Origin of the sequence: Mycolicibacterium novocastrense (assembly GCF_001570485.1) — a bacterium.
In the GTDB taxonomy this organism is placed as follows: domain Bacteria; phylum Actinomycetota; class Actinomycetes; order Mycobacteriales; family Mycobacteriaceae; genus Mycobacterium; species Mycobacterium novocastrense.
The window spans coordinates 508,361-622,557 of sequence record NZ_BCTA01000036.1; the positions used below are offsets into that span (position 1 = coordinate 508,361).

Below are 114,197 nucleotides of genomic sequence, written 5' to 3' on the forward strand. Positions count from 1 at the left end.
ACGTCGGGGAGCGTTGTACCGAATAGACCCGCTCGGCCACCTTGGCGACCTCCGGAACCAATTGCGCGGCAGTCGATCCCGTGCCGAGCACCGCCACTCGCTTACCGGAGAGGTCTACGCTGTGGTCCCACCGCGCGGTGTGCATCACCGTGCCGGTGAACGGTTCCTCCTCCACCAGGTCGGGCATGACGGGCCGGGTGAACAGGCCGACCGCGGAGACCACCACGTCGAAGTGGAACCGTTCGCCGCTCGCCGACGTCAGCTCCCACCCGTCACCCGACCACCGCGCCGAGGTGATCTCGGTGCTGAGCCGCAGATGCGGGGCGAGTTCGTGACGTCGCGCGCAGCGTTCGAAGTACTCGAGGATCTCTTCCTGTCCGGACCACAGCCGCGACCAGTCCGGGTTCAGATCGAACGAGTAGGAGTACAGGTGCGACTTCACATCGCAGGCCAGGCCGGGGTAGGTGTTGATCCGCCACGTGCCGCCGACGCCGTCCTCCCGGTCGAAGATCGTGAAGTCGCGAAACCCGGACTTCCGCAGGAAGATACCCAGCGCCAGGCCGCCGGGGCCGGCACCGATGATCCCGACCGAGAGGCCGGCCTTCGGGCCCTTCACATTCGCACGCATTGGCCACCGTCCACGACGAGTTCGGCGCCGGTGATGAACGACGCGTGATTCGATACCAGGTAGGCGACCGCATCGGCCACCTCCATCGGCCGGCCGAGACGGCCGAACCGCGCGCTCAACCGGTCCTGCGTCGCGTCGTCGAGCATCGGCGTGGCGATCGGCCCCGGGAACACCGCGTTGACGCGGATTCCCTCGGGCGCGAGTTCGGCGGCACAGACCTGGGTGAGTCCGCGTAGCCCCCATTTCGAGGACCCGTAGGCGGCATGCGCGGGAAATGCCCGCACGGCGCTGGTGCTGCAGGTGTTGACGATCGCTGCCCCGGCTGCCTGCCGCAGGTGCTCCAGCGTGGCCTGGATACCCAGGAAGGGTCCCAGACAGTTGACGCGCCAACTGGATTCGAACCCTTCGGGGGTCTCGTCGGCCAGCGCCGCACGGTGCAGCACCCCGGCGTTGTTCACCAGCGCCGTCACCGGACCGAGCTTGTCGCCGACGGCCTGCACCGCGGCGGCCCACTGCGCGGGCGACGTCACGTCGAGTCGGATAGCGATCACGCCGTCGTCGCCGAGCTCGCCCACCGATTGCTTCAACTCATCGAACAGCAGATCGCATGCGGCGACGCGGAAGCCGTCTCCGCGCAGCCGCGCCACGATGGCCGCGCCCTGCCCCCGGGCGGCGCCCGTCACCAGCGCGACACGATCCGTCACTGGGCCTCCCGCAGGATTTCCGATGCACCGAAACGCAGCGCCTGCGATTCCGATGCGAGCGTCAGCATGCGAAACCCCAACTCGGCCATCTTCTTTCCATTTTTGGCCCCACCTGCATGGATGCCCGCGACGAGCCCGGCGGACGTGGCGGTGACCGCGACGCGGGCGATCGCGTCCTGCACGACCGAGGCGCTCCACGCCTCTGCGGGCGTGTGCCCGAGGGAGATCGCCAGATCCGCCGGGCCGACGTAGACGCCGGTCAGGCCCGCTACGGCGCAGATCTCGTCGGCGGCGGCCAATCCGGGCGCACTTTCAATCATCACAAAGACACTCACCCGCGCTTCGTGTTCGGCAGGGTCACGGCCGAGACCGGCGCGCAGGGGACCGTAGCTGCGCACACCTGCGGGCGCGTAGCGGGTGGCCGCGACCGCTGCCGCCGCCTGTTCGGGCGATTCGACCATCGCCACGATCACGGCGTCGGCGCCCGCATCGAGCACCCTGCCGATGGGCGCGGGGTCGGTCGACGGAAGGCGCACCGCGGTCGCGATCGGCACGTGCTCCAACCTGCGCAGCAGCAGCGCGACGTCGGCGTCGTCGAGGTAGCCGTGCTGGATGTCGAATCCGACATAGTCGTAGCCGGCCTGGGCGAATTCCTCTGGACCGATGATGGTGGGGCCGACGACCCAGCCGCCCCACACCCTTTCTTTCGCGGCGAGCGCGTCCTGCAGCCTGCCGGTGCTCATTCGACGATCGCGATCTTGATACGGTCGGGCGCCGGGCGGCACGCCAGTTCGAAGGCCGCCTGGCTGTCGTCGACGCCGAATGTGTGTGTCACGTAGGCCGGTAGCAGGTCGGGATGGTGCCGGACGAACTCGTTGGCCGCGGCCAGCATCCGTCGCCGGTCAAGGGTCACACCGGACTTGAGCGTCAGGTTGTTGCGCAGCATGGTGCGCATGCTGATCGGATAGCTGTCGTCATCCGGCACACCGAAATAGAACACGGTCCCACCGGGGGCGGCCGCCTCGACCGCGTGGCCGAGCGTGGCGACCTGGTGTCCGACGGCTTCGATCACCACATCGGGCCGGTCGCCGGGCTCCAGGTGGCTCACCCACCGGTCGCTGGTGGCGCGCACGATCGTGTCGACACCGAACTCCTTGGCCACCGCGTCACGGTCGACGGGGTCGACGCCGGTGACGCGGCGCGCGCCGAAAGCCTTTGCCGCGTAGGAGAACAGCAGGCCGATCGAACCCTGTCCGATCACCGCGACATGCAAACCCTTGAGTTTGGGCAGCTGTTCGATCGCATACAGCACGCATGCCAGAGGCTGCAGGGCGACGGCGTGTTGTGGGCTCAGATTGTGGTCGTAGTAGGCCAACCCGTCGCCGTCGGCGACGACATGTTGCATCAGCCCGTCGAAGCCGGATGCCCAGCCGACCACCCAGTCCCCGACACCGTGGCTGCGGTGCCTGCTGGCGATCACCTCGCCGACGACCTCGTGAATCGGGAAGCCCGGCATCTCGGCCGCGCTCAGGCCGCGATCGCCGGGAATCTTGCCGCGAACGCCCCGGAACGGCGGCAGGTCGCTACCGCAGACGCCCGCCGCACGGAAGCGCAAAAGCACCTGCCGATCCGTCAGTGACTCGGGCGTCTTCTCCGGAATGTCTTGGCGCTCGAAGGTGTACGGCGCGATCAGTCGATAGGACCACATCTCACACGCCCTCCACGTGGACCTCGACAGGAACACTGCTCCAGCCCCATTGGAAACTCGATGGCGGCCGGTAGGCGGCCTCGCCGTCAATACGCCACTCACCGACCCGGTTGAGCCATTCGGTCACCATGATGCCGATCTCCAACCGTGCCAGGTGTACCCCGAGGCAGAAGTGTTGTCCCCGACCGAAGGCCAGAAGGCGCTCGATCGGACGGTCCCAGATGAACGCCTCGGGTTCGGGGTACTCGCGTTCGTCGCGGTTGGCCGACGCCAGAAGCGTGATGATCCGTTGACCGGGCCGCAGCGTCGTGTCGTGGAGGGTGAACGGCTTGCGGACCGTGCGCGCGAACCACTGCGCCGGCGCGCAGTAGCGGATCATCTCCTCACGCGCGACGGGCACGTGGGCGTCGAGGTCGCTTCGGACGGCCGACAGCTGGTCGGGTCGCCGGCCCAGTTCCCACAGGCCGTGTGCGACGATCTTCGGCACCGTTTCGGTTCCGCCGATGAAGATACCGAGCAACTGGGTGGCGGCCTCGACGTCGTTGAACGCCGAGCCGTCGGGCAGTCGGTACTCGATCAGGCTGTCGGCGATCGGGTTCTCGCCTGGCACGGTCCTGCTGCGCTGGATGATCGGAATCAGGTACTCCAGGTAGCCCGGCCGCGCGTTGGCCACCTCGACCCCGCTGCCCGGCTGCGCGACGCTGCCTGCGTTGACCGTCGCCAGCACATCGGCAGCGAGATCAATGGGCAGGCCGAGTAATTCGCACACCATGGATGCGGCGACGATGCCGCCGTAATCCTGCGTGAGGTCGAAGGTACCGCGGGGCAACAGTTCGTCGAGGCGCTCGTTGGCCAGGCCGCGGATGCGGTCGGCCAACTTCCCGACCGATCTCGGCCGGAACGGGGCCGACGTGCAGCGCCGAACGGTGTCGTAGATCGGGGCGTCGAAGTTCGCGTGAAAAGGCATCGGATGCAGTGCCGGATCGGGTACGGGACCGTCGTTGCGGGTCGCGAGAACCGTTGCCGCGGGCAGTGTTCCCTCGGAGGCAACGAAAGTGCCGTCGTTGACCTCCAGCACCCGCCAGATGTCCTCGAAGCGGGAAACCGCATAGGTGTCCCACTTCTCGACGTAATAGACCGGATACTGGTCGCGCAGCGTCCGGTAGAACGGCAGCGGGTCGGCCATCACCGCCGGATCGAACGGATCGTAGGAGAAGTCCTGCAACACTTCCGACTTCTGGGCGTTCATTGCAGCGGTGAGGGCGGTAGGGCCTGCAGGATGGAGTCCTCCCAGCCGTCGCGAAGCGCGGGAGCGACGCTCATCCACGTGACGATCTCGGCGGGCGGACTGTCCTTCCAGGACGGGTAATGGTTGGCGAAACAGTCCCAGTCACCGTCGAGCGCCCAGTAGTGGATGACCTCGTTGAAGCGGAAGGTCGTGATGAACGAACCGAGCCAACGCTTTCCGGTGCGCTCCGACCACGGCACATAGAGCCGTTCGAGTTCGCGGATGTAGTCGTCCTGGCGGCCGGGTTTGGTCTGCATGATCTCCTGGATAACCAGCCCTGCACCGAAGTTCGCCTCCTGCAGCTGTGCAAGTGTCCGATTGTACTTGCCCGCATACATGATCCGGCCCTCCCCCGAGGCGCCGATCTCGCCGAGGAACGTCGACCACTTCGCCGCCGCTTCCTCATGGGTGCCGCCCTTGGCCTGGGCCCTGCCGATGCGCGCATAGTCGGCGAATTTGTCGATCTCCCAGATGATGGTGACCTGCGGCCAGTGACCGTTGTACGGCGTCGTCGCCCACATCGCGAACAGCCGCGCGCCGAGGCCGGTCATCATCGGCTGATAGACGTCATCGAACATCTCCGTGAACCGGTCGGTACGACCGGAGCCGAGCGCGATCGTCTCGTGGAGATAGAGCAGCGTGTGACCGTAGTACTTCTTCATCGGAGTGTTGCGACACGATCACCCTTGCCTTTGGCTGGGTGGAGCGTCGCGTCTCCTTCCGGTGTCTTGTCGGTGTCGATGGCTACATTGCCGGCATGGCGCGATACCGGTTGCTTCCGACCCCCGATCAGGCGGTGGCGTTGGCCGGACATTGTCGTCACGCTCGGCTTGTGTGGAACCTGGCCGTCGAGCAGCAACGGCACTGGCAGCCGGGACGCCATGCGCCGGGTTATAGCGAGCAATGCGCCCAGTTGACCACCGCCCGTGCCGAGTACGAATGGCTGGCAGCGGGTTCGCAAACTGTGCAGCAGCAGGCGCTGCGCGACTTTGCCCATGCCATGCGGAACTTCTTCTCCGGAACGCACCGCCGCCCGACGTGGCGCAAAGCCGGTGTGCACGAGGGATTTCGACAAGTCGGCGTGAGAACGCACCATGTCAAGCGTGTGAGCCGTCGGTTCGGTCGGGTATGGGTACCCAAAGTCGGCTGGGTACGCTTTCTCCTGTCGCGACCGGTCCCTGAAGGCGTGAAGTCTTATCGCGTCGCCCGCGATCGGGCTGGCCGTTGGCATATCGCCTTCGCGCACATACCCGACCCAATCGCGGGTCCCGGCGACGGCAGCGTGGTGGGTATCGACCGAGGTGTGGCGGTATCGGCGGCCTTGTCGACCGGTGAACTGCTGCACGCGCCCACCCTCACCCCGGGCGAATCGAAACGGCTGAAAGTGCTGCAGCGGCGCCTGGCCCGCGCCCAACGGGGTTCGCGCCGGCGAGCCCACGCCAAGCTGGCCATTGCGAAGCTCGTTGCGCGCGAGGCCGATCGGCGCAAGGACTGGGTCGAAAAGACCACCACCGACATCGCACGGCGCTTCGATGTGATTCGCGTGGAAGCTCTCGACGTGCGGGCGATGACCCGCAGTGCGCGCGGAACCCTTGACCGGCCCGGGACACGGGTGGCGCAGAAACGCGGCCTGAATCGAGGCATCCGCCGTAGTGGTTGGGGTCTGCTGGCGGTGCGGCTGCAGCACAAAGCTTATGGCCGGGCGGAGCGAGTCCCGGCCGCGTACACGTCGCAACGATGCTCGGCCTGTGGGCACGTAGCGCCCGGAAACCGCAAGAGCCAAGCGGTCTTCGAGTGCCAAGCCTGCGACGCGGGGCCGTGTAATGCCGACGTGAACGCCGCACGCAATATCGCCGCCGGGCGGGCGGTGACAGCACGGGGAGACCTCGGCTCTAGCCGGTCTGCGAACCGTGAACCTCAACTCTGCACTCCTGCCGTATAGGTACTGGGGTTGGATCTCTCGGCTTCAGCCTGGAGAGGACGTCAAGACCTGCGCCTGGTTGACAGTGACACCCTGTGAGCGTGACACTTGTCGCGTGTTTTGTAAAGGTGCGTCGCGGTGAGCCTGACGCCGCTGGCGAAGGGGTTCTGCTTCGGCGAGGGCCCACGCTGGTTCGAAGGTCTGCTCTGGTTCTCCGACATGCTCGGCGAAGCGGTGCACACCGTCGACCTCAACGGTGACCTGACGACGCTGCCGCTGCCGGGCCACGCGCCGGCCGGCCTCGGGTTCCGTCCCGACGGGTCCCTGCTGATCTCCTCCACCGAGTCGCGCCAGGTGTTGCGCTACGACGGCGAGAACGTCACGGCGATCGCCGATCTGTCCGCGATCGTCCCGGCCGCCCTCGGTGACATGGTCGTCGACGGCGACGGCCGCGCCTACGTCGGCTCGCAGGCCCGCGAAGACGGAGTGATCGTGCGGCTCGACCCCGACGACACCTTCACCGTCGTCGCCGACGGCCTCGACTTCCCCAACGGGATGGTCATCACGCCCGACGACGCGACGCTGATCGTCGCGGAGTCGACCGGACGGCGGCTGACCGCGTACTCCATCGGCGACGACGGTGCGCTGTCCGATCGGCGGACCTTCGCCGACGGGCTCGACGGACCACCGGACGGTATCTGTCTCGACGCCCAGAATGGCGTGTGGACCGCGATGACGCTGGCCGGTCAATTCGAGCGGATCACCGAAGGCGGCGGTGTCACGAATCGCATCGACATCGGTGAGCGCATCGCGATCGCCTGCGCGCTCGGCGGTCCCGAGCGTCGCACCCTGTTTCTGTTGTCCAGCACCGACGCCTACCCGCAGCGACTCAAGGGCACCAAGCTGTCGCGCGTCGATGCGATCACCGTCGAGATACCGGGAGCCGGGATACCGTGAGCGATTCCTACTACGAGCTCATCGACGACGCCGATCCACTCGGCGAGAAATTCCGCGCAACCGATCTGGTCCGCAGTACCTGGTCGGCCGCGATCCAGCACGGAGCGCCGGTGTCCGCCATCCTGGTTCGCGCACTCGAACGCTGCCAGGCCCGCGCCGACACCCGCTTGAGCCGGGTACTGATCGACCTGCTCGGCGGTGTTCCCGCCGAGGGTGATCTGTGGGTTCGGTCGCGAATCGAACGCTCGGGCAAGCAGATCGAGCTCGTCGGTGCCGAGCTGCTGGCTGCGCGCCCGGACGGGGAACCGCGGCCCGTCGCACGCGCCAGCGGGTGGCGGTTGAAGACCGTCGACACCCACGCCGTGCAACACGCGCCGGCACCGCCCCTGCGGCCGCTGTCCGAGGCGAAAAGCCGTGACATGAAAAAGGACTGGGACCGCAACTACGTGCACAGCCTCGACTGGCGGTGGCTGACCGAGCCGCTGTGCGAGGGGCCCGGCGAGTCGTGGATCCGCCCGGAGGTCGACCTCGTCAAGGGCGAGACCATGACGCCGCTTCAGCGGTTGTTCGCAGTGGCCGACGATGCCAACGGCATCGGCACCAAGCTCGACATCCGCCGCTGGACGTTCATGAACACCGATCTCGTCGTGCACGTGCACCGGATCCCGCAGGGCGAATGGATCGGTATCCGCGCGGAGACCAACTACGGGCCCGACGGCATCGGCACGACGCTCGGCACGTTGTTCGACGAGGCCGGTGCGGTCGGCGCGATACAGCAGTCGGTGCTCGTACGGCCGATGCCCCAGCGCTGATCAGGGCGTGCAGGCGCCGGTCGCGACGGGCCTGTGGGCGCGCACCCCGTCCGTCACCGTCGCCGATACCTGCTTGGCGGTGAGCACGAATCCGGTCTCCGGGTCGTCGATGGCCGCCCCGAAGCTGATGCCCAGCACGTGGCCGTTCAGGTCGATCAGTGGCCCACCGGAACCGCCGTGCCGGATCGGGCCCCTGATGACGTAGACCTCGCGATTCACCGTCGTGGTGCGGTAGATGTCGGGCACGAGAAGCTCCATGACCCTGCGGATTCGCGCGGGGGTGGCCACGAACGGCCCTCCGCCCGGATAGCCGAGCACCAGGGCATCGGTGCCGGTGACGGCGGTGTGCTGGTCCATCGACAGCGTGGGGGCCTGCAGGTCGGGCACGTCGAGCACGGCGACATCCATCGCGGGGTCGAAAACCACGACGGTGGCCCGGATTTCCCGGTCACCCGCCCAGACGTTGACGATGTCGGCGCCCGCGACGGTGTGCGCGGCCGACATCACCCTGTTCGGTGCGACGACGACCCCGCTGCCGTCCACCGTTCTCGCGCACTGTAGGGCCTCCGTGTGGATCTTCACGACGCTGCGGGCCGCCTCGGCGACGACGGCGCTGTCGGCAAGCGTGGCATCGGGTGCGGCGACCGTGGTGATCGCGATCGGAGTCGGTTCCGGCCGGATGAGGTCGAACGATCCGTTGATCGCGCAGCCGGTCACGCCGATCCCGACCAGGCACACCGCAAGCAACCTCGACCTCATTGCGGAAACCATAACTCCGCCGAGCAGGATTGGCGGCCAAGCCGCGTGATGCTAGTCGACCAAGCGCAGCGCCGCGGCCGGGCACTGCGTCACGGCCTGCTGCATCCGGTCCCTGTCGGACTCGGGCCGCTCGGGCTCATGGATTTCCACGATGCCGTCGTCGCGCACCTCGAACACCTCCTCGGCGATCGACTCGCAGATCCCGTGTCCGGTGCACTTGTCCAGGTCGACTTCGACGCGCATGCTCACTCCTAGCGAACGACGGCGGGCAGCCGTTTGACGCCGTGCACGAAGCTGCTGTACAGCAGGTCGGGTTCGCCGACCTCGATCGTCGTCAACCGGGTCAGCAACTCTCGGAACAGGTTTCGCAACTCCGCCTTGGCCAGCTGGCTTCCCAGGCAGAAGTGCGGGCCTCCGCCGCCGAACCCGAGGTGCGGATTGGGCGACCGGGACAGGTCGAACGTGCCGGGGTCGGTGAACGCGGTCTCGTCCCGGTTCGCCGAGCAGTAGAACAGCGCGACCTTGTCGCCCTCGTTGACCGGCTGACCGTTGATCTCGGTGTCCTCGGTGACAAAGCGCGCGAACTGCAGGACCGGCGAGGACCAGCGCACGAATTCTTCGATGGCCGAACCGATCCGGCCGTCGAAGTCCTCCATCAGCCAGTCACGCTGTTCGGGGTTGTCGACGAGCGCCATCATCGCGTGCGTCGTCGCCTGCTTGGTGGTGTCGTTACCGGCCGAGGCGAGCAGGATCAGACATGCCCCGATCTCCTCGTCGGTCAGTCGGTGGCCGTCGACCTCGGCGTTGACGATGCTGGTCATCAGATCGTCGCCGGGGTGGGTGCGCCGAAACTTGGCCAGCTCGACGCCGGTGTTCGACAGCAGCGCGATCTGCGCGACGGGGTCGGCGACGCGCTCATCCTCGGTGGCGTACTCGTCGTCGGTCATGCCGAACAGTTTCTCCGCGGCGTAGGCGACGGCGGGCTGATCAGCGCTGGGAACGCCGAGCATGTCCATGATCGTCAGCATCGGCAACTGGGCCGAGCACGCCTTCACGAAGTCGATTTCGCCTGCGCCTACCAGGTTTTCGACGATGGTGACCGCGTTCTTGTGGATTTGCTCCTCGATCAGCCGCACGTTGCGAGGGGTGAACGCCGAGCTGATCAACCGGCGATACACGGTGTGCTGTGGCGGGTCCATGGTCAGGAAGAACGAGGCGAACCGCTGGATTTCGGCGGGCATCGGATTCAGCGCCACACCCTGGGCCGAGGTGAACAGTTCGGGATGCTGGCTGACATAGGCGATGTCCGCGCGCCGCGTCAATGCCCAGAAACCGGGCTCCTCCAGCCCGAACATCGAGGGCAGCGGCGGGTGCCAGGTCAACCCGTCACCGGCCCGCAGCCGGGCGAACGTCTCGTCGCGCGCGGCGAACGGCCGGCTCCAAAACTCTTCCGAGGTGATGTCGACGGCACTGTATTCGCGGGCTGATGTCACCGATTCAGCGTGACACTTCGTCAAATGTTTGTAAAGCTAGGACGGTGCCGGTAACCGATGCGGATTCCTCGACGCGCGAACGCATCCTCGCCGCGACCGCGGAGGTGCTCGGCCGCCACGGCATGACCAAGCTCAGCCTCTCCGAGGTCGCACTGCAGGCGCAGGTCTCCCGACCCACTCTCTACCGCTGGTTCGCCTCCAAGCGTGACCTGCTCGACGCGTTCGTGGTGTGGGAGCGCCAGTACTACGAACGTGCGGTGGCCGAGGCGACGGCGGGTCTGCCCGCCGACCAACGACTCGATGCGGCGCTGCGGGTGATCGTCGACTATCAGCAGTCCTACCCGGGTCTGCGCATGATCGACATCGAACCGGAGCAGGTCATCAAGCGGCTCTCCCGGGTGATCCCATTGATGCGCCAGCGCCTGGAACGGCTGGCGACCGGACCGGATCCCGGTCTTGCCGTGGCGACGGCGGTACGGGTCGCGGTGTCGCACTACCTGGTGCGCAGCGACGACGACGCCGACTTCCTCGCCCAGCTTCGCCACGCCGTGCGGGTCAAGCACCTCGCCCCCGAGGACGAGCGGTGAGCATCCCCGGCTCCGTCGAGGCGCTGACCGCGGGCTGGTTCAGCGAGGTGTTCGACGCGCCGATCCGCGCCGTCGAGGTGCTCGACGCCCACTCGGGAACCACCGGCCGCGCCCGTGTCGCGTTGTCGACGACAGCCGATGTGCCCGCCACCGTCTTCGTCAAGCTCCAGCCGTTCGCGCCCGAGCAGCGGGAGTTCCTCAAGCAGATCGGGCTCGGGGTCGCAGAGGCCCGGCTGTACGCACACGCCGGCGCCGACTTGCCGGTGCGTGCGCCCCACGTGTGGCACGCCGACTACGACGAGGCCGACGGTTCTTTCATCATGGTCCTCGAGGATCTGCAGGTCAGCGGGTGCCGCTTCCCCACTCCCTCGGACGACGACATCGTCGACGTGGCCGCCTCGCTGGTCGACGAGCTGGCCGCGCTGCACGCCTGTTTCCGATCGCGTGACCTCGGCTGGTTGCGCACCCCGACGGGGATGCAGAACAAACCGCAGAACGCCGAGATCGCCGCGAAACGGGCGCGATTCATCGTCTCGGCGCTCGACCAGTTCGCCGACGACATGCCTCCGGCGTTCGGTCGCATCGGCGAGTTGTACGCGGCACGCTCGCTGGACATCGTCGCGTTGTTCACCGAGGGCGACCGCACCCTCATCCACGGCGACACTCACAGCGGCAACCTCTTCGTCGACCGTACGCGCACCGGCTTCTTCGACTGGGCGGTCGCGGGCCGGGCGCCCGGGGTACGCGACGTCGCGTATTTCATGTGCAACTCGCTGCCGGTAGAGGCCCGTCGCGCCGAGGAACGCAGGCTGCTGGACCGGTATCGGGCCTGCCTGGCCCGACATGGCGTCGCACTCGAGGAGAGCATCGCCCACGAGCAGTACCGGCTGTTCTCGGTGTACTCCTGGATCGCGGCCGCTTCCACCGCCGCGATGGGTTCGCAGTGGCAACCCATCGACGTGAGCCGGGCCGCGATGGTAAGCACCACCCAGGCCATAGAGGACCTCGACGTCGTCGGCCTGCTGGAGAGCCGGCTGGGCTGACCGCGCGCGACGGCCTCAAGCGCTCCTCGTCGGCATCACCGGGCCGTCGTCGAGCTTGTCGGTGACGCCGAGGTCGGCCAGTCCCATCTGGGTGAACAGCGGTATTCCGTAGGCGTTCAACCGGAATCGTTGATCGTCGGTGACCCCGCTGTCGAAGAGGTGCGCGCCGACGAGGTTGATCACCGCGAGTTTGAACGCGTTGAGCGCGCGGTACCACTCGCGGTGCCGGACCTCGATCCCGCTCGAGGCTTCGTAGCGGGAGATGATCTCGTCGATGGACGGCGCGGCCTCGTGCGCCGGGATGCCGACGGGCATGCGCCAGAGCAACTCGAGATAGCCGATGTCGGTCAACGGGTCGCCGACCGTGGTCAGTTCCCAGTCGAACACCGCGCTCACCTCGCCGCCGGCGAAAGCGAAGTTGCCCGGTTTGGCGTCGCCGTGCACCAGCGTCACCTTCGGATACTGTTGCGGCCGAGACGCTTTGAGCTCCTTCAAGAGCCGCTCCAGCGCGGGCAGCGGGCCCCGTTTCAAGCGTTCCATCTCACTAGCCCAGTGGTCGATCTCGCGGTCGAGGTGACCGTCGCCCGCGTCGAGCGTCGCCAACCCCAGCGCGTCGATGTCGGCGGTGTGGATCGCGGCGAGCTGATCGGCCATGCTCTCGCACATCCGTTGTATCCCAGTATGATCCGCGTCGGGCTCTTCCATTTCGTAGACCGTCCCCGTGACCCGCTCCATGACGAAGAAGGGACGACCGAGCACATCACCGCTGCCCTCCAGCCACAGCACCCGAGGCACCCGCACCGCGGATCCTTCCAGGGCCCTCAGGACGGTGAACTGCTTGGCCAGATCGTACGGTTCGAGCAGTGCGGGCGGCCGGGGCTGCAACCGCACCACCACGTCCCGCCGGGCCTCACCGGCGACGAGCGTCAGCACCATCATCTCCGCCGAGTGGCCGAACTCGACGCGGTCGAGGCCCTCCACTCCGACGGTCTCGGCGTTCGGGAGTTGCGCCGCCAACCACTCGGTGAGGCGGTCGCCGACGTCGGCGCCGTAGGTCACGCCCGCGCCTCCGACGCGGGCGGACGGTCGACCGCTTTGCGGTCCTGTTTGAACTTCGACATGTCCAGCGGACGCCAGTTCGGGTAACGACGGTAAGCCTCACCACCCATGAGGATTTCGAAGATGCCCCATCCGGTCTGGCCGCCGAAGTCGAAGCGCATCAACTGGTCGAGCGCCATCGCCTTCTCCTCGTTCTCGGCCAGCTCGTCGCGATCGTTGCTGTCCCAGCGGAAGTGGATGAAGTACGCCCCGTCGCCGAGGTCCTCGTACTTGCACTTCGACATCGGCAGTCCGTAGTAGGCGTTGACGTGTTGATGCGGCGAGTCCGCGGTGACGCGGTACTGGGCACCGTCCTCGTCGGTGAAGACCAGCACGGCTCGGGCTGGTCGCTTCCGGTCCGCGTCGAACTCGACGTCGTGCTCGATCTTGACGAAACGTTTCGACAGTGTGCCGTCGTTGTGGGTGATACCCCCGTCCACGTATGTCACTGTCCCGTCAGTTGTTTCGAAGATCCAGGCCTCGATCGCCTGGTCCTCGAAACCCGCGTCGAGCCACAGCCAGAAGTCGATCTCGTCGGCGACCCGCACGCCGAAGGTCCGGTCGCGACCGCCGTGGAAGCCGTCGACCGAGATGCGCTCACCCTCGATCTCGACCCAGCCGGACCACCGTCCCGGCTCCTTCATGTGGTACATGTCCGCGATGACCCTGCCGTCCTTGCCCGTGACGTGCAGCGGAAGCATCTCCCACATGGGCGCGGTGGGTTCGTAGTACAGCTCCCAGGCGATCCCGGAATCGTTGGGCTCGACGTCAAGCCGCCACTTCTTCAGCGGCTCAACGCATGTCCACCGCAGGGGCCCGGCGCCGACCTCGGCCCGTGCCGCGCCGTCGACCGGTCGCGAGGCCAACAGGTCGTAATGCCGGCCGTCGGCGAGCGTCACCTTGACGTACCCCATGCCCGTCTTGGTGTTGGGGTTGTTGCCGTAACCCGACGCCAACAACAGGTCGCCGGTGGGCGACGCGGCGAAGAAGTAGCACCGGTCCGACCACGTCGCGTCGGGGTGGTGCACCTCGTCGAACGGCCGGGGCAACTGGTGGGTGAACGATTCGTCGGCGGCGCTGTATCCCATAGACAGCAGAGCGTGACACTTTTATCGGATTATGTAAAGGTTCGGCTGTCGCGTAGTTCGGCCACGATCTCGTCGGTGTGCTCCCCCAGTCGCGGCGCGACCGAACGCGGCTCCCACGGCGTGCCCGCGAAGTCGGCCGGCGAGGCGACCATCGGCGCGGTGCCCTCACCGTCGGGCACATAGACGATGCCGCCCGCGGCGTGGAACTGCTCGTCGGCGACGATGTCCTCCAGCGAGTTGATCGGCGACCAAAAGAAGTCCGGTTCTGCCGCGAAGACCTCCGCCCATTCGGCCAGGGTTTTCGAGGCGAAGATCTCGTCGAGTTCGGCGACGAGTTCGGCCGCGTTGACGGCGCGCGCCCGCGGCGTATCGAAGCGGGGATCCGTGAGCCACTGCGGACGCCCGATGGCGCGACACAACGGCGGCCAGTGCCGGCCGGCTTCCAGGCCGACGATCCAGAAGCGGCGCCCGTCGCCCGCCGCGTAGTTGTTCATGCAGGGATTGCCCATCGTCTCTCGCTGCCCGATCGCGATCGAATTCCCGGTCAGCAGGAACGTATTGAGGTCGAAACTCACCGTGTAGGCCCCCTGCCGGTACAGCGACGTGCTGACCAACTGGCCCTTACCGGTGCGCCCCCGCGCCACCAACGCCGCGCAGATCGCGGCGGCCAGTGTCATACCCGCCGCGTGGTCGCCCATTCCGCCACGCTGGAACGGCGGGGTCTGGCCGGGACGGGTCAGCAGGTGCGCCAGACCCGCCCGCGCCCAGAACGCGGCGACGTCGTAGGCCGCCCGGTCGGCGTCCGGCCCGCTCTCGCCGTAGCCGGTGATCAACCCGTACACCAGCCGCGGGTTGCGCACGGTGACCTCGGCGAAGTCCAGTCCCATGCGCGCCAATGCGCCCGGGCGGACGTTGGTGACGAAAACGTCTGCGCCCCCGATCAATTCACGGGCCGTCGCGCGGCCATCGCCCGTCGTCATGTCGAGCACGATGCTGCGCTTACCGCGGTTGTCCATCTCGAACGGCGGGCTCACATCGCCGTCGACCCCGAGCATCTTGCCGAACAATCGGCCCGGATCGCCGGTCGGTGGTTCGATCTTGACGACGTCGGCACCCCAGTCGGCCAATATCCCTGCCGCGGCCGGCCCGGCCACCCACACACCGAGTTCGACCACGCGCACACCCTCGAGCGGACCCGCCATCGACACCTTCTTTACATTAATTCGCGAATTTGTAAACTGGCGTGGTGAAGCACGCTACGCCGGTGGTCGGCCTGGCCGCACATCTGGGCCGCGGTGTACAACGTATCGCCACCGACGCCGCGATCGGCCGACTCCGGTCACTTCCCCGATCCGTGTCCGACCTGGACGCGCGGGCCCTGTCGCGGATCATCGGCCGCCGCGTGACCGCGGTGTCGGTGCTGGGCGGCGACTCGGGCACCTCGGCGCGCGCCCGGCTTGCTCTCACCGGCGACGAGGTCCCGCCGACGGTGTTCGTCAAGCTGGCCGCCGAGACCGTCGCCACCCGCCTGATGGGCGAGATGGGGCGGCTCGGCGCCACCGAAACCCGCTTCTACCGCGAACTCTCCCCGCGACTGACCGGTGTCCCGGCCTGTCACGGCTCGGCGTTCGACCCGGTGACGGGTCGCTACGTTCTGGTTCTGGAGGATCTACCCGCCGACGAATGCGAGTTTCCCGACACCTTGCACCCGATCAGCGCCGACCGGGCCGCCAAGATCGTCGAGCTGCTGGCGAGGCTGCACGCGACTTTCTGGGACCGGGTGCCCGATTGGCTCTACACCGCATCGGGCGACACCGCGTCGTTGCTCACCGGGCCATTGTTGAAGACGTCGGCACGCCGCATCGCCGAGCGCACCGATATCGCGGTCGACGCCGGACGCTTCATCGACCAGCACTACCGCGCGGTGGCCCGGCTCATCGACGAGCCGCCGCACACCGTGATGCACGGCGACGCGCATCCAGGCAACGTGTACTTCCGCAACGGCGACGCGGGCCTGCTGGACTGGCAAGCCGTGCGGCGCGGTCATCCCAACCGCGAGCTGGCCTACACGCTGGTCACCAGCATGACGCCCGCCGATCGTCAGGCGCACCAACGCGACCTGCTCGACGTCTACCGCCGGGAGCTCGCGGCATGCGGCGGCCCCGAGCTGGACAGCGGCCAGTTGTGGGACCGGTACCGCCAGGGCGCCCTCTACGCCTACGTCGCCGCGCTGATCACCGCGGGAATGGGCGGTATGCAGGACGAGGGCATCGCGCTCGAGGGCCTGCGCCGAGCGGTCGCGGCGCTGCAAGATCTCGACACTGTCGCGGTACTCCAGAAGTCGATGTGACTAAGGATCTACGCTTGCCCCGTGAACGAAGCGCTGCGCGACGCACTCGGACCCGAGGACACCTCGACGCGGCACCGGATTCTCGTGGCGACCTCGGAGGTACTGGCCCGAAGCGGGCAGACCAAGCTCAGTCTGTCGGAGGTCGCGCTGCAGGCCGGCGTGTCCCGCCCGACGCTCTACCGCTGGTTCGCCTCCAAAGGTGAACTGCTCGACGCGTTCGGCGTCTACGAGCGCGACCTCTTCGACAACGGCATCAGCAAGGCGACGGCCGGTTTGCGGGGCACCGAGAAGCTGGACGCCGCGCTGCGGTTCATCGTCGAATACCAGCACTCGTACTCGGGTGTGCGGCTGGTCGACATCGAACCCGAGGTCGTCATCTCCCAGCTCACGAAAATCATCCCGATCATGCGCGCGCGGCTGCAGAAACTGCTGAGCGGGCCGAACGCAGCGGTCAAGGCGGCCACCGCAATTCGGGTGGCCATCTCGCACTACATCGTCCGCAGCGACGACGACGACCAGTTCCTGGCCCAGCTGCGGCACGCCACGGGGATCAAGCCGCAGGGCTAGCGGTTGGGCACCGCCCCGGTCGGTCATTCAGCTCCGCCGAACGGCTGACACTTGCGCAAAAATTTGTAAAGTAGTGGGCATGACCCAGGTTGAGACCGACACCGGCGTGCTCGCCGGCGACGAGCGGATGTTGATAAACGGCGAGTTGCAGACGACGGCCAGTGGTGCGACGTTCGATGTCATCCATCCGGCCAGTGAGCAGGTGGCCGGGGTGGCCACCGACGGCACCGTCGAGGACATGGCACGTGCGGTGGGTGCTGCGCGGCGGGCGTTCGATGAAACCGACTGGTCGCGCGATCTGGAGTTTCGTTATCACTGCCTGACCCAGCTGCACGAGGCGTTCGAACGCAACAAGGAGCGGTTGCGCCGGATCCTGATCACCGAAGTCGGCTGCCCCGTCTCGGTGTCGGGCAGTCAGATCGAGAGCCCCATCGAGGAGGTCAAGCACTGGGCCGAACACGGTAAGGCGTTCGACTACCTGGTCGACAACGGTGTGCACGAGACACCGCTGGGCCCGGCGCGGCGCAAGATCCACTACGAGCCGGTGGGCGTGGTCGGGGCGATCACCCCGTGGAACGTGCCGTTCTATCTCAATGTCGCCGAGACGGTGCCCGCGCTGATGGCCGGTAACACCGTGGTGCTCAAACCGGCTCAGCTCACGCCGTGGTCGGGTAGCGAGTACGGCCGCATCGTGGCCGAGGAGACCGACATCCCGGCCGGGGTGTTCAACGTGGTGGTGTCGAATGCTAACGAGGTGGGTGCGGCGCTGTCGGCCGATCCGCGGGTGGACATGATCACGTTCACCGGGTCGACGGCCACCGGGCGGGCGATCCTGGCCGCGGGTGCGGCGACGGTGAAGAAGACGTTGTTGGAGTTGGGCGGCAAGTCCGCCCACATTGTGCTCGACGACGCCGATTTCAACTCGGCGTTGTCGATGGCGGCGATGATGGCGTGTGTGATGAGCGGGCAGTCCTGCATTCTGCCCAGCCGGATCTTGTTGCCGCGCAGCCGCTATGACGAGGGCATCGAGATCCTCAAGACGATGATGGAGGGCTTCCCGGTCGGTGATCCGTGGACGCCGGGCAACATGCAGGGCCCGCAGATCAGCGAAACCCAGCGCCAGAAGGTGCTGGGCCTGATCAAGAGCGGCATCGACTCGGGAGCGCGGTTGGTCACCGGCGGCGGCATCCCCGAGAACCTGCCGATCGGCTACTACACCCAGCCGACCCTGCTGGCCGATGTGGATCCGAATTCGCAAGTGGCTCAGGAGGAAATCTTTGGCCCGGTGCTCACGGTCACGCCGTACGACACCGACGACGAGGCGATCGCGATCGCCAACAACACGATTTACGGCCTGTCCGGTGAGGTGTCCAGCGGTGACGTGGACCGCGCGTTCGCGGTGGCCTGCCGCATGCGCACCGGCAACGTGACGATCAACGGCAATAGCCACTTCGGCATCAACAGCCCGTTCGGCGGCACCAAGCAGAGCGGACTGGGCTACCGCAACGGCGAAGAGGGATACAAGGAATACCTCGAGGCCAAGACGATCGGCATGCCCGACTAATGGATGATCGGCGGGTCCGCGACGACGCCGAGATCGCCGCGCTGCTGTACCGCTACGCCCGCGCCGTCGACACCAAGGACTGGGAACTGTACCGCTCGGTGTTCACCCACGACGCGCATATCGACTACTCGTCGGCCGGCGCCGTCGTCGGAAGCCGCGACGAGGTCGTCGATTGGTTCGCCGCGAACTTCGGCGTGATCGCGTGGAGTTTGCACCACATCACCAACATCGAGACCGAAATCGAAGGCGACACCGCGCGGGTCCGGGCGATGTTCTACAACCCGATGCAGCTGCCGGGCATGACCGAGCCCAGCTTCTGCGGCGGGTATTACCACCACGAACTCGCCCGCACACCCGACGGGTGGCGCAGCCGTCGGCTGGTCGAAGAGAACGTCTGGTTCACCAATCCCCCGAGTCAGTGACGCCGAGACCGACGCTTTGGCGGAAACGCGCGCACGAAACCCGCCAAAACGTCGGCCTGGACGCCGCCAGCTCAGGTCTGAGCCGCCAATTGCCCACAGGCGGCGGCGATTTCGCGACCCCGCGTATCGCGGACGGTGCAGGACACACCGCGCTCGCGCACGCGTCGGACGAATTCGCGTTCGGCCGGCTTGGGGCTGGCGTCCCACTCGCTGCCGGGCGTCGGGTTCAGCGGGATGACGTTGACGTGCGCGAGCGGACCGAGCGCACCGTGCAGTCGCTTACCCAGAAGGTCTGCCCGCCAGGGCTGGTCGTTGACGTCGCGGATCAACGCATACTCGATCGAGACTCGCCTGCCCGTCACGTCGGCGTAGTAGCGCGCGGCGTCGAGCGCCTCGGACACCTTCCACCGGTTGTTCACCGGAACCAGCGTGTCGCGCAGTTCGTCATCCGGGGCGTGCAGTGACAACGCCAGCGTGACCCCGAGCCGTTCGTCGGCGAGCTTGCGGATCGCGGGCGCCAGCCCGACCGTCGACACCGTGACCGACCGGGCGGAGATTCCGAAACCGTTGGGAGCGGGGGCGATAATCCGTCGCACCGCGGCAAGCACGCGGTTGTAGTTGGCGAGCGGCTCGCCCATACCCATGAACACGATGTTGGACAGCCGCCCGCCTCGTGCCGCGGGCGCGATGCCGTCGCCGTCGCGGTCCCGCAACTCCACCGCTGCCGCACGTACCTGTTCGAGGATCTCGGCCGTCGACAGGTTGCGCTTGAGCCCGCCCTGACCCGTCGCGCAGAACGGGCAGGCCATCCCGCACCCGGCCTGCGACGAGATGCAGACCGTGTTGCGTTGCGGATAGCGCATCAGCACCGACTCGAACGTGGTGCCGTCGACCGCGCGCCACAGCATTTTGCGGGTCTCACCCCCGTCGGTCTCGATCTCGCGAACCGCATCGAGCAGCGCGGGGAACAGCGCGCCGGCCACCTGGTCGCGTACGCCGGCGGGCAGGTCGGTCATCTGGTGGGGATCGGCGATCAGCCTGCCGTAGTACTGGTTGGCCAGCTGTTTGGCCCGGAACGCCGGCAGCCCGAGTTCACCGACTGCCGCGGCACGGCCCGCGTCGTCGAGGTCGGCGAAGTGCCGCGGCGGCATGGCGCGGCGTGGGGCGTCGAAGACGAGCGGCAACGAGGTGGGCATGAGCTCAGGCCAGTATCTCAGCTCGGCGGGACGTCACGCCAACAGCGTCAAGACGATCCAACCCGCCACGGCCGACGGGAGCATCGCGTCGATGCGGTCCATGATGCCGCCGTGGCCGGGCAGCAACGTACCCATGTCCTTGATTTTGAGGTCGCGTTTGACCTGCGATTCGACCAGATCACCGAGCACCCCGGTGATCACCAGCATGAGCCCGAGGGGCAGGCCGACCCAGGCGGGCTTGTCCATCAGGAACGTCACCGACACCAGGGCCGCGGCGGTGCCGAACACCAGCGAGCCGCCAAGGCCCTCCCACGACTTCTTCGGGCTGATCGCCGGCGCCATCAGATGCTTGCCGAACAGCACACCCGCCACATAGCCGCCGATGTCGGCGAACACGACGGTCGCGATCACCGTGAACACCCTGCCGCCGCCGTGGTCCTGGAAGATCAGCAGCGCGCTGAAGCTGGCGAACAACGGCACCCACGTCGACAGCAGCACCGCGGCGGCGATGTCGCGCAAGTAGTTGACCGGCTGGTGGCGCAAGCCGCGCCCGACCAGCCGCCACACCATGCAGACGACGATCGTCCCGCCGTATGCCCCGAGCACCCCGGCCGGCCCGTACGGCCAGCTCAACCAGATCATCGCCTGGCCACCGAGCAGCAACGGAATCGCCGGGAGGTCGTATCCGGCCTCGCGCAGCCGGCGGATCACCTCGTGGGTGGCGATCGGGATGAACACCGCCAGCACGGGCAGCCATCCGATCGGCCAGAAGAGCAGTATGCCGATCGCCATGGCGCCGAGCAGGACGCCGACCCCGATCGCGGCGGGCAGGTCGCGACCCGCCCGCGACTTCTTCTTGGGCGGTTCGTCGACCGGCGTCTCTGCCACGGGTCCCTCGTGCTGATCGGTCACTAGACCTCCAGCAGCTCGCCTTCTTTGTGCTTGACCAGCTCGTCAATCTGGTGGGTGTAGGTGGCGGTGGACTTGTCGAGGTCCTTCTCCGCGCGCGACACCTCGTCCTCGCCCGCTTCGCCGTCCTTCTTGATGCGGTGCAGTTCCTCCATCGCCTTGCGGCGGATGTTGCGCACCGCCACCTTGGCGTCCTCGCCCTTGGCCTTGGCCTGCTTGACCAGGTCGCGGCGGCGCTCCTCGGTCAGCTGCGGGATCGCCACGCGGATGACGTTGCCGTCGTTGGTGGGGTTCACGCCGAGATCGGAGTTGCGGATCGCATCCTCGATGTTGCGCAGTTGGCCCGCCTCATAGGGCTTGATCACCACCAGCCGTGCCTCGGGCACGTTGATGCTCGACAGCTGGGTGATGGGTGTCGGCGATCCGTAATAGTCGACGTTGACGCGGGAGAACATGCCGGGGTTCGCGCGGCCGGTGCGGATCGACGACAGGTCATCGCGCGCGACCGACACCGCCTTCTCCATCTTCTCCTCGGCATCGAAGAGGGTTTCGTCGATCACGGTCCTTCTCCTTCGTCTGTGCGCGTCATCACCGGTCTCGCGTGCGCACCTTCGCTCCCCGGCGCACGGGAGTGTCAGGTGGTGACCAGTGTTCCGATCTTCTCACCCGCGACCGCCCGGGCGATATTGCCGTCCGTGAGCAGGTTGAACACCAGGATCGGCATGCCGTTGTCCATACACAGGCTGAACGCGGTGGCGTCGGCCACCTTCAGACCGCGGTCGATGACTTCCCGGTGGCTGATCGCGGTGAGCAGTTCGGCGTCGGGGTTGTGGCGCGGGTCGGCGGTGAAGACGCCGTCGACGGCCTTGGCCATCAGCACCACCTCGGCGCCGATCTCCAGCGCGCGCTGGGCGGCGGTGGTGTCGGTGGAGAAGTACGGCAGACCCATGCCTGCCCCGAAGATGACGACGCGGCCCTTCTCGAGGTGCCGCACGGCCCGCAGCGGGATGTACGGTTCGGCGACCTGACCCATCGTGATGGCGGTCTGCACCCGGGTCGCGATGCCTTCCTTCTCCAGGAAGTCCTGCAGCGCCAGGCTGTTCATGACGGTGCCGAGCATCCCCATGTAGTCGCTGCGGGTGCGCTCCATGCCGCGCTGCTGCAGTTGTGCACCGCGGAAGAAATTGCCGCCGCCGATGACCACGGCCACCTGCACGCCGCTGCGGACCACTTCGGCGATCTGACGGGCCACCAGGTGCACGACGTCGGGATCGAGGCCCACTTCCCCACCGCCGAACATCTCGCCGCCCAGCTTGAGCAGTACGCGGCTGTACATGGGACGGATGGAACCTGCGGCGGCTCCGTTGGGTTTGCTCGTGTCCGGAGCCGCCCCGGTGGCGACTTCGGAGTTCGGAGCCGCCTGACCGGCGACGTTGGGATCCGCCATCCGACTCCTTACGGGTCCTCGCTGAGATCTCCCTCATCCTGCCTCATGGCGGGTGTCAGGGCGGCGAGTGGGTCGCGACTCGCCGAGTCAGTCAGGCAGGTGCGCGCTCAGGAGCCAGGCAGGCACGGATTTGCGGCCTTTGGGCTCGTCGCGGATGTCGAGCGCCGGGAAGAACTCCTCGAATCCGTCCGGGAAGACACCGTGAATGCGCGCCGGCCTGATCTCGTCGATCGTCCAGTACGTCGAGACGACATCGCGCAGTTCGTCTTCGGTGACGGGGTTGGCCGGACCGTTGGGCATCCCCGCCCGGTCGAACACCAACACGAAGTACGACGCGCCGGGGGCGGCGGCCCGCACGATCGAACGCTGGTAGCCGTCGCGCAGGTCCACGGGCATCGAGTGGAACAGCGTCGAGTCGACGATCGTGCCGAACCGGCCGTCGTAGCCCGAGAAGTCGCTGATGTCGGCGACGTCGAAGGTGGCGTTCGTCAGCCCGCGCTTGGCGGCCTCCTGCCTGGCCAGCTCGATCGCGGTGGGCGACTGGTCCAGACCGACCGTGGTGTAGCCCCGTTCGGCGAGGTGGATGGCCAGCGCGGCCTCACCGCATCCCGCGTCGAGCACATCGCCGTGGAATCTGCCCTGTTCTATGAGGGGTGCGAGCTCCGGCTGCGGCTCTCCGATGCTCCACGGCGGCTTTCCGCCGCTCATTTCCGGCATCTCGCCCTTGTACGCGTTGTCGAACATTTCGCCCGTCGGTTCGGTCATGAATCGTTGATATCAATGTGGTTGATATATGTCAATATGGTTGACATGACTGGAGCGCTGGAGGATCAACCGCTGGGTTTCCTCTTGTCCCGGGTGGCCAAGGCGCTGCGCAGCGAGGTGACGGCGACGGTCCTCGAGCCCCTGGGCGTGGCATTCCCCCAGTACCTGTGCATGCGCATGCTGTCCCAATACGAAGGCCGGTCCAACGCCGAATTGGCCCGCGACTTCAACGTCTCACCGCAGGCGATGAACATGGTGCTGCGCGGCCTGGAGGACCGCGGGCTCGTGTCGCGACCCGCGAGCGTGTCGTCGGGACGGTCGCTGCCCGCTCAGCTCACACGCGAGGGCCGGGAGTTGTTGAAGCGCACCGACTCCGGCGTTCGCGAAGCTGAGCGCAAGTTGATGGCGAATCTGACGCAGCGACAACAGCGGGAATTCAAGCAGATCCTGGCGACGCTCGGAACTGACTAGCCGCCGTTAATATCGCATACGTCAATTTTTGCGAGATCCCATGTCGGCCGTACCCGCCAGGGCTAAGCTTGCACGGCCCGCGAGGAGAGGATCGCGCACATGAGCTTTGCTCCCAGCGCTGAAGAGGCAGTGCATCTGCTCGAAGGATATTTCTATTGGAGCGGATTCCCGAAGTTGCTGGGGTGTGAGATCGAAACCGATTTCACCAAGGCCGACATCGCGCTGGTGGGGCTACCTCTGGCGGTCAATCCCGTCGAGCGGACCCAATACCTTGGCCCCCGCGCCGTCCGCCACCGATCGCAGGCCTACCACCGCGGTCACCGCGAGTTCGGCATCAATCCCTTCGAACTGGCCCGAATTCGCGATTTCGGGGATGTGCCGATTCCCACACCCACGTTGGCCGACCAAGCGGTCCTCGACATCGAGATGTTCTACGCGCGAATGGATGCAGCCGGAGTTCTTCCGTTCACGATCGGCGGGGACCACGCTTGCACGCTGCCGGTATTGCGAGCGATCGCCGGCCCGAACTCTCGGCGCAAGGGGCCGATCGGCATCATCCATTTCGACTCGCACACCGACACATACGGTGATTCGGCGGGTGTGCATTGCCACGCCGGTAACGGCTTCCGGATCGGCAACGAAGAGGGCTTGATCGATGCGTCCCGTTATGTGCACGTCGGCCTCAACGGCCCGATGGTGCATCCGAACATGGACGACTATTCCAAGGAAGCCGGTTACCGGTTGCTGTCCCTCGACGAAATCGAGGAGATCGGCATACCCGCTGCGACGCAGGAGATTCGCAAGGTAGTCGGAGACGGGCCGGTCTACGTGACAGTGGATCTGGACGTGCTGACGCTTTCCGATGCGCCCGCGGTGGCCGACCCGGAGGCCGGCGGGTTGACGATTCGGGAAATGCTGAGGATTCTGCGCAGTTTTCGCGGCATGGACATCGTCGGCGGCGACGTGGTGTGCTTCGTACCCCACCTCGACCCGTCGCAGATCACCGCGCTACACATCAGCGCGATCATGCATGAGATCGTCACGATGATGGCCGAGGGCGTCGCCAAGAAGCGATAGCGCCGTCCCGCGGTGGCAGCAGAACGGACAGTGTGGTCAACTGTGGCCAGCGATGAAGATTGTCCTGGCGCCTGACTCATTCAAGGAGTCGATGACGGCGTCCGAAGCGGTGGCCGCGATGACGGCCGGCGTCGCAGCCGTGCTTCCGGAAGCCGAAGTCATCGGCGTGCCGATGGCCGACGGTGGCGAAGGCACCGTCGACGCCGTGGTTGACGCGTTGCACGGTGAGCGCGTCCAGGTACCGGTGTCGGATGCGCTGGGCCGCACCGTCATCGCACGGTTCGGCTACGTGCCGCTGCGCCAGTTGGCGGTGATCGAGATGGCGGCCGCGGCGGGGCTCGAGCTCATTGCCCCCGAGGAACGAAACATCCTGTCCGCGAGCACATTCGGAGTGGGCCAATTGATCCGTGCGGCCCTCGACCGCGGCGCCGAGGACTTCCTGATCGGCCTGGGCGGATCGGCCACCAACGACGGCGGTACGGGCATGCTCACCGCGCTGGGCGCGGCGTTCCTCGACGCCGACGGCAAACCGTTGTCGCCCGGCGGCGCCGATCTGGAACGCCTCGACCGCATCGATATGAGCGGTCTGGATCGGCGCCTGCGCGACACCCGGATCCGCGTGGCCTCCGACGTCACCGCGCCCCTGCTGGGCCCGAGCGGCGCCACCGCGGTGTTCGGTCCGCAGAAGGGCGCCGGCCCAGACGACGTGGTGCGACTCGAGGCCGGGCTGTCCCGGCTGGCCGCCGTCGCGTCGGCGACACTCGGCGGCACCCAACCGCAACGTCCGGGCGCGGGCGCGGCCGGCGGGGTGGGTTTCGCGCTCGTCGAATTCCTCAGTGCGATAAGCAGATCCGGCGTCGAAGAGGTGGCCGAGACCGTCGGCCTCGAACGGGCGCTGCGGGGCGCGGACTGGGTGTTCACCGGCGAGGGCAGCGTCGACGCGCAGACCGTCATGGGTAAGACGCCGTTCGGCGTGGCCCAAGCGGCCGTGCGCGCCGGGGCCCGGGTGGTGATCTTCGCCGGCCGGGTCGCCCCCGATGCGGCCGTGCTGCTCGACCACGGCGTCGAGCGACTCGTCGCGATCACCGCCGAGGGCACGCCGATCGAGCGGGCGCTCCGCGAGGGACCCCAGTCGCTCACTCACGCCACCGTCGAGGTGTGTCGCTCCCTGTAGCGCGACTCATCCCTGAATGCGTTTGAAGGGACGCGCTTCCTCGAGTTCGTACGCCAGCCCGAGCAGCCGGGCCTCCTGACCCACCGGCGCGGCGAACATCATGCCGACCGGCAGACCCGACGCGGACTCGGCGAGAGGCAGCGAGATCGCCGGCTCCCCCGTGGCGTTCTGCAGAGGTGTGAACGCCACCCACTCGACGAGCCGGTCGATGATCGTCTGGTAGTCCAGGGTCGGGTCGAGATGACCGATCCGCGGCGCGACGTCGGCAAGTGTCGGGGTGAGAATGACGTCGTGGTCCCGGGTGACGCGCTCGGTGACCTGGCGCATCCGCGACAACCGCGCGAGCGCCCCGGGCACCCGGTGCAGGTTCCGAGAAGCGTGGCGGTCGAGCCCGCGCGTCAGGTTGTCGAGGCGCTCACGGTCGAAGTTCGGGCCCAACGTGCGCCCGCTGCGCACGATCGCGAACGCCAGAAACGACCAGTAGAGCAGGAAGTCGTTCATGAAGTGCGACGGCACGGGATTCTCGATGAGAGTGACCCGGTGCCCGAGTTCCTCGAGTAAAGCGGCGTTCTTCAACGTGAGCTCACGAACCTCCGGGCTCGCCTCGCGCGCTATCGACTGTGTGCACACCGCGATGCGCAGCCGCTGGGCTCCAGGCCCTGTGATGTTGCCGATCGCGGGCAGCGCCGGGTTGCGGTACACCCGCTCGATCTCGCGGTAGAACGCCGCGGAGTCGCGCACGGAGCGGGTGACGACACCGTTGGCGACGATGCGAAGCGGCATCTGCCGCAACTTCTTGTCCAGGGGCAGCCGACCCCGCGACGGCTTGAGTCCCACTAAACCATTGCAGGAGGCGGGAATTCGGATCGATCCGCCGCCGTCGTTGGCGTGCGCGATCGGCACCACCCCCGCGGCCACGAACGCCGCCGAACCCGACGACGACGCGCCAGCGGTGTGCTCGAGGTTCCACGGATTACGCACCGGGCCCAGCCGCGGATGCTCGGCCGACGCGCTGAAACCGAATTCCGACATCTGCGTCTTGCCGAGCGGAGCCAGGCCCGTCGCCAGGAACGAACGCGCGAAGTCGCCGTGTGACCGCTCCGGGCGCGGATCCCAGGCGTCGGTGCCGTTCATCGTCGGCATCGCGGCGACCGCGACGTTGTCCTTGAGGAAGGACGGAACGCCGTTGAAGTACCCACCGTAGGGCCGTGCGGCAGCCCGGGTGCGGGCCTGCTCGAATGCCTCGTGCGCCAGCCCGTTGAGCGCCGGATCGACGGCCTCGGTGCGGGCAATCGCGGCATCGACCAGTTCGGCTCGCGACACCGCGCCCGACTGCAGCGCCTCCACCAGACCGACCGCATCGAGATCGCCGAGGGCGTCGTCGCCGTAGGCGCTTATCCGAGTCATGCCGACGACGGTACCAAGTCGTACCGCCGCGGCCCCAGAAATGGCCAAGCGCTCACCCTTGTACGTGTCCCGGGCGTCGGGCCGGACAAGGGTGAGCGCTCAGCGCAGAGGCTTTAGGCCTGGCCGACCTCGAAGCGGACAAAGCGGGTCACGGTCACACCCGCCTCGTCGAGCAGGGCCTTGACGGTCTTCTTGTTGTCGGACACCGACGGCTGGTCGAGCAGCACGACGTCCTTGTAGAAGCCGGTCACCCGGCCCTCGACGATCTTGGGCAGGGCCTGCTCGGGCTTGCCCTCGTTGCGAGCGGTCTCCTCGGCGATGCGCCGCTCGTTGGCGACGACGTCCTCGGGCACGTCCTCGCGGGTGAGGTACTTGGCCTTGAGCGCGGCGATCTGCAGGGCAACCGCGTGGGCGGCCTCTTTGTTATCGCCTTGGTACTCGACCAGCACACCGACGGCCGGCGGCAGGTCCGCGGCACGCTTGTGCAGGTAGGTCTCGACGGTGCCGTCGAAGTAGGCGACGCGACGCAGCTCGAGCTTCTCGCCGATCTTGGCCGACAGGTCCGCGATGACCTGCTCGACCGTAGGGGCCGCCGAATCGGCGGAAATGCGAGCGGCCTTGAGCGCATCGACGTCGGTCGCCTTGGCGGCCGCCGCGGCGCCGACGATCTGGTCGGCCACCGACTGGAATTCGGCGTTCTTGGCGACGAAGTCGGTCTCGGAGTTCAGCTCGATCAGCGCGCCGTCCTTGGCGGCGACCAGGCCCTCGGCGGTAGCGCGCTCAGCGCGCTTGCCGACGTCCTTGGCGCCCTTGATGCGCAGCAACTCGACGGCCTTGTCGAAATCGCCGCCGGCCTCGACGAGCGCGTTCTTGCTGTCGAGCATGCCGGCACCGGTCAGCTCCCGAAGTCGCTTGACGTCGGCAGCGGTGTAGTTAGCCATATCAGCCTTCTCTTACGGGTTCTGTGCGGGTTTGGGTTCGGTCTGGACGTCGGCCTCGGGGGTGCCGGGCTCGGCACCCGCGGCGGTCGGGGATGCGGTGGCGGTCGCGCTCGCGAGCAGCTCCTGCTCCCACTCGGCGAGCGGCTCGGCGGCATCGGCGTCCGGCTTGTCGCCGTCACGACCCGCGCCCGCGCGGGCCTGCAGGCCCTCGGCCACCGCCGCGGCGATCACCTTGGTCAGCAGCGCGGCCGAACGGATCGCGTCGTCATTGCCCGGGATCGGGTAATCGACGAGATCGGGGTCGCAGTTGGTGTCGAGGATCGCGATGACCGGGATACCCAGCTTGCGCGCCTCACCGACAGCGATGTGCTCCTTGTTGGTGTCGACGACCCACACGGCCGAGGGCACCTTGGACATGTCGCGGATACCGCCCAGCGACCGCTCGAGCTTGTTCTTCTCGCGGGTCAGCATCAGGATTTCCTTCTTGGTGCGACCCTCGAAGCCACCGGTCTGCTCCATCGTCTCGAGTTCCTTGAGACGCTGCAGCCGCTTGTGCACAGTCTGGAAGTTGGTGAGCATGCCGCCCAGCCAGCGCTGGTTCACATACGGCATGCCGACGCGGGTGGCTTCTTCGGCGATCGACTCCTGCGCTTGCTTCTTGGTGCCGACGAACATGATCGTGCCACCATGCGCGACCGTCTCCTTGACGAACTCGTACGCCTTGTCGATGTAGGTCAGCGTCTGCTGCAGGTCGATGATGTAGATGCCGTTGCGGTCGGTGAAGATGAACCGCTTCATCTTGGGGTTCCAGCGACGGGTCTGATGCCCGAAGTGAGTGCCGCTGTCGAGCAGCTGCTTCATGGTTACAACAGCCATGAGTCCATGGTCCTTTTCGTCGGTTGATGCCGGCGTCGGGTGACGCCGAGCCCTGGTGACTGCTCGGAGTGCCGAACCCTTTCCGAGTACTCGGGCCGGGACCGACGGCATCCGGGGAACGACCTAGTGGAACGGGTCGTGGTGCAGACACGCGAAGTCAGCCCGCGCAAGCGAGCTGCGGTTAGCAAGTTTACACCCTGCACAGGGGTGCTTTTTCCACGCCGATTCCACGCCGGGCCGGCTGTCCACAGATTCGCGTCGCCCCCTGGCGCGAGCCGGGCATTTGCTGCTGAGCTGGGGTGATGCGAAGTGTTGCACTCGCGGGTGCCGCGCTGATGTCCGGGCTGGTCTGGGCCGCGCCGGTCGCGGCCGACGACGGCCGGTTGGCCTGGCCGCTGCGGCCACGCCCCGCGGTGACCAGGGCTTTCGACGCCGCCGAGCCGAACTGGACGCCGGGACATCGCGGCGTCGACCTCGCGGGCACACCCGGTGCGCGTGTGCTGGCGGCGGCCGAGGGCACCGTGGTTTTCGCGGGTGAGCTGGCAGGGCGGCCGGTCGTGTCACTCGCCCACCCCGGCGGCCTGCGGACCAGCTACGAACCGGTCCGGGCGACGGTGGCGCGGGGACAGCGCGTCGGCGCCGAGGCGGTGATCGGGGTGTTGGAGGCCGGACATCCGGGCTGCCCGCGCTCGGCGTGCCTGCACTGGGGCGCGATGTGGGGCCCGGCGTCACGCGCCGACTACGTCGACCCGCTCGGCCTGGTGGCCACCACCCCGATCCGCCTCAAACCCGTCACGGGTTGACTCCCCTTCTGCGAGCGCGCGCAGGTCTGCTCTTCGTTGGGCCGAGCGTGCGCGTCTGCACACGACACGCCGCCACTTTTCCGCCATCGGCGCACGCTCGCCCCGAGGTGTGCGTGCGCCTAACGTCGAACCGTGGCCACCGACGCTCATCGCTGCCGGCCCATGCGTTTCGGGCTCACTGCCGGCCTGCCGCGCACCGGCGAGCAGATGCGGACGTTCGCCCGCGCGGTCGAAAGTTCGGGCTTCGACGTGTTGTCGTTCGCCGACCACCTCGTTCCCATGGCGCCGCCGTTCACCAGCGCCGCCGCGGCCGCGATGGCCACCGAGCGGTTGCACGTCGGAACGCTGGTGCTCAACAACGACTTCCGTCATCCCGTCGAAACGGCCCGCGAGGCGGCGGGCCTCGCGCTCGTCTCCGCCGGCCGGTTCGAACTGGGCATCGGCGCCGGGCACATGAAGTCCGAGTACGACGCCGCCGGTATTCCGTTCGACGACGGCGGAATCCGCGTGTCGCGGTTGGCCGAGGCGGCCGAGGTGATCCGCGCGCTCCTCGACGGCCGGCCCGTCGATGCCGACCTCCAGCACTACCGGATCCGCTCCGAAGCAGGCCGGCTGCTTCCGGTTCCGCCTTACCGCGTGCCACTGTTGATCGGCGGCAACGGAACTCGCGTCCTGAGACTCGCGGGACGGATCGCCGACATCGTCGGGCTCGCGGGCATCACCCACAACCGCGACGCCACCGCGGTCCGGCTGACACATTTCGACGCCGAAGGACTCGCGAACCGCATCGCCGTCGTGCGCGAGGCCGCAGGTAACCGGTTCGACCGCATCGAACTCAACGTGCTGATCCAGGCCGTGGTCGTGACCGATGAGCCGCACCGAGCCGCCGAACAGCTGGCCGCCTCGCTCGGTGGCGTCTCCCCCGAACGCCTGCTGACGTCGCCGTTCGTGCTGATCGGCACACACGAGCAGATGGCCGAACAACTCAGCGAGCGCCGGCAGCGGTTCGGGGTCAGTTACTGGACCGTCTTCGACGAATTGCCGGGGCGACCGTCGGCGATGCCGGATATCGCCGAGGTGATCAAGCTGTTGCGCTGAGCGCGTCGAGAAACTCCAGCATCGCGGATACCACGACGTCGGGCCGATCCCGCTGAACCCAATGTGCCGCGCCCGCAACCACTTCGAGGCGAGCCTGCGGAATCAGTTCGGCCGCGGCCCGCGCCGCCGCCAGCGGCACGCTGGTGTCGTTGTCTCCGTGAACGATCAGCGCCGGACACGGAAACGTCGCGAGCCGGTCGCGGTAGTCGGTGGTGAGGCGATTCCACCGGACCTGGTCGCGCTGCCACTGTCCGAACGCGTCGAATGCGTGATCCGCCCTCGCGGCGGACAGAATCTCGGCGACCAGCTCGGGCGTTCGCGCGGCGGGGTCGCCGATCAACGCCGGCATCACCCACCCCATGGCACGCCTGCTTCGCCCCGACCACCGGCTCACCGCGCTCAGCAGTCCGGTGCGCACCATGGCCCAGGTCAGCACCTGCCGGATGCCCGAGAGCGGTCCTTCAGACAGTCGGGACATGAACCCGTAGCTGGCCAACAGCATTGCCCCCGTGACCTTTTGCGGACGGTCCAGCACATGCCCGATCGTCATCCCACCACCGAGCGACAAACCGCCGATCGCGTAGCGGTCCAACCCAAGCGCGTCGACGAACTCGCCGACGTAACCGACCAACCGATCCTGGGTCGACGGCCAGGGCGCCGGCGGGCTCTCGCCGTACCCCGGATGATCCGGAGCGAGCACGCGGTAACCGCCGGCCGCAAGCCGCGGCCCGACACCACCCCAGGACAGCGACGCGCTGTCCACTCCGGCGCCATGCAGCAACACCACCGTCGGCGCGCCGTCGACGCGCTCGGGTATCCATTCGAGGTAACTGACCGGCCCCCACGACAGCCGAACTGTTGCCCTTCCCACAAGTCCTCCTTCGGTGTTTTCGGTGCGCGCGCAGTCGCTGAGCGATCGCTAGAGCACCGAAATCACCGTAGTCACGCTCGGGGGTGGGCCTGGTCGTGGACGGCGCGCAGCCGTGCGACCGTGACGTGCGTGTAGAGCTGCGTGGTGGCCAGGGTGGAATGGCCGAGCAACTCCTGCACAATGCGCAAGTCGGCGCCGCCTTCGAGCAGATGTGTTGCGGCGCTGTGCCGCAACCCGTGTGGTCCGATGTCGGGTGCGCCGTCGACCGCCGCGACGGTCTGGTGCACGACGGTGCGCGCCTGGCGAGGGTCGAGCCGACGGCCACGCGCCCCCAGCAGCAGCGCCGGGCCCGAATCCGCGGTAGCCAACGCCGGCCTGCCGCGATCGAGCCACGCCGTCATCGCATCCTGCGCGGGCACACCGAACGGCACCGTCCGTTGTTTGTTGCCCTTGCCGAGGACCCGCAGCAGCCGCCGCGGCATGTCGACGTCGTCGATGTCGAGCCCGCACAGCTCGCTGACACGAATACCGGTGGCGTACAACAACTCAACAATCAGCCGGTCGCGCAGTGCCATCGGATCACCCTGTTCGGCACCGGATTTCGCGGCCGCCATGGCGTCGAGTGCCTGGTCCTCGCGCAACACCGCGGGCAGCTCACGCCGCGCCTTCGGCACCTGCAGCCGGGCCGCGGGATCACCGGCGATCAACCCGCGTCGCACCGCCCACGCGGTGAACATCTTGACCGCGGACGTGCGTCGGGCCAGCGTCGTGCGCGCGGCACCGGCGGCGGCCTGGGCAGCCAGCCACGCCCGCAGCACCGGCAGGCTCAGCGCGTCGAAACCGACGTCGTGTCCGCGCTCGGCCATGAACCCGAACAACGACCGCAGGTCACCGAGGTAGGCGCGGCGGGTGTGCTCGGAGCGGCCCCGCTCCAGCGCGAGGTACTCGTCGAACTCCTCGAGAACGCCTTCCACGACACCAACCGTCGCAGAGTCTCACCGCAACGCTCAGGTGACGCGCCGCAGCGTGTCCGGAGTGAGATCGGCCAGGGTGGGATAACCGTCGACGGCCATCGTCAGATCGGCCTCGGCAAGCAGTGAACGCAGCACGTGAACGATGCCGTCCAGGCCGCCCAGTGCCAGTCCGTAGGCATAGGGCCGTCCGATTCCGACGGCGGTGGCGCCCAGCGCGAGCGCTTTGACGATGTCGGACCCGCTGCGGATGCCCGAGTCGAACAGCACCGGCAACCCGTCGGCCGCCTCCACGACGCCGGGCAGGCAATCGATGGCCGCCAGCCCGCCGTTGGCCTGGCGTCCGCCGTGGTTGGAGCAGTAGATGGCGTCGACGCCGCCGTCCTTGGCGCGTCGCGCGTCGTCGGGATGGCAGATGCCCTTGACGATGAGCGGCAGATCGGTCAGCGAACGCAGCCACGGCAGGTCGTCCCACGTCAGCGGGTTGCCGAAGAGCCCCACCCAGTGCATGACGGTGGCCTGCGGGTTCTCCTCGGGCGGCTGCGGAAGCGCGGCGCGGAACACCGGGTCGCTGGTGTAGTTGGCCAGGCAGCGGCCGCGCAACTGCGGGAAGTTCGACGTCGACAGGTCACGCGGCCGCCAACCGGGCACCCAGGTGTCCAGCGTGACGATGATGCCCTTGTAACCGGCGGCCTCGGCACGGTGAACGAGGCTGGCGGCCAACTCCCGGTCGGTCGGCGTGTACAGCTGGAAAAAGCCTGGCGTATCACCGAATTCGGCGGCGACGTCCTCGAGCGGGTCCTCGGTGAGGGTCGACACCACCATCGGCACACCGGTACGTGCCGCGGCGCGGGCCGTGACGAGGTCCCCGTGCCCGTCCTGCGCGCAGATTCCGATCACCCCGATCGGCGCCATGAACACCGGCGAGGGCAACGTCATTCCGAACAGGTTGACCGAGAGGTCACGTTCGCGAGTGGCGCGGAACATCCGCGGCATCAGACCCCAGTTGTCGAACGCGGTGCGATTGAGCCGCTGGGTTCGTTCGTCCCCGGCTCCTCCCGCGACGTAGGAGTACACCGACGGCGGCATGGCCGCTTCCGCCTTGGCCTCCCACTCCGCGAACGTCATCGGCAGCTTCGGCACGATGCCGGAGAGGCCCTGCAGGTAGATCTCGAACTGGTAGTTACCGAACGTCATGCGGCCAGCGTGCCAGGCGGCCGGTCAGGCGCTGGCTTCGGCCTTGGCGAGCTCGGCCTTCCACTGGCGGAAGGTCTCCTCGGTGCGTCCGCGTCGCCAGTAGCCGGAGATCGACGACGCCCATTTGGCCGCGATGCCGCGCTCCTTGCGGATGTAGGGCCGCAGGTTGTGCATGACGGCCTGAGCCTCGCCGTGGATGAACACCTGCACCTGCCCGGGCAGCCACGGGGTTTCCTTGACCGCGGCGATCAGCGGGGCGTGGTCACCGGCCTGATCCTCGGGCACCAGGTCGGCACGGCCACCGCGGTAGATCCAGCGCACCTCGACACCGTCGGGCTTCTTCAGCGGAATCTCGTCGTCGGGGCCGGCGACCTCGATGAATACTCGTCCGATCGCGTTGGCCGGCAACGCTTCCAGCGCGGCACTGATCGCGGGAACCGCGGCTTCGTCGCCGGCCATCAAATGCCAGTCCGCCGCTGGATCGGGCGCATAGGCGCCGCTCGGACCCATCAGGTAGGCGGGCTGGCCGGGGGTCGCGGCGGCCGCCCATGGCCCGGCGACGCCGTGGTCACCGTGCACGACGAAGTCGATGCAGATCTCGCGGCGTTCGGGGTCGACGCTGCGCACGGTGTAGGTGCGCACGGTGGGCCGCCGCTCCGGCGGCAGTGACGAGAACGAGTCGAGTGTCAGCGGCCGCGGCAATTGCGCGACATCGATGCCGCGATCGACGATCACGAGCTTCACGTAGGCGTCGGTGAATTCGTTCGGGGTGAACGTGTCGAACCCCGGTCCGCCGAGAACCAGTCGAATCATGTGCGGTGTCAATTGCTCGGTACGCACCACTTCGAAGGTGTGTATCGGTCGCGCTGCCACGAAAAATCCCTCCAAAACCTCGGCTAACCTGGTCATTCGCCAGCGTTATCGACTATACGAGCGGGCCACGCCGGCCGGGGCCCCACGTCGCCGGGCCGGACGGACGCCTCACGCAGGCGCACGTGCTCGACCGCTGGTATGCCGCGGCTCAGTCGCGGATATCGGATGGGTGCTTCGCGAGCGGGGTCACCTCGATGACCATGTACGGGAACAGCGGCAGACCCGAGAGGATCTGATGCAGTTCGTCGTTGGATTCCACATCGAATATCGAATAGTTCGCATACTCACCGACGATGCGCCAGATGTGCGGCCATTTGCCGGCGCGTTGCAGTTCCTGGCTGTAGCGCTTCTCCCGGGCCACCATCTCGTCGCGCTGCTGCGGGTCGAGATCGGTCGGGAGGTCGACGTCCATGCGTACGTGGAAGATCACGAGACATCAGCCCCCACGGGGTCGAGAACGAAGTCGTAGACGACCTTCTGGGTGCCGTCGGGCTGGTCCTGCGGGTCCAGGACGAGCTCGGGCTTGACGGCGTCGGCGATGTCGTCGCCGTTGTGCGGGTCGCCGGGGAAATACAGTTGCGCGGTGAGCAGTTCGTAGCCGGGCGCGGAAACCTTGACGTGCAGATGCGCAGGCCGCCACGCGTGCCATCCCGCCGCTGCGATCAACTTGCCGCACGAGCCGTCGGTCGGTATCTGGTAGGGGGCCGGCCGGATGGTGGTGATCTCGAACGCCCCGTCGGCGCCGGTCGTGAAGGTGCCGCGCAGATTCCACTCGGGCAGGTTCGGTGCGAATTGCGAGTAGAAGCCGTCGGCGTCTGCGTGCCACAGTTCGACCTTGCCCGGCAGCGGCGTGCCGTCGGTCGCGGTGATCCGCCCCTCCCACACCAGCGGGGTGCCCTGCTCGCCGTCGCGCATCGGGATCGCCCCGCGCGCACCACATTCGGGTGAGCCGGGCACGTAGTACGGGCCCTCGATGGTGCCCTTGTTGCCCTTGCGGTGGTCGGTGGCGACCTCTTCGACGACGTGCTCCACCCAGACGTCGAGGAACAGCGGCCACTCACCGTCGTTGCCCACGTCGATCAGCCATGCCTTGAGCGCGTTGTACTCGTCGTAGGTGACGCGGTGGCGGCGGATGGTGTCGTGTACGGCCGACAGCACCTCGCGGGCCAGCAGGCTGACCCGCTCCTTGGGGGTGTCCCGGACCGCCTGGTACGGAGACTTGTCGGCGTGGAACCGCTCGGTCGCACATGCGCCCGATGCCGCCGCCGTGGCGGTGCCGACCGGAACCTCGATGATGCTTTCCATGGTGGTCATGTCGTGCTCTCTTCTCTCCATTGATCTTTCACACCCGGGGCTGACCGCGGGAAGCCTTACTTGTCGGTGCGGTAACGACCGAGCTTGTCGGTGTCGATGTCGATTCCGAGGCCCGGTCCGGCAGGCACGTGCAGCTGACCGTCGTGGATGCGCAGCGGGCTGATGAGCAGGTCGTCGGCCATGTCCAAGAAGTTGGACAGTTCGCCCGCACGGCGGGATGTCAGCTCGAATGCCGACCCGAACGCGACGGCGCAGGCGGTGCCGAGTTGGCCGTCGATCTGGTTTCCCATCACCACCTCCAATCCGAGTCCCTCGGCGAGGTGATGCACTCGCCGCGAACCGGTGAAACCGGTGCGCGCGGTCTTGATGCTGACCGCGGTCGCCGACCCGCCCATGATCTCGCGCGTCACGTCGGCCGGGGTCGGCACGGATTCGTCGGCGATGAACGGGATGTCGAGGTGCGACACCAGCCAGCGGCGGCCCAGCACATCATCGGCCGGACACAGCTCTTCGGCGAAGAGCAGGTCCAGATCGGCCATCTCGTTCATCGCTCGCAGCGACTCCGCGGCCGTCCAGCCCCGGTTCCCGTCGATGTAGAGCTCGATGGAGTTGCCGAAGCGCTCGCGGAGCGCGCGCACGACCGCGGTGTCCAGGGAGACCGGCCGGCGACCGACCTTCACTTTGAACGTCGTGATTCCGTAGAGGTCGTTGATGCGTTCGGCCTCGGCCACCATCGTCTCCGGCGTGTCGAAACCCAACATGTGGCTGACCCGCATGTGGTCGGTGTAGCCGCCGAGCAACGCGGTGACCGGCAACCCGAGGGTCCGGCCGAGCGCGTCCCAGATCGCCATGTCGACAGCGGCTTTCGCGGTGGGGTTGCCCACCGTACGGGCCAGCCGAGCGTGGATCGTTTCGCGCTCGGTGAGCGTCAGACCCACGATCTGCGGGGCGAAGATCTGGCGGATCACCGCGAGGATGCCGTCCTGGGTCTCGCCGTAGGTGAATGGCCGCGGCGGCGCCTCGGCCACGCCGATCACGCCTTCGTCGGTGTGCACCCGCACCAGGACGTGCTCGGCGGCGCGCACCTCGCCCGAGGCGAACTTGAGCGGCTTGACGTAGGGAATCGCGAACGGAATGGCCTCGACGGCAACTATTTTCATGAGTCTTCCTCGCTGAGAGTGGCTACCGCCGGCGCGTACGCCGCCGACAAGACGGTCACGACGGCGTCGACGACGGGGTTGTCGACTCCCCGACGCCACGCGAGTGCCAGTTCGATCGACGCGCCGTCGAGAATGTCGCGGAATACCACGCCGTGCAGTGGCAACGCCCGTACCGACGCGGGCACCATCGCGACCCCCAGCCCCGCAGCGACCAACGCCAGTAGCACCGCGGTGCCGGGGGCGGCGTGTTCGCGGTGCGGCACGAACCCCGCCCGGCGGCAGGCCCGTACCACGGTGTCGTTGACCGCGGAGTCCTGGCCGGAGTAGCCGATGAACGGCTCGCTGCGCAGATCGGCCAGCGAGATGACGGGCTCGGCGACCAGTCGATGATCGGCGGAGACGGCCAGGATCAGAGGCTCGTCGTCGATGGTCTGCAGCTCGATCTCGTCGCCGATTGCGGGCGGGCGCAGCACGCCGACGTCGAGCGCGCCGGTCCCCAGCCTTTCGCACTGGGTGGGCGTGAGCATGTCGGCGTGGATGTCGAGCGCCAGGGCGGGCAGCTCCTGGCGCAGGATGCGGGCCATCCGCGGCAGATGGGAGAACGCAGCGGTGCCCGTCAGGCCCAGTCGCAACAGTCCGGAGTGGCCGGCGGCGATGCGGCGCACCCCTCGTTGCGCCTCATCGACCCCGTCCAGGATCCGGGCGGCTTCGTCACGCAGGAACTCACCTGCCGCGGTCAGCGACACGTGGCGGGTGGTCCGGTTGAACAGGGTGACGTCCAGCTCGTGCTCGAGTTGGCGGATGGCATAGGACAGCGCCGGCTGCGCAACGTGCAGGAGCTCGGCGGCCTGCCCGAAATGGCAGGTCTCGGCCACCGCTGCGAAGTAGCGCAGGTGCCGCAGCTCCATCGCGTCGCTCCCTTCCGGCTGTGTCCGGGCCCCTCTCGGAGCCTCCCTGTGACCGCCGACACCATTGACGGTAACGGCGCGATCCATAGATCACAAAGACCTATTAGCGGTTGATTGAGGGGATTTGTTTATCAATAGCCACCTGGGCCACGACTAGGCATAACCCTAGTGTGACCGGCACCACTCGCTGCCAGAGTGCAGATAAGCGTCACATCCACCCCCGTTGGAGGTCCCCATGACCGCATCGCTATCCACCCCGAAGAGCCGCGTCGCCGCCGTGTTGTCCGACGCGGTGATCGACGACCCCGAGGCCGGCATCTACCGCGCCAACCGCCGGATCTTCACCGACGAGGAGATCTTCGAACTCGAGATGAAGCACATTTTCGAGGGCAACTGGGTCTACCTCGCCCACGAGAGCCAGGTCGCGAACCCCGGTGATTACTTCACCACCTACATCGGCAGGCAGCCCGTCGTCATCACCCGCGACAAGAGCGGCCAGATGCACTGTCTGATCAATGCATGCGCACACCGTGGCGCGATGCTCTGCCGCCGCAAGACCGACAACCGGATGACGCTGACGTGCCCCTTCCACGGGTGGACGTTCCGCAATGACGGCGCTCTGCTGAAGGTCAAGGACCCCGAGGGCGCCGGCTATCCGGAGACGTTCAACGCCAACGGCTCTCACAACCTGACCCGGGTCGCCCGATTCGAGAGTTATCGCGGGTTCCTGTTCGGCAGCATCAACGAGGATGTGTTGCCGCTGTCAGAACATCTGGGCGATGCCACCAAGGTCATCGACATGCTCGTCGATCAGTCCCCCGACGGCCTGGAGGTGCTGCGGGGATCGTCGACGTACACCTATGACGGTAACTGGAAAGTGCAGGCAGAGAACGGCGCCGACGGCTACCACGTGACCGCGACGCACTGGAACTATGCGGCCACGACCAGTCGACGCGGCACCGGCGAATCCTCGAACGACACCAAGGCTCTCGACGCGGGCAACTGGGGTAAGTCGGGCGGCGGGTACTGGTCGTTCCCCCACGGGCACCTGTGCCTGTGGACCTGGGCGGCCAACCCGCAGGATCGACCGCTGTGGGACAAGCTCGACGAGCTCAAGGCCACGCACGGTGATGCCAAGGGCGAGTTCATGGTTCGCGGTTCGCGCAACCTGTGCGTCTACCCGAATCTGTATCTTATGGACCAGTTCTCGACGCAGATCCGGCACTTCCGGCCGATCGCGCCAGACCAGACTGAGGTGACGATCTACTGCATCGCACCGAAAGGTGAAAGCGCTGCTGCCCGCACGCAGCGGATCCGCCAGTACGAGGACTTCTTCAACGCATCCGGGATGGCCACCCCCGACGATCTCGAAGAGTTCCGCTCGTGCCAGTTGACGTTCCGCGCCGAGGCCGCACCGTGGAACGACATGAGCCGCGGCGCCCAGCACTGGTTGACCGGGCCCGACGAGGTCGCCACCTCTTTGGGAATGGACGGCGTCGTATCGGCCGGAGTCAAGAACGAAGACGAAGGTCTCTACCCCGTCCAGCACGGCTACTGGCTGCACACCATGCAGAGTGCGCTGCAGAAGGAATCGGAGAAGTGACGATGACGACCACCGCTGGAACGAGCCCCGCGACACCCGATACGGCCGACAAACTGATCACCCAGAACGCCATCGAGCAGTTCCTCTACCGTGAGGCGCGCTATCTCGATGACCGCGAGTTCGAGAAGTGGTTGGACTGCTACGCCGACGACGTGGAGTACTGGATGCCGGCGTGGACGGACGACGACCGGCTCGTCGAGGACCCCACACGTGACATCTCGCTGATCTACTACGCCAACAAGGGCGGCCTCGAGGACCGGGTGTTTCGCATCCGCACCGAGCGTTCGTCGGCGACGTCCCTGCCCGAACCGCGCACCAGCCACAACATCTCCAACGTCGAGGTCATCGAACGTCGCGGAAACCTGGTCGACGTCCGGTTCAACTGGCACACCATGTATTTCCGGTACAAGACCATCGACCCGTATTACGGCACGTCCTTCTACACCATCGACTTCACCGGCGACCAGCCCTTGATCCGCCGCAAGACGGTCGTGCTCAAGAACGACTACATCCACCATGTGGTGGACGTCTACCACGTGTGAGGGGCCGACCATGACCCAACTGCAGGACACCGCGACATACTCTGTCGCACTGTCTTTCGAGGACGGCGTCACGCGCTTCGTCAGGTGTCGCCCCGACCAGACCGTCGCCGATGCCTCCTACCGTCAACGCATCAACATCCCGCTGGACTGCCGCGACGGCGCGTGCGGCACCTGCAAGGCCCTGTGCGAATCCGGCCGCTATGACGGCGGAACCTATATCGACGACGCACTTTCCGCCGACGAGGCCGCCGCCGGTTTCGTCCTGCCCTGCAGCATGCGCCCGCGCTCCGACCTGGTCCTGCAGATCGCGGGCACCTCGGATTCGGCCAAAACCCAAGCCGCTTCCTACACGGGCACACTTACTGTGCTGGAGCGTCTTTCGACCACCACGGTCAAGATCGGCATCGAGATCCCCAACCGTGCCGAGTTGGCGTTCCTGCCGGGTCAGTACGTCAACATCGCGGTACCCGGCACCGACCAGACGCGCTCATACTCGTTCTCCAACGCACCCGACGACGACTTGCTCACCTTCTTGATCAAGCTCACGCCGGGTGGGACGATGTCGGACTATCTGGCCGACCGCGCGGCTGTCGGTGACCGCATCACATTCGCCGGACCCAACGGGTCGTTCTTTCTGCGCGAAGCCGATCGTCCCGTGCTGCTGCTCGCCGGCGGAACCGGTGTGGCGCCGATCCTGTCCATGCTGCGCACCATGCGCGCGGCGGGCAGCGTCCGGCCGGTGCACCTCATCTACGGTGTCAGCACCGACGAAGACCTCACCGCGCTCGACGAGATCACTGAAACCGGTTCGACGCTGGCCAATTTCACGTGGGACTACTGTGTCGCCGATCCCGCCAGCACCGCACCCAACAAGGGCCCCGACCGTGCCTACGTCACCAGCCTGATCGAACCCGACCACCTCAACGGCGGCGATCTGGCCATCTATCTGTGTGGTCCACCGCCGATGGTCGAAGCGGTGCGCAGCCATCTGGCCGGGTCCGGCATCGAGCCCACCGGGTTCTACTACGAGAAGTTCGGGTTGGCCAAAGCCGCGGCCGCCGTCACCGCGACGGCACAGCCGGCCCGCGACACGGCCCCTGACTCGGTGGTGGACGAGATCCTGCCCGTACCCGACGCCCGCGCGGTGACCGGTCAGACGATGTTGCCTGCCACCACGTTCGCCGCCGCGGCCGGCACCGCCGCTCACGACGACTCCGTCGTGATCCGCAGTCTCACAGGACAATTGATGGCGCCCGGCGGCGGCGGTGGTGAGACGCGACCGATCGACACGGACGACGGACGCCTGCTGCCGTGTGGCGCACGCAGCGTCGTCGGACAGACCGTTCTGCCGCGCGTCGAAGCCTGCACGAGGCCCGACACCCCCACCGGGGCCACTGCCCCGATCGTCGCCGACGATGGTTACCAGATCGGCGAGGAGCATCCCGAGGTGCGCGAGTCCGACGCCTTGTTCGAGGCGCGTTCGGCGCTCGAGCTGGGCGCACTGGAGCTGACGATCGGACGTCTGTCGAGCCGGCAGTTGGCCGGCTACCGCCTTCTCGCGGAGGCGACGCTGCCGTACGTCGACGGTGAGAGCTTCGTCGACGCCGCGCAGTACACCGAGACCAACGCGGCCTTCCACGATTATCTCTTCGCCCTGACCGGCAATGCGTACCTGCTCCAGGCCTATCAGGCGCTCGATGTCAAGGGCCGGATGAGCGATGTGCTGCGCAACGCGACGTGGTGTGACCCCCGCTGCGCCACCGACCACGTCGACATCGTCGCGGCGTTCGAATCCGGTGACCGCGAGGCGGCGCGCACCTTGATCACGGCTCACGCGGCGCGGTCCAAGCAGACGATGCGCCGCGCCATGGCCGAGGCCGCCCAAGCATCCACGCCGGCGTTAATCACCCCCGGCCGCTTCACAGGCAAGGTGGTGGTGATCACCGGAGCCGCGCAGGGCATCGGTGAGCGCACGGCCCGCCGCATCCACGCCGAAGGCGGCACCGTGGTCCTGGCGGACCGCTGCGAGCTGGTCAAGGAGCTCGCCGATGAGCTTGCGCCACAGGGCTCCCCGGCCATCGCGGTCACCGCCGACCTCGAACACAGCGAGGGCGCCGACACCATGATCGAACAAGCGATCGCCTCGTTCGGCCGCGTCGACGTGTTGATCAACAACGTCGGAGGCGCGATCAACTTCAAGCCGTTCACCGAGTTCAGCGCGGCCGAGATCCGCGCGGAGATCGACCGGTCACTGATGACGACGCTGTACTCCTGCCGTGCCGCGCTGCCCGCGATGGTCAGACAAGGCCGCGGCGTCATCGTCAACATCTCCTCCGCCGCAACCCGCGGTGTGCACCGCATCCCGTACTCGGCGGCCAAGGGCGGCATCAACGCGATCACCGCGTCACTGGCGATGGAATACGCCGAGCGCGGCATCCGGGTCGTGGCCACCGCGCCGGGCGGCACCGCGGCGCCACCGCGGCGGATCTCGCGCGGTACGCCCGATCCGGAAACCGCGGCGCAGCAAGCGTGGTTCGACGCGCACATCGAGCAGACGGTCGAATCCTCGTTGCTCAAGCGCTACGGCACACTCGACGAACAGGCCGCAGCCATCTGCTTCCTGGCATCCGACGAGGCGTCCTACATCACCGGCACCGTCCTGCCCGTCGCCGGTGGTGATCAGGGCTAGATGCCCGGCGCCGGTCGAGCCAAAGCACCGAAGTCGACGACGCGCGCCTCTACGATGGCGGACGTGCCCATGGCGCCAGCCCCTTTCGTCGGTCGCGTCGGCGACCTCGACGAGTTGGTCTCGCGTGTCGCGGCCACCGCTACCGGCGGGCTCGAGATCCTCGCTGTCACCGGTGAGTCCGGGATAGGCAAGACCGCATTGCTACGCCGACTCGCCGATCAGCTGCCCGGCTCGCGCTGGGCGACCGCGCTGGCATGGGAAAACAGCCGCGACGGAGCCGTCATCACACAGCTGCTGCAGCAACCCGCTTCGCGCCAGCCGGCCGACGCCGCACGACAGATGGCCGAAGCCGTCGGCACAGAACAGCCGACATTGTTGGTCATCGACGACGCACAACACATGGATTCGGTTTCCTGGCAGGCCATCTCGACAATGGCCCTCCATCATCGCGCACTGCCGGCTCTCGTCGCGGTGGTCTTCGATCGCGTCCCGCAAGCGATCGACGACATGATCACGGGCGAATTCAACGTGACCGGTCTGCCCCGTCACGACGTCGCCGCGCTGGCTACCGCGCACGGCCGAATCCTGCATCCCTCGATGGTCGATCGGCTCGTGCATCACACGGGCGGCAACCCGCGCCACCTCCGCGCACTGCTCGACGAAGTTCCCCCGCAGACATGGACGCGGTTCGACGCCCGGCTGCCCGCGCCGCGGGCCGTCGCGCGGGACGTCGCCGCCAGGCTGTCGGACGCCGGGCCCGACGGCGCCGCGCTCGCCGTCGCCCTCACCATCCTCGGCGAGCACGCGAACCTGACCGACGCCGCCCGACTGGCCGGTTCGGCCGAGCCGCTGGCAGCGGTGGAGGCCGCCACCCGAGCCGGACTGCTGTGCGACGACGACCCCTTCGAGCCACGGATACGCGATGCGATGACCGCCGCCGCGATCATCGACAGTTACGGTCCGCAGGCCACCGCCGCAGCGCACCGACGTGCCGCCGACATCGTGGAGGACCCGGTCGCGCGGCTGCGGCATCGCGTGGCCGCCACCCCCGTACGTGATCCGGCACTGGCCGACGAGGTCGACCGCCTGGCGCGTGCCCGCGGCGCGGACGGCGCCTGGAGCCAGGCCGCCGGCCTGTTCCGCGACGCCAGCCGACTGACCGACGATCCCCTGCTGCGCGACGATCGGCTGACCCGTTCGGTCGACGCGCTGGTGGCCGCCGGCGACTGTGTGGGTGCCGCCTCGCTGGTACCCGCTGTGGAGAACCTGCGCGAAACGCCCTTGCGCAACGCGACTTTGGCATATCTTGCCATCCTGCGCGGGCGCGCCACGGAGGCCGAGATCCGGTTGAGCCGCGCGTGGGACATCGTCAACATCGATCGTGAGCCGGACACCGCGGCGTTCATCGCGCAACGGCACGTACTGCACGCCCTCGTGCTCGGCCACGGCGACCAGCTCGTGCAGTGGGCCGACCGCGCCTTCGAACTGGCCGACCCCGATTCGCCGGCGGCCATCGAGGCCGCGGCGATTCGCGGATTGGGGCTGCTGGCCGCCGGTCACCCGAAGCGCGCCGCGGCAGCCTACGACGACCTGCACACGCGTGTCCGCCACGGCCCGCAGGCCCAGCGCGTCATCATGGGCCGAGGGTGGGTGCAGCTGATGCGCGACGATGTCGAGGCCGCCCGCACCAGCCTGGAAAGCGCTTGTGCCGCAGCCGAACTCGGGGGTTCTACCCGAATCACGTTGTGGTCCTATGCCTGGCTGGCCCGTACCCAGTTCGTGATGGGCGAGTGGGACAACGCCCTGCGCAGCGTCGAGCACGGTCGCCGCCTGGCCGCATCGAGCGGGATCGTGTTGATCACACCGCTGCTGGAGTGGACTGCGGGACAGATCGCCGCTCTTCGGGGCGATTGGGACGCCGCCGATGAGGCAGCCAACAGCGCCTCCGACGGTCCCGACGAGTACGCGATGATGCGGATTCCCGGTGCGTTGCTTCGGGCTCATATCGCCGAGGCCCGCGCCGACTACGCCGCGGTACGGCGGGCGCTGGAACCGTTGCGGCGTATCGCCGCCGGCACCTCACTGCAGGAGCCGGGGTACTGGCCATGGGTGGACAGCCTGGCCAACGCGATGGTCCTCGACGGTGACCTGGAGGCTGCCGACGCGTTCCTGCGGCCCCACGAGCAGCGCGCCGGATCCCGGGGGCATCGCAGCGCCCAGGCCCGGCTGGGCGCGGTCCGGGGCCGCCTGTTGGGCGCGTCGGGGGATATCGCGGAGGCACACCGGGTTTTCGAGCAATCCCTGGCGCTGCTGGACGGCCTGCCGCTGCGTTACGACACGGCGCGCATAGGCTTCGCCCATGGCCAGACCTTGCGGCGGGCGGGCAAGCGGCGCGAGGCGGATGCGGCGATCGGCGCCGCCCGCACGCTGTTCGCCGGGCTCGGCGCCCAGACGTATGTGGCGCGCTGTGAGCGCGAGCTCAAGGCAGGCGGATTCAACCAGACCCGGGACGGCCGCGAGGCGGTCGACCTGACCCCGCAGGAAGAAGCGGTGACGACGCTTGTCGCCAAGGGACTTTCGAATCGCGAGGTAGCCGCCGAACTGTATGTGTCACCGAAGACGGTGCAATATCACCTGACCCGCATCTATACCAAGCTCGGCGTGCGGTCCCGCTCGGAGCTGGCGGCGCTGCGGCGCTGACGGCGGTCGACGACCGGCGCGGCGGTGCTTGCGACGACGCGTTCGAAGTCGACGCCGGGCGCCAGTTCCACGACGTCGAAACCGCTTCCGGTGACATCGAAGGCCCCCAGATCGGTGATCACGCGGCTCACGACGGCCTTGCCGGTCAGCGGCAGATCGCACACCGGCACCAGCTTGGGCGCTCCGGATTTGGCGACATGGTCCATGAGGACGATGACGCGCCCCGCGCCGTTGACGAGATCCATTGCGCCGCCGATGCCCTTCACCATCGAGCCGGGCACCATCCAGTTCGCGAGGTCGCCGTTGGCCGCGACCTGCATGCCACCGAGAACGGCGACGTCGACGTGGCCGCCGCGGATCATCGCGAAGCTGGTGGACGAGTCGAAGAACGACGCTCCCGCGACGATGGACACGGTCTGCTTCCCGGCGTTCACCAGGTCGGGATCCACCTCGTCCTCGTAGGGGAACGGTCCGACGCCGAGAATGCCGTTCTCGGCGTGCAGGGTGACGTCGGAACCCTCGGGCAGATGGTCGGGTATCAGCGTGGGCAGCCCGATGCCGAGGTTGACGTAATCTCCGTCGCGGAGTTCGCGTGCGGCCCGGGCGGCCATCTCGGTGCGGGTCCAGCTCATGCGAATGCCTCCTGCGGTCTGCGGGGTCGGGTCGTGCGCTTCTCGATTCCCTTGCGGGCGGCCTGATCCGGGGTGAGCTCGACGACGCGTTGTACGAAGATTCCGGGCAGGTGGATGGCGTCGGGACCCAGGTCGCCGACCTCGACGACACGTTCAGCCTCGACCACCGTGGTGCGCCCGGCCATGGCCGCAGCCGGATTGAAATTGCGTGCGGCGGCGTGGAACACACAGTTGCCCGCCCGGTCGGCGACGGACGCGCGCACCAGCGCGTAGTCGGTCACGATCGACTCTTCGAGCAGCATCTGCCGGCCGTTGAAGGTGCGGACCTCCTTGGGCGGCGAGGCCAGTGCCACGCTGCCGTCGGGGTGGTACCGCCACGGCAGGCCGCCCTCGGCGACCAACGTGCCCACCCCGGTGGGGGTGAAGAACGCGCCGATGCCACTTCCTCCCGCGCGCAGGCGTTCGGCGAGGGTGCCCTGGGGGGTCAGTTCGACGGTCACCTCCCCCGCCAGGTACTGGCGGGCGAACTCCTTGTTCTCGCCGACGTAGGAGGCGATCACCCGGTTGATCCGCCGGGCCTCCAACAGCAGGCCCAGCCCGCCGCCGTCGACACCGCAGTTGTTGCTCACGATGGTCAGATCGTCGGCACCCTGCTCCAGCAGGGCCTCGATGAGGAACCACGGGATGCCGGCCAGGCCGAACCCGCCGACGGCGAGGCTGGCGCCGGACGCGATGTCGGCGACGGCCTCGGCCGGTGAGCCGACCACTTTGTCGAGTGTCATTGTCGCTCCAGGTGTTCGATGAGGGCGGGGGTGATGGCGTGGGGCTTCTCCGCGTTGGCGAGATGGGCGGCGCCCTCGATCACCAGTAGCTTCGAATCCGCGATACCGGCGGCGATCTCTTCGAGCTTGGCCGGCGGGGTCGCGGGGTCGTCGGCCCCGGCGATCACCAGGGTGGGTGCGCTGATGGACGAAAGGGCTTGTCGCAGATCGAGTTCGGCGATGGCTTCACAGCAGGCCGCGTAACCCTCGGCCGGGGTCGCGGCAACCATGTCTTCGTGCACGGTGCGCACCTCGGGGTGCGCGTCGAGGTAGGAAGGGGTGAACCACCGCGCGACGACGGCGGATGCGACCGAGGCGGAGCCCTGCGCGCGCACGGCCGCTGCCCGCTCCGTCCAGGCACTCGGCGGCGGAAGTTGGGCGCCGGTGCACAGCAGCGCCATCCGGTTCACGCGTTCGGGGTGGCGCTGCGCCAGGCGCATGGCTGTCATTCCGCCGAGCGACAACCCGACCAGGTGGGCGCGCGCGACGTCGAGGCGGTCGAGCAGGGCAACGACGTCGTCGACCAGATCGTCGAGCGTGTAGGGGCCCGCGGGAACCGGTGACGCCCCGTGCCCTCGGGTGTCGTAGCGCACCACGCGGAAGTGCTCGTTCAGCGCCTCTATCTGGGCGTCCCACATCCGGTGCGTCGACCCCAGCGAGTTGGACAAGACGACCACCGGCCCGTCCCGGCGGCCGGTGACGGTCGCGTGAACGGTGACGGCGCTCATCGGCTCGCCCCGCCCAGGTCGGCCGGCGTCACCGGCGTCTCGCAGTTCACGTCCATGTAGACGAGCGTATTGACCGTTCTCGATATTGTGAAATACCTATTAAGCACTGATTGAGAGGTCTAAACTCTTAATCATGGAGTTGCGTCACCTGCGGTACTTCCGCGCCGTCGCGGAGGAACTGCACTTCGGCCGTGCCGCGGAGCGGTTGCACATCGCCCAGCCCCCGCTGTCGCAACAGATCCGACAGCTCGAGCACGAGATCGGCACCCCGTTGTTGACGCGCACCACGCGCAGCGTGCAGTTGACCCCTGCCGGCGAGGCTTATCTGCGTCGGGTCGTCAGGATTCTCGATGCCGTCGACAGCGCCGCGAGACAGGCCCGCCGCATCGGCGAGGGAATCGAAGGGCATCTCGCGATCGGCTGCGTGGGGTCGGCCACCTATTCGTTGCTGCCGCGGTTGGTGCGCACCCTCGGGGAGGTGTTGCCCGACGTCGACGTCAGCGTGCGCGGTGAGATGTTGGCCCCCGCGCAGTTGTCGGCGTTGAAGACAGGAGAGATCGACCTCGGGCTGCTGCGCCCGCCGGTCGAGGATCCCGAGATCACCGCCGAGACGATCCGGCGCGATCGGTTGTTGATCGCGCTGCCCGCCGGCCATGAGTTCGCCGCCCGCGACGAGATCGCGATCGCAGACCTGCGCGACGCCGACTTCATCGGCCACGCCGGTGCGGGTCGCTCCCGCATGAGCGCCCTGGTTTCGACGCTGTGTCTGCGCGCGGGGTTCAGCCCGCGGATCCGCCACGAGGTCGAGGAGACGTCGACACTGATCACCCTGGTGGCCGCCGGGCTGGGTGTCGCGGTGGTCCCGGAACCCACTGCGGCCTTGGGTGTCAGCGGTGTCGTGTACCGACCGGCATCCGGTCGGGACGCCTCCATCGAGTTGCTCGCCGCCTATCGCACCGCTGATGCCTCGCCGCTGATCGCCAACGTGGTCGACGTCATGCGCACCGGTGCAGCGTCGACGATCGACTGAAGCAGTTCGGGATCGGTCGCACATCGGGCACTCTCAGCCGGCCGCCAGCTTCCACCTTCCGTCCCGCCCGACCACCAGGCCACAGAGCTCGAGATTCACCAGAGGACCCAGCACCTGACGCGCGGGCAGACCCGAGGCGACCGCGATCTCCTCGGCGGTCCGCCCGCCCCGGCGCGGAAGCGCGTCGTAGACCCGCTTTTCGATGTCACCGAGATCGTCCAACGGCGAGACCGGGCGTTCCTCGTCGGGTGCCAGTTCACCCATCCGGCCGACCAGTTCGACGACGTCCGCCGCGCGCGTGACGAGGTGTGCTCGGCCCCGCAGCAGCGCATGGCACCCCACCGACGCCGACGACGTCACCGGCCCGGGCACCGCGCACACCGGGCGACCGAGTGCCCGTGCCCACGCCGCGGTGTTGGCCGCACCGCTTCGCGCGCCGGCCTCCACCACGACGGTCGCCCCGCTCAGCGCCGCCACCAACCGGTTACGGGTCAAGAACCGGTGGCGTGCGGGTCGCACGCCGGGCGGATACTCGCTGAGAAGCAGACCGTGTTCGGCGATGCGCCGCAGCAGCGCCGAATGCCCTGCCGGATAGGGGACATCGACGCCGCCGGCGAGCACCGCGACGGTGACCCCCTCCACGGCCAGCGTCGCACGGTGCGCGGCGCCGTCGATGCCGTACGCGCCACCGGACACCACCGCGACGTCGCGCTCCGCCAGCCCGGTGGCCATGTCGCCGGCGACGAATTCGCCGTACGCCGTCGCGGCCCGGGTCCCGACGACCGCGGCGGACCGGAAGGCGATCTCGTCGAGAGCCGCGGGCCCGATCGCCCACAGCACCATCGGCGCATAAGCTCGCGGCCGCAACCGGTCCGGAGCGCCCCCGAACCCGGCGAACGACAGCAGGGGCCACTCGTCGTCCTCGCTGGTGATCAGGCGGCCGCCGTACCGCGCCAGCACCGCCAGATCACCGGCAGCGCAGTCGATGTCACGACGGGCCTCGGCGTGCCGGTTGAGTTCTTCACCTGCTTCCCCGCGCTGCACCCGCTCCGCGGCTTCCACCGCGCCCACCCGCTGCACGAGCGCCGCGAGTGCGGGGCACGGGGGTTCGACGACCCTCGAGAGATACGCCCAGGCGTGCGCGGTTCTGTCGGTCACGGCACACCTCCGGCCGGTCGGAAACTCAACGCGGTGGTGACGTCGTCCAGAGTCGGCGATGTCCGGCCCGCAAGATCACTCAGCGTCCACGCGACCCGCAACGTGCGATCCATACCCCGGACGCTGAGTGTTCCCCGATTCAGCGCCGCCTCGAACGGTTTCATCACCGCCGTGGGCAGCCGAAACTTGCGCCGCAGCAACGACCCGCTGACCTCGACGTTGGTGCGGATGCCGTGTGGCCGCCATCGCTCGGCGGCCGCGGCACGTGCCGCGGCCACCCGCTCACGCACCACATCGGTGGACTCGCCGTCCTTGGCGACGATCGCGCCGGCCCGTAGCGAGTGCATCCGCACGTGAAGATCGACCCGGTCGAGCAGCGGACCGGAAAGCTTGCCGAGATAGCGGCGCTTCTCGTGGCCGGTGCACACACAGTCCCGGGGGTCGGGGCGGGCGCACGGACACGGGTTCGCGGCCAGGACCAACTGGAACCGTGCCGGATACCGGGCGATGCCGTCACGGCGGGCGAGACGGATTGCGCCGTCCTCCAACGGAGTACGCAATGCCTCGAGCACACTGCTGCCGATCTCCGCGCACTCGTCGAGGAAGAGCACGCCGCGGTGCGCCCGGCTGACCGCGCCAGGGCGCGCCATCCCCGACCCGCCGCCGACCATCGCCGCCACGCTCGACGTGTGATGCGGCGCGACGAATGGTGGTCGCGTGATCAGCGGGGCGTCCTCCGAGAGCAGACCTGCCACCGAGTAGATCGCCGTGACTTCCAGCGCCTCGCTCTCCGACAGCGACGGCAGCAAGCCCGGAAGACGTTGAGCCAGCATTGTTTTACCGACACCCGGCGGGCCGGTCAGCATGACGTGATGACCGCCCGCCGCCGCCACTTCGACGGCATACCGCGCCTCGGTTTGGCCGACCACGTCGGCGAGGTCGGCCATCGGCTCGGGTCTCGACGAAGGCGAGGCGATGCGGCCTTCGAGTCGCGCCCTGCCCTGCAGCCACGACTTCAACTGACTCAGCGTGCGCGCGCCCCACACCTCGATACCCTCGACCAGACTCGCTTCGGCGAGGTTGCCGGCGGGGACGACGGCCGCCGGCCAGCCCTCGCGCTTGGCGGCCAGCACAGCGGGGAGGATGCCCCTGACGGAGCGGACCCGTCCGTCGAGGGCCAATTCGCCGAGCAGGACGGTCTTTTCGAGACGCGGCCATCGTTCTTTCGCGCCGGCCGACAACACCGACAACGCCAACGCGAGGTCGTAAACCGACCCGACCTTGGGAAGAGTCGCGGGTGAGAGCGCCATCGTCAGCCTGGTCATCGGCCAGTCACACTTGGAGTTCGTGATGGCGGCCCGGATCCGAGCGCGCGACTCCTGCAGCGCCGCATCCGGCAGGCCGACCAGATCGACGCTCGGTAGACCAGACCCGACAAAGGCCTCGACCTCGACGATCTGGCCCTCGAGCGCGGTCACCGCGACCGAGTACGCCCGCCCCAACGCCATCTACCCCACCCCCTGTAGATGCGTGATCTCCGGTGCGCGGCTTCGGCCGAACCGCACCCGGACCACGTCGATGCGCACCTGCGACCATCCGGTGTCCTGGGCGGCCAGCCACAGCCCGGCGAGCCGCCGCAGCCGACGCACCTTCTGCGGGGTCACGGCCTCCTCGACTCCGCCGAACCGGTCGCTCGTTCGGGCCTTCACCTCCACGAACACCGCGGTGTGGGCCGAGTCGTCGACCGCGATCACGTCCAGCTCGCCGTACCGGCACCGCCAGTTGCGCTCGAGCACCCGAAGCCCCAGCGCCCGCAGGTGCTCGACCGCGAGTTGCTCTCCCAGCGCGCCGATCTCGGCGCGAGTCCATGAGTTCATGGCTCCACGGTCGAGCAGGTGACCGACACGCAGGCGGCATCCGGGAGCCCTCAGGCCCCGTCATCCCCAACCCCGATTTCATCCACAGCTCGAGCCCACGCTGTTTCGTCGACGTCAAAAAGCGGGTACACGCCGGCATGACCGACAACTCGTTACACGGAGTCGCCGACCGGGCGACCGACAGCGATGCGTTCGAGTACACCGCGCGCGCCGGTTTCGCGATCAGCGGCGTACTGCATCTGCTCGTCGGCTATCTGATCCTGCGCATCGCGTTGGGCTCCGGCGGCAACGCCGACCAGTCGGGGGCACTGGCCACCTTGGCGCAACAGACGGGCGGCGCAGTGCTCCTGTGGGTTGTCGCCGCCGGACTGCTGGCACTCGGGCTGTGGCGCGTCGCCGAGGCGATCGTCGGCCCGCGGCCGGGTGAGGGCTCGGGCCGCTTCCGCGACGACACACCGGCGTGGAAGCGCGCGAAATCGCTCGGCCTGGCCGCCGTCAACTTCGCGATCGCGTTCTCGGCGGCCCGCTTCGCCATGGGCAGCGGACAGCAGAGCTCTCAACAGAACGCCGGCCTGTCCGCGCAGATGATGCAATCCGGTTGGGGCAAGGCTGTGTTGATCGCGGTCGGGCTGGGCCTGCTCGTCGTCGGCGGCTACCACGTGTACAAGGGCGTGACGAAGAAGTTCTTCAAAGACCTGCGCGCGTCCGGCGGCAACGGCGTCACCGCCGTGGGCATCGCGGGCTACACCGCCAAAGGACTGGTCCTCGGCGGCGCGGGTGTGCTGGTCATGGTGGCCACGCTGCAGGCCGACCCCGCCAAGGCGAGCGGACTCGACGCGGCCGTCAAGACGCTCGGGCAGGCGCCGTTCGGGAAATTCCTTCTCATCCTCGCCGCCCTCGGCATCGCCGCGTTCGGCGTCTACAACTTCGTTCGCGCCCGCTCCGGGCGGATGTGACTATTCGCCCATCGCCTCGAACAGCGTCGCCAGCTGTCCGGGGCTGACGGCAATACCGCACTGCGCGCGCATATCGGTCAGCGGTGCCGCGATCCCCCGCAGGTCGAGGTATTCGTTGGGATGCGCGGTGAAGTACGCCCGCACGTCGGCACGGGCAGCGTCCGGCGGCTGCGTCGCCGCGGCCGTCAGCACCTCGTTGGCACCGGGGTGCGACTCCAGGTAGCCGCCCGCCTGGCTGAGCACGCCGCTCGCCGTCGTCGCCAACCCGCTGGCCGTGCACGGCGCGGCACTCGCCACCGGGACGGCGCCCAAGACGCCGGTCGCCACCAGCGCCGCTCCGCAAACCAGTCCCGAACGCTTGGCTCTGTTCATTCGTCCGTCCTCGGTGTCGGTACGCGGGGCCGGCACCCCGATCGAGGCAAACGTACCCCGCGTGCGGCAACGCGGTACCGCTGTACCGAAAAGGAGGTGAGAGGCCAGCCCCCCAAATCCCTCCGGTCAGGTGCCACCAAAGCCCGAACGTGCAGCACCCGCCGAGCCGGACACCGACAGGGTATGTTCGTTAGGTAAACCTCAGCTAAAGATTGCGTCCTGACCTGCACGTACCGCGAAAGGATCCCCTGTATGCGATCACGGTGGAGGCGGATCGCCGCCGTCTTGTCAACCCTCGCCCTGGCAGCCGGTGTCACCGCCTGCTCGGATTCCGGCGAGAGCGATGAATTGCTGATCTACAACGCCCAGCACGAGTCGCTGACCAAGGAATGGATCGACGCCTTCACCGAGGAAACCGGGATCAAGGTGACCTACCGTCAAGGCGGTGACACCGAACTCGGCAACCAGCTCGTGGCCGAAGGGAAAGCATCGCCGGCCGATGTCTTCCTGACGGAGAACTCACCGGCGATGGCCGCGGTCGAGCGCGCCGGCCTGTTCGCCGAACTCGCGCCCGAGACCCTCGATCAGGTGCCGCCGCAGTACCGTCCGCCGACCGGCAATTGGACCGGGGTGGCCGCGCGCAGCACGGTGTTCGTCTACAACACCTCGAGGCTGCAGCCCGACCAGTTGCCGAAGTCACTGCTCGACCTGCAGCAGCCGGAATGGAAGGGCCGCTGGGGAGCGCCGCCGACCAAGGCCGACTTCCAGGCGATCGTCTCGGCGCTGCTCGAACTGAAGGGTGAGCCCGCGACCGCACAGTGGCTGGCGGCCATGAAAGCCAACGCCAAGCTCTACAGCGACAACATCGCCACCCTCAAGGCCGTCAACGCCGGTGAAGTCGACGGCGGAGTGATCTACCACTACTACTGGTTCCGCGATCAGGCGAAAACCAAAGAGATGAGCGGCAATACCGCGCTGCACTACTTCAAGAACGAGGATCCCGGCGCTTTCGTCAGCCTCTCCGGCGGTGGGGTACTCGCCTCGACCGACCGGATGGATCAGGCCCAGCAGTTCGTCCGGTTCATCACCGGCAAGGCCGGTCAGGAGGTGCTCGAGAAGGGCACCTCGTTCGAATACCCGGTCGCCAGTGGCGTGCCCGCGAATCCCGCCCTGCCCCCGCTGGACACTCTGCAGGCGCCCAACGTCGACCCGTCGAACCTCGACGCGCAGAAGGTCACCGATCTGATGACGAAAGCCGGCTTGCTGTAGGTGGTCGCCGCCGCTCCCCCCGTTCCCCCGCCCGCGGCACCGGTGTCGCGGGCGGACAGGGCGTCCCGGCCCGGCCCGCTGGTCTCGATCACGGTCGCGATCCTCGTGGCGGCCACCTGCATTCCGCTGGGATATGTGGCGTGGGCGACGGTCTCGGTGGGGTGGACGCGGGCCTATGAACTCGTGGTGCGCCCACGCGTCGGTGAACTGCTCGTCAACACCGTCGCCCTGGTACTCATCACGGTTCCGCTGTGCGTGGTGATCGGTGTCGGCGCGGCATGGCTGGTGGAGCGGACCGACCTTCCCGGCCGGACGCTCTGGCGGCCGCTTTTCGTTGCGCCGCTGGCGGTTCCGGCGTTCGTCAACAGCTACGCCTGGGTCGGGGTGATCCCGTCGCTGCACGGCCTGCCGGCGGGTGTGCTGGTCACCAGCCTGTCCTACTTCCCGTTCATGTACCTGCCGGTCGCCGCGACGCTGCGACGGCTCGATCCCGCCGTCGAGGAATCGGCCCGGGCACTGGGATCCGGCTCGGCGGGGGTATTTCTGCGCGTCACGCTTCCCCAGCTGCGACTTGCCATTCTGGGGGGTTCGCTGTTGGTCGCATTGCATCTTCTCGCGGAGTTCGGTGCGTTCGCGATGTTGCGGTTCGACACCTTCACCGTCGCGATCTTCCAGCAGTTCCAGGCGACCTTCGACGGAGCGGCAGGCAGCATGCTGGCCGGTGTGCTCGTGCTGCTGTGCCTGGCACTGCTGGTCGGTGAGGCCGCCGCGCGGGGCAACGCCCGGTTCGCCAGGATCGGCTCGGGCGCGCCACGTGCGAGCGCACCGATCCATCTGCGCCACAGCGTGATCCCGGCGACGCTCGGGCTGACCGCATTGGCGGTGCTGGCCATCGGAGTGCCGGTCGGCACGATCGTGCGGTGGCTGTGGCTGGGGGGCGCCGACGTCTGGGTCGTCGACGACATCCTTTCGGCGCTGGGCCAAACCATCGGATTGGCCTCGGCCGCAGCGATTGCGACGACCGTACTCGCATTCCCCGTCGCCTGGGTGGCCGTGCGCTCGACCGGCGTACTGGCTCGCGTCGTCGAAGGTGCGAATTACGTGACCAGTTCACTACCCGGCATCGTCACGGCACTGGCGCTGGTGACCTTCACGATTCAGTTCGTGCGCCCCCTCTACCAGAGCCTGACATTGATCGTGTTCGCCTACGTCCTGCTGTTCATGCCCCGCGCGTTGGTCAACGTCCGGGCCGGCCTGGCTCAGGTTCCGCCGAGCCTGGAGGAGGCGGCCCGGTCGCTGGGCAGTTCGCCGACGGCGACGTTCTTGCGGGTGACGCTGCGGCTGACCGCTCCCGCCGCCGCGGCAGGGGCCTCGCTGGTGTTCGTGGCGGTGGCAACCGAGCTGACCGCGACGCTGCTGCTCGCGCCCACCGGGACCCGGACGCTGGCGATGATGTTCTGGTCGTTCTCCAGCGAGCTCGACTACGCGGCGGCAGCGCCCTACGCATTGGTGCTCGTGGTCCTCGCCATACCGGTGACATTGCTGCTGTATCGGCAGTCGACGAAGGCGGCGGCACTGTGAACGTTGTCGAAACACACGGCCTGGCCAAGGCTTTCAACGGTCACATGGTGCTCGATCACATCGATTTGGAAATGCAGGCGGGCACCATCACCGCTGTCGTCGGGGCGTCGGGCTGCGGCAAGACCACGCTGCTCCGACTGATCGCCGGGTTCGAGACACCCGACGACGGGACCATCGTCATCGGCGGTCGCCAGGTCGCCGGCCCGGACAGTGCCGTCGCACCGCACCGACGCGCAGTCGGTTACGTCGCCCAGGACGGCGCACTGTTCCCACATCTGAGCGTGGGCCAGAACATCGCATACGGCCTGAACGGATCCCTCCGCCGCGCCGAAATCCGGGCCCGGGTCGACGAACTGCTCGAGACGGTCTCGCTGGATCCCGCTTTCGCATCACGGCGCCCACACGAACTGTCGGGCGGCCAGCAGCAGCGGGTGGCCCTAGCGCGAGCGCTCGCCCGCAAACCGGTCGTGATGCTGCTCGACGAACCGTTCAGCGCCCTCGACACCGGCCTACGCGCGTCAACACGAAAAGCCGTCGCGCGCCTGCTGGTCGACGCCGGCGTCACCACGCTGCTGGTCACTCACGACCAGGAGGAGGCGCTGTCGGTCGCCGACCAGATCGCGGTCATGCGTGCCGGCCGGTTCACTCAGGTGGGACCACCGCAGCAGGTGTACCGGCATCCGGCCGACCATTTCACCGCCGCATTCCTCGGTGATTGCGTATCACTTCCCTGCACGGTCACCGACGGTGTCGCCGAGTGCGCGTTCGGACGAATCCCCCTGCACAGCACGGAATCCCGGGCGGCCGGGCCTGCGACGCTGCTACTGCGACCCGAACAGCTCGTCGCCACCGTGGTGTCTGATACCGAGCGGCTCGAAGGTGTCGGTACCGTGCTGGCCGTCGAATTTCTCGGCCACGACGTGCTGTTGACGGTCGACCCCGCCGGCGACGCGGACCCGGTCATCGTCCGCCAGCACAGCCTCGATCCGCCGCAGGTCGACGCGAAGGTGCACATCCAGGTGCTGGGCAGCGGAGTCGCGCTGTGACGAACCCCTTGATCGAGCACCTGCGCGGCTACGGGGACAACGTCGCGGTGCACACCGATACCCAGCACGTGACCTATGCCGCGCTGGCCGACCGGGTCGCGGGCGTCATGCCCGACCTCGGCGGGAGCAGACGGCTCGTGCTGCTCGAAACACGCAACGACATCGACACGCTCGTGCACTACCTCGCCGCGCTCGCGGCGGATCATGTGGTGCTCCCTGTTCCAGCCGGACGGGAACACTCGACGATCCTGCGCACCTACGAACCCGACACGGTGGTCGGCGACGGTGTGATTCGCCATCGCCGCAGCGCCGGCGCGCGCCGCCTGCACGACGACCTGGCGATGCTGATGTCCACCTCCGGTACCACCGGGTCACCGAAGCTGGTCCGGCTCTCCCGCGACAACCTGCTGTCCAATGCCTGCGCGATCTCCGGCTACCTCGACATCCGTGACACCGACCGCGCGGCCACCACACTGCCGATGTCGTACTGCTATGGGCTCTCGGTCGTCAACAGTCACCTGCTCCGCGGCGCCGGCCTCATCCTCACGGATCTCTCGGTGACCGATGAGCGGTTCTGGGACCTGTTCCGTCGCCACCGCGGCACCTCGTTCGCCGGTGTTCCGTACACGTTCGAACTGCTCGAGCAGATGAGGTTCGACGCGACGGACCTGCCGGACCTGCGGTACGTGACGCAGGCGGGCGGGCGCATGCCTGCCGAGCGCGTCCGACGGTTCGCAGAACAGGCCCGAAACGAGGGTTGGCAACTGTTCGTCATGTACGGGGCGACCGAGGCGACCGCCCGAATGGCCTATCTGCCACCGGAATTGGCGCTCTCACGGCCCGAGAGCATCGGCCGGCCGATTCCGGGCGGTTCGTTCACCATCGAATCCACCGACGAATGGCCGGACGAAGCGGTCGGCGAACTCGTCTACCGCGGACCCAACGTGATGATGGGCTACGCCCACGGCCCCGACGACCTCGCCCTCGACAAGACCGTCGAATCGCTGCACACCGGCGACCTGGCCCGCCGCACTCTCGACGGACTTCACGAAATCGTCGGTCGTACCAGCCGATTCGTCAAAATGTACGGTTTGCGCGTCGATCTGCAACGCATCGAGTCCGCCTTGAGCGCCGGCGGGATCACCGCCTTCTGCACCAACGACGACGATCGCCTCGTCGTGGCGGCGGCCGGCGCGCACAGCGAACGCGATGTGCAGCGCATCGCGGCCGAGACCGCCGGTGTTCCGTCGTCGGCGGTGCGCGCGGTCGTTGTGGACGAACTGCCGCTGCTGGAGTCCGGGAAACCCGACTACCGAACCGTCCGCGACCTCGCACCGCGCCGCGACGCGGCGCCGACCACCGACCTGCGCGAAGTGTTCGCCGACGTGCTGCAGCTGGACCCGGCGGCCATCGACCCGGACGCGAGCTTCGTCGACCTCGGCGGGAACTCGCTTTCCTACGTGGCGATGTCGGTGCGGCTGGAACGAGCGCTCGGGCAGTTGCCCGCCGGATGGCAACAGCTGCCACTTCGAGAGCTCGAGAGGCTGGTGAAGCGGCCGCGGACCCGCCGGCGGCTGTGGGACGCCACGCTGGAGACCAGCGTGGCGATGCGGGCCGTCGCGATCATCCTGATCGTCGGTTCGCATGCCGAGTTGTTCGAGTTGTGGGGTGGCGCCCATCTGCTGCTCGGCATCGCCGGGTACAACTTCGGCCGGTTCTGTCTGACACCGGTGTCGCGCGTCAAGCGGGTGCGCCACCTGCGAAACACCATCGGCTGGATCGCGGTGCCGTCGGTGCTGTGGGTGGCCCTCGTAATGCCGTGGACGTCGGATTACACGTGGACGAACCTGTTGCTGGCCAACAAGATTCTCGGTCCGCACGACAGCATGACCGCAGGCCGCCTGTGGTTCGTCGAGATTCTGGTGTGGACGCTCGTCGCCCTGGCGCTGCTGTTGTGCATACCGGCGATGGACCGGGCCGAGCGTCGGCGTCCGTTCGCGGTCGCCGTGGCGTTCCTGGTCGCCGGGTTGGCGTTGCGCTACGACGTGTTCGGGTGGGACCTGGGCCGGGATGCCTGGTTCACGATGCTCGCGTTCTGGTTCTTCGCGATCGGCTGGGCGGCTTCCAAGGCCGGCACGACCCTGCAGCGTGCGCTGCTGACTCTGGTTCTGGCGGTGGCGCTGTACGGCTACTTCGACAACACCCTGCGAGAGCTTCTCGTGTTCGGCGGACTCGCGCTGGTGATCTGGCTGCCGACCATCCGCTGTCCGGCGGCGCTGACCGTGGCGGCAGGCGTTCTGGCCGAGGCGTCGCTGTACACCTACCTCGTCCACTACCAGGTGTATGCGATGTTCCCCGGCCACCCCGCCCTCGGCGTGATCGCCTCGCTCGCCGTCGGCATCCTGCTCACCTATTTGGTGACCATGGCGCGTCGACGGCTGCGGGCACGCCGCGGGCGCAGCGTCTCGGCAACGCTCAGTCCCGCTCGGCGATAAGGCCTTCCTGCGCGAGCGTGGCGACCACGGCGCCGTCGGCGCGGATCAGGTTGGCGGTGACGACGCCCCTGCCCCGTGCGGCGGCCGGTGACGTCGACTCCAGCAGGTTCCACTGGTCGGCGAACACCGGTTGGTGAAACCAGATCGATGAATCCGTGGTGCCGCTGCGGTGTGTCCGTGCCCGCATCGAGTGGCCGTGCACCTGTAGCGCGGGATCGATCATGTACACGTCGCACACATACACCGCGACCAGGGTGTGCAGGATCGGATCGTCCGGGACGGGCACCGTCGCGCGCCACCAGAGACGGCGGACGAACTCGCCTGACGAGCGGTCGTCGAGGATCCTGATATCGAGTTCCTCGAGCGGCATCGACGGCGCGGGCCCGGCAGGACCGGTGCGGGGCAACGACTCCGGATCGTAGAGCGCGGGCAGCCGGTGCCCGTGCTCGGGACCACGCATCGGCACCGCGAACGACACCGTCGCCGTCGTCAAAAGCCGTTCGCCTTGCCGGGATTCGACGCGCCGAGCCGAAGACGTTCGGCCGTCGAAGACGCGCGCGACGGTGTAGCCGACATCGTCGCCCGCCTCTCCGCCGCGCAGGAACTGCAGGTGCAGGTTCGTCGGCAGCCGGTCCCCCTCCACGGTGCGGCAGGCAGCGGCCAGGCTCTGCGCGACGAACTGTCCACCGTAGGCCCGCTTGCCCGCCGGGCCGCTCGCCGGTCCGATCCAGCTGTCCGTTTCGGTTCCGGAGCGCAACTCGAGCAGGTCGAGCAGTCGGCTCATTCAGCGCGTCCTGTCGCCACAGCGCCCGAGGCGACCAGGCCGTCGACCTGCTCGCCGGTCAACCCCAGCCACTCGCCCAACACGGCGACGGTGTCGTCCCCCAGCGCCGGCGACGTGACCGCGGGCGGGTACTGCCCACCGATCGAAATCGGAAGTCCCGGCGCCAGATAGGTGCCGATCCGCGGTTGCTCGAGCGAGGTGAACAACGGGTTGTCAGTGACTTTGTTTTCGGTGACCGCTTCGGCGAAGGTGCGGTAGCGCTCCCACAGCACCGAGGTGCCCGACAGCGCTGTGCTGACCTCATCGGCGGTGTGCGCGGTGAACCATTCGGCGAACAATCCGCTCAACGCGTCGCGGTGCACGAACCGCTGGCCCTCGTCGGAGAAGTCGGCACCGAGCGTGTCCGCCAGCGCGGCAACCGCTTTCGTCGTGCCGGTGAGCTCGGTGAGGTCGCGGAAGTGCCGACCGGTCAACGCCACAACCATGAACGACACACCGTCGCTGCTGACGAAGTCCTGGCCGTACTGGCCGTACACCGAGTTGCCGATGCGTTCGCGTGCGGTGCCGTTGACCATGACCTCAGTGAAGAAGCCGAGGTTGCCCGCCGTCGCCAGCGCGACGTTCTCCAGCGGGATGCCGATTCGCTGGCCTTCTCCGGTCGCGTCACGGTGCCGCAGCGCGGTCACGACGGCCAACGCGGTGTAGAGGCCGCACGCGACATCCCACGCCGGCAGTACGTGGTTCACCGGGGTGGCGAGTTCCGATGGACCGGTGACCAAGGGGAAACCGATACCCGCGTTGACCGTGTAGTCGACGCCGGTGCCCCCGTCGGCGCGTCCGGACACCTCGACGTGGATCAGGTCGGGGCGGAGCGCTTTGAGCGTCTCGTATGAATGCCATTGGCGCCCAGCCACATTGGTGATCAGAATCCCGCTGCTGGCGATGAGCCGTTGGATCACGTTCTGGCCCTCGTCGGAGCGCACGTCGGCGGCGACCGATCGCTTGCCCTTGTTCAGGCCGGCCCAGTAGATGCTCTCACCGTCGTCGGTGACGGGCCATCGGCGGTAGTCGGCGGCGCCGCCGATCGGATCGACCCGCGTCACCTCCGCCCCGAGTTGGGACAGCGTCATTCCGGCGAGCGGGACGGCGACGAAGCTGGAGATCTCGACAATGCGCACGCCGGCCAGTGGCCGCGTCGCCTCCGATGTGCTGGTCATCGGGGTCAGTGTAGGCAGCGGTCGCGCCGCGGCTCACACCAGTTCGATGGCCTCGGCGATGGACGGCAACACGCGGCTGGGCCGGAACGGGTACCGCTCGACCTCGTCGACCGTCGTCGACCCGGTCAGCACCAGGATGGTCTCCAGGCCCGCTTCGATGCCCGCGACGACGTCGGTGTCCATCCGGTCCCCCACCATGACCGTGCTCTCCGAATGCGCCTCGATGCGGTTCAGCGCGCTGCGGAACATCATCGGGTTGGGCTTGCCGACGAAGTACGGTTCGCGGCCGGTGGCCTTGGTGATCATCGCGGCGACGGACCCGGTGGCCGGTAGCGGCCCTTCCGCGGACGGCCCGGTCACGTCGGGGTTGGTGGCGATGAACCGAGCCCCGCCGAGGATCAACCGAATGGCCTTGGTGATGGCTTCGAACGAGTAGGTCCGGGTCTCGCCGAGGACCACGAAATCCGGTTCGATGTCGGTGAGCGTGTAGCCCGCCTCGTGCAGTGCGGTGGTCAGCCCTGCCTCGCCGATGACGTAGGCCGATCCGCCCGGCAGCTGGTCAGTAAGAAACGATGCGGTCGCCAGCGCGGAGGTCCAGATGGACTCCTCGGGTACGACGAGACCGGACCGCTTGAGCCGGGCGGACAGATCGCGCGGCGTGAAGATCGAATTGTTGGTCAGGACCAGGAAGGGCCGCTGCAGGTCAACGAGCCGCTGCAGAAACTCGGCGGCACCCGGCAGCGCGTGTTCCTCGCGGACGAGCACACCGTCCATATCGGTGAGCCAGCACTTCGGTGTGTCGCGCACACCCCCAGTGTGTCAGTTCCGCACCCGACCGTTAGCCCATCGGCAGGTCTGGCATCGCGACATCGCAGCGTGCACGGAAGTCGGCCGCAGGCTGCCGGACCGCCCGCAGTTCGTCGCGGACCCGCGGATTGGCGTCCAGATATGCCTTGATCTCGTCGGTCATCTGGTCCCTGGGCTTGCCTTTGAGCCCCGTGAAGAAGGCGTTCACATCCGGATGCGTGAACAGATAGGACGACGTACCCGCCGAGACCCCGGCCATGACGCCGGCCAGATCGGCGGCGGTGCAGTTGGGCGGATCGGCGGCGGCGGGTGCGGCACCGAGCAGCAGCCCAACGGAGATCAGCCCGGCACCAAAAGCGTTGCGTGAGAACATTCCAAGCTCCTTGCTTGAATCAACGGAGGACGTCTGCACAAGAATCAGCGCGGTCCGACACCCGGCCGTCCCGGGCGATCGATTATGGGCGGCCTCGGCGGCCTCGGAGGATCGGGATCGACGACGATGTCGAGTCCCCAATCGTCATTGCAATACCAGGGGTCAGCGCAGTAGCCGGGATATACGGGCCCTGCCTGCGGAGCGTCGGGTCCACCTCCGCGGACGGTGCCCTGGGCGCACACTGTGGCGGCGCCGGCATTCGTGCAGTCCGCCACGGCCGGCGCGGCGGAGATGAGTCCGACCGGGACCAGGCCCAGCGCCATCACCACAACGAAACACCGCATACTCGTCACCACGGCTCCCCCTTTTCCGACGGCGGTGGGAAGGGTCCCGTATGCCCGCAGGATATGCCAAACACAATTCGTTTTTTGGCCTTTTCGACCGTCGCAGGTATCGACGCCTCAAACACTGCGGTCGATTTGCCCGGTTGCTCCGGTCCTGTGTCTGAAATCCTGTGTCGATCCTGCCGGTGGTTTGCCCATACCCGACGGTATGTGACGCCCGAAGAGGCAAAGCACCGCCGGAAGACGAATAGGTTGTTAGTGTCCGAACTCAGCGGCCGAGAGCGAAACGAGGCGGCCATGTCGGCAGAAGATCAGGACTGGACCAAACCGGCCGCGATGGCGATTCCCGAAGAGGGATACTTCGAAGTCGAGCGCGGGCGATACGGACCGGTCTTTCCCCGAACACCGGCCTGTTACGGCTTTTCGATAATCGCCAAGGTCAAAGAAGGCCGGGAAGCGGCCGTCCGTGCCTATGGCAAACAGATCGAGGAAGCGATCGCGGCCAGTCCCGATGTGCTCGCGCCCCTGAGGTTGCACTATCTGCGGTGGGTGCTGTTCGACGTCGGCTCGGGCCTGCACTTTCAGTACCAGGGCATCTTCGACACCGATTTCGACAAGTACACCGAGGACGCGGTGCAACTGTTCAGTCAGACCGGTATCACCACGGTGTTCACCAACCTCGAGGGCTTTCCCGAGGACTGGCGCGAAAACCCTGAGGAATTCATCAAATTCGTACGGGAGCACCAGGTCCCGAGCTTCCTCGAATACGGCGAGTATCCCTTCGTCACCGCCGACGAGATCAAGAAGGCGTTGCGGTTGAAGGCGGCGTTCTCGACCATGCTTGACCAGATGCAGTAGCCCTCGGGGCACCCACGATGCTCGAACTCGACGACATCCAACACATCCTCTTGACCCGCACTCCCGCGATCACGGGACGGTACGAATTCCTGACCTTCGACACCGCCGAGGGCGGTCGCACCTGGCTCACCGCACTGCTCGACAAGGTCCAGTCCGCAGCCGATGTCCGCGCCACGATGGACACCTCGGACCGTTGGGTCACCCTGGCCTTCACGTGGCAGGGCCTGCGCGCGCTTGGTGTGCCCGAAGAACCACTGGCAAGCTTTCCGGGCGCCTTCCGCGAGGGGATGGCAGCTCGCGCGAGCATCCTCGGCGATACGGGCGCCTGCGCACCGGAGCACTGGATCGGCGGGATGGCCGGTGGCGATCTGCACGCCATCGCGATCCTGTTCGCGAGAACCGACGAACAGTACCGACGATCCGTCGCGGAACACGACAACTTGCTCGCGCGCACGGAGGGGGTACGCAGCCTGTCGCACCTCGACCTCAATGCCACTCCCCCGTTCGATTACGCCCATGACCATTTCGGCTTCCGCGACCGGTTGTCGCAACCGGTGATGAAGGGGTCCGGCGAGCAACCCACGCCGGGTTCCGGCGATCCGCTGGAACCCGGCGAATTCATCCTCGGTTATCCCGATGAGAACGGTCCGGTGCGCGAACTGCCGGAGCCGGAGGCATTGTCGCGCAACGGAAGTTATATGGCCTACCGCCGGCTGGAAGAGCACGTCGCGCTGTTTCGAGACTATCTGCGAGAGAACTCCGAGGACCCCGCCGGGCAGGAACTGCTCGCCGCGAAGTTCATGGGCCGGTGGCGAAGTGGTGCCCCGCTGGTTCTCGCGCCCGACAAGGACGATCCCGAGTTGGGCGCCGACGCGATGCGCAACAACGACTTCAACTACCAGGAGATGGATCCGTTCGGCTACGCGTGCCCGTTGGGTTCACACGCCCGACGGCTCAACCCCCGTGACACCGCGCACTACATCAATCGGCGGCGGATGATCCGACGCGGCGCCACTTATGGTCCCGCACTACCGGAAGGAGCGCCCGACGACGGCGTCGAGCGGGGCATCGCCGCATTCATCATCTGCGCCGACCTCGTACGCCAATTCGAGTTCGCGCAGAACGTCTGGATCAACGACAAAACTTTCCACGAGCTCGGAAACGAGCACGACCCGATCTGCGGTACTCAGGACGGCACTCTGGACTTCACGGTGCCCAAGCGGCCCATTCGCAAGGTGCACAAGGGTATTCCAGCGTTCACCACGCTCAAAGGTGGCGCGTACTTCTTCCTGCCCGGCCTGGGTGGCCTCCGTTACCTCGCTGGATTGGGGGAACACCGATGACGGTTCCGTCCGCGGCACGCACGTACAACCAGAACCACATCCCTCGTTCCCGCGACGGGCGCAGACGCATCAGCATCTACTGGACGTGGAGCTATCCCTGGGAGGCACAGCGCGATCCGGGCGAGATGTACAACCGATTCTCGACGATGACGGAAGTGCGAAACGCTCTGTGGCCCAACTACGAGACGCCAGAGTACGACGCCGCCCACTTCCTCCAGGGCATCGCGGGAACGCTAGAACTCTTCCATCGCTCGACGCTGGCCTTCCAGGACCTGGCCGCAGAGGCGACCGGACATCCGGTCGCCGTTTTCCAACGAATCGACCAAGCCGGCTACCGGCTGCCGATCGACGAGCGGATCCTCGCCGACACCGACACCCTGATGGTCTTCGGGCTCGACCACATTCTGTCCGAGCAAGAGGCCGCAGCCGAGGAGATCGCCGCTATCGAGCAATGGCTCCAAGGCGAGGGCACATGCCTGCTGCTTGCCCCGCATCACGATGTCGGGTACACCGATGACTTCGCGCAGCGGCAGATGGAATTCGAACACCACGGCGATCCGTTGGTCCCGCGCCAGCAGCGGTTCGGGCAGTACACCCGGTCGCTGATGGCCGCGCTCGATGTCCCCGTCCTCAACAAGTGGGGTCTGCGACCCGCGGTCGTGCCGGGCACACGCGAAATCGCGCCCCTGACCGGGAATCACGATCTCGATTCGGTTGACCTACTCGCCAACGTCACGACATTCAACTTCCACCCGCACCTGCCCCACTACGAGTTGACCGCACCCGAGAGCGACGGCGTTCGGGTACTCGGCCGTCAGCGTGTGGACCCCGACCGACCGCACCCGTTCACCGCCGACGGCACCAGCGAGTTCAACGCGCTGATCTGGATGCCACCGGCGGGTCAACGCGCCGGCGACATCGTGCTGATCGACTCCACACACTTCACGACGCTGTTCGGAGGAACCGACAGCCTGCGCAACCTGTGGCACAACGTGGCGACCATGCGGTGACGGCAGGACCGGGCGAAGGGTTCAGCGGGGCTGGTTCGGCACCCCGGGGAACAGCTGCTCGGTGGGACCGGAAGTCACGTAGCCGCTGAGCTTCGTCACCAGGTGCGGCGCGAAGACCGCGCCGTACATGAGGTGGCCCACCACGACGGCGGCGGCGATCGACAGCAGTGAGGAACCGACACGGCTCGACGATCGTTTGTCTGCCCACACCTCGATCACGTTGCGCCCCTTGGCGTCAACACGCCCGAGGAGATAGGTGAAGACCATCATCTGCAAGCCCATCGCGATCGCATCGTAGATCGGATACTGGAACTTGCTCCCCTCGAAGATCGCCAGTCCCGGGATCACGTAGCCGTAGTAGAAGACCCCGAGGCGGGGGCCGAAGAATCCGTTGAACAGCAGTGCCCAGCAGAACCCGACGAGCAGACCCACGATCATCAGGGTTTGTGGTCTGCGCCAACCGAATCGCCGAATCAGCCTCCGCCCGAGCGCGGCGCCGATCACTGCGGGCAGCACGAAGTAGGGGATGTATCCGATCGGCACCGATGACGGAAGTCCGCCGCCCCACGTCATGTTCATCGGCCACCACGACGGCATGCGCGGAAGTGCGGGAGGGAACTGGGCGTACACCGCCCAGTCGTAAGGTGCCTCGATCCACGAGAAGGAGATCGCCGAAATCGAGACCAGCAGCAGCGGATGAAGGCGGCCGCGCCGGATGCTCAGATACACACCGTAGGCCAAAAACAGCACTCCGCCGACGTAGGCGAAAGACAAGCCGACGATCAACGCCGGCGTCAGCTCGGTGCTCATCGCTCGTCCTCCGCAACCGGTCTCTCACCGCGCGCTTCGGGATCGAAGTACAGCACCAGGCCGACGATCAAGACGAGCAGCCCGAACAGCGTTCCGAGCATGATGAGTTGGCCCACGACCACGTTCCTTCCGCACCCACGTCAGCTGTAATAGTGCACACTATTACACGCGTCGGGGTCAAGGGCCGACTATCGTCATTTGCCGTGCCCCAGCGACGTTCGGCGAAGAAGGGATCGGCCGGCGTGACGCAGGCCTCACGCCGGGCCCCCGGCGAGGCCCGGCGGCTCCTGCTCGACGCCGCCCGCGACCTGTTCGCGCGCCGCGACTACCGCAGCACCACGACGCGGGAGATCGCCGAGGCGGCCGGCGTGTCCGAGTACCTGCTGTTTCGTCACTTCGGCTCGAAGGCCGGCCTGTTCCGGGAGGCCCTCGTCCTGCCGTTCACCGATTTCGTCGACGACTTCGGTCAGACTTGGCAGGCCGTCATACCCGACAAAGTCACCGAGGAGGAACTGACTCGGCAGTTCGTGGGGCGTCTCTACGACGTTCTCATCGAGCATCGAGGCCTGCTGCTCACCCTCGTGGCCTCGGACGGACTCACCGACGAGGAGATCGACGGCGCGGGCATCGCCGACATCCGGCGCGCGCTCACGTTGCTGGGTCAGATCAGCGCCGAAGGTATCCGATTGCGCGGGCTGCGTTCAGATCAGCCCGATCTTCCCGCGCACTCGACGGTCGCCATGATCGTCGGGATGGTGGCGCTGCGGTCCACCTTCTTCGGCAGCAGACCGCCGTCGCGTGAGGCGATCGTCGACGAACTCGTGCAGGCGATCCTGCACGGATTTCTGCACCGGCCTTAACCCCCGGGCCCGGTGGGCCATTTGAGCAGTGAACCGGCGTCGACGCGGATGTGCTGGCCGGTGATGTAGCGGCTGTCGTCGCTGGCCAGAAATACGCCGAGGTTGGCCATGTCCTCCGGCTCGATGTACGGGATCGGCATGGCCTGAAAGAGTGAGAACAGCGGTTCGGCGTCTTCGCGGGTCGGCGTCTTACCTTCGGCTTTCAGGTCGGGCCGGAACACGCCGTACATCCCCTCGTTCTGCAACAGGTGGGTGTTGCAGTTCGTCGGATGGATGGCGTTGATGCGAATCATCCTCGGTGCCAGGTGAAGACACATCTCGTCGACGTACTCGATCACGACGCGTTTGCTCCAGCCGTATCCGGCACCGCCCGGCCCCATGTCCGGGCTCGTCGTGGTGCCGCGGATCATGCCGGCGGTCGAGCCGGTCACGATGACCGACGCACCGTCGGGCAGATGCGGAAGCGCCACCGCGACGGTGTTCATCACCCCGACCAGGTCGACGTCCGACGCGTCCACGAAGCCCATCGGATCGGGGTTTCCCATCGCCATCGGCAGAATGCCGGCGTTGGCGACCACGATGTCGATCTTGCCGAGGTCGGCGACACCGGCCTCCACCGCCTCCCGCAGTTCGTGGCGCTCGCGGACGTCGGCGACCCGGGCAACGACGCGCCGCCCGATCTCCTTGACCGCGCGCTCGGTCTCGGCGAGGTCTTCGGGTGTGGCGAGCGGATAGGGGTTGGACGGGATGTCGCGGCAGATGTCGACAGCGATGATGTCGGCACCCTCCCTGGCCATCGCGATGGCATGCGCGCGGCCCTGACCTCGGGCGGCCCCCGTGATGAAAGCGACCTTGCCGTCGAGCTTTCCGGTCATGTCATTACTCCTCTGCTCGCAGGGCTAGGTGATCGGATTGAAGGTGATGTGCAGTTCGGACAGCCCGCGCATGATGAATGTCGGCTCGTAGGTGAAACGTCGCTCCTCGGGCGGGCCGTGATGTTCGGTGGAGATCGTGATGTCGGCCATCCGGTCCAGGATGCGGTTCAGCGAAATTCGTCCTTCTGCACGGGCCAGCGGCGCACCCGGGCAAGAATGGACCCCGCGGATGAACGCGATCTGTTCGCGCACATTCGGCCGGTCCGCGCGGAAGGTGTTGGGGTCGGTGAACTTACGATCGTCGCGGTTGCAGGCTCCGGGGAGCAGCATGACGGTCGTGCCCGCCGGTACCTCGACTTCACCGATCTTCGTTGTGGTTCGCGCCATCCGGAAGTGGGATTTGACGGGGCTCTCCATCCGCAGGGTTTCTTCGAGGAACGCGGGAATCTTGCTGCGGTCGTGGCGGAGTTCCTTCTCGTAATCCGCGCTGTCGGCGATGAATCGGACCGCCGAGCTGACAAGTTTGGTGGTCGTCTCGGTGCCGGCGGCGAACAGGAACGTCGACAGGTTCATCACGTCTTCGATGTCGGGAGTTGACCCGTCCTCGTGTTTGGCCTGCGCCAGCTCGGTCAGCACATCCTGGCGCGGGGCGCGTCGGCGGTCCTCGATGTAGGAGTAGAACTTTTCGTTGAGCCACTCCAGCGGGTTGTGCGAGGTCGGCGCCTCCTTGCCGAGCTCGCCGACGGTTTCGAGCGCGAAGACCTCCTTGAACTCCTCGTGGTCTTCGGCGGGCACACCGAGCAGGTCGGCGATGACCAGCAGCGAGAACGGTTTGGCGTAGGCAGACAGGAACTCGCAGCTGCCCTTGTCGAGGAAGGTGTCGAGTTGCCGATCGGCCAACCGCCACATGAAGTCCTCGTTCTCCTTGAGGCGCTTGGGTGTGATCAGTTTGTTCAGCAGCCCCCGTGTGCGGGTGTGCAGCGGCGGGTCCTGCGATGTGATGTGTTCGGCCATCGGGACAGCGGCGCGGTGCTGTTCGATCAGCTCGCTGACATCATCGGATTCACCGGGACCGAAGGGCATACCGGAGAACGGACCGGCCACCGATACGCAGGACGAGAACGCGGGGTCCTTATAGACGGCGAGCGCCTCGTCGTAGCCGGTGACTGCGAACACGTTGAACGGGGTCGCCTGCACCACCGGACATTTGGACCGAAGGAAGTCGAAATACGGGTACGGATCGGGCACGAGCTTCTCGTCGGTGAAGAAGTCGACGGTCTCGAAATCGGTCACAGAACACTCCTGGTTGCTTCGGTCACATAGGCATCGTCGACGTTCATGATCTGGTCGAGGTTCTCCGCGATGTCTTCGACGGTCAGGGGCTGCTTCCAGACGCCTTGGCTGCGAACCACAGCGAGGCGGGAGACACCACCCATCCCGGTCAGCAGGACCTCACCGTTGAGCGGGCACGATCGGTGCGCAAGGAAAGCCGCTGCGGGAGCGCATAGTTCGGGAGGCATGCTGGCGTTGATCTCGTCCATCGTCTCCTCTGACATGCCGTACAGCTGCGCGAGTTGCGGTCCCTGCGATGCGGACATGCGTGTGTAGGCGCGCGGCGCGATCGCATTGACTGCGATGCCGTGGGGCGCACCTTCGGTGGCGAGGTTTCGAGTCAGCCCCCAGACCGCCCCCTTGGCGGCTCCGTAGCTGGTGAGTTCCGGGATGCCGCCGAGCATGGCCTCGGACACGGTGTTGACGATGCGGCCGCCTCCGGCGCGGATCAGATGTGGCCACGCAGCCCGCGAGACGAAAAGCGTTCCGAAATAGTGCACGTCGAGCATTCGCCGGATCCGGTCCGTCGACAGTTCCTCGAAGAGACCCGGGTCGTGCACTCCGGCATTGTTGATCACCGCGTCGATGTGTCCGAACGCATCAACCGCGGCGTCGATGATCGACTGTGCCCCCGCCTCGTCGGCAACCGAGGCGCTGCACGCCACCGCCCGGCCACCGGCTTGCACGATTTCCTCGACGACTGCGTCCGCCGGTCGCGATGCGCATGCGCGGCCGTCGATCTCGGCTCCGTTGTCGGCGACGACGACTCGTGCACCCTTCGCGGCAAGCAGCGTCGCATGGCCGCGGCCGATTCCCCGCCCACCGCCGGTGATGACCACCACCTGCCCGTCGAAGCGAAGATCGGTCATGGGCTCGCTGGTGTGTCGAAGACGATGGGCAGCGCCGTCGGGGACCGGAATACCTGCCCGCGGATGTAGGCCTCCTCGGCGCCCGGATCGAGCCGCAAACTGGGCAGGCGGTCCAGCAGGAGGTTGAGCGCCACCCGCATCTCCAGCCGCGCCAGGTGCATGCCCAGGCAGACGTGCACACCGTGGCCCCACCCGATGTTGGCCTTGGATTCGCGGAAGATGTCGAACTGATCGGGATCGGGGAACCGTTCGTCCTGCCGGTTGGCCGCGCCCAACACCGGCATCACCGAGGAACCCTCCGGGATGTGAACGCCGCCGAGTTCGGTGTCGCAGGTGGCCACCCGGGTGATCATGCTCAGCGGCGGCTCCCAGCGCACCGCTTCCTCGATCGCCTGCGGTATCAGCGACCGGTCAGCCCGAAGTGCCTCCAGCTGTTCGGGATTGGACAACAGCCCGAACAACAGGTTGCCCAGCGACCTATAGGTGGTCTCCACCCCGGCGGGAAGAAGCAACCTCAGGAACGAGAAGATCTCCTCATCCGAGAGCTTCTCGCCATCGATCTCGGCCCCGGCCAGCCGGCTGATCAGATCGTCGCGGGGCTCCTCTCGGCGGGCGGCCAGGATCGGCCTGAAGTAGTCCGCCAGCGCCAGTGACGCTTCTCGGCCGCGTTCGGGGTTGACGGTGAACGACAGCAGCGAGATGGACCACTTCTGAAACTGCGCGTAATCGTCCTGCGGCAGCCCCAACAGCCCGGCGATGATCAACGTGGGGTACGGGAAGTTGAATTCCTTGACCAGGTCGGCGCTCCCCCGGTCGGCGAAGCGGTCGATCAGCGCGTTGCCGATAGGGGTGACCAGCGTGTCTTCCCAACGGGCCAAGGCTTTTTGCGAGAACGCCTTGGCCACCAGGCTCCGGTGCCTGCCGTGTTCGGGTTCGTCCATGCCCAGCATCACATGCTTGCCGAACACATCGCCGAACGCCTGGATGATGATCGACGAGGAGAACGTCTCGTTGTCCCGCAGCATCTGCTGCGCTTCGTCATAGCGGTAGACCATGACGATCGGCTTGCCCTCTTGCCCTGGGATGCCGGGGATCTCGATCTTCTGGACCGGCTCCTCGCGACGCAGCCTCGCCAGTTCGGTGTGGGGGTCACGCACATCGCCCGACACGAAGTCGTCGAATTCGCCGAAGTCCTCGAGGTCGTCAAACAACAGTTGCATGTCTTCTTCCTAGGAACCGGCCGGATAGGCGACGGACTTGATCTCGGTGTACTGGTCGAATCCCGCGACACCGTTCTGGCGCCCGATGCCGCTGGCCTTGTATCCGCCGAACGGCGTGTCGGCGCCATACCCGGCGGTGCCGTTCAACCCGATGAATCCGGCGCGCAGTCGCCTGGCCACCGAGAGGGCGCGCTCCAGCGTTCCGGCCATCACGTTGCCCGCCAGTCCGTACGGGCTGTCGTTGGCGATGCGCACCGCGTCGTCCTCGTCGTCGAACGGGATCACCGAGAGCACCGGGCCGAAGATCTCCTCCTGGGCGATGGTCATCGAGTTGTCGACGTTGACGAAAAGCGTGGGCTTGACGAAGAACCCCTTGTCCATGCCGTCGGGTGCCTCGGCTCCGCCGACGAGCAGGGTCGCCCCCTCCTCCACACCCTTGTCGATGTATCCGCGGATCCGGCTGCGCTGTTTGTCGGAGATGACCGGGCCGCACAGGGTGCCGGGATCCTGCGGATCGCCCGGTGCGACACCCTCGTAGATTCCTTTGAGGATCTCGACGCCTTCGTCGTAACGGGACCGCGGCAGCAGCAGCCGGGTGGGGTTGGCGCACCCCTGACCCGCGTGCATGCAGGGCGCGATGCCCATCATGCATCCCACCGCGAAGTCCGCGTCCTCCAGCACGATGGTCGCCGACTTGCCGCCCAGTTCCAGGAACAGCCGCTTCATCGTCGCGGCGCCCTTCTCCATGATGCGGCGGCCCACGACGGTGGACCCGGTGAACGAGATCAGGTCCACCTTCGGCGACAGGGTGAGTTCCTCGCCGACGAAGTGATCCGATGCGGTGACGACGTTCACGACACCCGGTGGGATGTCGGTGTTCTCGGCGATCAGCCGGCCCAGCCGGGTGGCGTTGTAGGGGGTGTTGGGCGCCGGTTTGAGCACGACGGTGTTACCGGTGCCCAGGGCCTGGCCGAGCTTCTGGATGGTGACCTCGAATGGAAAGTTCCACGGCACGATCGCCCCGACCACGCCGACGGGTTCGCGCCAGACTTTGCGGGTGGTGTTGACCCCGGTGACCGACACGAGCGCGTCGCCCAGCGATGTCTCCCAGGGATATTCGTCGATCAGCCGCGCCGGAAATCTCAGGGCGTCGGACAGCGGCGCATCCAGCTGCGGGCCGTGCGTGATCGCGCGCGGACAGCCCACCTCGAGGATGAGTTCCTCACGCAGCTCTTCCTGCTCGGACTCGATCGCCTCCTGCAACTGCAGCAGACACTTCTGGCGGAACGCGTGATTCGTCGACCAGTCCGTCTCGTCGAAGGCCCGCCGTGCCGCGTCGATCGCGCGGTGCATATCGGCCTTCGAGGCATCGGCGACCTCGCCGAGCACCTCCTCGGTCGCGGGGTTGATGTTGGTGAAGGCGCCGGCCTCACCGTCGACGAGCTTGCCGTCGATCATCATCTTCGATTCGAAGCGAATGTCAGCCATGGTCTCTGCTTCCTCGTAGCGCGCCGAATCGCGGGATGCCCATCATCAGCCGGATCATCTGATGCAGTCCGGCAGAGGGGAACACCCGGTTGGCGATCAACAACATTCGAGCGTCGGGCCCTACCGACCGCTTGACGAACGGCTTGGAGCTGTCCAACGCCTTGGCCAGCCCGGCCGCGAACTTCTCGGGCGATCGCGCGGCCATCCGCATGGCGGCCCGGCCACGCTTGTCCATCGTGCTGTGATGCGGCGCGTAGGGACCGTCCAGATCGCGGCAGTCGGTGGTCCCCGCATCGGTGATGATCTCGGTGTCGTAAGTGCCGGTGACCAGGATCGTGACACCGATGCCGAACGGCGCGACCTCTGCGGCCATCGACTCGCCCCAGCGCTCCAACGCCCCCTTGACTGCCGAATACGGTGCAGTGGCGGGCATTCCGCGTACCCCGCCCTGACTCGACACCAGCACGATGCGGCCGCGCCCCGCCTCACGCATGGACGGCAGCAGCGCCTTGGTCAACGCGACGGGGCCGAAGATGTTGGTTGCGAACATCTGCTCCCACAGGCTCACCGGAGTCTCCTCGACCATGCCGGCCGCAGAGATCCCCGCGTTGTGCACCACGGCGTAAGGCGCACCAACGGCCTCCTCGATGGACTTCGCGGCCGCCTCGATCGACGCGGTGTCGGTCAGGTCGAGCGGAACGCCGATCAGGTTGGGGTCCTCCGGCGCGGCGCCGGTCGTCTCACGCAGGCGTTGTAGGCCGGCGTCGACGGACCGCATCGCCGCAATGACGCGCCAGCCCTGCCGGTACAGGTGAGACGCCGAGGCCAGCCCCAGCCCTCGGGAGGCGCCGGTGATGACGACGCTGCGCTCGTTCCTCATCGTCTGCTCTGCGCGCAAGCGCCCATCACCCATTGGCGTTTTCCGGCGCGCACCGGTCGCTCTTCTCACCCAGTTGCACCTGCGGACGCCCGTCGGGCTGTCCACTCATCCAGGTGGACATGATCCCGACCGAGTACGGACCGGGTTGGCCGTTCGCTTCGTAAAAGCCTTGCGGGTCATAGACCTTCACTTCCGGATACGGCCACGGGCAGGCCACCGAGGTGGAGATCTTGGTCGCCTTCACGATCGCGAACAGCCCGCCGTAGCAGAAATAGGCGATGTTGATGATCACGAACATCACAATGAACGTGCCCAGCCTGGGCCTCGAGGCGAAGATGCGGGCCCGCTGAGCGAGCTTCTCGGCAACGGACTTACCGGTGTCGTCGCGGTAGAGCAGCACACCTGCGGGAATCATCACGAACGTCACCGCCACCACTTCCCAGATCAACGGGAACTGATAGGTATCTCCGGTGAACACCGATGCCCACGGCGGCACCTGCGAATAGATGTACATGCCGGTGCGCACCAGGGTGATCTCCAGCGCCGCGTCCACGACCACGCCGATCGGGAAGATGATGGCCGCCAGGCTGATCAGCGGGTGACGCCAGACGAACGAGTCAACGGGCCTGCGGGCCTGCAGTTTCCGCAGGATCCAGATGGCCGGAAAGTACGGCCCGAGGTAGAACATCACGTAGCCGAGAACCACGAACGGTTCGACGGTCGGTGACAGTGACACCAGCGGCCAGTCCTCGGGCAGGTGCGCCAGTTCCGGGTTGTAGACCGCGAACGGCGACCAGTTCATGATCGGGTCTTGCCACACGATCAACGAGGTGACCAACGCCATCAGCAGCGTGGGGTTGTGTGGGTTGCGCCGCCAGTGCACCACCCACAGCGTGACGATGACGGCCATCGTGATCACGGTGAAGGTCTCCAGGATCACCACCCAGGTGGAGGTGCTCCACCCGAACAGCACCTCCACGGGCCGCGGTGTCCCCTCGACATCGGGATTGGCGATCCGCGGTGAGCCCGGCCCCTTGCGGGTGTTGACGGCGAAGAACACCGCGATGGCGAGGAGCGCGGCCACCGAGATCGTCGGCCCGAGCCAATTGCGCTTCGGTGCTTCAGCGGGCGCAGCCGTGGGGTCGACCTTCGGTGTTTCGGTGGTCACGGGGCTACTCCTCACCAAAGCGGTCGACGAGATGCGAGTTGACGCCGTCGGCATCGAGCCTTCGGGCCACGAGGTATCCGGCGCCCATCCAGGCTCGCCGCGTCCAGTTGCCGAACGACACGCGGGTACCCGGCGCGCCCGCGGCGGCGGGCATCATCTTGACGCGTTCCAGCGCCTCCTTGACCCCCCGCGGGCTCAGCGGATGAGCATCGGCGCACGCACGTAGCAGGGCCGAGGCGACATCGCAATTCACGACGGGCACACAATATTCCGGTCGGCGACCGAACTTCTCCTGGTACTTGTCGAGGAACCGCTGACCGACGGGGTTGCCCTCGTCGTACTGGTCGACGCCCGTCCACCCCATGAACGCGTTCCACATGATGGGGTTGATCCACGCGTTCTGGAACGCCGTACTGGTGAACCGCGGTGGATCCCAACCGAGTTCTTCCAGGGCCGGGTTGACGAACACGATGCCGAACCCGAAACCGGCGTGTACCACGGCCTGTGCCTTGGCCTCATACAGTGTGCGCACCGCTTCCGAGACATCCTGGGCCGTCTGCGCGATCGCGGCTTCGGCGACGATCCGGATCCCCTTGCGCCGGCACGCCGTCCGGAAGTTCTTCACGTACGTCTCGCCGACCAGTGACTGCTCCATGAGGACACCGACCTCGTGGTGCCCGCCCTTGGCCAGAAGATCTGCCCAGAAGATCGGCTCGTCGGTCAAGGACCCCTGCGGAAACGCGAACGTCCACTCCCCCAACCAGGCATCGCTGCCGGTGACGCTGAGCGCGGGCACCCGGAACTTCTCCTCGATGGCCTCGCGGGTCGGTACGCAGTTATCGGTGATGTGCGGACCGAACACCGCGAGGCACCCCTCGTCGACGAGTTCGCCGTAGGCGTCGATCACCGCTTTGACCGAACCTTTCGGCAGCCCCTCGACCTCTTTGTAGATGATCTCGATGGGCCGATCGATCACTCCGTTCTCAACGGCCTCGGCGAAGATCAGCTCGAAGGGATTGGACAGATCTTCCTTCATCTCCTGCGGGTAGAGGTCGGGCAGCTTGAAGTCCATGAGGTACCCGAACTTGATTGGTTCCGCGGTGCTCTCGTAGGACATGCCACCTCCGTTGATGAAACCTAATATTTGTTCAGACAGTAGCGAGGGTCATGATCGCGGTCAATGGTCCGGAGCCTGGTCGACCAGGTACGCGTCGATCATCTCGACCAAACCGCGGGTCACGGTGGCGTCATCGGTGAGCGGACCGGCGATCGCGGCGCGCGCCGCATCCCGTGAGGTCAGGCCTTCGGCGATCAGCCGGCCCGCGGCGATCAGGACCCGCGTCGAAGCGACTTCGCGGAGGCCCCCCGTCTCCAACCTCCGGATCGCATGGCCCAGCCGGACCAGTTCTGCGGCACGGTCGTGGGCGATACCCGCTTCGCTGGCGACGATCTTCTCCTCGACGTCGGCTGTCGGAAAACCGAATTCGATCGCCACCATCCGCTGCCTGGTGGAGTCCTTGAGGTCTTTCAGCACGCTCTGGTAGCCCGGGTTGTAGGAGACCACCAGGCAGAACCCCGGTGCCGCGTCCAGCGTTATCCCCAGCCGTTCGATCGGCAGTTGTCTACGGTGGTCGGCCAGCGGATGCAGCACGACGGTGGTGTCCTGGCGGGCTTCCACGACCTCGTCGAGATAGCAGATGGCGCCGTCGCGGACCGCACGCGTCAGGGGCCCGTCGACCCACTCGGTCTCACCGCCGCGCAGGAGGAACCGGCCGACGAGATCGGCAGTGGTCAGGTCGTCGTGGCAGGCGACGGTGATCAGCGGACGATCCAGGTCGTATGCCATCGCCTCGACGAACCGCGTCTTGCCGCAGCCCGTGGGACCTTTGAGCGCGATCGAGAGCCCCTGCTGGTATGCGGCCTTGAAGACCTGCTCCTCGTTCGCGACGGGCACGTAGTAGGGCCGCGGGGGCTTCACCTGCATGGCTTCCCTTCGATTCGGGCTCGCTTAGGACCCTAGCGCGGAACAGATGTTTGGTTCAAGGTGTAGTCGCAGTCGATACGCGCCGACGCAGGTCGGCGGTGCGCAGCGCCGAGCGGAACAACGGACCGATCACGCCGGCCAACTGCGCGGGCTTGGGAATCGACGCATGCGCGGCGCTGCCGAACACCCTGCCCAGCTCGCCTGAGTCGGTGGCCGCCCCAATGGTCAGGCACAAGCAGCCGATACCCTCGCGGCGAGTCTCACCCAGTGCCTTTCGGACGTCGGCCGCACCGTACAGCCGTTCGTAGCCGTGGTCGTAGGCCAAACCGTCGGACAGCACGACCAGCAGTCGACGCGACGTGCCGGCCTTCTCCCTCATCACCGCGCTACCGTGGCGGATCGCCGCCCCCAACCGTGAGTAGGCGCCGGCGGTGAGGCTGCCCAGGCGCCGCATGACCATGGCATCGAGGTGATCGTCGAAGCGCTTGACCGGCATCAGATTGACCGATGAGCGGCCTTGCGACTGAAATGCGTACAGCGCCACGCGGTCTCCGAGTTCGTGCAGCGCGATCGTCAGCGCCGCCGCGGCCGCCCGCTGCTGTTCGTGCACGGTCTGCCCGAAAGTGCCCGCCTCCCTGGCCGATCCGGAGATGTCGAGCAGGATGAGCACCGCCAGGTCGCGTCGTCTACGCAGGTTGTCGAGGTAGACGGCCTCGTCCGGGGTCGAACCCGCCAGGGTTTCCACGCGCGCCTCGACCGCGGCATCGACATCGATGTCGTCACCCTGCGTCTGCCGGTGGCATCGGTCCAGCCCGATACCCAGACGGGTCAGCGGCCGCCGCAACGCGTGAACATCCGGACGTGCCAGCGTTTGTCCCTCCTTGATGGGAGCCTCGATCTCGAGCACCGTGCACCAGTCCGCTCGGTAGCGGCGCCGTTGGAAGTCCCACTCGGGATATGTGCGCCCCTCGGTGTCGGAAGCATCCCAGCCGTCGGTGTCCACCGCCCCGGCCGCACCCGACGTCACTGCGCCCGCACCGCGAAGTCCCTTGCGGGACCTATGGGTTGGCGTGTCAGCGCCAGGTGTGCCGCCACCGGCGAGTTTCCGCACGCTCTTGGTCATACGTTTCAGGAGCTTGCCGAGCGCGCCGCCTCCGCCGACTGGGCTCGAGAAGGGGTCGATCACGTCCTCACCATCGGCGACTTCGTCATCGTCGCCGAGCTCGGCCAACTCTCTGTTCGATTCGCGGCGCGGCGCATGCCCGCCGGCCGGTTCCACATGCGCGGCGACGGCGCGCGCCGCCAACAGCTTCTGCGCTTTGATCACGCCGAAGCCCGCGGGCGGATCGGCGATGTCACGGTGCTCCCCCGCCAGCTTCAGCGAGCCGACCGCCGAATCCGCGCGCGCCGCCAGTTCGCAGTCGAGGAGCGAACGGACGCGCGACGGCAGCAGGTCGTCGTTCACCGACAGCGCCCGCTGGCCCTCGACCGCGAGATACCGCCGCGCCAGCGCTGGACGCCGAACGAGTTTTCGCACCACGTCCGGGTCCAACCCGCCACTGGCCAGAAGCGACGCCTGCACCGTGACCGACTCGAGTTGGCGGTGCGCGCCGGCTGATGCGTCGACGAACACCGTGACGCCGTCGGTCCACGCCGGTTCACCAGCAGCGGCCGGGGCAACCGCTACCGTGCGGCCGGCCAGCGCCGAGGCCAGCAGCGCCAAGCGCTTGGGATCATCGGCGTCCTCGCTCGGCATCGAGCGCGCCCTTTCTCGTTGACCAAATATCTGTTCCAACGTAGAGTCCGGCCGGACCGCCGTCAATCGCCGGAGGGACGATGATCGATTTCACCGACCAGGTCGCCGTGGTCACCGGCGCGGGTCGCGGGCTCGGCCGTGTCTATGCGCTCGAGTTGGCAAGGCGCGGTGCGTCGGTCGTCGTCAACGATCTCGGCGGAACCATGCACGGTGCCGGGAAGGACACGGCGGTCGCCGATCAGGTGGTCGACGAGATCACCGCGTCCGGCGGGACGGCCATCGCGTCCTATGACTCGGTGGACAGCCCGGCGGGCGGTGCGGCGATCGTACGGACCGCCGTCGACGCGTTCGGCCGGCTCGACGCGGTGATCAGCAATGCGGGCATCTTCAACTCCATCGCATTCGACGAACTGACACCCGACGACTGGCGACGCATGCTGTCCGTCCACCTCGACGGCGCGTTCTACCTGTCCCAGCCCGCTTACCGAGCGATGAAGGCGCAGGGTTACGGACGGTTCGTGTTCGTCGCGTCATCTGCGGGCATGTTCGGCCAGCACCTGGAGGCGCATTACGCCGCGGCCAAGGCCGGCATCGTCGGCCTTGCCAACGTCATCGCGCTCGAAGGTGAACCGCACGGAATCCGCGCCAACACCGTGTTGCCCTTCGGGATCTCCCGGATGGTCACCGAAACGCTCGCCGACCCGAAAGCCCTCGAGGACAACGGGTTCTTCGCCGCCATCCGTCCCGAGCTCGTCGCTCCGCTCGTGGTGTACCTCGCCAGTCGGGCCTGCGATGTCAGCCATCAGAACTTCTCCGCCTGTGCGGGCCGGTTCGCCAGGGTGTTCATCGGGCTGAGCGAGGGCTGGCTGGCACCACGGGACGGTGATCCGACGGCCGAGGACATCGCCGAGCATCTCACGGACGTAGCAGCGACGGAGCCGTTCACCATTCCGGGATCGATCTACGACGAGGTATTCGCGGTGACCCGGCGCCTCGGCGTCACCGGCTGACGTCACTGCCCGAACGGGCCACGGCAGCATTGACCAAAGATCTGTTCCGCATTATCTTCGGCAACAAGCCCCACCACAAGGAGCCCCCCAATCGATACCGATCAGCTCCTCACGACGACCAGGTCGGCTCGAAAGTCGCTCGACCTCGACGCCCCGGTGGATCGCGACGTGGTCGCAGAGTGTCTTCGGATCGCGATGCACGCCCCGAATGGCTCGAATCAACAGAGTTGGCGATGGGTGGCCGTACTCGACGAAAGGCTCCGGGCGCGGCTGGCCGAACTCTATCGGGATGCCTATCTGCAGAAAGTCGGCGGCCAGTTGATCGCCGACCTGCTGCCACCGGATACACCCGGCAAGAAGATCATGTCCTCGACCGAGTGGCTGGTCGAGAACATGGCGAAGGTCCCGCTTCTCGTAATCCCCTGCTACGAACCGTATCTGCCGCGCGTCGACGGCGACGAGTCCTTCTACCAGGCGACGCTGTACGGTTCGATCTTCCCAGCAGTATGGAACTTCGCGCTCGCGCTTCACATGCGCGGCTACGGAACGTGCGTGACGACGCTGCACCTGACTCACGAGGCAGCGGTGCGCGATCTGCTCGACATCCCGGAAAGTTACGTACAAGGCTGCCTGCTGCCGGTCGCCCGGCTTCGACCCGGTGTCCGGTTCCGCCCGGCGGAACGACGACCGATCTCCGAGGTGGTCGCCGTGGACACCTGGGAGGGGACAGCGCTGTGAACGAGAGACTGCAGGAGCTGTGCGACCGCGCGGACATCTTCGACTGTATGCAGCGGTACGCGCGCGGGATGGACCGACGCGACCGCGAATTGGTGCGTTCGGCCTACCACGACGGCGCCGTCGACGAGCACATCGGGTTCGTCGGCCCCGTCGACCAATTCATCGACTGGGCATTCGCGTACCACGAGACGCAGACCCGCTACCAGCACTACCTGGTGAACCACACCGCGGACATCGCCGGCGATCAGGCCCACGCCGAAACCTACTATCTGTTCGTCGGCACCGACCGCGCCCCGGCGAACCACTTGACCGTCAACGGAGGCCGCTATATCGACCGGCTCGAGCGCCGCGACGGCCGGTGGGCCATCGCCGCGCGGGTGTGCGTCGTGGAATGGCACACCGAGGGGACGACGCTGATCACCGACGAGACCATGGGATTTCTCGCCGATATCCTCACCGTCGCACACGACCGCACCGACATCTCCTACGAGCGCCCGCTGCACCCCGTTCGCTCCCCGGCCAGCTCGTGACCAAGCGGTGCCGCAATCCCCGCTTTCACCTCGAGCGACACTGTGCACCGGCTCGGCTCTGGTAGCGTTAACCAAACTTTGGGTCGGTTCGACCAAACAGGTGGACGGGAGCCTGGTGTTGGAGGTGCTGTGGGGCGTCGTGTGACGCCGAAGGCCGACCTCGCGAAGCATGCAGGCAATTCCTACGACGACGGCACCCGGCGGACCGAGATCTTGCAGACAGCGGCGTCGTTGATCGCCACGTCCGGGCTGCGAACCTCACTCCAGGAGATCGCCGACGCCGCAGGGATCCTGCCGGGCAGCCTGTATCACCATTTCGAGTCCAAGGAAGCGATCCTCGTCGAGTTGCTTCGGCGCTACCACGACGATCTCGATCGCATCGCCGATCACGCCCTCGATCGGCTCGACGACCCCGCCCCGCTGTCGGCGTTCGATCGGATCGTGGAGCTGGGCGCCGCGATCGCCCAGTGCGCGGTCACCCACAGCGCCGCGCTACAGATGACGTTCTACGAAACACCGACCTCGAACCCCGAACTGGCCGCACTGGCCCAACAGCGCCCGGCGAAGATTCTCGAGGCGATGGTGCAGACGCTGCGTGCCGCGCGGTGGAGTGGTTATCTGCGGCCCGATGTCGACCTGCCCGTCCTGGCCGACCGGGTCGTCCAGTCGATGCGCCAGGTCGGACTCGATGTCATTCGGCACAGTGCGGGCGCCGACAAGGTCGCGGCCACGTTGTGCCGGATCCTGCTCGAAGGCCTGGCCACCGTCCCGCCGACCGACGCCGAACTCGATCGATCCGCCGCATTCATCGCCGCCGACGACGCGGTCAAATCGTGGATCGAGGATGAGCAGAACGCCCGTGACGACAAGGCCGCGCATGTACGTGCGGTGGCCCGTGCCGAGTTCGGGCGAAAAGGGTACGAGGTCACCACGATCCGCGACATCGCATCGGCTGCGGGCCTCGGCACCGGAACGGTGTACCGCCTGATCGGGTCGAAAGAGGAACTACTGGCCTCGATCATGCAGTCGTTCGGCGAGAAGGTCGCCGAGGTGGGGTGGACCAGCGTGCTGCGGTCCGACTCGTCGGCCGTCGAGAAGCTCGATGCGCTGAGCTGGATCCACACCAATGCCCTCGCCCACTTCGGCGACGAGTTCCGGATCCAGCTGGCATGGATGCGGCAGTCCCCTCCGGACACTCCGAACATCGCATGGCTGTTCACCAAACGCGTCCGCCAGATGAGATCCCTACTCACCGCCGGGATTCGGTCGGGTGAGATCGCGGTCGACGCGCCGTCGAACGAGACGCTGGCACGCGTCGTCATCGGGGTGTCGTGGATCCCGGAGAACCTCCTCCACGATCTGGGCCCCCGGGCGTCGCAAATCCATGTGCGCGACACCCTGCTGCGCGGAGTCACCACGCGCTCGGCTTGAGGGCGCCAAACTCTGCGCGAGCGCCCACCCCTTGAAACAAGGGGTCCCAACCGTACAACGATGCGCGCTCGCGAACCCAGTGACCGCGTCAGCCGACGGTGATCGGCAGCTTGCCCCACCCTCGCACGCTCGAGGTGTGAGCCATGGCGGCATCGGCGTAGTCGACCTCCCACTCGGGCCACCGGCGCAGCATCTCCTCGAGCGCGACCCTGGCCTGCATCCTGGCCAGCGACGAGCCGAGGCAGAAGTGCAACCCCTGTCCGAACGACAGGTGTGATCCACCGCGATGGATGTCGAAACTCTCGCCATCGGGATAGCGCCGCTCGTCGCGGTTGGCAGAACCGTTGAGCAACAACATCACCGAACCCTCGGCAATCGTCTGCCCGTAAGCCTCGGTCTCCCGAGCGACGTAGCGGGCCTGTACCGGCGACGGCGCCTGGTAGCGCAACACCTCTTCGATCGCCTTCGGGATCAACGAGAAGTCGTCGACGAGTTCGCGTCGCTGATCGGGATGCTCGGCGAGCATCTGGGCGATGAAACCGATCAGCCTGGTCGTTGTCTCGTTACCGGCGCCGGCGATCATGGATGTGTAGGTCAGCACCTCGATGCGCGACAACGGCCGCAGCCGACCATCGTCCTCGACCTCGGCGTTGAGCAATTGCGTCATCAGATCGTCCGACGGATGCTCGGCCCGCCATTCGATGTAGTCGGCGAACAGCTGGTAGGCGTTCTCGAACGTCGCGGCCGAAACCGCCTGAAAACTACCCTCTTTCAGCCCGATCGAGGCGTCGGTGTTGTCGCGGATCTGCTGCTGGCCTTCTTCGGGGATGCCCAGCAGGTAACCGATCGTCCGCATCGGGATCAGCGCCCCGAAATCGCCGATCACGTCGAAGCGGGCGGCACCGGCCAAAGAGTCGAGCGCGCGCACGCAGAACTGGCGTACCAGGTCTTCGATGGCCTCCATCCGGCGCGGCGTGAAGACCTTCGACAGCACCCGTCGGTGAATGTCGTGAAGCGGCGGATCCTCGAACAGAATCACCCCGGGCGGCACATCGACACCGCTCATGATGACGTCCATCGTGGTGCCCTTGCCCGACCGGTAGGTTTCCCAGTCGTGCAGGCCCTTGGCGACGTCGTCGTAGCGGCTCAGCGCGAAGAAGTTGTACTTCTCGTTGTAATACAGCGGCGCCTCGTCGCGCATCCGCTTCCAGATCGGGTACGGATCGTCGTCGATGTCGAAATCGAACGGGTCGTAATACAGGTCGACGGTGTTCGTGTCGGTCATGGGTTGCTCCCTCTCGTCGTGGTCAGGTTCGCGAGCACATCACCGACCCGCCTCAAATACGGCCAAGCGATCTCGGGTGGAATACCGCCGCACAGCGGTGAAAGGTTCAGAAACCCACCGCCCGACACGATTTCAATCGCCTCGGTGGTGTCGATGATCCGGTGCGAGGTGTAGGCGTTACGCAGCTCTTCCACATCGCGCGCCGCCGAAATCCCGGCGGACGCGCTGTTGCCGGGGTTCCACTGCGCATACATCCGGGCGTCGTGCAGCAAGTATGTCCCGAGCTCCTCCCACGCGGCGTCGACATCGTCGGCGAGGAAGGTGACCGTGGGCGTGTCGGGTGGCGGCAACAGCATCGCGCCGGGCTCGTGCCCGTGCTCCCGCGACGCTGCTTCGTACGCCTCCCGCATGCCGGACACGCTGCCGTTGGCGAGAAGTCCGAGACCATATCGGCCGGCCCGGCGCGCCGCCGCAAGGCTCGCACCACCCCACATCAGCATCGGCCCGCCGTCGGTGCACGGCGGTGGTGACACCGTGATACGACGGCCGTCGTGGACGGCGGGTCGGCCGCTCAGCAGCGATCTCAGCAGCGCGAGGTTCTCGTCAGCCAACGCACCCCGGCGCGACCGCTCGAGTCCGAAGTGATCGAACTCCTCGGGCCGATAACCCAGCCCGAACACATACGACGCCCGGCCGTTGCACAGAATGTCGAGCACCGCAATGTCTTCGGCCAACCGGACAGGATCGTAGAAGGGCACGATGACCACCACATTCAGCAGCAACCGCTCGGTGCGGGCCGCGATCGCCGATGCCAACATCAGCGGTGCGGGCAGATACCCGTCCTCGGAGCCGTGGTGCTCGCACAGGATCGCCGCCACACAACCGTGTTGCTCGGCCCACGCCGACATGTCGATCGCCGCCGCGTACAGGTCCGTCGTAGCCGCGCCGAAGCTCGGCGCGCGCATGTCGAAGCGAATGGTGAACACTTCCGATCACCCGAAAGCATGCCGGGGCAACGTGTTCGGCAGGTCAAGCGAACTCAACAGACCGGCGGGTGCCGCCACGACATAGGGAATCGCGTTGACCACACGCATCGCCGTGGCGGCCATCGCGGCGTGCCCCGCGCCGTGGCCCTCGGCGGCGCCGACGTTCATCGCGCAGTGAATGTCGGGATCACCGTCGATGTCGACGCGGTAGGTGGCGTCGAACTCCGAGGACAGCCAGTCCGGCGCCACATCACGCGCCATCCGGATGATGTGCTGAACGACGATGGCTTCCCTGCCGTTGACCACGCCCGCCGCACGAGTACTCACCGCACCACACGTCCCGGCCTTGATCGTGCCGAACGCCACCTCGATGTCGCGTTCCGTCACGCGACGGTCGAGGGTCCCGCGGACTTCCTCGACCTCCACGCCGAGCCCGGCCGCGATCAGGTGAATCGGTGCCCGCCAGGCCATTTCGATGAACCCCGGAGTCTCCAGAAGGGGTTCGAAATCGAGCGGATGGCCGAAGCCCATGCCGTTCATCATCACGTCGGCCACCGGGTAGTGGTCGTTGAGCGCGACCTCGGTGACGGTCAGGCACCGAATCCGCTTCGACTGCGTGGCAAGGACCAGTGCGAGTTGATCAGAACCGAAGCCCGGAAAGATCCCCGAGGCGTAGAACGATGCGCCGCCCTTCTTCGCCGCCTGTTCCATCTGGTCGCGCCACTCCGGCGAGTAGTAGGCGGGCGGATAGATCAGCGTCGTCGACGACGTCGACACCACGTTGATCCCGGCTTCGAGGAGTTTCAAGTAGTCGGGCACCGCACCCGCATCGCGTTCGGGACCGCTCGCGGCGTACACGACGCAGTCTGGCTGGAGCGCGACCAACGCGTCGGCGTCATTGGTCGCCGTCACCCCGATCGGCTCACCACCGGCCAGCTCCCCGGCGTCCTTGCCGATCTTGTCCTCGGAGTGCACCCACACCCCCACCAGCTCGAGGTCCGGTCGGCTGCCGATCGCGTCGATGGCGATCGACCCGACGCCGCCCGTCGCCCAGACCACGGTCCTCAGCGGTGTTGTCACGAATCCTCCTGTCTCAGGTTGACGCGCTCACCCGTGCGGCGCGCTCGAGGTAGGGCCAAGCCAGATCTGGCGGTAGGCCGCCGCACAGGGGAAGCAGCGGTAGCGGTCTGCCGCCCTGGACGTACTCGGCGGCCTCCTCGGATGTGAAGATGCGGTAGGGCCCACCGGCCTCCCGCAGCTCGGACACGGTCTGCGCCGTCGAGATACTCGCCACCGCATCGTCACCGTGCCGGTAGGAGGCGGCCATCACCGCGTCGTGCAGCAGATGCGGCCCCAGCTCCCGCCACGCCGCATCCACATCATCGGCGACGAAGACGGTCGTCGGTGCCCCCTCTGTGGGGAACTGCATGAGGCCGGGTTCGAATCCGTTGTTGCGACACTCGGTTTCGTAGAACTGTTTCAACTCGTCCGAGGCGATCTGGGAGATGAAGCCCAGCCCGTGCCGGGCGGCGCGCCGGGCCGCGGCCTTGCTGCCCCCGGCGATCAGCATGTACGGCCCGCCAGGGGATACCGGCGGTGGTGTCACCACAACGCGGCGCCCGTCGACCTCGACCGTCTCTCCGGTCAACAACCGCCGCAGCAGCGCCAACGATTCATCGGCCAGCGCACCTCGCCGGCGCATGTCCACGCCGAAATGCTCGTACTCCTCGGCACGGTGGCCGATCCCGAACGCATAGGAGACGCGGCCGCGACTGACGATGTCGAGCACCGCGATGTTCTCGGCCAGGCGCACAGGGTCCCAGAAGGTGATGGGCACGGCGGCCAACAAGATGGCCAGGCGGGTGGTTCGCGCGGCGATCGCCGACGCCAGCAGGTGCGGCGCGGGCAGGTGGCCGTCCTCGGTGCCGTGATGTTCGGACAGCACGGCGATCACCGCCCCGCGCGTCTCGGCCCACTCGCACATCTGCACAGCGGCCGCGTAGAGCTCGGTCGCCGGCGCTCCGAAGGCGGGCGCGCGCATGTCGAAACGCAGCGTGAACATCAGCGCCGCAACAAGCTCGAGGCATTCACGACGACCGACTCTAACCTAATTTTTGTTCTGGTTTCCATTAATAGTGGATGCTATTCTCAGCGCTGGCTCTGTCGCCATCTCGCGATCTCCGAGGAGGATCGATGTCCGGAGACAAGCACCGCGTCGTGGTCTGGTCGACCGGCGGAATCGGGTCCATCGCGATCCGCGCGATCTCCCAGCGGCCCGACCTGGATCTCGTCGGGGTGTGGGTGCACTCCCCCGACAAGGACGGCAAGGACGCCGGTGAACTCGCCAACGGACACCCGATCGGGTTGACCACCACCACCGATGCCGACGCGCTGATCGCGCTCGAACCCGACTGCGTCGTCTACGCCGCCAGCGGGCCCGAACGCGATGCGCTCGCCATCCCGGACTACGTGAGGCTGCTCAGCTCAGGCATCAACGTGGTGACCACCAGCACCACGCACCTGGTCAACCCGCACGCCTACGAACCGGCCGAGTGGCGCGACCAACTGGCCGCAGCGGCCAAGGAGGGCCAGGTCTCCTTGTACGCCTCGGGTATCGAACCGGGATTCGTCGCCGACTACCTACCGCTGGTGTTGAGCACGCAGTCCTCGCAGATCGAGAAGATCCACGCCTACGAGATCGGTCTCTACGATGACTACGGCGTTCCCGACATCATGAGCGACGCTTTGGGATTCGGGCGGCCGCTCGACTACCAGCCGTGGATTTCGTTTCCCGGTGCCATCTCCGGCGAATGGCAGGGGCAGATCCGCATGGTCGCCGAGGCTCTCGGTGTCGAGGTGCAAGAGGTCCGCGAGACGTTCGACCGCGCGGTGACCGAGCGGACGCTCGAGGTGGCGATGGGCACCGTCGAAGCGGGCACCTGCGGCGCCCTGCGTATGCAGGCCATCGGCATCGTCGACGGCCGAGAAGCGATCGTGATCGAACACGTCACCCGCTTGGCGCCCGACGTGGCCCCCGAGTGGCCGACGATGCCGGACGCGCTCGGCTACCGCATTGTCATCACCGGCCAGCCCGACATCGAATGCACGATGGCGGCGACCGTCCGCGACCGCAAGGATGCGGCCATCGAGAGCATGACCTCGGGCGCCGGAGCGATGGTCGCGACGGCGATGCGTGTCATCAACGCGATCCCGTACGTCGTTGCCGCACAACCGGGTCTGCTCAGCTCGATCGACCTGCCGCTGACGATCCCTCGGCACGCATTCAACCCACGCGGGTCAGCGTGAACGGCATCTCGATGTCGAGCACCTTGTTGAATCCGCAGGCGCCGCTGGGCCCCTCGGTCTTGTCCCACCCGACGTACTTGTTGGGGTCCGGCGGATAACCTAGCCAGAACACCCACGCCTGCTTACCCGGGTAGGCCGTACCGTCGATGCAGGGCTCCCAGTCCGGGACCGTCCTGGTGACCTTCCACCGGCCGCTCATGTACACCGCCTCCGCACTCCAGCCCTGGTCGCTGTCGACCCGCCCGGTGCAGTCCTGATACGTCGTACACGTCGAGGTGATGGTCCAGGTCTGTGTGACGCTTGCCTCGTCGTGCCGCGAGTCGTTGGTCGTCGCCCATCGGCCGTCGGAGAACGCGGTGAAGACGCCATTGATCGCGACCTCGTTCTGCGCCTGCGCCGGAGGCGCAAACTGAACCGCCGCGATGATGCTCGCCACGATCGTCAACGCCCGTATCACCGCGCCCCTCCTTCGTAGATCAGCTCCTGCCAGGACTTCGGGGTTTGCACGAGATCGGTTTGGTGGCCGACGTTTCCGTCCGGCGTCGCATACTGACCCGTCTGGGGGTCGTAGTGCGCGATGGCGACGGATGGTCCCTCCATAGGAGCGGTGGTGACTGAACTCGGCGTCGCGGGCACCGCCCCCGACGGCGGCGGTCCTTGCGGCGGCGGGCCCTGCGGCGGTGACCCGTGTGGGGTCGCCGCCTGGGGGGCAGGCGCGGCGGCACCCTGCTGATCCACCTGATGCGACACCAGGGGCGGTATCGCGTTCGGCGGCAACGACGGCATCTGTGCGCCTGGCGCCGGCGGCGGAGGCGGGATCGGCGGGAGCGGACCCCGCGGTACCGCGCCGGGCGGAAGTGGCGTGCCATCGAGCGGAGCGAAAAGGTTCTTGTCAGCCGTGACTCGGTCGTCGGGCGGCACACCCTGTGCGATGAGGTTCGGGTCGATCGGATACGCCCCCACTGAGTGCTGACGCATCGCCAGCGGTTCGTAGGGTTTGTCGCTGTAGCACTGCTCGACGGTGGGCGCCCGCTTGCCGGGTACCCCCATGCACGGCGCGTTGCGTGCGCCCCGCACGACGATCGGCGAGTCCTGCGGCAGCTTGCAATAGATGCCGTCCGGCGTGTCGATCGTGGTCTGATCGTCCGGGCTCCGCCATTGCGAGGGCGGCAGGAAGCCAACGGTGCACGGGTTGGGGTCCGCCATCTGAATACGGAAGTCACCCAGGGCGATACCGGTCGGATTGTTCTGGGGAGCCGACGATTGCACGTTGGCCACGAACGGCGGCAACAGCACCAGCACCTGTTCCAACGACGGCCGATAGGTCACTGCCACCTGACCGATGGTGGTCATGTTGGCCAACAGCACCGGCAGGGTCGGCTTGATCTGCTCGAGCAGCCCGGAGACCTCGTTCGCCGCTGCGGGGGCCTCCTCCAACAGTGTGCGGATCTGCGGGTCGTCGGCGACGACCTGTCCGGTGATACCGGCGAGGCTTCGTGCCCACACGCGCAGCGCGTCGGTCGAGCGGGCCTGCGAATCCAGAAGCGGCACCGAATCTTCGGCCAACCTCGCGGAGCGGGACGCGTCCTCGTTCAGGGCTTCCGAGAGCGTGGCTGATGAATCCACCAGCGAACCCATGTCGAAGCCGGCCCCACTGAACGCCTTGTACGATTCGTCGATCAACTCGGTCAGCCGGCCTGTGGGGATGCTCGCGATCAGGGTGTTCACCTGCTCCAGCATCGGGCTCACCGGTTGCGGGATCGTGGTGTCGGCCATCGGGATCACCGATCCGTCTTCCAGGTACGGTGCGGAGTCGGTGCGCGGGAGTAGTTCGACGTACTGTTCGCCCACGGCGGAGACGCTGCGCACTTCGGCCTGCAGATCGGCCGGAATCTTCGGTGCCGTGTCGAGGCGAAGCGTCGCGATGGCCCGCGTGCGCGACACGTTCATCTCGGTCACCTTGCCGACCTGCACGCCGCGATAGGTGACGTTGGCGAACCGGTAGAGCCCGCCGGACGAGGGCAACTCCAGTGTGACGGTGATCTTCCCGATGCCCAGCAGGGTGGGCACCTGCATGTAGGCGAACACCATCGCGACCACACCGATGATCGACGCGATCGAGAAGATCACGAGCTGGATGCGCACCATCCGCGGCAACATCAGCCACCACCCCCCGGCTCCCATGGGGCGGGCGCAGTATTCGGGATCGGGCCGAAGGGCGGCGAGGTGCCGACGCCCATAGGGAATTTGGTGTAGTACGAGTCGTACCCGGGATCACCCGGCGCGGGAATCAACGACGCGCGGTTCTGCCCGAGCGCGGTACCGAGCAGCAATCCACGCTTGAGCCGCGCGTTCGTCCAGTCCACCGTGACGAACAGATTCACGTAATCACCGCGCACCCCGCGGTCGATCAAGTTCTGGCTCAACGGGAACGTCGGCAGGGAGGCCAGCGCCGTGCCGATCTCTGCGCCGACATCGGCGAGTGCGCGCAGCGTCGGCTCCAGGTTCTGCAGATTTGTGACGAGGTCGGCTTGAGTGTCGTTGATCAGACCGGAGACCGTATCGCTGAACTGCCCCAACCGGTTCAGTGCGGTGGTGAAGTTGGGCCGTTCGCGGATCAGCACGTCGAGCGCGGGCGGGATCTTGTCGAGCGCGCGGGTGAGTACCCGCTGTTCATCACCCAGCCGTTGCGAGAACCTGTTCAGCTCCTCGATGGTGGCGATGATGTTGTCACGCTGCCGGTACAGGGTCCCGACGAAGGTGTCCAGACGGGCGATCAGGTCGCGCACCGTTGCCTGGCGTCCCGACAGCGCGGTGTTGAAATTGGCGATGATGTCACCGATCTGGCCGAGTCCCCCGCCGTTGACCACCGCAGCCAGTGACGACAGCGTCTGTTCTGTCGACGGGTAGGTCGACGTCTTGTCGAGACCGATGGTGGCGCCCGGACTGAGCCTGCCGCTCGGCTTCTCACCCGGCGGCGGGTCCAGCGCCACGTGCATGGAGCCCAGGAGGCTGGTCTGACCGACCGTGGCGACGGCGTTGGCAGGCACCGCGACATCGGGCTTGACGGAGATCTCGAGGTCGATGTGCCAGCCGTGCAACGTCATCCTGCCCACGCTGCCGACCACCACGTCGTCGATCATCACCGGCGAATTCGATTCCAGCGTCCCGACGTTGGCGAGTTCGACGTGGTAGACGCTGGCGTCCGGCCCTCGGCCCACCGCCCCCGGCAGCGGCAACGAATTCACCCCCTGAAACGAGCACCCGGTGAGCGTCAGCAGCAGGGTCAGCCCGGTGGCCACGGTACGACGGCCGATCATGACGGTTCTCCGACGTGCGGAGCCGGGGGCGCCCCCGCCGGCGGCGCCGGTGAATTCGGTAATGCCGGCGGCGCCGGTGAATTCGGTAATGCCGGCGGTGCCGGCGAATTCGGCCGCTCGGCGGGCAGCAGCATGTTCTGCAGGGTCGGCGGACCGGGTGGTGCGGGTGCAGCCAGTGGTGCGGGTGGGATACCCGGCGGTGGCGGTGGCGCTCCCCAACCCGGAGGCGGCGGTATGTCGCCGATACCCGTGTAGGCCGACACCGCGGGCGGGGGCTCAGGCTGATCGTCGGGGGGCCCACCCGCGCCGGGCATCAACTCTGGTTCCGAATACCGCAGCATGTACGGCGGCGGGTTCGACGTCAGGAACAGGCTGAACGGGAACGGCACATTGTTGATGCTCGCTGTGCGCAGGCCGGGCCCGAGGTACTGCGAGCACAGCTTGCCGGTGGTCGGCGAGGTGACGTTCTGCAGCGCTCCGATCATGCCGCAGAACGCCCACACCGGATTCGACAGGTTGTTGAGCACGAACACGCCGCTGGCGGCCCCGGTGCGCGGGTCGAACATGTTGACCGCGTTGGCGATCGAGTGCGGCGCGATGTGCAGGACATTTTCCAGCGCCATGCGATTGTCGACGAGGTTCTGCGTGACGTTTGCCAGTCGCTGGATCTGTTCGGCGGTCTGGTCGCGCGTGCCCCGGATGAACCTGGTCGTCTCGCCGACGACGTCGGACAGATTCCTCAATGCGGCGTCCAGATCGGATCGGCTGTCGCCGACCACGCTTGTCAACGTCGCGAACCTGTCCTGGAACTGCACGATCTGCTCGTTACTGTCGCGCAACGCAGAGACGAACGCTTGCAGGTGGTTGATGGTGTCGACGATGTTGCCGCTTCCGTCGGCGAGTATGCGACCGACTCCGGAGAGCTGCGCAAGCGTTTGACGCAGTTTGTCGCCGTTGCCGTCGAGCGCGTTGGCCGCGCTGTCGATGAACCGGCCGACTGAACCGGTCGACATGCCCTCGGCGGGGCCGAGGTCCGTCGCCAGGCGCATCAGCTGTTCTTTGACCTCGTTCCATTCGACCGGAACCGCCGTGCGGTCCAACGGGATCACGGCGCCGTCGGCCATCGCGGGTCCGGATTCGTAGGCGGGCGTCAGCTGAACGTATCGCGCCGAGACCAGGTTCTGGGCGACGATCACCGCCTTCGCGTCAGCGGGCACCTTGATGCCGTGGTCGAGGGCCAGCCTCATCTCCGCCTGGGTGCCGAGCGGTTTGATCGACTCGATCGAACCCACCTTGACCCCGGCGATTCTCACCTCGTCACCGGGGTAGATGGCGGTGGCCGTGGTGAACTGGGCGCTGATGGTCGTGGGCCGGAACACGGTCTGCCGGACCAGGATCACGACCCCGCCGACGAGCACCACCGCCAGTGCGACCGCGAGTGCACGCTTCACCCAGGCGTTGTTCATCGGCCCGGCCCCCACTGCTCGTGGGGCATCGGAATTCCGTTGTACGGGAACGGAAGCTCGGCGCGCGGTCCGGCGTTGTCGGGCGGTTGGCCGGCGTTGACCCCGCGCCGGAACCCGAACGCGTAATCGAAGAACGGCTGGAAGATCTCGGCGAAGAAGATGTTGGGGATGTAGGCCTGGTAGTACGGGCCGTTACCGATCGTCTCGCCCAACGTGATCTGGAACTTCGCCAGCCCGGGAAGCGCCTTGGCGATGTTGTCGCGGTTGCGCTCCAGGATCTCGGTGACGCCGTTGAGCTTCTCCAACGTGGGGGCGAGCTCCTTCTCGTTGTCGGCGATGAGGCCGGACAGCTTCTGGGACAGCGCCGAGGTGTGCGCGAGCAGTTCGACGATGGCGTAGCGCCGCGCCGACAGCACCGACACCAGGTCGTTGGCGTTGAGGATCAGCGTGTTCACCTGCTGGCTGCGGTCCGACAGGATCTCGGTGACGTCGGCGCCGTTCTCGAGCAGGTCCCCCAGCGTTTCGTCACGGTCGTTGATCGCCTTGGACACCCGGGTTAACCCGTCGAATGCCGGGCCCAGCTGCGGTGCAACCTGGTCCAGGGTCGCTGACAAGGTGTCCAACGACTGGTTCAACGACGCGGTGTCGGTGCCCGCGGTATTGCTCGTCAGCTCGCTGACCGCCTCGGTCAACGAATATGGGGATGCGGTGCGCGACACGGGGATCACATCCATCGGGTGCAGCGACCCCTCGCCTTTGGATTCCAGGGTGACGACCCGCTCACCGAGCAGGGTTCCGGTCCGGATGTGTGCGGTGGTGTCCGATCCCAGCGCTACCGAGCCGTCGACCACCATCGTGACCAATGCGTTGCGTCCTTGGAGCGCAACGCTGGAGACGGTACCCACCTTGATGCCCGAGATCGTCACGTCGTTGCCCGCTGCCAGCCCCCCGGCGTCGGTGAACTGCGCCTGATACCGCACCGCGGTCGCCCATGACACCAGTCGTTCCGGAGCGAGCCCGACGGCGATGACGAGGACGATCAGCACCACGCCGAGGATCCCGGCGCGGATGAGTTGCCTGCCACGGTATTTCAGCATCAGGGTTCGGTGCACCTCCCGTTTTCCTGCTTGATCCATGGGAAGACGGCGGTGCGGCCCTGCAGGTCGGTCACCCGCCACTTCAGCTCGCAGATGTAGTAATTGAAGAAGCTGCCGTACGACCCGGTCCGGATCAGTTTGCGATAGTTCTCCGGCGCCTTCTGCAGGCTCGTGTCGAGCCGGTCCTTCTGGAAGTCGAGATTGGTGGCCAGCCGGGCGAGTTCGTCGACGGTGCCCGCCAGCGGTGCGCGCGCATCGCTGAGGAGATCGGCCACCGACGCCGATCCATTGTTCAGCGACTCGATCGCGGTGCCGATCGGGTCACGTTCCGCTGCCAGCTCCGTGACGAGCTTCTCCAAGCGGTCGATCGTGCCCGAAAACTTGTCGCCCTCCCGATTCAGGGTGACAAGCAGCGTGCGGAGATTGTCGATCAGCGCCTGAATCGTCTGGTTGTGCTCGGCAAGCGCCGTGGTGAACCCGGAGGTGTTGTTCAGCAGAGACTGCAAGGTGCCGCCCTGCCCCTGGAAGATCTGGATGAGGGACGCCGACAGCGCGTTCACATCTTCTGGATTCAGCCCCCGGATAACGGGTTTGAGCCCGCCGAGCAGGAGGTCGAGGTCGAGTGCGCCCTGCGTCCGCTCCGAGGGGATCTCAGAACCGGGCGCAAGCGGCGTTCCGTCCGGTCCCTCGATCAGTTCCAGGTATCGGTCGCCGACCAGGTTCAGGTACCGGACCGCCGCCCGCGTACCGGTGGTCATGCGCACATTCGGGTCGGCGTCGAAGCTGACCAGCACCGTCTTGTCCGGACGGAGTTTGACGCCGTTGACCGTTCCGACCCGCATCCCGGCGACCCGCACGGACTGTCCGGTCTTCAGCCGGGAGGCGTCGGCGAACACGGCCGTGTAATCCTTGGTGCTGCCGGTCTGGTACTGGCCGAAGATGAAGAACAGCGACGCGGTCAGCAACGTCATCACGAGCGCGAAGAGCCCGAACTTGATCAGGGTCGGCCGCAGCGAACGCCTCATCCGGGCATCCCGATCTGTGCTGTATTGCGGGGCGGCCCAGCGGTTTCGGTGTCGGGAAACATGATCTGCTTGATGATGTCGGCGTTGAGGATGATGCCCGGGTAGGTGCGTCGCCACGGATTGGTTCCGGTATCGGCCACGACATACGGCGCGACGGTCTCAAACGGCAGCTTCGGCAGTCCGGTGCACTGCGGACCGCCCTCGGCACCGGCCTTGGGCAGATCCAGGGGGTAGCGGTACCGCTCCTGGGCCCACAGGAAGCCGGCCAGCACCTCGACGCCCGGCGCTTTCAACGGTGGGAGGTGCGACGCCTCGACAATGCCGGCCAGCGCACACCACAGCGCCTGGTTGTACTCGTTGGTCAATGCCGTGGTCGGGACCAATAGCCGCGCGACGTCGGTCAGCGATTGACGGTTGTGACCGATCACCTCGTTGCCGACGTCGGCCAGCCCGATCACGCTGACGAGCGCCGCGTCGAGGTCGTCCTGTTTGTCGACGATGGATTCGCTGATGCTTGCCGCGTTGTCGGCGATCGACACGAAATCCCCTGTCGCGTCGGCATATGCGCGCAGCACCCCGGGCGCCAGTTCCAGGTCGCGGTTCAGCGCGGGCAGGCTGGGTTCCAGCGTCGCGAGGTACGAATCGAGGTCCGAGAGCATCTGGCCGAACTTCTGCCCCCGGCCGGAAACGGCCTGCGCGATCGCACCGAGGGTGGCATTCAGCTTCGCCGGCTCGATCGTGGACAGCACCGAGGTCAGCTGCTCGAACACGGTGTTCACCTCGACCATGACATGCTGAGCCTCGATCACCTGACCCGCGCGCAGCGATTGCGGTGACGGATCGTCGGGGAAGACGAATAGCACTTGCTTGGCGCCGAAGACCGTCGGTGACGCGATGTCGACCAGTGCGTTGGCCGGAACGGCGTCGAGGCGTGAGGGATCCATAGCCAGATGCAGCGCCGCCTCACCGCTGGGAAGTGATTCGATCGATGCGACGCGGCCCACCTGGACGCCGCGGACCTGGACCTTGGCATCCGGATTCATCACCAGCCCGGCTCGCTGCGAAATGACGGTCACCGGAACGGTATCGGCGAAGTCACCCCGAAACAGGCTCGCCGCCAACGCGAAAACCGCCACGACTCCAACGATCGAGGCCAATCCGACGAGTGGGCGCAGCAGATAGCGCATCACCGATCGCTCCCGCGCTCATACCCGAGGTGTCCCGCACCGCACCCCGTCGGTCGGTATGACAAGCCCGCATTCCCCCCGCTGTGCGATTCAGGACGGTGCAGGACTTTACGCCGGAACATATCTTTGGGTCAATCGCTCCCGTTGTGGTACGGAAATTCTTGGTCGCGGATCCCCTTTCAGCCGGCCAGAAGGATAATGTTTGTTTGCTGCACAAGAATGTCACACAGTTCGGCCCAGTTCAACCGGTAGAAACGGGACACTTAGGTGTTATCTGTCTCGCGGCCGCGACGTATACGACCGTCTTGTCATCCACGTCGACAACGAGGATTTACGGAACAAGGATTAGGCCCGACACAGGCGTTGTTCAGCGCACCCGTGAGTCGGCGGATGCAACGGCATCGCCGTCGGTGCCACCCAATCGTGCCGTGCGAAGGTCGCCAGCGAAGCCAATTGGCAATTTTTGTGAGAATAGAGACGGTCGGTCTTGGAAAGGTCGGAGGCACACCGACAAGGCCAATGGTGTTGGCATTTCGGATGATTACTACTGGTGCAAACGTTCGTGGCTCTACGCGCGTTGCACGGTCGGAAACTCTCGACTACTCCGGCAGCCGCAACTCGGGCTTCTCGACCTCTTCGATATTGACGTCTTTGAAAGTGATCACCCGCACCTGCTTGACGAAGCGGGCGGGCCGGTACATGTCCCACACCCAGGCGTCGGACAGCCGAAGCTCGAAGTAGACCTCTCCGTCGGAGTTGCGCGGTACCAGTTCGACGCTGTTGGCGAGGTAGAACCTCCGCTCGGTTTCCACCACGTAACTGAACTGGCCGACGATGTCCTTGTACTCGCGGTAGAGCGAGAGTTCCATCTCGGTTTCATATTTCTCGAGATCTTCGGCACTCATCGGCTCAGCTGTCCTTCATCTTGGTCGCTGCCCCCCTTGTTGGCTCCCATTGTCCCCTACCCTGCTTCGTCGCATTGATCCGGTGGACCCACTTGGCAGGAGTCAACCAGTTCGGTCACCACCCTGATCCCTCCGGCGGTGGCCACCCGACGGACGTTGATGAACGAGTGCCGGTGTTGGCTACAGGGCCCCAGCTCGGCCAGCGCAGCGCTGTGCGCGGGTGTGCTGTAGCCCTTGTGGAGGGCAAAACCGTAGCCCGGGTGTTCGGCCTCCATCTTCACCATCAAGCGGTCACGACTGACCTTGGCCAGCACGCTGGCCGCCGCAATACACGCCGCGGCCGCATCACCGCCGACCACCGGAAGTGAGGGCGCCGGCAACCCAGGCACGCGGAATCCGTCGGACAGCACGTAGCCGGGTCGCACGGACAGGCCCGCAACCGCACGGCGCATACCTTCGATGTTGGCCACGTGCACGCCACGGCGGTCGACCTCATGCGACGGGATGAACACCACGTGGTAGGCAAGGGCGTAGCGCCGAATCAAAGGGAAAAGGCGCTCGCGCTCCTTTTCATTCAGCTTCTTTGAATCGTCGAGGGCCGAGAGGCTCTCCAACCGATTGGGACCCAGGACGCAGGCGGCGACGACAAGGGGACCCGCACACGCACCGCGGCCGACCTCATCGACGCCGGCCACCGGTCCGAGACCACTGCGGTAGAGCGCAGATTCCAATGTGCGCAGCCCCGAGGACTTCCGGATCACAGTGCGCGGAGGCCATGTCGCCGGCAAGAACAGCTCTCCTAGTTGCGTCTGGCGTTACGTCTGCGGGTTCACGCTGCCCACGCCACCCCACCGGGAAGGGGGCCACGCGATGAACCGCGCCTTTCCGATCACATTGTCCACCGGGACGGTGCCCGCCATCGGATCGCCCGTGCACAGCAGACCCTTCTGGGCGTCGGCCGGGGTGTTGGTGCAGTGCGCGCGCGAATCAGCCGAGTGGGTGCGGTTGTCCCCCATCACCCACAACCGGCCTTCGGGCACCTCGACGGGTCCGAACTCATTACCCAGGCACGGGTAGATGGCGGGGTCGGCCCGCATGGTGTCGGGGTCCAGGTACGGCTCGTCGAGCCGCTTACCGTCGACGGTCAATCCGGTCGAAGCTCGACATTCCACGGTCTGGCCGCCCACCGCGATGATCCGCTTGACGAGGTCGTTTTCGTCGGGCGGAACGAATCCGACGACCGACAGCGCGTTCTGCACCCATCGGATCGCGGTGTTGTCCGAGCGGATCGACCGGTAGTTGATGTTCCAGTTCGGCGGGCCCTTGAACACGACGACGTCGCCGGGCTCAGGGGACGAGAAACGGTAGGTCAGCTTGTCGACCATGATCCGGTCGCCGGTGCAGCCCGGGCAGCCGTGCAGGGTCGGTTCCATCGACTCCGACGGAATCAGATACGGCCGGGCGACGAACGTCAGCATGACGTAGTAGATGACGAGCGCGATCGAGATGAGGATCGCGAATTCCCGGAGTGCGCCGCCCTTTTTCTTGGGCTTTTCCGTCTCGCCGTCCGGCGCGGCGGTCTCGGGTTGGTGCTCGGCTGATGATTCGTCGGGCTCTGGGGAACCGGTCACCGCATCAGGGTAGCCAGCGCCGTGCTCAGCCCCGCGCTGCTCGCGCTCCAAGGATCAGGCTCCGGCGCCGGCGGCCGACCCGGAGGTCAGCGCTTTTCCTTGATCTTGGCTTTCTTGCCGCGCAGCTCGCGCAGGTAGTACAGCTTGGCACGACGTACGTCACCGCGGGTCACGACGTCGATGTGGTCGATGTTGGGCGAGTGCACCGGGAAGGTTCGTTCGACGCCGACGCCGTAGCTCTCCTTGCGCACAGTGAACGTCTCGCGGACGCCGCCGCCCTGGCGCCGCAAGACCACACCCTTGAAGACCTGGATGCGCTCCTTGGAGCCCTCGATGACCTTGACGTGCACGTTGACGGTGTCGCCGGGACCGAAGTCCGGGATGTCGTCGCGCAGTGATGTCTGATCGACGAAGTCCAGCGTGTTCATCGGTGACACTTCCTTGCGGTTGGCGGCTGCGGGCGCTGCTGTCACGAGGATGCCGTGACATGGCCTGCCGAGCCGATCTGATCGGGCGAATCGGGGTGTATCTCGCAGCGGGCGGAACTGGCCGTTCCCGGGTCCTGCACAGACAACTGCTCAATTGTGCCAGATGAGACCTGCTCGGACGAAATCGCACTGAGTCATCTGGTCCGCGGTTGCCGAGGTTACCTAAGCAGGCGCCCGGGGTAGCCAGTGATTACGCTTGACACCAGGGCCGAAGCAACGCGGCGGGGCCCGGAAAACTCTATCTGGGCCAATCGAGGAGGGTCATGCAACGGCGGCCGTCTCCGCTGGTCAAGACGATCGCATTCGTCGCCGCTGCGATCGTGGTCGCTGCTGGCTGCGAGGCGAAGGTCCACGGCACGCCACCGCATCCGGCCGGCCCGCATCTGACCGTCATCGCGCCCCAGGGCGGCTTGGCGCCGCTGCCCGAAACCGCGCCCGACGAACCCGCCGCCTCCTTCGGCGGCATCGACGCTCGCACACGCCAGGCCACCGAACAGGCCGCCGAGGCCGGCGCCGACCTCGCGATCGCCGTGCTCGACCGCAATACCGGGACTTTCGTGTCCAACGGCAACAACGAGGCGATGCCGATCGCCTCGGTGGTCAAGCTGTTCATCGCCGACGACCTGCTGCTGCAGGAATCGCAGGGACGGACCGAGCTCACGCCGCAGGACCGCAAGGCGTTGGAGGCGATGCTGCGGTCATCCGATGACAGCGCGGCCGAGATCTTCTGGAATCGCGGCGGCGGCAGCGAGATCGTTTCGCGGGTCACCGCGCGATACGGCCTGGGCGCGACCAGCACGCCGTACAACGGCCGCTGGTTCAACACCTTGAGCACCACGGCAGACCTGGTGCGGTACTACTCAGAGCTGCTGTCGGGCGGCGGCGGCCTACCCCCCGACAAGGCCGACGTCATCGTGTCGAACCTGGCGAGGTCGACTCCGACGGCGCCCGACGGCACGGTGCCCGGCGGTGTGTATCCCCAGCGGTTCGGCATCCCCGACGGGCTCTACGAGGAGCGGGTGGCGGTCAAGCAGGGCTGGTTCTGCTGCTGGAACGGCGGCAACTGGGTGCACTGGTCCACCGGAGCGATCGGCGCGGACCGTCGATTCGTCATGGCGATCGCATCGATGCAGGCCGCGGACGACGTCACCGCACGCAACACGATCACGCAGGCGGTCAAGACGATGTTCCCCGGGGGCCGCATCTAGCTTCGGCGTAGCACGTCCTCGAAAGTCGGCGGAGAACCGCGAAAAAGCACCTCGCGCCGCGAGAATCCGGCACGCTGCGTTGATGACTCCAGCCGAACACCTGCCGCACATCTCGCGCCGGGCCGCACTCGGTGCGCTCGGCCTCGGTGCCGCGGCCGTCGCCACCGCTCCGCATGCCGCGGCTCAGCTCGACCAGGGCTATGAGGCGATGTTGATGAAATGCATCGACCCCCGGTTCACCACCAACACGTGGAAGTACATGTCCGGCCGCGGCTGGCAGAACAACTACAGCCAGTTCGCCTTCGCCGGCGGACCCGTCGGCGCGGTCGCCCCCGCGTTCGCCGGCTGGCACGAGACATTCTGGGACAACCTCGCTATTTCGGTGGACCTGCACTGGCTGACGCGGTTGATCGGTATGGCGCACCGCGACTGCGGCGCGGCCGCGGCGGCCTACGGCGACCGGGTGCTGACCGACAAGGCGTACGAGACCGAGATGCTGTCGGGAGCGTTGCGGGCATTCCGCGACGAAGCCGGCCGGCGTCAACCCGCGCTCGTCGTCGAACTCGGCATCATGGATCTGAACGGAGTCGTCGAAGTCGTCACCTGACGCGCTCAGTCGAGCAGGTCGGGTCGACGCTCGCGGGTGCGCTTCAAAGCTTGCTCGCGACGCCAGGCGGCGACCTTGGCATGATCACCGGAGAGCAGGATCTCGGGCACGTCGAGACCTCGCCAGCTGGGTGGCCGCGTGTAGCTTGGCCCCTCGAGAAGCCCTTCGGAATGCGAATCCTGTTGATGGGACGCTGGATTGCCGAGAACATCGGGCAGCAACCGCACAAGGGCCTCGATCATCACCAGTGCCGCCGACTCGCCGCCGGGCAGCACGTAGTCACCGATCGACACCTCCTCGACGCGCATGCGGCGGGCCGCGTCGTCAACGACGCGCTGATCGATTCCCTCGTAGCGTCCACACGCGAACACCAGGTGCTGCTCGGCCGCCCAGCGCTCCGCGTCGGCCTGTCGGAACAGCCTTCCCGCGGGCGTCGGCACCACCAGAAGCGTTTCGGTCGAACAGATCTCGTCGAGCGCCTCACCCCACACCGGCGCCTTCATCAACATGCCCGGTCCCCCGCCGTAGGGTGCGTCGTCGACCGACCGGTGCACATCGTGCGTCCAGCGCCGCAGGTCGTGCACCTCGAGCTGCACGAGGCCGGACTCGATCGCCTTGCCGGGCAACGACTGTCGCAGTGGTTCGAGGTAGGCGGGAAAGATCGTGACGACGTCTATTCGCATGTCAGATCTCCAGCAGGCCTTCCGGCGGATCGATTTCGATGAGCTCATCGGCCAACGACACCGACGTCACGATCGCGCTGACGAACGGCACCAGAACTTCGCGTTCGTCACCGTGGACCGCGAGCAGCTCACCGGCGGCCGTATGCAACACCTCGGTGACGGTGCCCACGTCGACGCCGCCCGTCGTCCGCACCCGCAGGCCCTCGAGCTGGTGGTCGTAGTACTCGTCGGGGTCGTCGATCGGCGGCAGTTCCCGCGAATCGACGAGGAACACGATGCCGCGCAGCGCGTCGGCGGCGTTGCGGTCGTCCACGCCGTCGAACCGGACCAGCAGACGGCCACCGTGTTGACGGACCGACTCGATCGTGTATTGGCGCTCCGTGCCGCCCTTGGCGGGGCGCCCGCGCAGCGACGTCCCTGCTGCGAACCGCGCGTCGGGATCGTCGGTGCGGACGTCCACCACCACTTCACCGGTGATGCCGTGCGCTTTGACGACGCGCCCGACCACGAGGTCCATGCTGACCGGCTACTGGTCGGTGTCCACCACGTCGACGCGGATACCGCGGCCGCCGATTCCGGCGACCAGCGTGCGCAGCGCGGTCGCGGTGCGCCCACCGCGTCCGATCACCTTGCCCAGGTCATCCGGGTGCACGTGAACCTCGACGGTGCGTCCGCGCCGGCTGGTCACCATGTCGACGCGGACGTCGTCCGGGTTGTCGACGATTCCGCGCACCAGGTGTTCGACCGCGTCGACGACGACAGAACTCACGGCCCAACTCAGCTTTCAGTGGCGCCGGCGACGGTGGCGTCCTCGCCCTCAGCCGGGGGCTCGGACTGGTCCTTGGCGGGCGCCGGATCGGCCTGGGCCTCGGCCTCGACGGCCTTCTGATCCGACTCGTCAGACGCCTTGCCGGAGTCCTTATCGGAGGCCTGCGCGGCCTTCTTGGCTGCGGGTGCCTTCTTCTTCTTGGGCTGGGTCGCCTCGGTGCTCGGACCGCCCTCGGCCTCCGCGAGCGCCGCGTTGAACAGGTCCAGCTTGCTGGGCTTGGGCTCCTTGACCTTCAGCGTGCCTTCCGCACCGGGCAGACCCTTGAACTTCTGCCAGTCACCGGTGATCTTCAGCAGTGCGAGAACCGGTTCGGTCGGCTGGGCGCCGACGCTGAGCCAGTACTGGGCCCGCTCCGAGTCGATCTCGATGAGGCTGGGGTCTTCCTTCGGGTGGTAGCGGCCGATCACCTCGATGGCGCGGCCCTGACGGCGGGTGCGCGCGTCGGCGACGGCGATGCGGTACTGGGGATTGCGGATCTTGCCAAGCCGCGCGAGCTTGATCTTTACAGCCATGTGCTACGTCTTCTCCTGTGATTGCCACGCTGGCAATTCAGCGATCGAAGCGGGTTGCCTCGGCCCGGTTTTGCCCTGCGCGTGTGACCGCCGCAGAAGCGCCCGGCGAAAGATCGCTCAGAACGGGTCCTGCGGTAGACAGCCGCCTATTGTGCCAGAACAGCCCCGACCGGGAGAAATCCGCTGCGGGCACCCCTCCAGGCGGGCTTGATGGGTTGATCGCGGCCGTCGTCGATGTAACCGAGGGATCTTCGGACGCGACGTCGCCGACATCGGGTTCGGCGGGGGCACGCTCAAACGAGTTTGTCGAAGCACTTCTCCTCGACCCGCTTGCTCATGCGCCAGCCCTCGGCGGTGCGTACGAATTCGTCGACGTACCAGATCCCGACGAAGTAGATCTGGCCCTCACCGCCCATCACCATCGGGTTGAAGCAGATCGCGCGGGACGAGCCGGTGTCACCGGTGATGCGGATATCGACGTTGCCCAGCATGTGGTAGTAGGCCGGGAAGTTGGGCAGCACGTCCTTGAGCCACGCCTTGACCTCCGGGAAGCGGCCGTCGATGCCGCCGGTCACGCGGTAGTCGATGTAGGCGTCCGGCGTGAAAACCCGGTCGAGGTCGTCGAATCGCTTCTGGTCGATGGCGCTCGAGTAGTCGATCAACAGCTGCTGTATTTCGAAGCGGTCGGAAATCTCCTCGAGGCTCAACATGCGTCGATTGAACACGACTAGGCTGCCTGCCCATGCGGAAGCTCTTGATCTGCTTGACCACTGTGTTGTGCCTGGTGGCCTTCGGTACATCCGGCGCCACCGCCGCGCCAGTCGGCATCAGCCAACCGTCGGGTTCGGTACCGATCCCCGAGGGCCCGGCCCGGGCATGGGTGCTCGCCGACATGGACACCGGTGCGGTGCTGGCCGCGCGCGACGAGTACGGCCAGTACGCGCCGGCCAGCACGATCAAAGTGCTGCTGGCGCTGACGGTCCTCGACGAACTGCCGCTCGACGCCACCGTGGTCGCCAACGAAGCCGACACCCGGGTGGAGTGCAACTGTGCGGGCGTCACACCCGGCATGGTCTACACGACGCGGCAACTGCTCGAGGCGATTCTTCTGGTGTCGGGCAACGACGCCGCCAACACGTTGGCCACCATGCTCGGTGGTTACGACGTCGCCGTGACGAAGATGAACGCCAAGGCCGCCCTGCTCGGCGCCCACGGCACCAACGCGGCGTCACCGTCGGGCCTCGACGGCCCCGGCATCGACATGTGGTCGTCCCCGCATGACCTGGCGGTCATCTTCCGCGCCGCGATGGCGAACCCGGTGTTCGCCTCGATCACCGCTGCGCCGACGGCCGTCTTCCCCACCAAGAGCGGCGACAAAGTCCTGGTCAACCAGGACGAGCTACTCAAGCGCTACCCGGGCATGCTCGGCGGGAAGACCGGGTTCACCGACCGCGCCCAGAAGACGTTCGTCGGCGCCGCCCAGCGCGACGGGCGCCGGTTGGTCGTCGCGCTGATGTACGGCATGGATAAGCCCGGTCAGCCGACCTACTGGGATCAGGCGTCCAGCTTGTTCGACTGGGGTTTCGCGCTGAGTCCCGGCGCCAGCATCGGCGCGCTGTGATCACCGGTTAAGTTGCTCGATCGCAACGCATCCGAGACCGGAACACCGAACCCCGCCGATACGCTCGGCGGTCATGCGAAGCATGTCGGCTGCGTTGGCCATCGCGCTGACTTGCGCAACGACCCTGGCCATCGGCCTAGCCGCACCCGCCCCGGCCCAGCCGCGAGGCGAACCGTCGGGCGCTGTCGCGCTGCCCGACGGGCCTGCTCAAGCCTGGGTGCTCGCTGACGTCGATTCGGGTCGAATCCTGGCTTCGCGCAATCCCTATGAGCCCCATGCACCCGCGAGCACTATCAAGGCGCTACTCGCGATGGTGGTACTGGACCACCTGCCGCTGAACGCGGTGATCGCAGCAAGGCCGGCGGCCGCTGACGTCGAATGCTCTTGTGCCGGAGTGAAAGCCGGGCGCGCCTACACCGTGCGCCAACTGCTCGACGGGCTGATGTTGGTCTCGGGTAACGACGCCGCCAACGTTCTGGCCGACGGTCTCGGTGGTTACCGCGTCGCGGTGGCGAAGATGAACGCCAAGGCGCAGTCCCTGGGCGCACGCAGCACACGTGCCTCATCGCCGTCGGGGCTCGACGGCCCCGGCATGGAGTCGTTCACCACCGCCAGCGACCTCGCGCAGATCTATCGCCATGCGCTGCGGTATCCCGTGTTCGCCGCGATCGTGCGCCAGCCGTCGTCGTTGATCCCGACCGACAACGGCCCGAAGACGATCACCAACCAGAACCAGTTGCTCGAGCGGTATCCGGGCACGCTCGTCGGCAAGACCGGCTACACCAACCTGGCTCGCGACACGTTCGCCGCCGCCGCCCAACGCGGCAACCGCCGATTGGTGGTCGCGCAGCTGTACGGCAACGGAGACCTTTACGGTCAGGCGATCAAACTGTTCGACTGGGGCTTCGCCCAGCCCTAAATTCCGCGAGCGACCGCGTTTGCGCACGACACGCCGCAGGTTCACGGCATTTTGCGGTCGCTCGCGAGCTCAGGAAAAGATGCGGCCGCGCAGGATGACCAGATCCGGGCGGGTGAGGACGGCGGCGCCGTTGCGCGGATCCTCGGCGTAACACACCAGGTCGGCGGGTGCGCCGTGTTCCATGCCCGGCCGGCCCAGCCACTCGCGGGCGCTCCAACACGCCGCGCCCAGGGCTTGCGTCGGCGTCATCCCGATACCGGTGAGCGCCTCGATCTCGTCGGCGATGCGGCCGTGCGCGACCATGCTGCCCGCATCGGTGCCCGCATAGATCGGCACCCCGGCCTCCCTGGCCGCGGCGATGCGCGGATAGCACTTCTCGTGCAGGTCCCGCATGTGCTTGGCGTATTTCGGGTACTTCGCGGCGCCGTCGGCGATGCCCGGAAAGTTGGCGATGTTGATCAGCGTCGGCACCAGCGCAGTGCCGTACTCGACCATCAGGTCGATGGTGTCGTCGGTCAGGCCGGTTCCGTGCTCGATGCAGTCGATCCCCGCCTTGATCAGCCCCGGCAGCGCGTCCTCGCTGAACACGTGCGCGGTCACGCGGGCGCCGTTGTCGTGCGCGGCGTCGATCGCGGCCTTGAGCACGTCGTCGGACCACAACGGCGCCAGGTCGCCGACCTCGCGGTCGATCCAGTCGCCGACGAGCTTGACCCACCCGTCGCCGAACCGCGCCTGCTCGGCCACCGCCTCGGGTAGCGCGGATTCGTCGTCCAATTCGATCGCGAACCCGCGCTGATAGCGCTTGGGTCTGGCGAGGTGGCGGCCCGCGCGGATGATCTCCGGAAGATCGTCGTGGTCGGCGAGACTGCGGGTGTCGATCGGGGAACCGGCATCACGCAGCAGCAGCGCACCGACATCGCGTTCGATCGCGGCCTGCTCGATGCAGTCGTCGAGGTTGTCGAGCGGGCCGTGATCGCCGAGACCCACGTGGCAGTGCGCGTCGACGAGCCCCGGCAGGATCCAGCCGCCATACCCATCAGCACCGAAGACCGTCTCTGCGCCGCTGACCGGTTCGGCGCTGAGCACACCACCGTCGATCCACCACTCCACCGGTTGCTCGTCGGGCAGTCCGATGCCGCGGACATGAAGAACGGGCAGCGTCACGCTACTTCTGGCCCGGGAACTTCAGCTTGGACAGATCGATGTCGGCGAGCCCGGGCGGGAGCTCGTCGAGACCCTTGGGCATATCGGACAGGTCGGGGAAACCCGCGGGCATACCCGGCATTGCGGCGCCGAGGGGATTCCGCACCTTCGGCGGAGTCGGGCCCCGGCCCGACTTCTTGTTCTTTCCGCTCTTCTTCTTGTTCTTGCTGGTCTTGCGAGAGTTCTTGCGGCCGAATGGCATTCCCATCTGGCCGGCCATCTGCGACATCATCTTGCGGGCCTCGAAGAACCGCTCGACGAGCTGGTTGACCTCGCCGACGGTCACCCCCGACCCGTTGGCGATGCGCAGCCGGCGCGACCCGTTGATGATCTTGGGGTCGGCGCGCTCCTCGGGCGTCATACCGCGGATGATCGCTTGCAGCCGGTCGAGCTGTTTGTCGTCGACGGCGGCCAGCGCATCCTTCATCTGGCCCGCGCCGGGCAGCATGCCCAGCAGGTTGCCGATCGGGCCCATCTTGCGGATCGCCAGCATCTGCTCGAGGAAGTCCTCCAGCGTCAGTTCGCCACTGCCGATCTTGGCTGCGGCCTCTTCGGCTTTCTGGGCGTCGAAGACCTGCTCGGCCTGCTCGATCAACGACAGCACATCGCCCATGCCGAGGATGCGGCTGGCCATCCGGTCGGGGTGGAAGACGTCGAAGTCCTCGAGCTTCTCACCGCTGGAGGCGAACAGGATCGGCACGCCGGTGATCTCGCGGACCGAGAGCGCTGCACCGCCGCGGGCGTCGCCGTCGAGCTTGGTCAACACCACCCCGGTGAACCCGACGCCCTCGCGGAACGCCTCGGCGGTGGTCACGGCGTCCTGGCCGATCATCGCGTCCAGGACGAAGATCACTTCGTCCGGATCGACGGCCTGCCTGATGGCGGCGGCCTGGCTCATCAGCTCGTCGTCGATGCCGAGGCGGCCCGCGGTGTCGACGATGACCACGTCGAAGTGCTTGGCCTTGGCCTCGGCCAGGCCGGCGGCCGCGACCGCGACCGGATCACCGGGAGCCGCGTCCGGTGCGCCGTCGGCCGACACCCCGGGGTGGGGCGCGAACACCGCGACGTCGGCGCGCTGGCCGACGATCTGCAGCTGATTCACCGCACCGGGCCGCTGCAGGTCGCAGGCCACCAACAGCGGCGTATGCCCTTGTACACGAAGCCATCTCGCGAGCTTGCCGGCCAGGGTGGTCTTACCCGAACCCTGAAGACCGGCCAGCATGATCACCGTCGGCGGTGTCTTCGCGAAGGCCAGCGGGCGGGTCTCACCGCCGAGGATGCCGATCAGTTCCTCGTTGACGATCTTGACGACCTGCTGGGCCGGGTTGAGCGCACCGGACACCTCGGCGCCGCGGGCACGCTCCTTGATCCGGTTCACGAAGGCGCGTACGACGGGCAGCGACACGTCGGCTTCCAACAGCGCCAACCGGATCTCGCGGGTGGTCGCGTCGATATCGGCGTCGGTCAGCCGCCCTTTGCCGCGCAGGCCCTGCAGGGCCCCGGTCAACCGGTCGGACAGGGATTCAAACACGACGTCCAGCCTAATGGGAGCCGGCAGCGGGGCGCCCGAGCAGGGCGTGCGCCGCGGAAACGGGCGTGATCAGCTCGCCTCGGACACCGGTTTCGGGGGCGGCGGCGCGGGCAGCACCGCATACAGGTCGCGTTCGATCTCGTCGCGCACGCCCTCATCGGCGGTGATGCCGAACAGGTCGACCACCGAGGAGCCCATGGTGGTGACCTTCGCCCACGCGATGTCGATGCCGTCGCGCTCGAACACGGCGGTCAACCTGGCCAGCAGGCCCGCGCGGTCGGTGCTGCGGATCTGCACGACCAGTTCCCCTGATCGGGCACCCTGTGACCACAGGACACGTGGTGGCGCGGTCACGTGGTTGATGGGGACTGCGGCAGGTACCTCGCCGGCGCGCGACGTGCCGTGTTGCGCTGCCTCGCGTTCACGGCGATCCAGCGCCTCCTGAACGTCGAGTTCACCCTCGAGCGCGAGGATGAACTGCTGGCGCAGGACCTCAGGCGCGGGTGGGGACCCGAAATGCGGAGAGACGACGAATGTGTTGATCGCCGAGCCCTCGTGACCGTTCACCGAGGCGGAGTGGACACGCAACGAGTTCAGCGCGAGCACGCCCGCCGCCTTGGACAGCAGGCCCCGGCGGTCGGGGGCGATGACCGTCACGTTGTAGATCTGCGGGCTGTCCCCCGGCGACAGCTCGAGATGAACACCCACCTGCTTGGCGAGCGAAAGATACCGCGGCTCAATAGGATCCGGTTGCGGTAGGGGCTCCCCCGCCATCACCATCCGGCAGCGGTGCGCGAGATCGCCGATGAGCGAGGCCTTCCAGTCCCCCCAGACGCCGGGTCCGGTCGCCAACGAGTCCGCTTCGGCCAGCACGTGAAGCAACTCCAGCAGGACGAGGTCACCGTCGAGGGTCTCGACCACCGCCGAGATCGTGTTGGGGTCCTGAAGGTCGCGGCGGGTCGCGGTGTGCGGCAGCAGCAGGTGGTGGCGGACGATCTTCGACAGAATCTCGACATCCGACGGCCACATCCCCAGCCGGGTCCCGATCTGAGTGGCCAGCTCCGCACCGATGACGCTGTGATCGCCACCGCGTCCCTTGCCGATGTCGTGGCACAGCGCGCCCAGCATCAGAAGGTCCGGGCGAGCCACCCGTGTGGTGAAAGCGCTTGCCCGCGAGACCGTTTCGACGAGGTGCCGGTCGACGGTCCAGATGTGCACCACATCGCGCGGAGGGAGGTCGCGAACCGCACCCCATTCGGGGAACAGACGCCCCCACAGACCGGTGCGGTCCAGCGCCTCGATCGTGGCGACCGCCGACGGTCCGGCGGCCAGCATCACCAGCAGATCCTTGAGCGCCTGGCGCGGCCAGGGCGTGCGGAGTTCGGGGGCGGCCTCGGCGAGCCGCGACAGTGTCGAGGCCGCCATGGGCAACCCGGTGGTCGCCGACGCGGCGGCCACCCGCAGGATCAGGCCGGGATCGCGTTCGGGACGGGCGTCGCGCGCGAGGATGACCTCGCCGGCGAACTCGATGACCCCCTCGTCGAGGGGGCGGCGAGGCGGACGGCGCAATGCCGCAAAACCACGACGGGGAAGCGCGTTGGCTGCCGTGCGGATCCCCGCGTCGACGTAGAAGCTGATGGTGCGCGCGGCGTCGGACAGCATCCGGGCCAGATCGAAGCGGTCGCCGATGTGCAGAGCCGCACCGATCTCGTCGGCGTGTTGGGCGAGCAGCAGGTCGCGCCCGCGGCCGGCCACCCTGTGCAGTTCGGTGCGTACGTTGAGCAACGCCAGGTGGGCCTGCCCCAGCGACCCGAGCGGGGACGCCAACGTGTGGTTGGGATACACGTCGGCCAGTTGCGCGATCGCCAGTGCGTTGAGCAGTTGCACGTCACGCAGACCGCCGCGACCACACTTGAGGTCGGGTTCGGCCCGGTGCGCGATCTCCCCGCTGCGCTGCCATCGCGCCCGGGTGTGATCGACGAGTTCATCGAAGCGCGAGGCGATTCCGGTGCGCCACTGCCGACGGGCTCCCCCGATCAGCAGCGTGGACAGGTCCGCGTCACCGGCGATGTGACGCGCTTCCAGCATCGCCAACCCCGCCGAGATGTCCTCACCGGCCACCTTCAACGCCTCGGGTACCGTCCGCACACTGTGGTCGATGCGAATGTTGGCGTCCCACAACGGATACCACAACAGCTCTGCCACCTGACCGACCACGTCGTGCGGCATGTTGTCGTGCAACAGCATCAGGTCGAGATCGGAATGCGGCACGAACTCGCCCCGGCCGAGGCCGCCGGTCGCGACGATGGCGAAGCCGCTGGTCGGCGTGATGCCGATCTCGGTGGCCTTGGTGGTCAGCCAGAATTCGTGCAGATCTTGCAGTGCGTGGCGCAGGGCGGCCGAATCCAGTTGGCGGGCACCGCCTGTCAACAGTTGCTTGATCGCGGCGCAGAGGTCCGTCGCCGGACGAGACGAACCCGCCGCCGGCGCCACCCATTGAGGGGCGCCGGCGGCGGCCTGGGGTCTGGGCTCACTCATCTCGTCCTCTCCCCCTGTAAAACTGCTCACGGTGTGCGATCGGACGGAGACGAACTCTCAGCTCTGCAAGAGGCTCAAAGGGCGTCGGCTCCACGCTCTCCGGTGCGTACCCGGACCACGGTGTCAACGGGGCTCACCCACACCTTGCCGTCACCGATCTTCCCGGTTCGTGCGGCCTGGACGATGACATCGACAACCTTGTCGACGGCGGAGTCCTCGACCACGACCTCGACACGCACCTTCGGCACGAAATCCACGGAGTACTCAGCACCCCGGTAGACCTCGGTGTGTCCCTTCTGGCGGCCGTAGCCCTGAACCTCGCTGACGGTCATCCCGAGGATACCCGTCTGCTCGAGCCCGGTTTTGACGTCTTCGAGCGTGAACGGCTTGACAATCGCAGTAATCAGCTTCATGTAGTCGATCCCTTCCGAGGAAATTGTTGCCGATCAGACGAGCTCGTAAGCAGTTTCGGCATGTTCGGTTTCATCGATGCCGGTGTCTTCATCCTCCGGGGTGACGCGCCAACCCAATGGCTTGACGATAAAGGCAATGATCGCCGTCATGATGCCAGTGAAGATAACCGCGACCAAGGCGATCACCACCTGAACGACCAACTGCTGGAAGCCACCGCCGTAGAACAGCCCGGTCTCCATCGCCAGCAAGCCGATGCCCACGGTGCCCCACAAGCCCGCTACCAGGTGAACACCGACGACGTCGAGCGAATCGTCGTAGCCGAACTTGTACTTCAACCCGACCGCGAGCGCGGACAGCGCGCCGGCGATGACACCCAGGATCAACGACCCGATCGGCGAGAGCGAACCGCAGGCCGGTGTGATCGCGACGAGGCCGGCCACGACGCCCGACGCGGCGCCGACGCTGGTCGCATGCCCGTCCCGGATGCGCTCCACCAGCAACCAGCCCAGCATCGCGGCGGCGGTGGCGGCGGTGGTGTTGACCCAGACCTGGCCGGCGAGCATGTCGGCCGCGCCCTCGGATCCGACGTTGAAGCCGAACCAGCCGAACCACAGGATGGCCGCGCCCAGCATCACGAACGGAATGTTGTGCGGACGGTAGGCGACCTTGCCGAAGCCGGTCCGCTTACCCAGCAGAATCGCGAGCACCAGTGCGGCCATGCCGGCGTTGATGTGAACGACGGTGCCACCGGCGAAGTCGATCGGCGAGACGTTCGCGGTGCCTTCTTCGTCGACGCCGAACATCTTGGCCGCGATGCCGTTCTCAGCACCGGACAGCAGGCCGCCACCCCAAACCATGTGAGCGAGTGGGAAATACACCACCGTCACCCAGATCGCGCCGAACACCAGCCAGGTGCCGAACTTCATCCGCTCGGCCACCGCGCCGCTGATCAGCGCGACGGTGATGACCGCGAAGGTCAACTGGAAGCCCGCCCAGACGATTGCGGGCACGGAGCCGAATCCGCCCAGGACGTAGAGGGTGGTGCCGTCCACCTCCAGGGTCTCCAGAAGTGGGCTCAGCCCGAACAACGCGAATGGATTGTCGAAGATGCCCGCGATGTCGCTGTTGCCGGTGTGCGCCGACGCGAACGACATCGAGTAGCCCCACAGCACGTAGACGACGCTGACGACGCCGAGGGTTCCGAACGACATCATCATCATGTTCAGAACCGACTTCTGGCGCGACAACCCACCGTAGAAGAACGCGAGACCGGGCGTCATGAACAGAACCAGCGCCGCGGCGGTGAGCACCCATGCGGTGTCGCCGGAACTCAACCCGTCGGGGCCGAACGGCGCGAACGCATCATCGGGTAGGGCAAGGGGTAAGGCTGAAACCACTTTGTGTGAACCTCCTTGGGAAGTGCGCCGATCGGATCGGCCTCCCGAAGAGACTCTTCGGCTCGCGTTTCACCGGTGATTCTGTTCCGTTTCCACTAAGTGAACGGACACGCCCGAAGCGTTACGCTCGTGTTTCCACGCGGATCCAGCCGCCGCGCACAGCCTGTGCCGACGCGTCGGATCAGCCGAGCAGCGCGTCGACGAACGCCGCGGGCTCGAACGGAGCGAGATCGTCTGCGCCTTCGCCGAGTCCGACGAGTTTGACCGGAACGCCCAGTTCCTGCTGCACGCGGAAAACGATTCCGCCCTTGGCCGTACCGTCGAGCTTCGTCAGCACCACGCCGGTGATGTCGACGACCTCGGCGAACACCCTGGCCTGTGGCAGGCCGTTCTGGCCGATCGTGGC

The 114,197-nt window shown here is 67.0% G+C and carries 113 protein-coding genes (2 of these 113 running past the window's edge); 37 read left to right on the plus strand and 76 right to left on the minus strand.

The features are described from left to right. The 6 genes in view from RMCN_RS15570 to RMCN_RS15595 are tightly spaced (at most 1 nt apart) and all read right to left on the minus strand, a layout consistent with a single transcriptional unit that may run on beyond the window. Positions 1-628, minus strand: the 5' portion of a protein-coding gene (locus RMCN_RS15570; RefSeq protein WP_067390665.1) for a flavin-containing monooxygenase. 896 nt of this gene lie to the left of the window's left edge; 628 of the gene's 1,524 nt are visible here — the first part of the coding sequence; the start codon lies at positions 626-628; its stop codon lies beyond the left edge, outside the window. Then, positions 613-1,332: an SDR family NAD(P)-dependent oxidoreductase gene (locus tag RMCN_RS15575; RefSeq protein WP_067390668.1), complete on the minus strand. Its 720-nt coding sequence runs from the start codon at positions 1,330-1,332 to the stop codon at positions 613-615. The genes RMCN_RS15570 and RMCN_RS15575 overlap by 16 nt, the downstream gene beginning before the upstream one ends. Beyond that, positions 1,329-2,075, minus strand: coding sequence for an HpcH/HpaI aldolase family protein (locus tag RMCN_RS15580; RefSeq protein WP_067390672.1), 747 nt, complete (start codon positions 2,073-2,075; stop codon positions 1,329-1,331). Before RMCN_RS15580 ends, RMCN_RS15575 begins: the two co-directional genes overlap by 4 nt. Beyond that, the gene (locus RMCN_RS15585) at positions 2,072-3,040 is read right to left on the minus strand and encodes a zinc-binding dehydrogenase (RefSeq protein ID WP_064414918.1); all 969 of its coding nucleotides are present in this window, start codon (positions 3,038-3,040) and stop codon (positions 2,072-2,074) included. The genes RMCN_RS15580 and RMCN_RS15585 overlap by 4 nt, the downstream gene beginning before the upstream one ends. 1 nt (position 3,041) lies before the next feature. After that, on the minus strand, positions 3,042-4,289 hold the full coding sequence (locus tag RMCN_RS15590; protein WP_067390675.1) for a cytochrome P450: 1,248 nt from the start codon (positions 4,287-4,289) through the stop codon (positions 3,042-3,044). Beyond that, on the minus strand, positions 4,286-4,990 hold the full coding sequence (locus RMCN_RS15595) for an NIPSNAP family protein (RefSeq protein WP_067390678.1): 705 nt from the start codon (positions 4,988-4,990) through the stop codon (positions 4,286-4,288). The genes RMCN_RS15590 and RMCN_RS15595 overlap by 4 nt, the downstream gene beginning before the upstream one ends. Before the next feature lie 95 nt (positions 4,991-5,085). Here RMCN_RS15595 and RMCN_RS15600 point away from each other — a divergent pair, with 95 nt between their 5' ends. From RMCN_RS15600 to RMCN_RS15610, 3 genes are all read left to right on the plus strand, one after another. Next, entirely contained in the window at positions 5,086-6,270 is a 1,185-nt protein-coding gene (locus tag RMCN_RS15600) for an RNA-guided endonuclease InsQ/TnpB family protein (RefSeq protein WP_084377426.1), read from the plus strand. 117 nt (positions 6,271-6,387) lie between these two features. Beyond that, entirely contained in the window at positions 6,388-7,206 is an 819-nt protein-coding gene (locus tag RMCN_RS15605; protein WP_067390681.1) for an SMP-30/gluconolactonase/LRE family protein, read from the plus strand. Next, a complete protein-coding gene (locus RMCN_RS15610; RefSeq protein ID WP_067390684.1) occupies positions 7,203-8,018 on the plus strand; it encodes a thioesterase family protein in 816 nt (271 codons plus the stop codon). The genes RMCN_RS15605 and RMCN_RS15610 overlap by 4 nt, the downstream gene beginning before the upstream one ends. Here RMCN_RS15610 and RMCN_RS15615 read toward each other — a convergent pair whose 3' ends face one another. From RMCN_RS15615 to RMCN_RS15625, 3 genes are read right to left on the minus strand one after another with little or no spacing between them, the layout of a single operon-like run. Continuing rightward, on the minus strand, positions 8,019-8,777 hold the full coding sequence (locus RMCN_RS15615; protein ID WP_084377428.1) for a MarP family serine protease: 759 nt from the start codon (positions 8,775-8,777) through the stop codon (positions 8,019-8,021). Between the two features lie 51 nt (positions 8,778-8,828). Continuing rightward, positions 8,829-9,020 (minus strand): ferredoxin, encoded by a 192-nt coding sequence (locus RMCN_RS15620; protein WP_064351198.1) that lies wholly within the window; start codon positions 9,018-9,020, stop codon positions 8,829-8,831. 8 nt (positions 9,021-9,028) lie between these two features. After that, positions 9,029-10,270 carry a cytochrome P450 gene (locus tag RMCN_RS15625; RefSeq protein WP_110765843.1) on the minus strand — a complete coding sequence of 414 codons (1,242 nt, stop codon included), beginning with the start codon at positions 10,268-10,270 and terminating at the stop codon, positions 9,029-9,031. A 44-nt stretch (positions 10,271-10,314) separates the two neighbouring features. Here RMCN_RS15625 and RMCN_RS15630 point away from each other — a divergent pair, with 44 nt between their 5' ends. Both RMCN_RS15630 and RMCN_RS15635 read left to right on the plus strand, forming a co-directional pair. Further along, complete coding sequence (locus RMCN_RS15630; RefSeq protein ID WP_067390693.1) at positions 10,315-10,857, plus strand: TetR/AcrR family transcriptional regulator; 543 nt, start codon at positions 10,315-10,317, stop codon at positions 10,855-10,857. Next, positions 10,854-11,900: a phosphotransferase family protein gene (locus tag RMCN_RS15635; protein WP_067390696.1), complete on the plus strand. Its 1,047-nt coding sequence runs from the start codon at positions 10,854-10,856 to the stop codon at positions 11,898-11,900. The genes RMCN_RS15630 and RMCN_RS15635 overlap by 4 nt, the downstream gene beginning before the upstream one ends. A gap of 15 nt (positions 11,901-11,915) precedes the next feature. On the opposite strand, the gene RMCN_RS15640 is transcribed toward RMCN_RS15635, so the two are convergent. From RMCN_RS15640 to RMCN_RS15650, 3 genes are read right to left on the minus strand one after another with little or no spacing between them, the layout of a single operon-like run. Next, entirely contained in the window at positions 11,916-12,959 is a 1,044-nt protein-coding gene (locus RMCN_RS15640) for a phosphotransferase family protein (protein ID WP_067390699.1), read from the minus strand. Further along, positions 12,956-14,086 (minus strand): Rv3169 family protein, encoded by a 1,131-nt coding sequence (locus tag RMCN_RS15645; protein ID WP_067390702.1) that lies wholly within the window; start codon positions 14,084-14,086, stop codon positions 12,956-12,958. The genes RMCN_RS15640 and RMCN_RS15645 overlap by 4 nt, the downstream gene beginning before the upstream one ends. 29 nt (positions 14,087-14,115) lie before the next feature. Then, positions 14,116-15,288, minus strand: coding sequence for a CaiB/BaiF CoA transferase family protein (locus RMCN_RS15650; RefSeq protein WP_067390705.1), 1,173 nt, complete (start codon positions 15,286-15,288; stop codon positions 14,116-14,118). A 44-nt stretch (positions 15,289-15,332) separates the two neighbouring features. On the opposite strand from RMCN_RS15650, the gene RMCN_RS15655 reads away from it, so the two are divergent. The 4 genes from RMCN_RS15655 to RMCN_RS15670 all read left to right on the plus strand — a co-directional run bounded on the left by RMCN_RS15655 (position 15,333) and on the right by RMCN_RS15670 (position 18,989). Then, complete coding sequence (locus RMCN_RS15655; protein WP_067390708.1) at positions 15,333-16,436, plus strand: phosphotransferase; 1,104 nt, start codon at positions 15,333-15,335, stop codon at positions 16,434-16,436. Positions 16,437-16,457: 21 nt separating this feature from the next. Continuing rightward, positions 16,458-17,003 (plus strand): TetR/AcrR family transcriptional regulator, encoded by a 546-nt coding sequence (locus RMCN_RS15660; RefSeq protein ID WP_064351044.1) that lies wholly within the window; start codon positions 16,458-16,460, stop codon positions 17,001-17,003. A gap of 79 nt (positions 17,004-17,082) precedes the next feature. Further along, complete coding sequence (locus tag RMCN_RS15665; RefSeq protein ID WP_067391201.1) at positions 17,083-18,567, plus strand: aldehyde dehydrogenase family protein; 1,485 nt, start codon at positions 17,083-17,085, stop codon at positions 18,565-18,567. Then, positions 18,567-18,989: a nuclear transport factor 2 family protein gene (locus tag RMCN_RS15670; RefSeq protein ID WP_067390711.1), complete on the plus strand. Its 423-nt coding sequence runs from the start codon at positions 18,567-18,569 to the stop codon at positions 18,987-18,989. The genes RMCN_RS15665 and RMCN_RS15670 overlap by 1 nt, the downstream gene beginning before the upstream one ends. A gap of 71 nt (positions 18,990-19,060) precedes the next feature. Here the strand turns inward: RMCN_RS15670 and rlmN are convergent, their stop codons facing one another. From rlmN to RMCN_RS15695, 5 genes are all read right to left on the minus strand, one after another. Continuing rightward, a complete protein-coding gene (gene rlmN / locus RMCN_RS15675; protein ID WP_067390714.1) occupies positions 19,061-20,185 on the minus strand; it encodes a dual-specificity RNA methyltransferase RlmN in 1,125 nt (374 codons plus the stop codon). A 33-nt stretch (positions 20,186-20,218) separates the two neighbouring features. Beyond that, on the minus strand, positions 20,219-21,097 hold the full coding sequence (locus RMCN_RS15680; protein WP_067390717.1) for a phosphatidate cytidylyltransferase: 879 nt from the start codon (positions 21,095-21,097) through the stop codon (positions 20,219-20,221). Continuing rightward, positions 21,097-21,654, minus strand: coding sequence for a ribosome recycling factor (gene frr, locus RMCN_RS15685; RefSeq protein ID WP_064414905.1), 558 nt, complete (start codon positions 21,652-21,654; stop codon positions 21,097-21,099). Before frr ends, RMCN_RS15680 begins: the two co-directional genes overlap by 1 nt. A 74-nt stretch (positions 21,655-21,728) precedes the next feature. After that, entirely contained in the window at positions 21,729-22,541 is an 813-nt protein-coding gene (gene pyrH, locus RMCN_RS15690) for a UMP kinase (protein ID WP_084377432.1), read from the minus strand. A gap of 87 nt (positions 22,542-22,628) precedes the next feature. Then, positions 22,629-23,306 (minus strand): class I SAM-dependent methyltransferase, encoded by a 678-nt coding sequence (locus RMCN_RS15695; RefSeq protein ID WP_067390720.1) that lies wholly within the window; start codon positions 23,304-23,306, stop codon positions 22,629-22,631. Positions 23,307-23,342: 36 nt separating this feature from the next. Between RMCN_RS15695 and RMCN_RS15700 the strand changes: the two genes are divergently transcribed. From RMCN_RS15700 to RMCN_RS15710, 3 genes are all read left to right on the plus strand, one after another. After that, positions 23,343-23,777 (plus strand): MarR family winged helix-turn-helix transcriptional regulator, encoded by a 435-nt coding sequence (locus tag RMCN_RS15700; protein WP_084377434.1) that lies wholly within the window; start codon positions 23,343-23,345, stop codon positions 23,775-23,777. A gap of 99 nt (positions 23,778-23,876) precedes the next feature. Beyond that, complete coding sequence (locus RMCN_RS15705) at positions 23,877-24,854, plus strand: arginase family protein (RefSeq protein ID WP_067390726.1); 978 nt, start codon at positions 23,877-23,879, stop codon at positions 24,852-24,854. 52 nt (positions 24,855-24,906) lie between these two features. Next, a complete protein-coding gene (locus RMCN_RS15710; protein WP_067390729.1) occupies positions 24,907-26,028 on the plus strand; it encodes a glycerate kinase in 1,122 nt (373 codons plus the stop codon). Between the two features lie 6 nt (positions 26,029-26,034). Here RMCN_RS15710 and RMCN_RS15715 read toward each other — a convergent pair whose 3' ends face one another. The 3 genes from RMCN_RS15715 to rpsB all read right to left on the minus strand — a co-directional run bounded on the left by RMCN_RS15715 (position 26,035) and on the right by rpsB (position 29,252). Continuing rightward, positions 26,035-27,435, minus strand: a complete 1,401-nt coding sequence (locus RMCN_RS15715) for an amidase (protein WP_067390732.1) — start codon at positions 27,433-27,435, stop codon at positions 26,035-26,037. 113 nt (positions 27,436-27,548) lie between these two features. Then, positions 27,549-28,376, minus strand: coding sequence for a translation elongation factor Ts (gene tsf / locus RMCN_RS15720; RefSeq protein ID WP_064414900.1), 828 nt, complete (start codon positions 28,374-28,376; stop codon positions 27,549-27,551). A gap of 12 nt (positions 28,377-28,388) precedes the next feature. Beyond that, positions 28,389-29,252 carry a 30S ribosomal protein S2 gene (gene rpsB / locus RMCN_RS15725; RefSeq protein WP_064414899.1) on the minus strand — a complete coding sequence of 288 codons (864 nt, stop codon included), beginning with the start codon at positions 29,250-29,252 and terminating at the stop codon, positions 28,389-28,391. 302 nt (positions 29,253-29,554) lie between these two features. Between rpsB and RMCN_RS15730 the strand changes: the two genes are divergently transcribed. Together RMCN_RS15730 and RMCN_RS15735 are read left to right on the plus strand one after the other, a co-directional pair. Beyond that, positions 29,555-30,055 (plus strand): murein hydrolase activator EnvC family protein, encoded by a 501-nt coding sequence (locus RMCN_RS15730; RefSeq protein ID WP_067390735.1) that lies wholly within the window; start codon positions 29,555-29,557, stop codon positions 30,053-30,055. 162 nt (positions 30,056-30,217) lie between these two features. Further along, the gene (locus RMCN_RS15735; protein ID WP_084377436.1) at positions 30,218-31,153 is read left to right on the plus strand and encodes an LLM class F420-dependent oxidoreductase; all 936 of its coding nucleotides are present in this window, start codon (positions 30,218-30,220) and stop codon (positions 31,151-31,153) included. Here the strand turns inward: RMCN_RS15735 and RMCN_RS15740 are convergent. The 8 genes from RMCN_RS15740 to RMCN_RS15775 all read right to left on the minus strand — a co-directional run bounded on the left by RMCN_RS15740 (position 31,137) and on the right by RMCN_RS15775 (position 38,447). After that, positions 31,137-32,024: an alpha/beta fold hydrolase gene (locus RMCN_RS15740; RefSeq protein ID WP_067390740.1), complete on the minus strand. Its 888-nt coding sequence runs from the start codon at positions 32,022-32,024 to the stop codon at positions 31,137-31,139. The two genes, RMCN_RS15735 and RMCN_RS15740, sit on opposite strands and share 17 nt — an antisense overlap. Positions 32,025-32,095: 71 nt before the next feature. Further along, a complete protein-coding gene (locus tag RMCN_RS15745; RefSeq protein ID WP_067390743.1) occupies positions 32,096-32,998 on the minus strand; it encodes a tyrosine recombinase XerC in 903 nt (300 codons plus the stop codon). 33 nt (positions 32,999-33,031) lie between these two features. Next, positions 33,032-34,192, minus strand: a complete 1,161-nt coding sequence (locus RMCN_RS15750; protein WP_064414893.1) for a lactate 2-monooxygenase — start codon at positions 34,190-34,192, stop codon at positions 33,032-33,034. Between the two features lie 24 nt (positions 34,193-34,216). Next, entirely contained in the window at positions 34,217-35,065 is an 849-nt protein-coding gene (locus RMCN_RS15755; RefSeq protein WP_067391203.1) for a siderophore-interacting protein, read from the minus strand. Between the two features lie 148 nt (positions 35,066-35,213). Continuing rightward, on the minus strand, positions 35,214-35,495 hold the full coding sequence (gene catC / locus RMCN_RS15760; RefSeq protein ID WP_067390746.1) for a muconolactone Delta-isomerase: 282 nt from the start codon (positions 35,493-35,495) through the stop codon (positions 35,214-35,216). After that, complete coding sequence (gene catA / locus RMCN_RS15765) at positions 35,492-36,379, minus strand: catechol 1,2-dioxygenase (RefSeq protein WP_067390750.1); 888 nt, start codon at positions 36,377-36,379, stop codon at positions 35,492-35,494. The genes catC and catA overlap by 4 nt, the downstream gene beginning before the upstream one ends. A 56-nt stretch (positions 36,380-36,435) precedes the next feature. Further along, positions 36,436-37,539: a mandelate racemase/muconate lactonizing enzyme family protein gene (locus RMCN_RS15770; protein ID WP_067390753.1), complete on the minus strand. Its 1,104-nt coding sequence runs from the start codon at positions 37,537-37,539 to the stop codon at positions 36,436-36,438. Continuing rightward, the gene (locus RMCN_RS15775; protein ID WP_067390756.1) at positions 37,536-38,447 is read right to left on the minus strand and encodes a LysR substrate-binding domain-containing protein; all 912 of its coding nucleotides are present in this window, start codon (positions 38,445-38,447) and stop codon (positions 37,536-37,538) included. Before RMCN_RS15775 ends, RMCN_RS15770 begins: the two co-directional genes overlap by 4 nt. Positions 38,448-38,682: 235 nt before the next feature. Between RMCN_RS15775 and benA the strand changes: the two genes are divergently transcribed. The 4 genes from benA to RMCN_RS15795 all read left to right on the plus strand — a co-directional run bounded on the left by benA (position 38,683) and on the right by RMCN_RS15795 (position 45,981). Then, on the plus strand, positions 38,683-40,050 hold the full coding sequence (benA, locus tag RMCN_RS15780; protein WP_067390759.1) for a benzoate 1,2-dioxygenase large subunit: 1,368 nt from the start codon (positions 38,683-38,685) through the stop codon (positions 40,048-40,050). Between the two features lie 2 nt (positions 40,051-40,052). Next, entirely contained in the window at positions 40,053-40,592 is a 540-nt protein-coding gene (benB, locus tag RMCN_RS15785) for a benzoate 1,2-dioxygenase small subunit (RefSeq protein ID WP_064414887.1), read from the plus strand. Positions 40,593-40,602: 10 nt separating this feature from the next. Then, positions 40,603-43,281 (plus strand): benzoate 1,2-dioxygenase electron transfer component BenC, encoded by a 2,679-nt coding sequence (gene benC, locus RMCN_RS15790; protein WP_067390762.1) that lies wholly within the window; start codon positions 40,603-40,605, stop codon positions 43,279-43,281. Between the two features lie 69 nt (positions 43,282-43,350). Beyond that, entirely contained in the window at positions 43,351-45,981 is a 2,631-nt protein-coding gene (locus RMCN_RS15795) for a helix-turn-helix transcriptional regulator (protein ID WP_064415027.1), read from the plus strand. On the opposite strand, the gene RMCN_RS15800 is transcribed toward RMCN_RS15795, so the two are convergent. From RMCN_RS15800 to pcaD, 3 genes are read right to left on the minus strand one after another with little or no spacing between them, the layout of a single operon-like run. Further along, a complete protein-coding gene (locus RMCN_RS15800) occupies positions 45,927-46,613 on the minus strand; it encodes a 3-oxoacid CoA-transferase subunit B (protein ID WP_064414885.1) in 687 nt (228 codons plus the stop codon). The genes RMCN_RS15795 and RMCN_RS15800 overlap by 55 nt on opposite strands. Next, a complete protein-coding gene (locus RMCN_RS15805; protein ID WP_064414884.1) occupies positions 46,610-47,395 on the minus strand; it encodes a CoA transferase subunit A in 786 nt (261 codons plus the stop codon). Before RMCN_RS15805 ends, RMCN_RS15800 begins: the two co-directional genes overlap by 4 nt. Continuing rightward, positions 47,392-48,162, minus strand: coding sequence for a 3-oxoadipate enol-lactonase (gene pcaD, locus RMCN_RS15810; protein WP_067390765.1), 771 nt, complete (start codon positions 48,160-48,162; stop codon positions 47,392-47,394). The genes RMCN_RS15805 and pcaD overlap by 4 nt, the downstream gene beginning before the upstream one ends. 133 nt (positions 48,163-48,295) lie before the next feature. Between pcaD and RMCN_RS15815 the strand changes: the two genes are divergently transcribed. Further along, complete coding sequence (locus RMCN_RS15815; protein WP_064414882.1) at positions 48,296-49,192, plus strand: LysR substrate-binding domain-containing protein; 897 nt, start codon at positions 48,296-48,298, stop codon at positions 49,190-49,192. 33 nt (positions 49,193-49,225) lie between these two features. On the opposite strand, the gene dprA is transcribed toward RMCN_RS15815, so the two are convergent. The 3 genes from dprA to RMCN_RS15830 are packed head-to-tail and all read right to left on the minus strand — an operon-like array spanning position 49,226 to position 52,227. Continuing rightward, complete coding sequence (gene dprA, locus RMCN_RS15820) at positions 49,226-50,350, minus strand: DNA-processing protein DprA (RefSeq protein ID WP_067390768.1); 1,125 nt, start codon at positions 50,348-50,350, stop codon at positions 49,226-49,228. After that, positions 50,347-51,858, minus strand: coding sequence for a YifB family Mg chelatase-like AAA ATPase (locus tag RMCN_RS15825; protein ID WP_064414880.1), 1,512 nt, complete (start codon positions 51,856-51,858; stop codon positions 50,347-50,349). Before RMCN_RS15825 ends, dprA begins: the two co-directional genes overlap by 4 nt. Continuing rightward, complete coding sequence (locus RMCN_RS15830) at positions 51,859-52,227, minus strand: YraN family protein (protein WP_067390771.1); 369 nt, start codon at positions 52,225-52,227, stop codon at positions 51,859-51,861. It lies immediately after the preceding gene. A gap of 137 nt (positions 52,228-52,364) precedes the next feature. Between RMCN_RS15830 and RMCN_RS15835 the strand changes: the two genes are divergently transcribed. Continuing rightward, positions 52,365-53,183: a DUF1206 domain-containing protein gene (locus tag RMCN_RS15835; RefSeq protein ID WP_064414878.1), complete on the plus strand. Its 819-nt coding sequence runs from the start codon at positions 52,365-52,367 to the stop codon at positions 53,181-53,183. Here RMCN_RS15835 and RMCN_RS15840 read toward each other — a convergent pair whose 3' ends face one another. Continuing rightward, positions 53,184-53,555, minus strand: coding sequence for a heme-binding protein (locus RMCN_RS15840; protein ID WP_067391206.1), 372 nt, complete (start codon positions 53,553-53,555; stop codon positions 53,184-53,186). It abuts the gene before it with no gap. A 252-nt stretch (positions 53,556-53,807) separates the two neighbouring features. Between RMCN_RS15840 and RMCN_RS15845 the strand changes: the two genes are divergently transcribed. Genes RMCN_RS15845 through RMCN_RS15860 form a run of 4 tightly spaced genes read left to right on the plus strand, consistent with a single transcriptional unit; the run spans position 53,808 to position 59,946 of the window. Further along, complete coding sequence (locus RMCN_RS15845) at positions 53,808-54,824, plus strand: iron ABC transporter substrate-binding protein (protein ID WP_064414877.1); 1,017 nt, start codon at positions 53,808-53,810, stop codon at positions 54,822-54,824. Beyond that, positions 54,825-56,405 (plus strand): ABC transporter permease, encoded by a 1,581-nt coding sequence (locus tag RMCN_RS15850; RefSeq protein WP_064414876.1) that lies wholly within the window; start codon positions 54,825-54,827, stop codon positions 56,403-56,405. A gap of 44 nt (positions 56,406-56,449) precedes the next feature. Next, positions 56,450-57,451 (plus strand): ABC transporter ATP-binding protein, encoded by a 1,002-nt coding sequence (locus RMCN_RS15855; RefSeq protein WP_067391209.1) that lies wholly within the window; start codon positions 56,450-56,452, stop codon positions 57,449-57,451. Next, entirely contained in the window at positions 57,448-59,946 is a 2,499-nt protein-coding gene (locus RMCN_RS15860) for an AMP-binding protein (RefSeq protein WP_067390774.1), read from the plus strand. The genes RMCN_RS15855 and RMCN_RS15860 overlap by 4 nt, the downstream gene beginning before the upstream one ends. Here the strand turns inward: RMCN_RS15860 and RMCN_RS15865 are convergent. From RMCN_RS15865 to RMCN_RS15880, 4 genes are all read right to left on the minus strand, one after another. Continuing rightward, a complete protein-coding gene (locus RMCN_RS15865) occupies positions 59,927-60,730 on the minus strand; it encodes an acyl-CoA thioesterase (RefSeq protein WP_067390778.1) in 804 nt (267 codons plus the stop codon). The genes RMCN_RS15860 and RMCN_RS15865 overlap by 20 nt on opposite strands. After that, complete coding sequence (locus tag RMCN_RS15870) at positions 60,727-61,947, minus strand: CoA transferase (RefSeq protein ID WP_067390783.1); 1,221 nt, start codon at positions 61,945-61,947, stop codon at positions 60,727-60,729. Before RMCN_RS15870 ends, RMCN_RS15865 begins: the two co-directional genes overlap by 4 nt. 33 nt (positions 61,948-61,980) lie before the next feature. Beyond that, entirely contained in the window at positions 61,981-62,721 is a 741-nt protein-coding gene (locus RMCN_RS15875; protein WP_276018817.1) for an HAD-IIA family hydrolase, read from the minus strand. Positions 62,722-62,785: 64 nt separating this feature from the next. Next, a complete protein-coding gene (locus RMCN_RS15880; protein ID WP_064414871.1) occupies positions 62,786-63,127 on the minus strand; it encodes a heme-binding protein in 342 nt (113 codons plus the stop codon). Between the two features lie 641 nt (positions 63,128-63,768). Between RMCN_RS15880 and RMCN_RS15890 the strand changes: the two genes are divergently transcribed. The 3 genes from RMCN_RS15890 to RMCN_RS15900 are packed head-to-tail and all read left to right on the plus strand — an operon-like array spanning position 63,769 to position 66,682. Beyond that, positions 63,769-64,329, plus strand: a complete 561-nt coding sequence (locus tag RMCN_RS15890; protein WP_067390786.1) for a hypothetical protein — start codon at positions 63,769-63,771, stop codon at positions 64,327-64,329. Between the two features lie 17 nt (positions 64,330-64,346). Next, entirely contained in the window at positions 64,347-65,672 is a 1,326-nt protein-coding gene (locus RMCN_RS15895) for a Dyp-type peroxidase (protein WP_067390789.1), read from the plus strand. Next, a complete protein-coding gene (locus RMCN_RS15900; protein WP_067390792.1) occupies positions 65,669-66,682 on the plus strand; it encodes a hypothetical protein in 1,014 nt (337 codons plus the stop codon). The genes RMCN_RS15895 and RMCN_RS15900 overlap by 4 nt, the downstream gene beginning before the upstream one ends. Positions 66,683-66,703: 21 nt before the next feature. Here the strand turns inward: RMCN_RS15900 and RMCN_RS15905 are convergent, their stop codons facing one another. After that, positions 66,704-67,492 (minus strand): spirocyclase AveC family protein, encoded by a 789-nt coding sequence (locus RMCN_RS15905; RefSeq protein ID WP_067390796.1) that lies wholly within the window; start codon positions 67,490-67,492, stop codon positions 66,704-66,706. A gap of 203 nt (positions 67,493-67,695) precedes the next feature. Between RMCN_RS15905 and RMCN_RS15910 the strand changes: the two genes are divergently transcribed. Then, on the plus strand, positions 67,696-68,352 hold the full coding sequence (locus RMCN_RS15910; RefSeq protein ID WP_067390799.1) for a TetR/AcrR family transcriptional regulator: 657 nt from the start codon (positions 67,696-67,698) through the stop codon (positions 68,350-68,352). Here RMCN_RS15910 and RMCN_RS15915 read toward each other — a convergent pair. Genes RMCN_RS15915 through RMCN_RS15960 form a run of 10 tightly spaced genes read right to left on the minus strand, consistent with a single transcriptional unit; the run spans position 68,349 to position 79,924 of the window. Next, positions 68,349-69,227 (minus strand): mycofactocin-coupled SDR family oxidoreductase, encoded by an 879-nt coding sequence (locus tag RMCN_RS15915; protein WP_067390802.1) that lies wholly within the window; start codon positions 69,225-69,227, stop codon positions 68,349-68,351. The genes RMCN_RS15910 and RMCN_RS15915 overlap by 4 nt on opposite strands. 24 nt (positions 69,228-69,251) lie before the next feature. After that, positions 69,252-70,520 (minus strand): cytochrome P450, encoded by a 1,269-nt coding sequence (locus RMCN_RS15920; RefSeq protein WP_067390805.1) that lies wholly within the window; start codon positions 70,518-70,520, stop codon positions 69,252-69,254. Continuing rightward, the gene (locus RMCN_RS15925; protein WP_067390808.1) at positions 70,517-71,428 is read right to left on the minus strand and encodes an SDR family NAD(P)-dependent oxidoreductase; all 912 of its coding nucleotides are present in this window, start codon (positions 71,426-71,428) and stop codon (positions 70,517-70,519) included. Before RMCN_RS15925 ends, RMCN_RS15920 begins: the two co-directional genes overlap by 4 nt. After that, a complete protein-coding gene (locus tag RMCN_RS15930; protein ID WP_067390811.1) occupies positions 71,425-72,648 on the minus strand; it encodes a cytochrome P450 in 1,224 nt (407 codons plus the stop codon). The genes RMCN_RS15925 and RMCN_RS15930 overlap by 4 nt, the downstream gene beginning before the upstream one ends. 9 nt (positions 72,649-72,657) lie before the next feature. Then, a complete protein-coding gene (locus tag RMCN_RS15935; RefSeq protein WP_064415023.1) occupies positions 72,658-74,109 on the minus strand; it encodes an aldehyde dehydrogenase family protein in 1,452 nt (483 codons plus the stop codon). 19 nt (positions 74,110-74,128) lie between these two features. Then, positions 74,129-75,016 carry an SDR family oxidoreductase gene (locus tag RMCN_RS15940; protein WP_067391212.1) on the minus strand — a complete coding sequence of 296 codons (888 nt, stop codon included), beginning with the start codon at positions 75,014-75,016 and terminating at the stop codon, positions 74,129-74,131. A 25-nt stretch (positions 75,017-75,041) separates the two neighbouring features. Continuing rightward, entirely contained in the window at positions 75,042-76,238 is a 1,197-nt protein-coding gene (locus RMCN_RS15945; protein ID WP_276018787.1) for a spirocyclase AveC family protein, read from the minus strand. Further along, positions 76,189-77,301 carry an ABC transporter substrate-binding protein gene (locus RMCN_RS15950; RefSeq protein ID WP_067390818.1) on the minus strand — a complete coding sequence of 371 codons (1,113 nt, stop codon included), beginning with the start codon at positions 77,299-77,301 and terminating at the stop codon, positions 76,189-76,191. Before RMCN_RS15950 ends, RMCN_RS15945 begins: the two co-directional genes overlap by 50 nt. A 60-nt stretch (positions 77,302-77,361) precedes the next feature. After that, positions 77,362-78,168, minus strand: coding sequence for a CbbQ/NirQ/NorQ/GpvN family protein (locus RMCN_RS15955; RefSeq protein ID WP_067390821.1), 807 nt, complete (start codon positions 78,166-78,168; stop codon positions 77,362-77,364). Positions 78,169-78,223: 55 nt separating this feature from the next. Continuing rightward, positions 78,224-79,924: a nitric oxide reductase activation protein NorD gene (locus tag RMCN_RS15960; RefSeq protein WP_067390824.1), complete on the minus strand. Its 1,701-nt coding sequence runs from the start codon at positions 79,922-79,924 to the stop codon at positions 78,224-78,226. Positions 79,925-80,004: 80 nt separating this feature from the next. Here RMCN_RS15960 and RMCN_RS15965 point away from each other — a divergent pair, with 80 nt between their 5' ends. The 4 genes from RMCN_RS15965 to RMCN_RS15980 all read left to right on the plus strand — a co-directional run bounded on the left by RMCN_RS15965 (position 80,005) and on the right by RMCN_RS15980 (position 83,633). Beyond that, positions 80,005-80,934 (plus strand): SDR family NAD(P)-dependent oxidoreductase, encoded by a 930-nt coding sequence (locus RMCN_RS15965; RefSeq protein WP_067390828.1) that lies wholly within the window; start codon positions 80,005-80,007, stop codon positions 80,932-80,934. 90 nt (positions 80,935-81,024) lie between these two features. Then, positions 81,025-81,672 (plus strand): nitroreductase family protein, encoded by a 648-nt coding sequence (locus RMCN_RS15970; protein ID WP_067390832.1) that lies wholly within the window; start codon positions 81,025-81,027, stop codon positions 81,670-81,672. Further along, positions 81,669-82,202: a nuclear transport factor 2 family protein gene (locus tag RMCN_RS15975; protein WP_067390835.1), complete on the plus strand. Its 534-nt coding sequence runs from the start codon at positions 81,669-81,671 to the stop codon at positions 82,200-82,202. The genes RMCN_RS15970 and RMCN_RS15975 overlap by 4 nt, the downstream gene beginning before the upstream one ends. Positions 82,203-82,343: 141 nt before the next feature. Next, positions 82,344-83,633 carry a TetR/AcrR family transcriptional regulator gene (locus tag RMCN_RS15980; protein WP_234787673.1) on the plus strand — a complete coding sequence of 430 codons (1,290 nt, stop codon included), beginning with the start codon at positions 82,344-82,346 and terminating at the stop codon, positions 83,631-83,633. 88 nt (positions 83,634-83,721) lie between these two features. On the opposite strand, the gene RMCN_RS15985 is transcribed toward RMCN_RS15980, so the two are convergent. From RMCN_RS15985 to RMCN_RS16000, 4 genes are read right to left on the minus strand one after another with little or no spacing between them, the layout of a single operon-like run. After that, positions 83,722-84,918 (minus strand): cytochrome P450, encoded by a 1,197-nt coding sequence (locus RMCN_RS15985; protein ID WP_067390838.1) that lies wholly within the window; start codon positions 84,916-84,918, stop codon positions 83,722-83,724. Continuing rightward, positions 84,915-85,904, minus strand: coding sequence for an LLM class flavin-dependent oxidoreductase (locus RMCN_RS15990; RefSeq protein ID WP_067390841.1), 990 nt, complete (start codon positions 85,902-85,904; stop codon positions 84,915-84,917). Before RMCN_RS15990 ends, RMCN_RS15985 begins: the two co-directional genes overlap by 4 nt. A gap of 6 nt (positions 85,905-85,910) precedes the next feature. Beyond that, on the minus strand, positions 85,911-86,984 hold the full coding sequence (locus RMCN_RS15995; RefSeq protein ID WP_067390844.1) for an NAD(P)H-dependent amine dehydrogenase family protein: 1,074 nt from the start codon (positions 86,982-86,984) through the stop codon (positions 85,911-85,913). A gap of 13 nt (positions 86,985-86,997) precedes the next feature. Beyond that, the gene (locus tag RMCN_RS16000) at positions 86,998-87,966 is read right to left on the minus strand and encodes an LLM class flavin-dependent oxidoreductase (RefSeq protein WP_067390847.1); all 969 of its coding nucleotides are present in this window, start codon (positions 87,964-87,966) and stop codon (positions 86,998-87,000) included. 131 nt (positions 87,967-88,097) lie between these two features. Here RMCN_RS16000 and RMCN_RS16005 point away from each other — a divergent pair, with 131 nt between their 5' ends. After that, positions 88,098-89,210, plus strand: coding sequence for an NAD(P)H-dependent amine dehydrogenase family protein (locus RMCN_RS16005; protein WP_067390850.1), 1,113 nt, complete (start codon positions 88,098-88,100; stop codon positions 89,208-89,210). Here RMCN_RS16005 and RMCN_RS16010 read toward each other — a convergent pair. From RMCN_RS16010 to rplS, 11 genes are all read right to left on the minus strand, one after another. Then, complete coding sequence (locus tag RMCN_RS16010; RefSeq protein WP_067390853.1) at positions 89,188-89,667, minus strand: Rv2253/PknI dimerization domain-containing protein; 480 nt, start codon at positions 89,665-89,667, stop codon at positions 89,188-89,190. The genes RMCN_RS16005 and RMCN_RS16010 overlap by 23 nt on opposite strands. Then, positions 89,664-91,370, minus strand: a complete 1,707-nt coding sequence (locus RMCN_RS16015; protein ID WP_067391215.1) for an MCE family protein — start codon at positions 91,368-91,370, stop codon at positions 89,664-89,666. Before RMCN_RS16015 ends, RMCN_RS16010 begins: the two co-directional genes overlap by 4 nt. Continuing rightward, positions 91,370-92,530, minus strand: coding sequence for an MCE family protein (locus tag RMCN_RS16020; RefSeq protein ID WP_067390856.1), 1,161 nt, complete (start codon positions 92,528-92,530; stop codon positions 91,370-91,372). The genes RMCN_RS16015 and RMCN_RS16020 overlap by 1 nt, the downstream gene beginning before the upstream one ends. Then, positions 92,527-93,996: an MCE family protein gene (locus RMCN_RS16025; RefSeq protein ID WP_067391222.1), complete on the minus strand. Its 1,470-nt coding sequence runs from the start codon at positions 93,994-93,996 to the stop codon at positions 92,527-92,529. Before RMCN_RS16025 ends, RMCN_RS16020 begins: the two co-directional genes overlap by 4 nt. Further along, the gene (locus tag RMCN_RS16030) at positions 93,993-95,093 is read right to left on the minus strand and encodes an MCE family protein (RefSeq protein WP_067390859.1); all 1,101 of its coding nucleotides are present in this window, start codon (positions 95,091-95,093) and stop codon (positions 93,993-93,995) included. Before RMCN_RS16030 ends, RMCN_RS16025 begins: the two co-directional genes overlap by 4 nt. Beyond that, on the minus strand, positions 95,093-96,118 hold the full coding sequence (locus RMCN_RS16035) for an MCE family protein (RefSeq protein ID WP_064414847.1): 1,026 nt from the start codon (positions 96,116-96,118) through the stop codon (positions 95,093-95,095). Before RMCN_RS16035 ends, RMCN_RS16030 begins: the two co-directional genes overlap by 1 nt. Next, positions 96,115-97,305 carry an MCE family protein gene (locus RMCN_RS16040; protein ID WP_084377440.1) on the minus strand — a complete coding sequence of 397 codons (1,191 nt, stop codon included), beginning with the start codon at positions 97,303-97,305 and terminating at the stop codon, positions 96,115-96,117. The genes RMCN_RS16035 and RMCN_RS16040 overlap by 4 nt, the downstream gene beginning before the upstream one ends. Before the next feature lie 599 nt (positions 97,306-97,904). Then, a complete protein-coding gene (locus RMCN_RS16045) occupies positions 97,905-98,210 on the minus strand; it encodes a DUF2469 domain-containing protein (RefSeq protein ID WP_064414845.1) in 306 nt (101 codons plus the stop codon). A gap of 56 nt (positions 98,211-98,266) precedes the next feature. Beyond that, on the minus strand, positions 98,267-98,998 hold the full coding sequence (locus RMCN_RS16050; protein ID WP_067390862.1) for a ribonuclease HII: 732 nt from the start codon (positions 98,996-98,998) through the stop codon (positions 98,267-98,269). 27 nt (positions 98,999-99,025) lie between these two features. After that, positions 99,026-99,841: a signal peptidase I gene (lepB, locus tag RMCN_RS16055; RefSeq protein ID WP_064414843.1), complete on the minus strand. Its 816-nt coding sequence runs from the start codon at positions 99,839-99,841 to the stop codon at positions 99,026-99,028. A gap of 86 nt (positions 99,842-99,927) precedes the next feature. Continuing rightward, positions 99,928-100,269, minus strand: coding sequence for a 50S ribosomal protein L19 (gene rplS / locus RMCN_RS16060; RefSeq protein WP_064351209.1), 342 nt, complete (start codon positions 100,267-100,269; stop codon positions 99,928-99,930). A 323-nt stretch (positions 100,270-100,592) separates the two neighbouring features. Here rplS and RMCN_RS16065 point away from each other — a divergent pair, with 323 nt between their 5' ends. Both RMCN_RS16065 and RMCN_RS16070 read left to right on the plus strand, forming a co-directional pair. Continuing rightward, the gene (locus RMCN_RS16065) at positions 100,593-101,537 is read left to right on the plus strand and encodes a serine hydrolase (RefSeq protein WP_067390865.1); all 945 of its coding nucleotides are present in this window, start codon (positions 100,593-100,595) and stop codon (positions 101,535-101,537) included. A gap of 82 nt (positions 101,538-101,619) precedes the next feature. Next, entirely contained in the window at positions 101,620-102,144 is a 525-nt protein-coding gene (locus RMCN_RS16070) for a hypothetical protein (RefSeq protein WP_064414841.1), read from the plus strand. A gap of 5 nt (positions 102,145-102,149) precedes the next feature. Here RMCN_RS16070 and trmD read toward each other — a convergent pair whose 3' ends face one another. From trmD to RMCN_RS16095, 5 genes are all read right to left on the minus strand, one after another. Beyond that, positions 102,150-102,827, minus strand: a complete 678-nt coding sequence (gene trmD, locus RMCN_RS16075; RefSeq protein WP_067390868.1) for a tRNA (guanosine(37)-N1)-methyltransferase TrmD — start codon at positions 102,825-102,827, stop codon at positions 102,150-102,152. A gap of 1 nt (position 102,828) precedes the next feature. After that, positions 102,829-103,344 (minus strand): ribosome maturation factor RimM, encoded by a 516-nt coding sequence (rimM, locus tag RMCN_RS16080; RefSeq protein ID WP_067390871.1) that lies wholly within the window; start codon positions 103,342-103,344, stop codon positions 102,829-102,831. Positions 103,345-103,353: 9 nt separating this feature from the next. Next, positions 103,354-103,596 carry an RNA-binding protein gene (locus RMCN_RS16085; RefSeq protein WP_003881089.1) on the minus strand — a complete coding sequence of 81 codons (243 nt, stop codon included), beginning with the start codon at positions 103,594-103,596 and terminating at the stop codon, positions 103,354-103,356. Between the two features lie 8 nt (positions 103,597-103,604). After that, positions 103,605-104,168 (minus strand): 30S ribosomal protein S16, encoded by a 564-nt coding sequence (rpsP, locus tag RMCN_RS16090; RefSeq protein ID WP_064414838.1) that lies wholly within the window; start codon positions 104,166-104,168, stop codon positions 103,605-103,607. Between the two features lie 293 nt (positions 104,169-104,461). Continuing rightward, positions 104,462-104,878, minus strand: coding sequence for a nuclear transport factor 2 family protein (locus RMCN_RS16095; RefSeq protein WP_067390874.1), 417 nt, complete (start codon positions 104,876-104,878; stop codon positions 104,462-104,464). Between the two features lie 32 nt (positions 104,879-104,910). Here RMCN_RS16095 and RMCN_RS16100 point away from each other — a divergent pair, with 32 nt between their 5' ends. Next, positions 104,911-105,789, plus strand: coding sequence for a D-alanyl-D-alanine carboxypeptidase family protein (locus RMCN_RS16100; protein ID WP_067390877.1), 879 nt, complete (start codon positions 104,911-104,913; stop codon positions 105,787-105,789). Between the two features lie 73 nt (positions 105,790-105,862). Next, positions 105,863-106,708: a D-alanyl-D-alanine carboxypeptidase family protein gene (locus tag RMCN_RS16105; RefSeq protein WP_067390880.1), complete on the plus strand. Its 846-nt coding sequence runs from the start codon at positions 105,863-105,865 to the stop codon at positions 106,706-106,708. A gap of 69 nt (positions 106,709-106,777) precedes the next feature. Here the strand turns inward: RMCN_RS16105 and RMCN_RS16110 are convergent, their stop codons facing one another. The 6 genes from RMCN_RS16110 to ftsY form a co-directional block, all read right to left on the minus strand. Beyond that, positions 106,778-107,866: a metal-dependent hydrolase family protein gene (locus RMCN_RS16110; RefSeq protein ID WP_064415017.1), complete on the minus strand. Its 1,089-nt coding sequence runs from the start codon at positions 107,864-107,866 to the stop codon at positions 106,778-106,780. Positions 107,867-107,873: 7 nt separating this feature from the next. Then, positions 107,874-109,442: a signal recognition particle protein gene (ffh, locus tag RMCN_RS16115; RefSeq protein WP_064416712.1), complete on the minus strand. Its 1,569-nt coding sequence runs from the start codon at positions 109,440-109,442 to the stop codon at positions 107,874-107,876. A gap of 69 nt (positions 109,443-109,511) precedes the next feature. Beyond that, positions 109,512-111,980, minus strand: a complete 2,469-nt coding sequence (locus RMCN_RS16120) for a [protein-PII] uridylyltransferase (RefSeq protein ID WP_064414833.1) — start codon at positions 111,978-111,980, stop codon at positions 109,512-109,514. 74 nt (positions 111,981-112,054) lie between these two features. Then, complete coding sequence (locus RMCN_RS16125) at positions 112,055-112,393, minus strand: P-II family nitrogen regulator (RefSeq protein ID WP_018600748.1); 339 nt, start codon at positions 112,391-112,393, stop codon at positions 112,055-112,057. A gap of 33 nt (positions 112,394-112,426) precedes the next feature. Further along, a complete protein-coding gene (locus RMCN_RS16130) occupies positions 112,427-113,791 on the minus strand; it encodes an ammonium transporter (protein ID WP_064414832.1) in 1,365 nt (454 codons plus the stop codon). A 181-nt stretch (positions 113,792-113,972) separates the two neighbouring features. After that, positions 113,973-114,197, minus strand: partial view of a signal recognition particle-docking protein FtsY gene (gene ftsY, locus RMCN_RS16135; protein WP_201028851.1) — the final stretch only. It continues 1,134 nt past the right edge of the window; the window shows 225 of its 1,359 coding nt (coding positions 1,135-1,359); its start codon lies beyond the right edge, outside the window; the stop codon is at positions 113,973-113,975.

Bases quoted from the DNA above. Each gene is read 5' to 3' on its own strand.
- RMCN_RS15580 (WP_067390672.1), bottom strand. From the start codon at position 2,075: ATGAGCACCGGCAGGCTGCAGGACGCGCTCGCCGCGAAAGAAAGGGTG.
- RMCN_RS15585 (WP_064414918.1), bottom strand. From the start codon at position 3,040: ATGTGGTCCTATCGACTGATCGCGCCGTACACCTTCGAGCGCCAAGAC.
- RMCN_RS15590 (WP_067390675.1), bottom strand. From the start codon at position 4,289: ATGAACGCCCAGAAGTCGGAAGTGTTGCAGGACTTCTCCTACGATCCG.
- RMCN_RS15595 (WP_067390678.1), bottom strand. From the start codon at position 4,990: ATGAAGAAGTACTACGGTCACACGCTGCTCTATCTCCACGAGACGATC.
- RMCN_RS15600 (WP_084377426.1), top strand. From the start codon at position 5,086: ATGGCGCGATACCGGTTGCTTCCGACCCCCGATCAGGCGGTGGCGTTG.
- RMCN_RS15615 (WP_084377428.1), bottom strand. From the start codon at position 8,777: ATGAGGTCGAGGTTGCTTGCGGTGTGCCTGGTCGGGATCGGCGTGACC.
- RMCN_RS15620 (WP_064351198.1), bottom strand. From the start codon at position 9,020: ATGCGCGTCGAAGTCGACCTGGACAAGTGCACCGGACACGGGATCTGC.
- RMCN_RS15645 (WP_067390702.1), bottom strand. From the start codon at position 14,086: ATGGGATACAGCGCCGCCGACGAATCGTTCACCCACCAGTTGCCCCGG.
- RMCN_RS15650 (WP_067390705.1), bottom strand. From the start codon at position 15,288: ATGGCGGGTCCGCTCGAGGGTGTGCGCGTGGTCGAACTCGGTGTGTGG.
- RMCN_RS15665 (WP_067391201.1), top strand. From the start codon at position 17,083: ATGACCCAGGTTGAGACCGACACCGGCGTGCTCGCCGGCGACGAGCGG.
- RMCN_RS15670 (WP_067390711.1), top strand. From the start codon at position 18,567: ATGGATGATCGGCGGGTCCGCGACGACGCCGAGATCGCCGCGCTGCTG.
- rlmN (WP_067390714.1), bottom strand. From the start codon at position 20,185: ATGCCCACCTCGTTGCCGCTCGTCTTCGACGCCCCACGCCGCGCCATG.
- pyrH (WP_084377432.1), bottom strand. From the start codon at position 22,541: ATGGCGGATCCCAACGTCGCCGGTCAGGCGGCTCCGAACTCCGAAGTC.
- RMCN_RS15695 (WP_067390720.1), bottom strand. From the start codon at position 23,306: ATGACCGAACCGACGGGCGAAATGTTCGACAACGCGTACAAGGGCGAG.
- RMCN_RS15700 (WP_084377434.1), top strand. From the start codon at position 23,343: ATGGTTGACATGACTGGAGCGCTGGAGGATCAACCGCTGGGTTTCCTC.
- RMCN_RS15705 (WP_067390726.1), top strand. From the start codon at position 23,877: ATGAGCTTTGCTCCCAGCGCTGAAGAGGCAGTGCATCTGCTCGAAGGA.
- RMCN_RS15710 (WP_067390729.1), top strand. From the start codon at position 24,907: ATGAAGATTGTCCTGGCGCCTGACTCATTCAAGGAGTCGATGACGGCG.
- RMCN_RS15715 (WP_067390732.1), bottom strand. From the start codon at position 27,435: ATGACTCGGATAAGCGCCTACGGCGACGACGCCCTCGGCGATCTCGAT.
- tsf (WP_064414900.1), bottom strand. From the start codon at position 28,376: ATGGCTAACTACACCGCTGCCGACGTCAAGCGACTTCGGGAGCTGACC.
- rpsB (WP_064414899.1), bottom strand. From the start codon at position 29,252: ATGGCTGTTGTAACCATGAAGCAGCTGCTCGACAGCGGCACTCACTTC.
- RMCN_RS15730 (WP_067390735.1), top strand. From the start codon at position 29,555: ATGCGAAGTGTTGCACTCGCGGGTGCCGCGCTGATGTCCGGGCTGGTC.
- RMCN_RS15735 (WP_084377436.1), top strand. From the start codon at position 30,218: ATGCGTTTCGGGCTCACTGCCGGCCTGCCGCGCACCGGCGAGCAGATG.
- RMCN_RS15750 (WP_064414893.1), bottom strand. From the start codon at position 34,192: ATGACGTTCGGTAACTACCAGTTCGAGATCTACCTGCAGGGCCTCTCC.
- catA (WP_067390750.1), bottom strand. From the start codon at position 36,379: ATGACCACCATGGAAAGCATCATCGAGGTTCCGGTCGGCACCGCCACG.
- RMCN_RS15770 (WP_067390753.1), bottom strand. From the start codon at position 37,539: ATGAAAATAGTTGCCGTCGAGGCCATTCCGTTCGCGATTCCCTACGTC.
- RMCN_RS15775 (WP_067390756.1), bottom strand. From the start codon at position 38,447: ATGGAGCTGCGGCACCTGCGCTACTTCGCAGCGGTGGCCGAGACCTGC.
- benA (WP_067390759.1), top strand. From the start codon at position 38,683: ATGACCGCATCGCTATCCACCCCGAAGAGCCGCGTCGCCGCCGTGTTG.
- benB (WP_064414887.1), top strand. From the start codon at position 40,053: ATGACGACCACCGCTGGAACGAGCCCCGCGACACCCGATACGGCCGAC.
- benC (WP_067390762.1), top strand. From the start codon at position 40,603: ATGACCCAACTGCAGGACACCGCGACATACTCTGTCGCACTGTCTTTC.
- RMCN_RS15795 (WP_064415027.1), top strand. From the start codon at position 43,351: ATGGCGCCAGCCCCTTTCGTCGGTCGCGTCGGCGACCTCGACGAGTTG.
- RMCN_RS15800 (WP_064414885.1), bottom strand. From the start codon at position 46,613: ATGAGCTGGACCCGCACCGAGATGGCCGCCCGGGCCGCACGCGAACTC.
- RMCN_RS15805 (WP_064414884.1), bottom strand. From the start codon at position 47,395: ATGACACTCGACAAAGTGGTCGGCTCACCGGCCGAGGCCGTCGCCGAC.
- pcaD (WP_067390765.1), bottom strand. From the start codon at position 48,162: ATGAGCGCCGTCACCGTTCACGCGACCGTCACCGGCCGCCGGGACGGG.
- RMCN_RS15815 (WP_064414882.1), top strand. From the start codon at position 48,296: ATGGAGTTGCGTCACCTGCGGTACTTCCGCGCCGTCGCGGAGGAACTG.
- RMCN_RS15825 (WP_064414880.1), bottom strand. From the start codon at position 51,858: ATGGCGTTGGGGCGGGCGTACTCGGTCGCGGTGACCGCGCTCGAGGGC.
- RMCN_RS15830 (WP_067390771.1), bottom strand. From the start codon at position 52,227: ATGAACTCATGGACTCGCGCCGAGATCGGCGCGCTGGGAGAGCAACTC.
- RMCN_RS15835 (WP_064414878.1), top strand. From the start codon at position 52,365: ATGACCGACAACTCGTTACACGGAGTCGCCGACCGGGCGACCGACAGC.
- RMCN_RS15840 (WP_067391206.1), bottom strand. From the start codon at position 53,555: ATGAACAGAGCCAAGCGTTCGGGACTGGTTTGCGGAGCGGCGCTGGTG.
- RMCN_RS15845 (WP_064414877.1), top strand. From the start codon at position 53,808: ATGCGATCACGGTGGAGGCGGATCGCCGCCGTCTTGTCAACCCTCGCC.
- RMCN_RS15855 (WP_067391209.1), top strand. From the start codon at position 56,450: ATGGTGCTCGATCACATCGATTTGGAAATGCAGGCGGGCACCATCACC.
- RMCN_RS15865 (WP_067390778.1), bottom strand. From the start codon at position 60,730: ATGAGCCGACTGCTCGACCTGCTCGAGTTGCGCTCCGGAACCGAAACG.
- RMCN_RS15870 (WP_067390783.1), bottom strand. From the start codon at position 61,947: ATGACCAGCACATCGGAGGCGACGCGGCCACTGGCCGGCGTGCGCATT.
- RMCN_RS15875 (WP_276018817.1), bottom strand. From the start codon at position 62,721: ATGGACGGTGTGCTCGTCCGCGAGGAACACGCGCTGCCGGGTGCCGCC.
- RMCN_RS15880 (WP_064414871.1), bottom strand. From the start codon at position 63,127: ATGTTCTCACGCAACGCTTTTGGTGCCGGGCTGATCTCCGTTGGGCTG.
- RMCN_RS15890 (WP_067390786.1), top strand. From the start codon at position 63,769: ATGTCGGCAGAAGATCAGGACTGGACCAAACCGGCCGCGATGGCGATT.
- RMCN_RS15895 (WP_067390789.1), top strand. From the start codon at position 64,347: ATGCTCGAACTCGACGACATCCAACACATCCTCTTGACCCGCACTCCC.
- RMCN_RS15900 (WP_067390792.1), top strand. From the start codon at position 65,669: ATGACGGTTCCGTCCGCGGCACGCACGTACAACCAGAACCACATCCCT.
- RMCN_RS15905 (WP_067390796.1), bottom strand. From the start codon at position 67,492: ATGAGCACCGAGCTGACGCCGGCGTTGATCGTCGGCTTGTCTTTCGCC.
- RMCN_RS15915 (WP_067390802.1), bottom strand. From the start codon at position 69,227: ATGACCGGAAAGCTCGACGGCAAGGTCGCTTTCATCACGGGGGCCGCC.
- RMCN_RS15925 (WP_067390808.1), bottom strand. From the start codon at position 71,428: ATGACCGATCTTCGCTTCGACGGGCAGGTGGTGGTCATCACCGGCGGT.
- RMCN_RS15930 (WP_067390811.1), bottom strand. From the start codon at position 72,648: ATGCAACTGTTGTTTGACGACCTCGAGGACTTCGGCGAATTCGACGAC.
- RMCN_RS15935 (WP_064415023.1), bottom strand. From the start codon at position 74,109: ATGATGATCGACGGCAAGCTCGTCGACGGTGAGGCCGGCGCCTTCACC.
- RMCN_RS15940 (WP_067391212.1), bottom strand. From the start codon at position 75,016: ATGAGGAACGAGCGCAGCGTCGTCATCACCGGCGCCTCCCGAGGGCTG.
- RMCN_RS15945 (WP_276018787.1), bottom strand. From the start codon at position 76,238: ATGCCGACGGCGTCAACTCGCATCTCGTCGACCGCTTTGGTGAGGAGT.
- RMCN_RS15950 (WP_067390818.1), bottom strand. From the start codon at position 77,301: ATGTCCTACGAGAGCACCGCGGAACCAATCAAGTTCGGGTACCTCATG.
- RMCN_RS15955 (WP_067390821.1), bottom strand. From the start codon at position 78,168: ATGCAGGTGAAGCCCCCGCGGCCCTACTACGTGCCCGTCGCGAACGAG.
- RMCN_RS15960 (WP_067390824.1), bottom strand. From the start codon at position 79,924: ATGCCGAGCGAGGACGCCGATGATCCCAAGCGCTTGGCGCTGCTGGCC.
- RMCN_RS15965 (WP_067390828.1), top strand. From the start codon at position 80,005: ATGATCGATTTCACCGACCAGGTCGCCGTGGTCACCGGCGCGGGTCGC.
- RMCN_RS15985 (WP_067390838.1), bottom strand. From the start codon at position 84,918: ATGACCGACACGAACACCGTCGACCTGTATTACGACCCGTTCGATTTC.
- RMCN_RS16000 (WP_067390847.1), bottom strand. From the start codon at position 87,966: ATGTTCACGCTGCGTTTCGACATGCGCGCGCCCGCCTTCGGAGCGCCG.
- RMCN_RS16005 (WP_067390850.1), top strand. From the start codon at position 88,098: ATGTCCGGAGACAAGCACCGCGTCGTGGTCTGGTCGACCGGCGGAATC.
- RMCN_RS16015 (WP_067391215.1), bottom strand. From the start codon at position 91,370: ATGTTGCCGCGGATGGTGCGCATCCAGCTCGTGATCTTCTCGATCGCG.
- RMCN_RS16020 (WP_067390856.1), bottom strand. From the start codon at position 92,530: ATGATCGGCCGTCGTACCGTGGCCACCGGGCTGACCCTGCTGCTGACG.
- RMCN_RS16025 (WP_067391222.1), bottom strand. From the start codon at position 93,996: ATGAACAACGCCTGGGTGAAGCGTGCACTCGCGGTCGCACTGGCGGTG.
- RMCN_RS16030 (WP_067390859.1), bottom strand. From the start codon at position 95,093: ATGCTGAAATACCGTGGCAGGCAACTCATCCGCGCCGGGATCCTCGGC.
- RMCN_RS16035 (WP_064414847.1), bottom strand. From the start codon at position 96,118: ATGAGGCGTTCGCTGCGGCCGACCCTGATCAAGTTCGGGCTCTTCGCG.
- RMCN_RS16040 (WP_084377440.1), bottom strand. From the start codon at position 97,305: ATGCGCTATCTGCTGCGCCCACTCGTCGGATTGGCCTCGATCGTTGGA.
- RMCN_RS16045 (WP_064414845.1), bottom strand. From the start codon at position 98,210: ATGAGTGCCGAAGATCTCGAGAAATATGAAACCGAGATGGAACTCTCG.
- rplS (WP_064351209.1), bottom strand. From the start codon at position 100,269: ATGAACACGCTGGACTTCGTCGATCAGACATCACTGCGCGACGACATC.
- RMCN_RS16065 (WP_067390865.1), top strand. From the start codon at position 100,593: ATGCAACGGCGGCCGTCTCCGCTGGTCAAGACGATCGCATTCGTCGCC.
- RMCN_RS16070 (WP_064414841.1), top strand. From the start codon at position 101,620: ATGACTCCAGCCGAACACCTGCCGCACATCTCGCGCCGGGCCGCACTC.
- trmD (WP_067390868.1), bottom strand. From the start codon at position 102,827: ATGCGAATAGACGTCGTCACGATCTTTCCCGCCTACCTCGAACCACTG.
- rimM (WP_067390871.1), bottom strand. From the start codon at position 103,344: ATGGACCTCGTGGTCGGGCGCGTCGTCAAAGCGCACGGCATCACCGGT.
- rpsP (WP_064414838.1), bottom strand. From the start codon at position 104,168: ATGGCTGTAAAGATCAAGCTCGCGCGGCTTGGCAAGATCCGCAATCCC.
- RMCN_RS16095 (WP_067390874.1), bottom strand. From the start codon at position 104,878: ATGTTGAGCCTCGAGGAGATTTCCGACCGCTTCGAAATACAGCAGCTG.
- RMCN_RS16100 (WP_067390877.1), top strand. From the start codon at position 104,911: ATGCGGAAGCTCTTGATCTGCTTGACCACTGTGTTGTGCCTGGTGGCC.
- RMCN_RS16105 (WP_067390880.1), top strand. From the start codon at position 105,863: ATGCGAAGCATGTCGGCTGCGTTGGCCATCGCGCTGACTTGCGCAACG.
- RMCN_RS16120 (WP_064414833.1), bottom strand. From the start codon at position 111,980: ATGAGTGAGCCCAGACCCCAGGCCGCCGCCGGCGCCCCTCAATGGGTG.
- RMCN_RS16125 (WP_018600748.1), bottom strand. From the start codon at position 112,393: ATGAAGCTGATTACTGCGATTGTCAAGCCGTTCACGCTCGAAGACGTC.